A 114,546-nucleotide genomic window follows, 5' to 3' on the forward strand; every position below is an offset into this window, starting at 1 on the left:
CGGTCGCGGGCGGTCTGGTTGTAGTCGACGAAGATGCGCTCGCCGCGCTCCTCCTTCCACCACTTGATCGTCACCTGCTCCGGCAGCCGCCGTTCCATCTCCCGGCCGACGGCGATGGCGGCGCGCCGGACCTGGGTGAAGGTCCAGCGGGGTTCGATCGGCACGAAGACGTGCAGACCACGGCCGCCGGAGGTCTTGGGCCACCCGCGCAGTCCGCCGAACTCCTCCAGCACCGCCCGCAGTTCGTAGGCGGCGTGGACCGCGTCGTCGTAGTCGGTGCCGGGCTGCGGGTCGAGGTCGATGCGCAGTTCGTCGGGCCGGTCGACGTCGTCGCGGCGCACGGGCCAGGGGTGGAAGGTGAGGGTGCCGTACTGGGCGGCCCACAGGACGGCGGCCTCCTCGGTCGGGCACATCTCGTCGGCGCTGCGGCCGCTGGGGAAGGTGATGTGGGCGGTCGGGATCCAGTCGGGCATGTTCTTGGGCGCCCGCTTCTGGAAGAAGGACTCGCCGGTGACTCCGTCCGGGTAGCGCTCCAGGGTGGTGGGGCGGTTGCGCAGCGCTCGCAGGATGCCGGGGGCGACCGCCTGGTAGTAGCGGGCCAGGTCCAGCTTGGTGAAGCCGCGCTCCGGGAAGAAGACCTTGTCGGGGCTGGACAGCCGTACCGTCCGGCCGGCCACTTCCAGTTCCACCGCATCGCCCATGCGAGCCACGGTAGACACACCTCCGACACCTCGCATCAGCTCGCGGGCGGCTCCCGGCGGCTCGCACACCGGGCGGTCCCCGCGATCCTCGCGCAGAATCGGACCATGGATCTGCCGGTGATGCCGCCCGTGAAGCCGATGCTCGCCAAGTCGGTGGCGACGATTCCGCCGGGGATGCAGTACGAGGCGAAGTGGGACGGTTTCCGGGCGATCGTGTTCCGCGACGGTGCCGAGATCGAACTGGGCAGCCGCACCGGAAAGCCGTTGACCAGGTATTTTCCGGAGCTGGTGGAGGCGTTGCGGGAGCGGGTGCCGCAGCGGTGCGTGCTGGACGGGGAGATCGTGATCGCCCGGGAGGGACGGCTCGACTTCGACGCTCTCACGGAGCGCATCCACCCGGCGGACTCCCGGGTGCGCACACTCGCCGAACGGACCCCGGCGTCGTTCGTCGCCTTCGACCTGCTGGCACTCGCCGACCGATCGCTCCTGGACGTGCCGCTGAGCGACCGGCGTGAGCTGCTGACCGAGGCCCTCGCCGGGGTGACGGCGCCCGTGCACGTGGCGCCGGCGACGACCGACGCCGAGGTGGCGCGGCAATGGTTCGAGGAGTACGAGGGCGCGGGCCTGGACGGGGTGATCGCCAAGCCGCTCACCCTGCGGTACCGCCGGAACGAGCGCGCCATGTTCAAGGTCAAGCACGAGCGCACCGCGGACGTCGTCGTCGCCGGATACCGCTTCCACAAGAGCGGACCGGTGGTCGGCTCGCTGCTGCTGGGCCTGTACGACGACCGGGGCGTCCTCCAGCACGTCGGCGTGTCGGCCGCCTTCGCCATGAAACGCCGGGCGGAGCTGATCGAGGAGCTGGAGCCGCTGCGCATGGAGGACGCGACGGGCCATCCGTGGGCGGCCTGGTCGCAGGAGGCCGCGCACGAGTCGGCCCGGCTGCCCGGGGCGCCGAGCCGCTGGTCGGGCAAGAAGGACCTGTCCTGGGTGCCGTTGCGGCCCGAGCGGGTGGTCGAGGTGGCGTACGACCACATGGAGAACGGGGCGCGCTTCCGGCACACCGCACGCTTCCGCCGCTGGCGCCCGGACCGCACCCCGACCAGTTGCACGTACGCGCAACTGGAGGAACCGGTGCGCTACGACCTGTCGGAGATCCTCGGGGCGCCGCCCTCGACGTGATCCACAAGCGGTTGCCCGCGGTTTCGCATCGGTCGTGATCCACAAGCGTTTGCGTGCCGCTCGTGATCCACAGTGGGTTTCAGACACAACGTGATGCGCAACCGGTTTCGGACTCATCACTGATCCGCAACCGGTTGCGGGCTCACCTCTCATCCGCAACCGGTTTCACCCTCACCTGATCCGCAAGCGGTTTCGGGCTGACCTCTGATCCGCAAGCGGTTTCGGGCTAGTCCCTGAGCCGGAACCGGTTTCGCGCTCCCCCGACTCGCAACCGCCTTCACGGCGTCATCAGGACCTTCACCGCGCCGTCCTGCTTGCGCTGGAACATCTCGTACGCGTGCGGGGCGTCCGACAGCGGCACGCGGTGGGTGGCGAAGTCGTCGACGCCGAGCGGGTCCTCGTCGGTGAGGTACGGCAGGATGTCGTCGATCCAGCGGCGCACGTTGGCCTGCCCCATGCGGATCTGGAGCTGCTTGTCGAACATGGTGAGCATCGGCAGCGGGTCGGCCATGCCGCCGTAGACGCCGACGAGGGAGAGGGTGCCGCCGCGACGCACCAGCTCGATGGCGGTGTTCAGGGCGGCGAGCCGGTCGACGCTGAAGCGTTCCGCGAGCGGGCCGCTCAGTTTCCGCGGCAGCATGGCGGAGGCGTTCTGGATCATGCGGGCGGCCGCGCTGCCGTGTGCCTCGGTGCCGACGGCGTCGATCACGGCGTCCGGGCCGCGACCGTCGGTCTCGTCGCGGATCGCGGCGACGAGCTCCTTCTCGCTGTCGAAGCTGCGCAGGTCGTACGTCTCCACGCCCCGCGCCCTGGCCCGGCGCAGCCGGTCGCCGACCAGGTCCACGCCGAACACCCGGCCCGCTCCGCGCACCTGTGCAATGCGGCAGGCCATGTCGCCGATGGGGCCGAGGCCGAGCACCGCGACGGTGCCGCCCTCGGGAATGTCGGCGTAGGCGACCGCCTGCCAGGCGGTGGGCAGGACGTCGGAGAGGTACACGAAACGGTCGTCGGGCGGCCCCTCGGGCACCTTGATGGGACCGAACTGGGCCTGCGGTACACGCAGATACTCGGCCTGGGCACCGGGCACCGCCCCGTACAGACGGGTGTAGCCGAACAGGGCGGCGCCCATGCCCTCGCCGGTGACCTGGGTCGTCTCGCACTGGGTGGGCAGCGCGTTGAGGCACATCCAGCAGTTGCCGCAGGCGATCTGGAACGGCACCACGACCCGGTCGCCGGCCTTGAGGTCGGGTACTGCGGCGCCGACCTCCTCGACGATGCCCATGGGCTCGTGGCCGAGGATGTCGCCCGGGGTCATGAACGGGGTGAGCACCTCGTACAGGTGCAGGTCGGAGCCGCACAGGCCGCTGGACGTGATGCGGATGACGGCATCCGTCGGTTCCTGGATCGTCGGGTCGGGCACGGTGTCCACCCGTATGTCCCGCTTGCCCTGCCAGGTCACTGCCTTCATCGCGCCGCGCTCCCTCCGCCGACCGGCCCGTCCCGGCTGGTCCGGGGGTACCGGATCCTGACTGCGGCCCGGGTACCCGACCCCCCGGCCGCGAACCGCGACGCCCGCCGCTCGTGACCACAGCCCCACGCAGCCCCAGCCCTCACCGACCGCACCACGCACGCCCGCGCCATCCGCACGCGTGCATCACCCGCACGCCCGCCCCACTCACGCAGCCTGCACAGCCCGCACAGCCCGCATCCACGCATAGCCACTCTCGAACGGACGAGCGCACAATCGAGAGACGAAACGGGGGTGGCCATGACAGGCACGAGTCGTTCAAGACGTACCCGAGATCCCAGACGTACCCAAGATCCCGGACGTACCCGAGATCCCGGACGTACCCGAGATCCCGGACGTCCGCGAGATCCGAGACGTCCGGGTCACCCGGCGCGCGCGATGCGCGCGATGCGTGCCGGGCCCTCCGCGGTGGCCGCGGCGCTGCTGGCCGTCGTACTGGCGATCGGCCTGGCGGCGGGCTGCACGACGACCCGCGAGCCGTCGCCGGACGACGACGGCCGGAGCGCGTCGCAGCAGCCGAACCCGAGCGGGAGCACCAGTCCCTCGGCCGTCGTCGGCTCCGTGCTCGCCGTGAAGATCGACAACGCTCCCGGCGCCCGGCCGCAGACCGGCCTCGACTCCGCGGACGTCGTCTACGTCGAGCAGGTCGAGGGCGGGCTGAGCCGGCTGATGGCCGTGTACGCGACCACGATGCCGAAGGCCGTCGGTCCGGTGCGCAGCGCCCGCGAGTCGGATCTGGAGCTGCTGGGCCAGTTCGCACGGCCGGTGCTGGCGTTCTCCGGGGCGCAGGGCAAGCTGCTGCCGCTGATCGACCGGGCGCCGCTGGACGCCGTCACGCCCGAGGACGCGGCCGGCGCCGGGGCCTACTACCGGGGCACCGACCGGGCCGCGCCGCACAACCTCTATGTGCGCCCGGGTCGCCTGCTGCCCTCCGCGCCGGGCTCCGCGGCGCTGACCACCGGGTTCCGCTACGGCACCGCGCCCTCCGGCGGCACGGCACAGCCCTCGCTCACCGTGCGCTACCCGGCGGCCCGCTTCGCCTTCACCTGGTCCGCGAGCCGGGGGCGCTGGCTGGTCTCGACGGACGGCGCGCCGACGGTGACGGCCGGCGGGCAGCGGGTGGCCCCGGCCACGGTGGTGGTGCAGTACGTGAAGGTGCGCGCCTCGGGCTTCCACGACTTCCTCGGCAACAACACGCCGTACACCGAGACGGTGGGCTCGGGAAAGGCGCAGGTGCTGCGCGACGGACGCCGTTACGACGTGCGCTGGCAGCGGGCGACGGCCACGGACGGGACGGACTTCACGACCGACGACGGCGCCCCGGTCGCCTTCGCCGAGGGCCAGGTGTGGGTGGTGTTCGCGCAGGCGCCCTGAGGTCGCGCGGCCCGACGGCGCGCGCGGACGCCCTGGTCAGGACGGCGCGACCAGGGGTTCCGCCGGGTTGCGCAGCCCCTCCGCCGCGTCCGATACGCGCTGGATGAGCTCGAGGAACAGGGTCTGTTCCGCGGCCGAGAGCGGAGACAGGAAGACCTGGTTCATCCGGGCCGTGCGCACGGTGAGCCTGCGGTGGGTGCGCAGTCCCTCGTCGGTGAGTCCCAGCAGGAAGCGGCGCCCGTCCTGCGGGTCGCGGGCCTTGTCGAGCAGTTCCCGGCGGATGAGTCTGCTGATCACCTCGGCGATGGTGGAGCGGTCGAGCCCCACCCGCTCCCCGACCGTGCGCTGGTCCAGGCCCGGCTCGGCGACGAGCGCGTTGAGGACCGCGAACTGCGGTGAGGTGATCTCCTCGGAGACCATCGTGTTCCACAGCAGGTAGTGCGCCTGCTGGAGCCGCCGGGCCAGGTGCCCGGGGTGGCTGGTGAGATCCACCGCGGCCATGTGCGCTCCTCAGCGTGAGATTTCGTCGGTGCACTGAACGATACCGCGTGTGACCGATCGAGTCTCGTGGCTGAGTGACCCTTGTCAGACCTGCGGCCTGGGGTCTTGACTGCTCCATGCTGCGGTGGCAGCGTGTGGGAAACCTCGGAGAAATAATCAGTGCCCTGATTAATTGACGGCCGGGGGCGCGTGGAAGAGATGGGGCTTCACGGATGGACAAGGTGGTCGCCACGGCCCTGGAGGCGGTGGCCGACGTGCCCGACGGCGCGTCTGTGGCAGTGGGTGGATTCGGGTTGAGCGGCGTGCCGAACGTCCTCATCCAGGCGCTGTACGAACGGGGCGTCACCGGACTGTCGGTCGTCTCCAACAACTGCGGCGCGATGGAGTCGGGCCTCGCGGTGCTGCTGGCCGCCGGGCGGATCGCCCGGGTAACCGGTTCCTACATCGGCGCGAACAAGGAGTTCGCCCGCCAGTACCTCTCCGGTGAGCTCGAGGTCGAGATGATCCCGCAGGGCACGCTGGCCGAGCGGCTGCGGGCCGGCGGCGCCGGGATCCCCGCCTTCTACACCCCCGCGGGCGTGGGCACCCAGGTCGCCGACGGCGGCCTGCCGTGGCGTTACGACGGCGAGGGCGGCGTCGCCCTGGCCTCGCCGCCGAAGGAGGTCCGGGAGTTCGACGGTGCGGAGTATGTGCTGGAGCACGGTATCCGCACCGACTTCGCGCTGGTCAGGGCGGCGAAGGGCGACCGGCACGGCAACCTGGTGTTCAACAAGTCCGCCCGCAACTTCAACCCGCTCTCCGCCATGGCCGGACGGATCACGATCGCCGAGGTCGAGGAGCTCGTCGAGCCCGGTGAGATCGACCCGGACGCGGTCCATCTGCCGGGCGTCTTCGTGCAGCGCGTGATCGCGCTGACGCCGGAGCAGGCGGCGGACAAGAGGATCGAGCAGCGGACGGTCTCCGCGCCCGCGGCAGAGGGAACGGTGAGCGAGTGATGGCCTGGACACGTGAGGAGATGGCCGCCCGCGCCGCGCGCGAGCTGGAGGACGGCCAGTACGTCAATCTCGGCATCGGACTGCCGACCCTCATCCCCAACTACCTCCCGGCGGACGTCGAGGTGGTGCTGGAGAGCGAGAACGGCATCCTGGGCACCGGCCCCTATCCCACCGAGGACGCCGTCGACCCGGACCTGATCAACGCCGGCAAGGAGACCGTGACGGTACTGCCGGGCGCGTCCTTCTTCGACTCGGCGCTGTCCTTCGGCATGATCCGCGGCGGGCACATCGACGTCGCCGTGCTCGGCGCGATGCAGGTGTCCGAGCGCGGCGACCTGGCGAACTGGGCGATCCCCGGCAAGCTGATCACCGGGATCGGCGGGGCGATGGACCTGGTGCACGGGGCCCGTACGGTCATCGTCGTCATGACCCACACCGCCAAGGACGGCAGCCCCAAGATCCTCACCGACTGCGCGCTGCCCCTGACCGGGAAGCGTTGCGTGAACCGGATCATCACCGACCTGGGCGTCCTGGACGTCACCGAGGAGGGGCTGGTGCTGGTGGAGACCGCACCGGGCGTCACCGCCGACGAGATCGTGACGAAGACCGCCGCCAAGGTCCGTCTCGCCGAGGAGATCCCGTCATGAGCGACAACGGCAACCGCCTCAAGACCGTGTACGTCGTCGACGCGGTCCGCACCCCGATCGGCCGCTACAACGGCACGCTGGCCTCGGTCCGCCCGGACGACCTCGCCGCGCACGCCATCCGTGAACTCATCGCCCGTACCCCCGCGTTGGACCCCTCCCGCATCGAGGACGTCTACTTCGGCAACGCCAACGGGGCCGGCGAGGAGAACCGCAACGTCGGCCGGATGGGCGCGCTGCTCGCGGGCCTGCCCACCTCCGTGCCGGGGGTCACCGTCAACCGGCTGTGCGCCTCCGGCCTGGAGGCGGTCATCCAGGCGGCCCGCGCCATCGCGGTCGGCGACGCCTCCATCGCCGTCGCCGGCGGTGTGGAGTCGATGACCCGCGCGCCGTACGTGCTGCCGAAGTCGGACCGGGCGTTCCCCGCCGGGCACAGCGAGCTGTACTCGACGACGCTGGGCTGGCGGATGGTCAATCCGCGGATGGACCCGCAGTGGACGATCCCGCTGGGCGAGTCGGCCGAGCTGATCGCCGACAAGCACAAGATCGGCCGCGAGCAGCAGGACGAGTTCGCCCTCGCCAGCCACCGCAAGGCCGCCGCGGCCCAGGAGGCGGGCTTGTTCGACGCCGAGCTCGCGCCCGTGTCGATCCCGCGCCGCAAGGGCGACCCGGTGGTGTTCGGCGCCGACGAGTGCGTACGGGCGGACGCCTCGCTGGAGGCGATGGCGAAGCTCAGGCCGTCGTTCCGGACGGAGGAGGGGACGGTGACGGCGGGCAACGCCTCGCCGTTGAACGACGGCGCCGCGGCCCTGCTGCTGGTGGACGAGGAGGGGTTGAAGGCCACCGGACGTGAGCCGCTCGCCCGGGTCGGTGCCACCGGGGTGTCCGCGATCGATCCGCAGTACTTCGGACTGGCTCCCGTCGAGGCCGTCAACCGTGCGCTCGCCAAGGCGGGCAGGGGATTCGCCGATCTGTCGGTGCTCGAACTGAACGAGGCCTTCGCGGCCCAGGTGCTCGGCTGTGTGGCCGAGTGGCCCGAGTTGGACCCGGCGGTCCTCAACCCGCAGGGCGGCGCGATCGCCCTCGGTCATCCGCTCGGCGCCTCCGGCGCCCGTCTCGCCGGCACGGTCGCCCACCAGCTCGCCCGTCGGGGCTGCGGCGTCGGCGTCGCCACCCTCTGCATCGGCGTGGGCCAGGGCCTCGCCCTCGTCCTCGAACGATAAGAAACCCAGGAAGTCCCATGACTCTCACGCAAGCCGACATCGACCAGGAGATCGCGGCCGAGCACGCCGCGTACGAGAAGCGGCTCGCCGGCGGCGCGCCCGTCGAGCACCAGCCGCGCCGCGACTACGCGCCGTACCGCTCCTCCGTCCTGCGCCACCCGAAACAGCCGCCGGTCGCCATCGACGTCAGCAAGGACCCGGAGCTGGTGGAGCTGGCGTCCCCCGCCTTCGGCGAGCGGGACATCACCGAGATCGACAACGACCTCACCCGGCAGCACAACGGCGAGCCGATCGGTGAGCGGATCACGGTTTCCGGCCGGTTGCTGGACCGCGACGGGCGTCCGATCCGCGGTCAGCTGGTCGAGATCTGGCAGGCCAACTCGGCGGGCCGCTACGCCCACCAGCGCGAGCAGCACGACGCCCCGCTGGACCCGAACTTCACGGGTGTCGGCCGCACACTGTCGGACGACAGCGGTTTCTACCGCTTCACCACCGTCCAGCCGGGCCCCTACCCGTGGCGTCAGCACGTCAACGCCTGGCGGCCGGCCCATATCCACTTCTCGCTCTTCGGCACGGCGTTCACCCAGCGGCTGGTGACGCAGATGTACTTCCCGAGCGACCCACTGTTCCCGTACGACCCGATCATCCAGTCGGTGACGGACGACGCGGCCCGGCAGCGGCTGGTCGCCACCTACGACCACAACCTGTCGGTGCCGGAGTTCTCCATGGGCTACCACTGGGACATCGTGCTCGACGGGCCGCACGCCACCTGGATCGAAGAAGGACGCTGACCTGCCATGACGAAGATCGACACGAGCCGTCCGGAGACCGTGCTCCCCACTCCGTCGCACACGGTCGGCCCGTTCTACGGCCACGCCCTGCCGTTCCCCGGCGGCGGTGACATCGCCCCGCTCGGCCACCCGGACACGATCGCCCTCCAGGGCTATGTGTACGACGGGGAGGGCAACCCGTTGCCGGACGCGTTTGTGGAACTGTGGGGCGCGGACCCCGAGGGCAATGTGCCGCAGGTGGACGGCTCGATGCGGCGCGACCCGTCGAGCGGCGGTTTCCTCGGCCGCAACGGCGTGGAGTTCACCGGCTGGGGCCGTATCCAGACGGACGCCAACGGCCACTGGTCCGCGCGGACCCTGCGACCGGGCGCGCGTGGGCACAGCGCCCCGTACCTGAGCGTCTGTGTGTTCGCCCGCGGGCTCCTCGTGCACCTGTTCACCCGGCTCTATCTGCCGGACGACGAGGCCGCGCTGACCGCCGACCCGCTGCTGACGCGGGTGGACCCGGCGCGCCGCGGCACGCTCATCGCCACGCGGGGCGAGCTGGGGACCTACCGTTTCGACATCCGCCTTCAGGGCGAAGGCGAGACGGTCTTCCTGGAGTTCCAGTGACAACTGCTCACCACGACGCCGGTCTGCTCGCCCCCGGGTGGACCGGCTCCCCCGCCGCGGCCGCGACCGGCGACAGCGCCTGTCTGCGGGCGCTGCTCGACGCGGAGGCCGCACTGACCCGCGCCCAGGAGGCGCTGGGGCTGGCCCCGCGGGGCGCCGGAGCGGCGGTCACCTCGGCCGCCGCCGACGGCGACTTCGATGTGCGCTCCCTCGCCGAGCGGGCCCGCGGCGGCGGGAACCCGGTGATCCCGCTGGTCGCCGATCTGACGAAGGCGGTCGGCGGGGAGTACGGCCCGTACGTCCACCGGGGCGCGACCAGCCAGGACATCATGGACACGGCGACGATGCTGGTCGCGGTGCGCGCCCTCGGCATCCTGCTGGCCGACCTCGACCGCGTCCAGCGGGCCCTCGCCCGACTGGCCGCCGCGCATCGCGACACGCCGATGCCGGGCCGGACGCTCACCCAGCACGCCGTGCCGACGACCTTCGGACTGAAGGCGGCCGGCTGGCGGTCTCTGGTGCTGGACGCGCGGGACCGGGTGACGGCGGTCCGGGACTCGCTGCCCGCCCAACTCGGCGGCGCGGCCGGGACGCTGGCGGCCTTCACGGCGTACGGCGCCACCGACGCGACCGCCCTGCCCGCCGCCTTCGCCGGTGAACTCGGGCTTCGGGCACCGCTGTTGCCGTGGCACACCCTGCGCACGCCGATCGCCGACCTGGCCGGCTGTCTGGCCCTCGCGGCGGGCGCGCTGGGGAAGGTCGCGACGGACGTCCTGACCCTCGCCCGCACCGAGATCGCCGAAGTGACGGAGGGCAGCGGCGGCGGTTCCTCGGCCATGCCGCACAAGGCCAATCCGGTGCGGTCCACGCTGATCGCGGCCGCCGCCCGGCGCGCCCCGCAGCTCGCGGCCACGCTGTACGGGTCCCTGGCGGCGGAGGACGAGCGGCCGGCCGGGGCGTGGCACGCCGAGTGGGAGCCGCTCAGAGACCTGCTGCGGCTGGCCGGCGGGGCCGCCCGGGACGCGGCCGAGCTGACCGAGGGGCTCCGGGTGGACGCGGACGCGATGCGGGCGCACCTCGATCTCACCCACGGGCTGATCGTCTCCGAGCGGCTGTCCGCCGCGCTGTCGGCCGCGCTCGGCCGGGCCCGCGCCAAGGAACTGCTCACCGAACTCGCCCGGCGCAGCTACGCCGAGGACCGTCCGCTGGGCGAACTCCTGGCCATGGAGCCCGATGTGAAGGACGTCGACCTCGGCGACCTCACCGACCCCGCCCGCTACACCGGCTCCGCCGGGAGCCTCACCGACCGTGCGCTGGAGCGACGTTGACCGAGAAGCTGCTCAACCACCGTGCCGAGGGTCCGACTTCCGCTCCCCCGCTGCTGCTCGGGCCCTCGCTGGGCACCTCGTACGCCCTGTGGGACAAGGTCGCTCCGGAGCTGTCCGCCACGCACCGGGTGGTCCGCTGGGATCTGCCGGGGCACGGGGGTTCGGCGGCCGACCTGATCGGCCCCGGGGCCACCATGGCCGACCTCGCCGGCCTGGTGCTGGCGCTGGCCGACTCGCTCGGCCTGGAGCGGTTCGCGTACTCGGGCGTGTCCCTGGGCGGCGCGGTGGGTCTGCAGCTGGCGCTGCACCACCCGGAGCGGGTGTCGTCGTTGGCTGTCATCTGCTCGTCGGCCCACTTCAACGGGTCCAAGCCGTGGGAGGAGCGGGCCGCGCTGGTGCGCCGCGAGGGGCTGGCGGGGCTCGCCGAGGGCGCGAACGCCCGTTGGTTCACACCCGGGTTCACCGTGCCGGGGCTGGTAGCCGACCACCGCGACGCGGACCCGGAGGCCTACGCGGCGTGCTGTGACGCGCTGGGCGCGTTCGATCTGCGCGAGCGGCTGCCGGAGATCGCCGTACGGACCCTGCTGATCGCCGGGCGCCAGGATCCGGCGACGCCGCCGGCGCATCTGCGGGAGATCGCGGACGCGGTGCCGGGCGCCACGCTGGTCGAGCTCCCGGGCGCCTCCCACCTCGCGCCCGCCGAGTGCCCCGAGGCCGTGCTGACCGCGCTGCGCGCCCATCTCGACGGCGGGGCCAAGCGGGGCATGGAGGTGCGCCGGGAGGTGCTCGGGGACGCGCACGTGGACCGGGCGCAGGCCGGGCAGAACGCGTTCACCGCGCGCTACCAGGACTTCATCTCCCGCTACGCCTGGGGCGAGATCTGGACCGACCCGACGCTGAGCCGCCGCGAGCGCAGCATGATCACGCTGACGGCGCTGGTGGCGCACGGCCACTACGACGAGCTGGCCATGCATGTGCGGGCGGCCCGGCGCAACGGGCTCACGCCCGAGGAGATCGGCGCCGTCCTGTTGCAGACGGCCGTCTACTGCGGGGTGCCGGCGGCGAACTCGGCGTTCGCGACGGCCCAGCGGGTGCTGGCCGAGGAGGACGGGACCGGCTGAGACGAGTACGGCCGAGGGTGACCCTGCCGGTGGTGGCTCCGGCAGGGTCACCCCCGAACCGGTGTCCCGTGCCTACGGTGGGGGGCATGTCCACCATCCTTATCACCGGCGCCACCTCCGGTCTCGGCCGGTACGTCGCGTTCGCGCTCGTCCGGTCCGGCCACCTCGTCCTCGCCCACGGCCGCGACCACGGCCGTACGGAGCGGCTCGTCGCCGAGTTGCGGGCCGAGGGCCAGGCGGCGGGGTTCGTCGCCGATCTGGCCTCGCTGGCGCAGGTGCGCGAGCTGGGCGCGCGGGTCGCCGAGGCCCACCCCGCGCTCGATGTGCTCGTCAACAACGCGGGGGTGGGCGCCGGTTCGCCCGGTTCGGGCCGTGAGGTGAGCGCCGACGGCCACGAACTGCGGCTGGCGGTGAACTACCTGGCGCCGGTGGCCCTGACCCGCGTCCTGCTGCCGGCCCTGCGCGCGCGGGCGTCCGCGCGGATCGTCAACGTCGGCTCGGCCGGTCAGGAACCCGTCGATTTCGACGACCCCGGATTCACCCGCGGCTACGACGGGTTCGCCGCGTACTGCCGGGCCAAGTTCGCCCTGGCGGCCCATACGTTCGGCCTGGCCGAGGAGTTGACGGGCAGCGGGGTGTCGGTGAACGTGCTCCATCCGGCGACGTTCATGGACACCGCGATGGTCCGCGAGGGCGGGGTGGCGCCCTGGAGCACGGTCGCCGACGGCGCGCCGGGCGTCCTGGCGCTGGCCACCCGGGAGTCGGGGACGGGCCGTTACTTCGACGGAACGCGTCCGGCGCGGGCGCACGAGGCGACCTACGACCCGCAGGTCCGGGCGCGGCTCGAGCGGCTCACGCAGGAGCTGCTGGGCGCCTGACGGCGGACGCCTTTGCCGATCGGCGAGGGGCCGCCGAGGGAAGCCGCGGGCCGCCGAGGGAAGCCGCCGGTGTCACCTCCACCGGCGGCCCGCCGCGGCTACCGGCGTGTCTGTCCGGGTACCAGGCCCACCTGCGGCGCGCCCATCCCCCGCAGTGCCTGCTGGGCCTTGTCCACCAGGCCGTCCGCTCCACAGGAACGCGCCAGCGACAGGCCCCGGCCGAGTTCGGACACGGAGCGGGAGAGGATGCCGTACTCGACGCGGGCGGCCGCGTGTTCGTACAGACAGGGCGAGGCCTCCAGAAAGGTGACCGCCTGCTGGGCCAGCCGGACCGCGCGCTGACCGGTCTCCAGGGCGGCGGCGCAGCGCAGGGCCTCCCCGATCGCGGTGTCGGTGCCGAAGCGCTCGGCCTGACGGCGTGCCTCGGAGACGAGCCGGTTCGCCCGGTCCGGATCCTCGGTGGCCAGCGCCCGGGCGAGTTCGACGGCCCAGGGGACCATCACGGGGTTGAGGTGGCCGCGCACGGCGGCCGCCTTCTCGGCCGCCTCCAGCTCGTTGATGCCGTCCTTGACCCGGCCGACGGCCAGCAGCAGCCGGCCGCGCACCGAGCGGGGGTCGGGCAGCACGATCGTCGACGGGTACGGCGGGGCGAAACCGTACTGTTCGGCGGTCTCCCAGGCCTCGGCGACATGGCCGCGGGCCAGCAGGGTGTCGACGAGGTTGCAGGTCGCCGACCAGTACAGGGGCAGGCCGCGGCCGACGCGTTCGGCGACCCGCAGGGATTCCCTGAGGGACTCCTCCGCCTCCTTCAGACGGCCCCGGCGGCGCAGGCCCAGTCCGAGGTAGGCGTGGGCCAGCGCGAGGTGGCCGCCGCTCCAGCCGGCGGACGTGTAGGCGCGCAGGGCTTCGTTGAAGAGGGCGACGGCGCGGTCCAGCCGGTCGGTGTAGGCGTAGGAGCTGGCCAGCATCATCAGCAGTTCGATGCCCCACTCCTGGTCGGTCCAGCCGAGCCCGGGGGCGAGGCCGCCGTTGACGAGGGCGCGGTCGCAGAACTCGGCGACCTCCTCGGCGTTCTCGCCGTGGGTCATGGCGTCGAAGCCGCGCAGGATGAGCAGGGCGCGCTCGGCGTTGTCCCGGCCGGTACAGGTCGCGGCGAGCTCGGCGAGTCTCTCGGAGCGGCGCGGTGTGGTCGTCTCCCCGGCGTGCACGCCCTCCCACATGAACTGCACCGCCTGGAGCCGCAGCCGCGCGGGTCCGGGGGCGTGCCGGGCGGCCTCCGCCTCGACCGTGCGGACGGCCTCCTCCAGCTGGTCGTTGTGCAGGAGCGCCTGGGAGAGGCGGTAGACGGCGTCGACGCGCTCGGTGCCGTCGAGGCCCGGCATGCCGAGTGCGGTGCGCAGGTGGTCGATGGTCCTGGCGGGGGCGGTGAGAAGGGTGGCGCAGCCCAGTTCGTAGAGCACGTGGGCGTGGACCTCGGGGGCGGGCGGTTCGTCCAGGGCCCGTTCGAGGCATCGGCGGGCCGCGTCGGGGGCGCCGACCGCGAGGTGTTCGCGGGCGGCCTCGCGCAGCTGCTCGACGAGTTCCTCGTCACCCTCCGCGTGTACCTGGAGCAGGTGTCGGGAGGCGGCCGCGAGGCCCTTGCCGGCGTCGGTGACGACCTGGGCGGCGATGCCGTGCATCGCGGTGCGCAGGCCTGTGGGGATGGAGTCGTAGACGGCGGAGGCGATCAGCGGGTGGACGAACTCCAGATCGCCGTCGCCCGCGGGGACGGATCCGGGGACGGGTTCGGTGAGGATGCGGGCGTTGCGCAGCAGTTCGGCGCAGCGCGCCGCGTCGTTCCGGCCGAGTCCGGCGAGCAGGGCCGCCTGGTCGACGGAGATGTCCGCGCCGAGGATCGCGGCGGCCATGGCGAACTTGGTGGCGTCGACGCCCAGTTTCTCCAGGCGGTCGACGAGGCCGCCGCCGCGGGCCGCGCGGTTCAGGGCGCGCAGTTCGCCCGCCGAGGACTCGCTCGCCTCCAGTTCGCTGTCGCGGACCTTGGCGAGGAGTTCGACGGTCTCGTAGGGGTTGCCGTCGGTGACGGCCCACACCTCGCGGCAGAACGCGGCGTCGGCCTGCGGGCCGAGGGTGGCCCGGGTGAGGCCGGCGACCGCGGGCGGGGTCAGGGCGCTGAGGCTGGTGACGGCGCGGCCCGCGGCCAGGCCGATGGCGTCGAGGTGGCGGGCGGCGTCGCCCTTGACCTCGCCGGGCCTGCGGGCCACGACGACCAGGACGGAGAGTTCGTCGAGGCGTTCCACGAACGCGACGAGCCAGCGCAGGGTCTCCTGGTCGGCCCAGTGGGCGTCGTCGATCAGCAGGACGAGCGGGTAGTCGCGCCGGGCCAGCCGGGTCACGGCGGCGACGAGGCCGTCGCACACGCCCTGCGGGTCGGCGTGGCCCTCGCCGGGTTCCAATATGCCGAGGGCGGGGCCGGCGATGTCGTATCAGTCGCCGAGGTACTCGCGGGACTCCTCCGGGTGCAGGGACAGCAGTGTGGGCTGAAGCAACTGCCGTACCACGTTGAAGGGAACGGACCTCAGTGTCTCGCCGCCGCGGGCCGACCAGACCGCGCAGCCGCGGCTCTCGGCGATGCGGCGTGTCTCGGCCAACAGCGCGGTCTTCCCGAATCCCGCCTCGCCCCGGAGCACCAGCAGGTGACCCGACGACGACCGGTCGGCGCAGAGCGTCTCCACCGCCTCCGCGATGGCGGCGACCTCCCGCTCGCGCTCCCACAGGAAAGCCGAGGCAGCCGCCGCCGGCCTGACCTCCGTCATCCCGCTACCTCCCCAAGTCGCCCGAACGACGTACCGACGTCGAGCGTAGCCTTCCGGGGGCCCGCGCGGAGGGCGGTCCGGGCAGGTCCCGCCTTCACGAGTGACGGGCGACGGTCCGGGACCCCCGGCGGGCCTGCGGAAGTGGTCCCCTGACGTCAACGGCGAGTGACGGGCACCGAATTGACGTCGAATTCACGCCAGCCGGGCGACGGGCGCCCGGAACGGATTTCCACGGAGTGCCCTCCCTCTCATCCGGCTTTCACCGACGCCTCATACGGTGGGGACATGACGCAGGTGACTCCTCCCGGGTGGTATCCCGATCCGGGGCAGACAAGTGACGGTCCCGCCACCGAACGCTGGTGGGACGGCAAGGCATGGACGGACCAGACCCGCGCCGCGGGCTCGGCCGCCGTATGGGGTCCGCCGGCGCAGACCCCGGCGGACGGGTCGTACCCGGCGTATCCCGGGTATCCGGGGTATCCGGGGTATCCCGCGGCGCGGGCGGGCACGGGACGACGGCGCGGGCTGCGGACGGGCATAGCCGTCGCCGCGGCCGTGGCGGTCCTCGCCAGCATCGGGGTCGGCGTGTACGCGCTGGCCAAGGACGACGGCTCCGGCGGCGGCGGCACGGCCCAGGGACCGGGCGGGCAGGGCGGGCCCGGCGGCGCGGGCGGACAGGACGGCGGCGGCCAGGGCGGGCCCTTCGGCGACTCCGGCGGTTCAGGAGGCTCCGGGGGTTCGGGGGGCTCCGGGGGTTCGGGCGGGGCGTCTCCCTCGCCCGGGGAGTCCGAGGCGCCGAAGATCAAGAGCGGTGCGGTGACCGACGCCCTCAACGGGATCACCATCCCCATCCCGGACGGCTGGACCGGCCAGGAGCTGAGCGTGGGCGCGCAGCTAACCTCCGACTCCTCCTACAAGTGCCCCGGCGACACGTCCAAGACCTGCACCAAGGGGGGCGTGTACTCGGCGCCCGTCGAGGTGCTGGAGACCAAGGGCGAGACCGCCGAGGCGGTCGCGAAGGCGGACATCCCGGCCAACGCCGAGGAGTCCTACGGCGGCACGACGTACGGCGCGATCACCTCGCACCAGGTGCTCGCCTCCAAGGCGGTGACGGTGGCCGGGCAGAAGGGCTACCTGGTGCGCTGGAAGGCGGTCACGAGCAAGGGCGCGGACGGGTACGTCGAGTCGCTGGCGTTCCCGGCGCCCGCGGACACCAAGCGGATCGTGGTGCTCCGTTTCGGGGTCGACGCGGACCAGAGCGTGTCGGTCATCGACACGATCACCTCGGGCATCAAGGTGTCGACAGGCGGCGGCAGCGGACAGGACGTCTGACACGGTCGGCCGGGTGGGGCGCCCCTCCGCTCAAGGGGGCCCCGCCCGGCCGGGTGGTGCGCGCCGCCCCCGTCCCCACGGTGCGGCGCGAGACAGGTCACCGTCCAGTCATCCCGTGGACGGCGGCCTGAGCCATGTGGTGTTCTCCGTGTCGGTCTCCGCGCCGGTCCCTAGGTGAGGCCGAGCGCCGGCAGTACGGCCGCCTCCACGAAGCGGACCAGGTACTCCTGGTCCGCGTACTCCCCGTCGACGACGGGCCGGGCGCGGATCACACCGAACATCTGCGCCGGGACGTACTCCAGCGCCGGGTGGTCGCGGGCGACCTCGCCGCGTTCGACCCCGCGGCGCAGGATCTCCCGCAGCGCCTCGATCTCGGGGGTGATGATCGCCTCCCGCAGCGCCAGCGCGAGGTCCTCGTCGCCGGTGACCGCGTGGCCGAGGGCCTGCAGCAGCTTGGTGTCGTTCGTGGACCAGCGACCGGTGGCCCGCGCGGCCTCGCGCAGGTCGTCGGCGAGCGAGCCGGTGTCGATGCCGGTGAGCCGGGCCTGGCGGCGGGAGCGCAGGGCGGCCACGACGAACTGGGGCTTGGTCTTCCACTGCCGGTAGAGCGTGGACTTGCTGCACCTGGTGCTGGCGGCGATGCCCTCCATGGTGACGGCTTCGTAGCCGCATTCGCGGACCTGGTTCAGAACGGCGTCGAAGAACTCCTGCTCACGCTCGGGCGTGAGCTTGGAGCGGCTCGTGGCGGCGACCGACTCGGGCCCGTCCGCTGCCTGCGACATCATCTGCCGTCCCCTCGCTTCTCTTCCGTCTCTGAGGCTTGCCTCGAGGCCCGTGCGAGAGCCTCTGTCCAGTGTGGCGCACATCAATCGATACGCCAGTGTACCGGTACGCGCTCGTATCGGTACACTGGCGTATCGGTACTAAATCGTATCGATGGTGAATGCACGAGTCACGAGCACGGCAGCACCACCCACACGCACCACCGTCAGTGAAGGGGCCGGGGGATGAATGCCCGCACCGAGCCTGGGGAAGCGGAGCCGGTCACACCGGCGCGGCCGCCCATAGTCCGAGAGCTCCTGCTGGTCGCAGGGCTCTTCCTCGTCTACAAGCTCGGCCGGCAGCTGGCCGCCGGCCACACCGGCGAGGCCTTCCGCAACGCCCGCGACGTGTGGCACGTCGAACGCCTGCTCCGGCTGCCCCAGGAAGGCTCCGTGCAGGCCCTGCTGCTGCACGGCGACACCGTGGTCCAGGTCGCGAACACCTACTACGCGACCGTGCACTTCCCCGCCACCCTGGCCTTCCTGGTCTGGCTGTACCTGCGGCGCCCGGCCCACTACGTGTGGGCCCGCCGGGTGCTGGCCGCGGTCACCGCCGCGGCCCTGGTGCTGCACCTCGCCCTGCCGCTCGCCCCGCCGCGGATGCTCGCGGCGACGGGACTCGTCGACACCGCCCGCGTGTACGGGCCGTCGGTGTACGGGCCGCCGCGGACGGACCACCTGTCGAACCAGTTCGCGGCGATGCCCTCGCTGCACTTCGGCTGGGCCCTGATGGTCGCCATCGGCCTGATCGTCGCCACCCGGTCGCGGTGGCGGTGGCTGTGGCTGCTGCATCCGCTGCTGACCCTGCTGGTGATCGTGGGCACGGCGAACCACTACTGGCTCGACGCGGTCGTGGCGGGCGCGCTGCTCGGCCTCGCCCTCGTCCTGATCCACGCCCCCCGGCGCAAGTCCACGACGGCGGGACGCGGAGCGCCCGTCCTCGTCCCGGCGGAGCAGCCGGTCCTCGTGGGAGCGGGCCGATGAACGCCACCCTGGTCGCCGTCGTCCTGTCCCTCTTCTCGGCCGTCGCCTACGCGGCCGCCGCCGTCGCCCAGGAACGGCTGGCCTCCCAACACCCCGGCACCGGCCTGCTGCGCCTGCTCGGCAACGCCGCCTGGTGGTGGTCGGTCGGGCTGAACGCCGCCGCCGCGCTGCTGCACGTGGTCGCCCTCAAGTACGGACCGCTCACCGTGGTGCAGCCGCTCGGCGCGCTCACCCTGGTCGCGGCGGTGCCGATGGGCGCGCGGGTCGCCGGGCGCCAGGTCAGCGCCGCCGAGTGGCGGGGCACCGCCTTCACCCTGGCCGGCCTGGCCGCGATCCTGGTCACCGCGTCGGGCCCGGCTCCCGAGGACGTCCTGAGCATGCCGGAGGCGGTCGCGGTGGCGGGGGCGACCGCGACGCTCATCGGGCTGCTGGCCCGGCGCGGCGCCAGGCCGGGACTGCGGCACGCGACCGCGTCCGGCTTCGCCTCGGGCGTCGCCTCGGCGCTCACCCAGACCGTGACGGTGGCCGCGACGGACCGTTCGGGCCCGCTGCTCAGCGTGCAGGTGATCGGGGTGGCGCTGCTGGTCGCGGCCTTCGCGACGGCCGGACTGCTGCTGTCGCAGACCGCCTACCGGGGTGGCCTCGGCGCACCGCTGGCGATGGTGACCCTGGCGAACCCGGTGGCCGCCGCGGCGATCGGCCTCGCGCTCCTGGGCGAACGCCTGCAGGGCGGGGCGGCGGGCGTGCTCCTGGCGCTGGCGGGAGCGGGCGTCGCGGGCTGGGGCGTGGTGCTGCTGTCCCGGGCCGCGCCGGAATCCGGTGCCGACCAGGACGAGGATCACCCCGTGGCGGCGGTGCTGGCCCTGAGGCCGGAGACGGCGTCGGCCGAACCGGCGCTGCTGCCCCGGCCGACGACCGGGCCCGAGCACCTCACTCCGCTGTAGCGCGGGTGCGACGGGTGACACCGCGGGGTGTCACCCGTCGCACAGGGCGTCAGCCCAGACCGCGCGCGTCCTGCTTGAGCGCGGTGTCCACGGTCAGGGCCGTGGCGACGACCAGGCTCAGCAGCGGCTCGGGCAGCTGGTAGTGGAACTGGAGGACGTAGTTGTCCGCCGTGGTGAACATCGTCTTGGCGAGGCCTTCCCAGGTCTTGGTGATCCGGGCGACCTCGTTGTCGGCGTGGTCGACGATCGCGAAGTTCCACGCCCGCCAGTTCTCCGCCTTGATCGCGCCGACCTTCCGGCCGTCCGCGTTGATGGCGAAGTTGATCTTTCCGATGACGTTCTGCTGGACGATCTCGCCGACCGGCTGCCCGTCGGGGCGCGTCACGACGACCCGTGACTTGAGGAACTTCGCCGGACGCGTGAGCAGCAGCACCGGCTGCCCGTGGACGTCGCGGATCTCCAGCCGGTGCGTCAGGTACTGGTCGATGCTGACGACGAAGCGCAGGATCTTGCGCAGCGCGCTCTGGCCGACCTGGACGACCGAGCCGAGCTGACCGCCCTGCTGGTCCATGACCTTGTACTCGTTGGTCAGCTCGATCAGCTTGGCCTTCTGGTTCACCACCAGCACCGGCTCGCTGAACAGCGTGCCGCCGCCGGGGCCGCTCGAGGCGACCCCGGCCTGCTGCTGCACCTGACGCTGGACCCGCTCGTCCGGCCCCGTCTGCTGCTGGGGCACCTGCGGCGCGGCCTGGCCCTTGCCGTCCGCGTGCGTGTGCTCGGTCCACTGGGCGCCGTCCCAGTAACGCAAGGTCTGGGCCGCCCCGTGCGGGTCCGGGTACCAACCTGAAGGTGTGTTCGAATGCGTGGTCACCGGGGCACAATACCCGGAGCCGACCGGGACCTGACCAGCCCCCACGATGCGGTGTTCACCGCGCATTTGCCGTGGCGCCGGCCCAAGCCGGTCACTCCGTGACGATCGCCGGGTCGCTCACACCGGGGCGGCCGTTCTCGACGTGTCCGGCGAACCGCCTGAGGAACGCCGGGTCGGCGCCGGACGTGACCGTGACGTCGTACCACCGGCGGCTCGCCCGCAGGTCCAGGGTGCGCTTGAGCGATCCGCCGGGCCGCAGCTTGACGGTCGTGGGCCTGCCGCCGTAGCCGTCGGCCACCTTCAGCTCCACCGTGCCGTATCCCCGGTGGGTGAAGGTCAGTTCGAGACCGTCGTCGACGTGCCGGGCGGTCACCTCGGGCCCGGCCGCCTTGCCCGCTCCCTCGAAGACGCGCAGGAAGCCGTTCGGGCCGTGCACGGTCAGGTCGTGCGCGCCGCCCGAGTACGCCGAGTTCCAGGTGTCGGAGACGGTGGCGCCCGCCCCGGTGGTGTAGCTCCACGGTCCGTCGGCGCGGTTGCCGGAGGTGACCAGGAAGGCGGCGCCGGCCTTGGCCCCGGAGGCGAAGGCGAGGGTGAGGGTCCCGGCGGTCGGGTCCACCGAACCGTGCACGCTGGGCGCGTACATGAGCGGACGGGTGGGCCGCGTGCCGCGCTCCTGCTTCGGCAGGACGGGGTGGGCCGGCGGGGTGGGCACGTAGTCGGGGTGGCGGACCTTGTCCGGGGGCTCGTAGCCGTCGGTGTCCGGCAGGGCGACCGGCCGGGCGTCGGCGCGGGAGAAGTCGAACGCGGAGGTCAGATCGCCGCACACCGCGCGCCGCCACGGCGAGATGTTCGGCTCGTGAACGCCGAAGCGGCGCTCCATGAACCGGATGACCGAGGTGTGGTCCAGCGTCTCGGAACAGACGTAACCGCCCTTGCTCCAGGGCGAGATGACGAGCATGGGGACACGCTGGCCGAGGCCGTAGGGGCCGGCGACATGGCCGCTGTCGCCGGCGAACACGTCCGGGCCGGTGTCGACCGTCGACCTGCCCTGCGCGGCGGAGGCCGGCGGGAACGCCGGGACCATGTGGTCGAAGAAGCCGTCGTTCTCGTCGTAGGTGACGAACAGGGCCGTCTTCGCCCACACCTTCGGGTCGGAGGTGAGCGCGTCGAGAACCTGGGCGATGTACCAGGCGCCGTAGTTCGCCGGCCAGTTGGGGTGCTCGGTGAAGGCCTCGGGGGCGACGACCCAGGAGATCTTCGGCAGCTTGCCGCCCTTGACGTCCGCCTTCAGCCGGTCGAAGAAGCCCTCGCCCTTGCGGGCGTCGGTGCCGGTGCGGGCCTTGTCGTACAGCGGGTCGCCGGGCCGGGCGTTCTGGTACTGGGTGAAGTACAGCAGCGAGTTGTCGCCGTAGTTGCCGCGGTAGGCGTCCTGGATCCAGCCCCAGCTGCCGTTCTTGTCGAGGCCGTCGCCGACGTCCTGGTAGATCTTCCAGGAGACCCCGGCCGCCTCCAGGCGTTCGGGGTACGTCGTCCAGCTGTAGCCCACCTCGTCGTTGCCGAGGACCGGGCCGCCGCCCTTGCCGTCGTTGCCGGTGTAGCCGGTCCACAGGTAGTAGCGGTTGGGGTCGGTCGAGCCGATGAACGAGCAGTGGTAGGCGTCGCAGATGGTGAAGGCGTCGGCGAGCGCGTAGTGGAAGGGGATGTCCTTGCGGTTCAGGTACGCCATCGTGGTGGCGGACTTGGCCGCGATCCAGCCGTCGTACTTGCCGCCGTGGAAGGCCGCGTGGCCGTCGTTCCAGCCGTGCGGGAGGTCCTGCAGGAAGGCCAGACCCAGGTCGTCGGCGTCGGGGTGGAAGGGGAGGACGTCCTTGCCGGCGCCGTCCGTCTGATGCCAGACCGACTTGCCGTTCGCGAGGGTGACCGGGCGCGGGTCGCCGAAGCCCCTGACACCTCTCAGCTTGCCGAAGTAGTGGTCGAAGGAGCGGTTCTCCTGCATCAGGACGACGATGTGCTCGACGTCCTCGATCGACCCCGTGCGGTGGTTCGCGGGCAGCGCGGCAGCGCGTTCGATGCTGCCGGAGAGAGCGGTGAACGCCGTGGTGGCGCCCGCAAGTTGGAGGAATCGGCGCCGGTTGACCTCGGGCATGGGTGAGGCACCTCTCGTACGGAAGGGGCTGCGCCTGCCGGTTCGTGACGCAATGCGCGCGCAAGGAGTGTTTCAAGGGCACCGAACGTCAGGGAAGGGCCGGATGACGTCGGCGTGAAGGTCGACGGTACGAGGGGTGTGCGACCGGCCAAGGGATCCCCAAACAGCTCCGGTCCGCCGACTCGGGGTCGGGCATCGACCTTTTCGCCTCAGTGGACGAAAGGGACAACCTGCCGAGCCGGGCCCGCGTTCCTGTTTCTGTACGTTCCGGGCGATCACCCTGCTGCTGTCGGGCCTGGCGGCCGGCATCATCTGCACCCCCGGCCGACCTGGACCCGGGTACTCGCAGACGGCGCCGCCGCGAAGCACTCCTTCTCGGCGGGACGGCCGTGTGGCTAACGCGCCGCCGTCTCGTCCTCGATGTCGCGGACCAGTTGGATGGCCCGGCCCAGCGTGGCGACTCGGGCACCGAGGGTCTCTCCGGCGGGATAGAAGCGAACGGTGTCGACTCCGGCATCGCGCCACACGCGCAACCGCTCGCGCCCCCTGCGACTGGACGCCGGCAACCCCTTCCCCGAGCCCGAGGCCGCCATGGCCAAGCACCACGCCACCCGTCTGTCGGTCGACATGGCCCGCGACGCCGTCCAGCCTTCGGCGGGCTGGGATTCGCCCGCGAACTCGGCGCCGACGACCGGCCCTGCCCCATCGAGGCCCTCTACCGCGACAGCAAGATCGGCGAGATCTACGAAGGCACCAACGAGATCCAGAAATGGGTCATCGCCCGCCAGATCTTCGGCCGCGACATCACCGGGTAGCACCGGCCGGCCCCCGGGCACCGCTCAGCGGGACCCCGCGAGGAGACCCACCCGGCCCGCCGCCGCTCGACGCGGCGCGCGCCACGCCTTCGAACAACCGGCTGATGCTGCCCGGACCGCGTACACCACGGCCGCCGCACAAGGCAGCCGCCTGCGAGGGACGTCTCCGCTGAAACGAGGGAGCGGATCGCCGGCGCTCCTGGCACCAGGCCCTCTGAGCCCGAACGGAGCGCCACGGACGAGCCGGTCGACGCGGTGGCGCCGGCACAGCGCGTCGAGACGTGCAAGGCACCGGGTTGCTGCCGGCACCTGCGCGGCGCGGGAAGTCACGCCGCGCAGTGGGCCGTTGCCGCGGCGGGCCGAAGATCCCGGTGGCATCCGCACCGGATCCCGGCGCGGATGCCACCGCGGACCTCAGAACATGGTGCTCTCTCCGAGGTGGGCTTCGGCGGCCTGTTCCGGCTGGTAGTCGTTGAAGGCCTGCTCGTAGAAGGCGATCACGAGCGCCTTGTTGCCGTCAGCGGACATGCTGTTCCCCTGCCATGCGGATGGAACGAAAACGCGTCAGCCGGTCATGGCGTCGCGGACGAGCGCGGTGTCGACGAACTGCTCGAAGCGGACGATGAGTCCGCCGCGTACGACGAAGTGGTGCGCGACGCGTACGTCGATCGGCTTGCCGGTGGCCTTGTTGGTCGCGGTGTAGCGGGCCAGGACGACGACGTTCTCGCCGTCGACGACGTAGGTGTCGTCGTGCGCGGTCCAGTCCTCCCAGTCCTTGCCGAGCTGTTCCATGACGTGGGAGGTGACACCGTCGGGGGTGCGGTAGGTGCCGGCCAGCGGAAAGCCGGCCATCTCGGTCCACTCCACGTCCGGGGCGAGGGTGGCGCGCAGGGCCTCGAGGTCTGCGGCGGCGGAGGCCAGGTACTGCCGCCGTACGACGTCGGCGGGTGCGGTGGAGGTGGCGAACTCGCTCATGGTCAGCCCCACTTCATCTCGCCCTTGGCGACCTTCGCGCCGATCTGGGCGGCGATCAGCATGCCGTTGTCCGGGTAGCGGGCCACGAGCGCCTCGGTCAGCGCGGTGCCGTCGGCCGCCTTGCCGAGTTCCTCCTCGAAGGCCAGCAGGTAGTCGCGGGTGGCGGTGATGGCGGAGGCGTCGGCAGCGGTGGCGGGCAGGCGGTGGCCGGGGACGACGAGCTGCGGGTCGAGGGCGGCCATCTCGTCGAGCAGGTCGATCCAGGTCGCGCGGTCGCCGGGGGTGGGGGTGTCGGCGACCCAGACGTGCTCCTGCTGGAACAGCAGGACGCCGCCGAGCAGGGCGCGGGACTCCGCCTGCCACAGGTAGTGGCGGTCGGGCAGACCCGCGGGGCCGCCCTTGAGCTCGAAGCGGTGACCCTCCAGGGTGAGGTCGCCGGTCAGCGGGGTGAGCTCTACCAGGCGGGTGGGCAGGTTCGGGCCGAGTGCGGCCCACGCCTTGAGCTTGCCCTCGTAGGAGTGCTGGATGTGCTCGATGACGATCGGGGTGGCGACGAAGACCGCGTCGGGGAAGGCGTCGGCGATCACCTCGGCGCCGAAATAGAAGTCGGGGTCGGCGTGGGAGACGAAGACGGTGGTGAGCTTCTTGCCGGAGTCGAGGACCGCGGCGGCCAGGCGGTGGCCGTCGGCGCGGGTGAACGCGGCGTCCACCAGCAGGGCGTCGGTCTCGCCGGTGACGAGGGTGGCGGTCTTGTTCTTCGATCCGGCGGGGAAGTCGAGGTCAAGGATCGTGAAGTCGAGGGCGCTCATGCTCATGGCTCCTTGCAGGGGTGGAGGGTCGGGGGGTCAGGAGAGGCTTGCGAGACGCCGGTCCACCTCGTCGGCGGTGGCGTGACCGCGGGCCAGCGGGGTGACGTGCTCGCCGTCGACGGCGAGGAGGGTGGGGAAGCCGGAGACCCCGTGCCGGGCCGCGCGGCGGAAGTCGGCGCGGGCCGCGGTCTGCGCCTCGGGCGCTTCGAAGGCGGCGACGACGGCGTCCGCGTCGAGCCCGGCCGCCCGGGCGACCGAACGGTACGTGGCCGCCTCCGACAGGCTCAGGCCGTCGACGTAGAAGGCGTGCTGCACGGCCGTGGCCAGCTCCGTCGCGCGGTCGGGGGCCACCTGACGCAGGGCTGCGACGCCACGGGCGGCGGCCTCGGAGTCCATCACGAACGAACCGTCGGCGATCAGCCGCTCGTAGGCCTCGCCGAACTCGGCACCGGTCCGCTCGGCGATCTGGGCGTTGGCCCCCTGGACGTAGCCGAATTCGCGGATCGGGACCCGGCGGCCGCCGGTGAACAGACCACCGGAGACGACCTCGACCGGCAGGTCGGGGTGGCGCGTGGTGATCTCGCGCAGGGTCGCGGTGAATCCGTGCGACCAGCCGCAATAGGCGTCGAAGACGTAGACGAGCTTCATCGAGGACCTCGGCAGAGAGGGGCGCCCGCCGACTGCGAGCGATTCACCTGATCAAACAGTAACTGACTCGTCAGATATTTCTCGACCCATGTGATCTGGGGCACATGCGAGCACGCAATGCCATGAGATCTGCGCTACCGCCGGTCCGCAGGTCAGGGAAGTCGAGGCAGTACGCCCCGGGCCGTGTGGCTGAGGATGCGCAGATCCTCCGCGAACCGCGCGCGGTCGGCCGCCGGGAGGGGCTCCACGAAGTACCGCTTGATGTTCTCCAGGTGCACCCTGGCAGCGCGTACGGCCGTCTCCTCGCCCAGCGGGGTCAGCCGCACCAGCTTTCCGCGCCGGTCGCCGGGGGACTCCACGCGCGTCACGAGACCAGCCGTCTCCATGCGGTCCACCAGCCGGGTGGCGCCGCCGGTGGTCAGGACCTGCTCCTGCGCGACAGCCCGCATGGAAAGCCCCGGCTCACTCGCCCGGCCGAGGATCAGCAGCACCTCGAAGACCAGGTGGCTGATGCCGCACTCCACCTCAAGGGCCCGGCCGAGGATGTACTCCAGTCGGTTCGCCGCTCCCTGCAGCCGTCCGAACGCCAGGATGAGCTCATGGTCGGCGGCCTCCTTCGCCGTCCTGATCTCCACTTCCCCATCCACAGCCGTGCTGCCCCTCTCGTCGTCCCGGTACCACCGTACCGATCACGTACGTAGGGGACGGGTGCCCCAGGGCCTCCTGCCACTCGGTCGCCTCGCGATCCCGAGCCGCAGGAGACCCTTGATCCAACTGTCAGTCGATACGCACGATCTTTCTACGGCAAGGACGCCGACCTCGGACCCGGATCTGCTTCATCTCCGGCTCGAGGATGTCTGCGCTGTTGAGGTCGGAACTGGCGCGAGTTCGGCCTGCACCGGAGCGCCACCGCCTCGGCAGGGGGATGCCGACCGGCGGGGGGATGACGCTGGCCGGCCGCCCTCGGTGCGCTCCCGGGCCAAGCAATTCCCGGCAGGTGGGCCACACATCGTGCCGACCGGTTGCTCAGAACAGCCCCGCGTCTTCCCCGATCTTCCAGCCGCCGACGCCGTGGACAGACAAGGATCATGGCTGAAGACAGGGGAATCCCTCCCCTTCCTCGATGAGGGAGTTGTCATGGGCGATGAGCAGGACACGCTGTCAGAGTTCGTCGAGGCGACGGCCACGAAGTTCGGGGTGGCTGGTGTTGCCGTTGGGGTGTGGGTGGACCGCCGGGAGGTCTACGGGTGCCACGGCGTGACGAGCGTCGAGAACCCGCTGCCCGTCGATCAGGACACGCTGTTCGTGTTGGGCTCGGTCACGAAGTCCTTTACGGCGACCGCGCTGATGCGCCTGGTCGCGGAGGGGCGGGTCGAGCTGGACGCGCCGGTGCGCCGGTATGTTCCCGAGCTCGCGCGCCCGGATGAGCGGGCCGCGGCGGAGATAACCGTGTTGCAGCTGCTCAACCACACTGCGGGCCTTGACTGGAGGATGAGCGTCGACACCGGCGAGGGGGACGATGCCTTGGCCGCGTATGTGGCAAGGATGTCCGAGTCGGAGCTGATCGCGCCGCCTGGCGCCCGGGCCTCCTACAGCCAGGTGGGGTACAACCTGGCTGGGCGGATCATAGAAAGGGTTACGGGTCTGACCTATGAGCAGGCCATCGCCTCGCTTCTGTTCGAGCCGTTGGGTCTTTCGCACACTTTTTTCGCTACGAATGACGTCATGACACGGCGGTTCGCGGTGGGGCACAACGTGGGTGAGGACGGGACGCTGGCCGTCGCGCGGCAGTGGAAGGACAGTCGCGGCAACAACCCCGGCGGGGGCGCCGCGTCCTCGGTGACGGACATGCTTCGTTGGGCCCGGTTCCATCTCGGTGACAGCCGCGCACAGGACGGTGCCCAGGTGTTACCCGCCGAGGTTCTGCGGCAGATGCAAGTGGAGACTGTGGAATTGCGGGGCAGCACGCTCGGCGACGCCTTCGGCATCTGCTGGTTCCTGCGTGACGTGGACGGCGTTCGCACCGTCGGCCATGGTGGATCGGCCAACGGCCAGTTCACTGAGCTGCTGATCGTGCCCGAACGCGACTTCGCTGTCGTCGCACTGTCCAACGCGGGCCCGGATGGCGGCCTCGCCTTCAACCAGGCCGTCGTCCGGTGGGCGCTCGAGCACTACCTCGGGGTCGCCGACCGGGACCCGGAGCCGCGCCCCTACGACGAGGAGCAGGCCCGGGAACTCGTCGGGAGCTACGCGAACGACATGATGACGCTCACCATCGCCACAGATGGGGCCAGGTTGACGATCGCGTGCGGGATCAAACCGGAGATTCGCGCGGCGGCGGACACCGAACTGCCCCCGGATCTCCCGCAGGCCGAGCTCGGCCTGCTGCCCGGCGAGGCGGACGAATACATCATCACCGGTGGAGGTCTGAAGGGGCAACGCGGCTTCTTCACCCGCGACGAGAGCGGTGTGATCACCGGGGTCGACCTCGCCGGCCGGTTGTTCAATCGGGTTCCCATGGCTTCCAAGTAGCGGGCTGACGCGCGAGTGATCATCGTCATGGGTGGGGACATGTGGATCCAGGCGCGTACGGCCATGTTCCATCCCGCCTTCTGTGGCGTCTCGAACCAACACCTCAACTAGTTGGCCACGGAACTCGCTCCGCGCTGGGAGGCACGGTGCGAGTCCGGACGCCATGACCGGCGTGGCGGTGCCCGCGAGCGGCCCCGCCCAGGAAGCCCAAGGGACTCGGCGATGACGACGGGCCGCTGACCGAGCGGTACGGCTGGCGCGAGGCCGAGCGCCGACGATCCGCACCAGTTCCCGCAGGCCGACGGCATGACCGCTGGCTCCATCGCCGGCGGCCAGCGGCACGGCGCCTCGCATCACTGTTCCCACCAGGGTGTTTCCAAGCGCTCTTCCGTGACACGGAAGCCGTATTGCGGCCTTGCGAGGCCCCCGCGGACGATGTCGCCACGAGCCAGAGACGGGAGCCGAACACCATGCCCCATACGACCAGTTTCGCCAGGAACCAGTGGTACGTCGCCGCCTACAGCACCGAGGTCGGGCGCGAGGAGTTGCTCGGCCGGACGATTCTGGGTGAGCCGCTCGTCTTCTACCGGACCGAGGAGGACGGGACGCCCGTCGCGCTGCACGACCGCTGCGTGCACCGCCGCTTCCCGCTGTCGGAGAGCCGGCTCGACGGCGACCGCATCGTGTGCGGCTACCACGGCTTCACATACGACACCACCGGCGCCTGTGTGTACGTGCCGGGGCAGAAACGCATCCCGCGCACCGCCCGGGTCACCTCATACCCGGTGGTCGAGCAGGACTCGCTGGTCTGGGTGTGGATCGGCGACCCGACGCTCGCCGATCCGCGGGCGATCCCGCGCGCCCGGCACCTCGACGCCCCCGGCTGGACCACCGTCCGGGGCATGGAGCCCATCGACGCGGACTACGGGCTGCTCGTCGACAACCTCCTCGACCTCTCCCACGAGACGTATCTGCACGGCGGCTACATCGGCACTCCCGAGGTCGCCGAGACGCCGATCACCACCGAGGTCGACGAGGGCGCCGGGATCGTGCGGGTGAGCCGGCACATGGACGACGCCGAGTGCCCGCCGTTCTACGCCCGTTCGACCGGCATCGAGGGCAGGATCACCCGCTGGCAGGACATCGAGTACCACGCGCCCTGTCTGTATCTGCTGCACAGCCGCATCGCGCCGGTGGGCGTCCTGCCCGAGGCCGACGGCAGCGACCCGAACGGCTTCCACACCGAGATCACCTACGCGATCACGCCGTCCGACGACGGCAAGGTGTACGACTTCTGGATGGTCTCGCGGGACTGGGCGACGGACGACGACGAGGTCACCGCGTTCCTGCGGGGCAACAACCACACGGTGGTCATGCAGGACGTCGACGCGCTCAACCTCCTGCAGCGGACGCTCGGTTCGGAACGCACCGGCTACCAGGAGCTGAGCATCAACATCGACACCGGCGGTCTGGCCGCACGCCGGATCCTCGCCCGGCTGGTGGAGGAGGGCGACAAGCCCGTGGAGAAGGTCCTGTGAGCACCGGCCCCACCGGCGAGATCTACCGCATCGACTGGCTGCCGGGCACCGACGTGCTGCACGGCACCTGTCACTGCGGCGCCGAGTACACCTCCCAGGACCCGATCGAGATGTGGGAGTGGATGCTCGGCCACCCCGAAGGACACCGGCCGCGAGGAAACGACTGATGAGCGTGTACGAAACCGAACTGGTCGTCGCGGGCCGCGAGTTCGCCGCCGACGGGGTGCTCGCCCTCACCCTGCGGCACCCGCTGGGCGAGCCGCTCCCGGTGTGGGAGCCGGGCGCCCACGTGGACCTCGTCCTCGGGCCCGAGCTGGAGCGCCAGTACTCGCTGTGCGGCGATCCGGCCGACCGGTCCGCGTGGCGGATAGCCGTGCTGCGCGAGCCGGCCGGACGGGGCGGATCCGCCCATGTGCACGAGCAGTTGAGGCCGGGCGACAAGGTGCGGGTGCGCGGCCCGCGCAACCATTTCGCGCTGCGCCCGGCAGCCCGCTACCGCTTCGTCGCGGGCGGCATCGGGATCACCCCCATCCTGCCGATGCTCGCGGCGGCCGAGGCGGCGGGCGCCGAGTGGAGCCTTCTCTACGGCGGCCGCACCCGCGCGTCCATGGCGTTCGCCGGGGAGCTGGCGCGGTACGGCGACCGGGTCACCGTCGCCCCGCAGGACGAGAGCGGTCTGCTCGACCTCGGTTCCGTGCTCGACGCGCTGCCCGAGGGGGCCCTCGTCTACTGCTGCGGCCCGGGCCCGCTGCTGGACGCCGTGGAGGAGCGCTGTCCGGCCGACGCGCTCCAGGTCGAGCGGTTCCAGGCGAGGGAGCAACCGGCGGGTGAGGACGGCGAGTTCGAGGTCGAGCTCGCCCGGAGCGGCCGGACGCTGACCGTCTCGGCGGGCGTGTCCGTGCTGGACGCCGTGCGCGCGGCGGGGGTCGAGGTGCTCTACTCCTGCACGGAGGGCACCTGCGGCACCTGTGAGACCGACGTGCTCGAGGGCACGCCGGAGCACCGGGACTCCGTCCTCGGTCCGCAGGAGCGGGAGGCCGGGGAGACGATGATGATCTGCGTGTCCCGGTGCCGGGGGCGGAGACTCGTCCTGGATCTGTGACCGGATCCGTGGCCCGAGGCGCGGTGGCGCCGCCCGCGGGGTCGGTGATCCGCAGGTCGGCCTCGATCCGTGCCACGGCCGCCGGCAACGGTGGCAGCAGATCCCGGCGGACGGCGGCGACCGAGGTGCGGCCGGCGTGATGCGGGTGGTCGGCACCCGGGCGACGTAGAGGATGTCGTCGCCGTCCAGGACGCACAGCGAAGAGGATTCCTTCACCTGTGCGACGTTCCAGCAGCGGATGACCGCGAGGCCCCGCTCGAAGGGCCTCACGAAATGCAGTGCTCGGGCGACGGTGGACATGCCACCCTCCCCGACTGTCAACAATTTCGTCAGCCAAACCCATTGACCCCGTCGGACGGCGGGCTCTACGTTCCCTGCACGCCAATGGAGCACTACTGTGCGATGTGCGCACAGCCTGTCGGAACACCGTTGTCTGCACAGGAGGAGCCTTGCGTCGTCTGTTCGCCGGTCTCGCGGCCGGCACCTTCCTGCTCGCCACGGCGGCCTGTGGCTCGTCCGACGACTCCGGTACGTCCACCGGGAGTTCGTCGTCCGAAGGCACCACGACCGTCAAACTCGGACTCATCCCCATCGTCGACGTGGCGCCCGTCTATCTGGGCGTGAAACAGGGTTTCTACGAGCAGCACGGCCTCAAGCTGTCGATCACCACCGCACAGGGCGGCGCGGCGATCGTGCCCGGAGTCGTCAGCGGACAGTTCCAGTTCGGCTTCAGCAACATGACCTCCCTGATGGTCGCGCAGTCCAACAACGTCCCCGTGCGGGCCGTTTCGAACGGCATCGCCTCAACGGGCGTGCAGGGCAAGGACTTCGGGGCGATCACGGTGAAGAAGGGCAGCGCGCTCAAGTCCGCGAAGGACCTGGAGGGCAAGAAGGTCGCCATCAACACCCTGAAGAACATCAACGAGACCGCGGTGCGCGAGTCGGTGCGCAAGGCGGGCGGCGACCCGGACAAGGTGAAGTTCGTCGAGCTGGCCTTCGACCAGATGCCCGCCGCCCTGGACAGCGGGCAGATCGACGCGGCGATGGTCGTCGAACCGGCCCTCGCGACCGTCAAGAGCCAGGGCGGTGCGGAGATCGCCTCGCCGCTGGTGGACGTGGCCCCGAACCTCACCGTCGCCATGTACTTCACCTCCACGCAGTACGCGCAGAAGAACCCGGACCTGGTGAAGAAGTTCCAGGAGGCCACCGCCGAGTCCCTCGCCTACGCCGACGCGCACCCGGACGAGGTCCGCCAGATCGTCACCACGTACACCAAGATCCCGGCGTCGGTGCTGGCGCAGGTCACGCTGCCCAAGTGGCCCGCCGAGGCGAACCGTTCGTCGATCGAGGCGCTGGAGAAGCTCGGCGAGCAGGACGAGCTCTTCAAGTCGACCCCGGACCTGGAGAAGCTGCTGCCGTGAGAGGCGCGAACCTCGCACTCGGCACGGCCGGGCTCGCGGCCTTCCTCGCCCTGGGCGAGGCGGTGCCGCGGCTCGGCCTGGTCAAGGAGGCCTACTTCCCGCCGACCAGCCGCATCGCCGGCGCGCTGGCCGACGAACTCGCCGACTCCGCCTTCTGGACGGCGCTCGGCGACACCCTCACCGGCTGGGCGCTCGGGCTGTCGATCGCGGTGGGCGCCGGGATCGTGGCCGGCGTGCTGATCTCCGTCGTCCCCCACCTCCGCGAGGCGACGGCCTCGACCATCGAGTTCCTGCGCCCGATCCCGTCGGTCGCCCTGATCCCCCTCGCCGTGCTGCTGTACGGCACCGAACTGCGCTCGGTCCTGCTGCTGGTCGTCTACGCCTCCTTCTGGCAGATCCTGATCCAGGTCCTGTACGGCGTCCAGGACGTCGACCCGGTCGCCGAGGAGACCGCCCGCTCCTACGGGCTCGGCACCTGGGCGCGGGTCCGGCACCTGCTGTGGCCGACCGCGCTGCCGTACGTCATGACCGGCGTGCGGCTCGCGGCGGCCGTCGCGCTGGTCCTCGTCATCACCGCCGAACTGGTCATCGGAGCACCGGGGTTGGGTGCCCGCATCGCCGTCGCGCAGACCTCGCAGGCGGTCCCCGAGATGTACGCCCTGATCGTCGTCACCGGGGCACTGGGGCTGCTGATCAACGTGGGCGCCCGGACGGTGGAGCGGCGCGCCCTGGCCTGGCACCAGTCGGTGCGCGGGGAGGTGGCGGTGTGACCGGGACATCCCCCGCCCGAGCGGGGTCGGGAGCCTGGCGGCGCGCGCTGCTGCGGCTGCTCTTCACGCTCGCCCTGCCGGCCGTGCTGCTCACCGCGTGGTGGGTGGCCTCCGACGGCAGCACGAACGTGTACTGGCCGCCGCTGCGCACGATCCTGAAGGCCTTCCCCGACGTGTGGACGGGAGAGCGGCTGCGCACCGACGTGCGACCGAGCGTGCTGCGGCTCCTCGCGGGCTACGCGACGGCCGGCGTCGTCGGGGTCGCGCTCGGCACGGTGATCGGCTCCTACCGGCGGGTGCGGGCGGTGTGCGAGCCGGTCCTGGAGTTCCTGCGGGCGGTGCCGCCGCCCGTGCTGGTGCCGGTCATCATGCTGTTCGCGGGCATCGGCGACACGATGAAGGTCGTCGTCATCGCGAGCGGCTGTGTGTGGCCGGTGCTGCTCAACACGGTCGAGGGCGTGCGGGCGGTCGACCCGGTGATGGCGGAGACGGCACGGTCGTACGGCATCACGGGCGTCGCCCGGTTGCGCGGCGTGGTGCTGCCGTCGGCGAGCCCGCAGATCTTCGCGGGGCTGCGCCAGGCGCTGTCGATCGGCATCATCCTGATGGTCATCAGCGAGATGTTCGCCGCGAGCAACGGGCTCGGCTTCACCATCGTGCAGTTCCAACGGGGTTTCGCCATCCCCGACATGTGGACCGGAATCCTGGTGCTCGGCCTCCTGGGCTTCGTCCTGTCGGTGCTCTTCCAGATCGTCGAGCGTCGGGTGCTCGGCTGGTACCACGGTCTGCGCGCATCCACCCGGCGGTCCCCGTGACCCTCGTGAAAGGGCGTTCCATGCACCCGCGTCTTGCAGTGTCCGGCCTGCGGAAGGTCTACGAGGGGTCCGGACGCCGGGTCGAGGCGGTGCGCGACCTGACCTTCACCGTCGAGGCGGGTGAACTGGTGTGTCTCGTCGGCCCGTCGGGCTGCGGCAAGACGACCCTGCTGAAGTGCATGGCCGGGCTGCTCACGCCGACCTCCGGCGAAGTGCTCCTGGAGGGACGGAAGGTGACCGGACCACCGCCGGACATGGCGTTCGTCTTCCAGGAGTACGGGCGGAGCCTCTTCCCATGGATGCGGGTCGGCGAGAACGTCGAACTGCCCCTGAGACAGAAGGGGTTGCCCAAGACACGGCGGCGGGAGCTGGTCGCGGACGCCCTCCGCTCGGTCGGCCTGGAGGACGCGCTCTCCGCGTACCCGTGGCAGCTGTCGGGCGGAATGCAGCAGCGGGTGGCGATCGCCCGGGCGCTCGCCTACGAGCCCCGGGTCCTGCTGATGGACGAGCCGTTCGCGGCGGTGGACGCGCAGACCCGCGCCGACCTGGAGGACCTGGTCCGGGGACTCTGGCGGGAGCGCGGGATCACCATCCTGTTCGTCACCCACGACATCGACGAGGCCGTCTACCTCGGCGAGCGGGTCGTCGTCCTGTCCGCCTCACCGACGGTCGTGCGGGAACAGCTGAAGGTCGATCTCCCGGCGGAGCGCGACCAGTTGCACACGCGGGTGGCCCCGCGCTTCGCGGAGCTGCGGACCCAGGTGTACGAGCAGATCCAGGCGGCGAAGCGCGGGACTCCCGTGGACCGCCTCACGAAGTCGGACACGCCTCCACCGCGCTGACCGTGCGCCGCGCCGACCAGGGCGCCGTCGGCGACCCGAACGCCGACGGTGCCCGGTCAGGCCTCGGGAGCCGGGACCACGCTGAGGTGACTCGCGGTACGGCGCACGCCGCGCGTTCTGCGGGGCACGGGGGCCGGGCGGGTGGCGCGCAGCACCATCGTCAGCCGGGTGTACCCCATGTCCTGCAGGGTCCTGGGGGTGTCGCCCACGATGCGGCACTCCGTGGCGCCCCAGCGGGGGTCGGGGTGCAGAAGGGGGCGGACCGCCCCGTCGTGCTCGACGGCGTCCTCGCCGACCGCGCGGATCCAGTGCGGCAGCCCGTGCCGGTAGGCGGCCTCCATGATCGGATCCTGGGCGATGTCGCGGCGGATCGCCTGGAGCCCGTGGTCGTGACCGTGCCGTTCCATGGCAGCGGCGAAGCGGGCGAGCATCGGCAGACACCAGCCGGGCTCATGGTCGCCGAGGACCGAGGGGGCGTCGGGGTGGAAGAGCACGAAACGCAGGAAGTTGTCGCCGGGCAGGGCCGTCGGGTGTGGGCCCACGTCCCGGAAAAGTGACGCGAAAGCGTCGTTGGAGAGAACGACGTCCCAGCGGTGGTCGAGGACGACGGACGGGAAGGGGACGGCCTCCAGGTACGTGGCGTAGTCCTGAAGATACGCCTGGGCCTCGAGACTCTCGGGGACGGGCCGCGGTACGGACCGCTGCCCTCCTGCCTGATACGCCATCGGGAGGTCACCCCTCTTGCCTATGCGGCCTTCACGCGGCGCCCCGATCCTGCTGCCCCGACGCGAGCGGTGTCAACTATCGTGGCATTCCGTGCTGGTTGACGGCTGAAATTGGCCACAGTTGTGGCGAGACCTGGATGTGAGTTCGAAAGACCGGCTACTCTCCACGCAGTTCAGGCGACCGTCCGTTTTGGTGATCGTGTGCCTGTGAGAGGGACGTGAGAGACCTAGGAGACCTGTCGGTGGCGGAGGATGGCTTCGAGGTTCCGGGCGCCGCGGCGACGGTGCTGATGTCGGCCGTCGTCGCCCGGGTCGCCGCGCTCGCCGACCGGCTCGGCGTGCCGCACGCGGAGGTCTTCGGCACCGGGCGGCTGTCGGTCGCCTCCGGTGTCCCGGAGTCGGTGGTCAAGGCCCTGCTGAGCGGCCGGCCCGCCGGTGAGCCCGATGTGCAGGCCCGCTTCCTGCAGCGGCTGGACCTGCTGCGCCGTACCCGGCTCAAGCCGAACGGCCGTAAGTACACCCAGCAGGAGATCGCCGACGGCGCCGGCATGTCGCGCCAGCAGGCGGGCGCCCTCATCAACGGCGACCGACGGCCCACGATGGAGCACTGCGACGCCCTCCAGCGCTTCTTCCGGGTGCACGCCGGCTTCCTCACGGCCGAGGACCCGGAGGCGCTCGCGGGAGCCCTGCAACACATCGAGCAGGAGCTGCTTCAGAAGCTCGCCGCGCGGGAGGCGGCCGCGGCGGCCGAGGACCCGCTGGAGCGGCTGCTGCAGGACCACGGCGTACGCGGGATCGCGTGGCGGGCCGCCCAGCTGCCCACCGACCAGCACCGCGACAAGGTCGCCGAGTGGCTGGACATGCTCCTGGAGAGCGTGAAGCGGCCCGAGTCGTGATCCGGGGGAGAACAGTGAGCATCGCGAGGGAAATGCGCCGCCTCAGCGGCGAGTTGGTAGCCGAACTGACCCTGCCGGCCCCCGCCGTGCCGGCCGACCTGTACACCGCCCTGTGCGACGGGATGAGCAGACGGCGTGGCCGCCCGGTGCACTTCCGCATGGCCTCCTTCCCGGCCGACACGGCCAGCGGGCTGTGGCTCGACATGGCCGACCAGGACCTCGTCGTCATCGAGGAACGCACCGCGCCGGAACACCAGTTGGTGATCCTGGGGCACGAGCTGTGGCACATGAAGGCGGGCCACTGCGGCCACCACGTCGAGGGCGCCGCGGTCGCGGCCCGTTTACTCAGCGACGGGGCGGACCTCCAGGCCACGGTGCGCAGCGTCGCCGCGCGCACCCGTTTCGACCTGACCGACGAGAAGGAGGCCGAGAGCTTCGGCCTGCTGCTGGCCAGCAAGTGCCGTACCTGGCTGCCGGGTTCGTCACCGCGCGAACGGGGCCAGCGGGACCACCTGGCCGGCCGCATCGAGGCGTCGCTCGGCTATCTGGGGCCGTAGGACGCATGCCCGGGGCTGGACCGCATGCCTGGGCGGCTGCGCGTTCCGGGCCCGCTCGTACGGCCGTCAGGTGGCGCTGCGCTCGCTCGCCCCGCGCAGGTCCCGTGCCGCGCCGTCCGGCGTACCCGCCGTCCCCGTTCCGGGCCGGCCCTCGCGCAGCAGCCGGCGCCAGTGGTCGCGGCTCCAGTCGGCCGGGGCCGTGGTGCGGGTGAACTCCTCGACGAGGGCGCGGAACCGGGCGGGGTCGCTGTGGAACGGGAAGTGGCCGGCCCCCTCGAAGATCTCCAGCCGGCTGCCGGGCATCGCCTCGTGGGCGCCGTACGCGTGCCGCACGGGCACCACGCTGTCCCGGTCGCCCCAGAGCAGCATCGTCGGCATGCCGGCCGTCAGATAGCAGCGGTCGAGCATGGTGACGACCTGGCCGCGCCAGTCGACGACCGCGCGCAGGGTGCGGATGAAGGCGTTGCGCGCGGTCTCGTCCGGCAGGGCGTCGACGAGGTGCAGCAGATCGGGGGCGTCCTGGCCGAGATCGGTGTCCAGCAGCTTCATCAGACCGACGGCGAGGCCGACCTGGAAGCGCGCGCCCGGCAACCGGAGGGCGGACAGCGCCAGATGGGCGCCCGGCAGGGAGACCAGCCGCAGGGCGGGGTTGACCTCCCGGCCGACTCCGCCCGCGCTGACGAGGATCAGCCGTTCGGTGCGCTCGGGGAACTGGTAGGCGAACTGCATCGCCACTCCCCCGCCCAGCGAGTGCCCCACCAGGGTCGCCGACTCGATGCCGAGCGTGCTGAGCAGATCACGCAGACCGTTGGCGTACGCGGCCACCGAGTAGTCGGCGCGGGGCTTGTCGGAGGCGCCGTGACCGAGGAGGTCGGGGGCGATGACGGTATGGGTGCGGGCGAGGTCGGGGATCAGTTCGGCCCAGGTCCGCGAGGAGTCGCCGATGCCGTGGACGAGGACCAGCGCCGGGCCCTCGCCGGCCATCCGGAAGGCACGCCGGTAACCGTGCACGACCCGGTAACGCAACTCCAGTTCTGCGTCGCCCACCCGGCGCAGCCGAGTGCCGCGCGCCGGGCGCCACCGCGGGACGTCGACCACCCGCTCGCCTCCTGATTCCCTGGCCGCCGGCCGTCCGCCGAAAGCCCTTCACCTCAGCGTAGGACCCGTTTCCGCCAGGGGATTTCAAGGAGGTTTCGCCTCCGCTAAGCGGGCGAACCGAGGTCGGGTCAGGCCGGATTGTCAGTGGGGGGCGGCAAGCTGGGGGGTGCGCCGCCGCACGGGGGCGTACGCGCCGTCGGGCGCGGGGGACACGACGCCGACACGGGGAGAGCCGACCGATGCCCACTGCCGTACTCACCGACCGCGAGCGCACCGCCGTACAGGCCTACCTGCGGCTGCTGCACACCGTCCGTGCCGCCTTCGGCGACGAGGGGGACCAGGGGGACGACAGAGGCGTCGGCGCGCCCGCTGCGCCGCACGACCGGCTGCCCCCGGTGGTCCCGCCCGCCGTCCTGGCCGAGGCGGAACAGGCCCTGGCCGCCGCGGGCCTGGCGGGCAACGAGGAGGAGTTCTTCCGGCTGCTGCACAGCTGGTGCCCGGGGAAGTGACCCCGGGTGCGGTGCGCCGCCTCAGCCGTGGTGCACGGTGACCGCTGTGGCCACCAGCCCCCGCCGGACGGTCCAGCGGCCGTCGAAGTGCCCGAGCCGGTAGCCGCCGACCACCGGTCCGGGGACGAGCAGCCGGGCGCGGAAGACGCCGTGCGAGTCCCCGGCGGGGCCGGTGACGGGGATGACGTCGATGTCCGCCTCGCTGAAGTCCAGCCACTTGCGGGTGAGGGGGAACCACGCCTTGTAGACGGACTCCTTGGCACTGAACAGCAGCCGGTCCCAGTGCACCTCGGGACGGCCCGCGGCCAGCGCGCCGAGCCGCTCCGCCTCGGCGGGCAGGGCGACCGCGGACAGGACGCCCTCGGGAAGGGGCTCGTGGGGTTCGGCGTCGATGCCGAGGGAGGCCAGGTCGGCGGCCCGGACCAGGGCGGCCGCGCAGTAGCCCGCGCAGTGGGTCATGCTGCCCGTCAGGCCGTCAGGCCACTGCGGGGCGCCGCGCTCGCCGGGCAGCACCGCCTGTGCGGGCACGCCGAGCTTCTCCATGGCGCGCCGGGCACAGGAGCGTACGACGGTGAACTCGCGGCGGCGCTTGGCGACCGCCCGCGCCACCAGCGCCTCCTCCTGCGGGTACAGCGGCGCGCTCCCGAACTCGCGGACGCCCTCCTCGCCGAAGGCCTCCACCGCCACCACCGACTCCGGCAACAGGTCCTCGATCACTCGGTCCCGGCCTCCCTGGGCAGGATGCGGCGCAGTCGTCCCGGCGGCTGCGTCCGCTTGCGCCATTCACGGGGGTAGCCCACCGACACCTCCTCGAAGCGCACGCCCTCGTGCCAGGTGGTCCGCGGGATGTGGAGGTGGCCGTAGACCATGGTCTCGATCCGGAACCTGCGGTGCCAGTCCGCCGTGAGCCCGGTGCCGCACCACATGGCGAACTCGGGGTGCCACAGCACGTCCATCGGGTGCCGGTGCAGCGGATAGTGGTTGACGGGGACGACGGGCAGGTCGTCGGGGATCTCCGCGAGCCGCCGCTCGGTCTCGGCGACGCGGGCCCGGCACCAGGCCTCGCGGCTCGGATACGGGTCGGGGTGCAGCAGGTACTCGTCGTTGCAGACGATGCCGGTGCCCTCCGCGTACGCCAGCCCCTCCTCCTTGGTGGCGCAGCCGGCCGGGAGGAAGGAGTAGTCGTACAGCAGGAACAGCGGCGCGACGACCACCGGGCCGCCGGGGCCCTCCCACACCGGGTAGGGGTCCTCGGGCGTGGTGACGCCCAGGTCGCGGCAGACCTCGACGAGGTGCTCGTAGCGGGCGACTCCGCGCAGGGTGACCGGGTCCGTGGGATGGGTCCACAGCTCGTGGTTGCCGGGCGCCCAGACGACCCTGCGGAAACGGCCGGCGAGGGTCTTCAGCGCCCAGCGGATGTCGGCCACGTTCTCCGAGACGTCGCCGGCGACGAGCAGCCAGTCCTCGTCCGACTCCGGGGCCATGGCCTCGACCAGAGCACGGTTCTCCGGATAACCGATGTGGAGATCACTGATGGCCAGCAGTCGCCCGGCACCACCGGCCGTCGACCGCCCCCCGCCGCCGCCCGTCGACGTCACCTTCCGCCCCCGTTCACGAGCCCACTCTCCGCATCCTCACGAATACACCAGTGCCACCACGAGAACACACTCACGCGTGCGGTACAAGGTCGAATCGGGCCGCGCGCCGGGTCCGGACACGGTCCCACCTGCGCCGTAGCGCGCCCCTACCCGAACATGCGCCTCACGTGAACAAGATCGGAAATTCCGTAACACGCGCGTTGCACGCGGCACCCCCGGGAAGCCGTATGATCGCCCCAACACCACCGCCATGGACGTCCCTTCCGCAGGGCGGTTTGGTGACCCACCAATCCCCCTGCCCGGGCCGGGCCCGCTTTGCCCTGCCCGCGAACCGTGAAAGGCGGCCTGCATGGTCTCTCGCGTACGCGTCTGGCTCAACCGCACGTACGCGGAGAACGTGTTCTTCTCGGATCAGCTGCGACGAAATCCCAGCGACCGCGCGGTCGAGATCCACGCCACGCACGGTGACGCCGACTCCCCCGTACTGGCCGCCGCCGACACCGCCGAGCTGGAGCCGGAGGGCCTCTCCCCGGCCGCGTACGTCGAGTACGCCCTCGCGCAGTGCAAGCGCCGCAGCATCGACGTGTTCGTGCCCCGGCTGCACCAGGCGGCCGTCGTGGCGCACCGCGCCGACTTCGACGCGATCGGCACGGCCCTGCTGGCGCCGCCGCCGGAGGCCGTCGCCGTCTTCCACGACAAGGTGATCGCGTACGAGGCCGTGCAGGCGATCGGCGTGCCCGTGCCGCCGTGGTTCCGGGCCCGGACGGCGGACGAACTCGTGGCCGCCGTCGAGGAGTTGGAGGAGGCCGGGCACCGGGCGTGCTTCAAGCCGGCGTCCGGCGCGGGCGGGGTGGGCTTCCGGGTGATCACCCGCACCCCCTTCTCGCTGATGCACCTCAGCGGCTTCCCGAGCCCGTACGTCCAGCTCGACATGGTGGTCGAGGCACTGAAGCGGGCCGAGGAGGAGGGCGAGGAGCAGATCGACTGGCTGGTCATGCCGCGCCTGGAGCAGCCGGAGGTGTCCGTGGACTGCCTCACCGGCCCGGACAACATCCTGCGGATGGCCATCGGCCGGACGAAGAACGGACGCCGCCGGGGGTTCACCCTGCACGAGCAGTGGCTGGAGCCGGCCCGTCTCATCGCCGAGGGCTTCGGGCTGCACTACCTGTCCAACATCCAGTTCCGGATGTTCGGCGACCGCCCGGTCCTGATGGACGTCAACACCCGCCCGGCCGGCGGACTCCACCAGCTCTCGCTGTGCGGCGTCAACGCCCCTTGGGCGGCTGTGCAGTTGGCGCTCGGTGAGGACCCGGGCGAGATCGTGCCGCCGTTCCTGGGGCAGGACTACACGGTGGTGTCGGGGCCGCGTCCGCTGCGCGCGGTCACACTGCCGCACCAGCGGATGGAGGAGACCGCCGAGCCGCTGCTGTCGGCCGTGCCCGCGCCCGCCGACTCCGTCGAGGTGACCACGGCGGGCGCCGCGCAGGCCCTGCCGCTCTAGGTAGGACCAAGCGCTCCGGACAAGACCAAGCAGGACATTCACCCCACCGGTATGGACCAATTCCGCCTCTCGTCTTGACAGGCGGATTGGTCCATACCAACTTTGTTGCGCACCCCCTTGCACTCCCCTGCACTCCCGAACACCCCCATTCCTTCAGGGAGATCGCGTGCGCACCACATCCCTCGGACGCCCATGGCGTCGCTTCCTCGCCCTGCTCGGCACCGCCGGTCTCGCCCTCGCCGGGGCCGTGGCCCTGCCGGGCACCGCTCAGGCGGCCAACATCCTCACCAACCCCGGTCTCGAGTCGGGCGCCCTCGCGCCCTGGTCCTGCACCGGCAACCTAGGCTCCGTCGTCTCCTCGCCCACCCACGGCGGCTCCAAGGCCCTCGCGGGAGCGGTGAGTTCGAGCGACATCGCCAAGTGCAGCCAGACCGTCCCGGTCCAGCCGAACACCACGTACGCGCTGACCGGCTGGGTCCGCGGCTCCTACGTCTACCTCGGCGTCGACGGCGGCGCCTCCACCTGGACGTCCTCGCCGTCGGCCTACGGCCGGCTGTCGGTGTCCTTCACCACCGGGGCCTCGCAGACCAGCGCCACGATCTACGTCCACGGCTGGTACGCCCAGGGCACCTACTACGCCGACGACATCAGCCTGGACGGGCCGGGCGGCGGGGGCGGCTCCGACACCCAGGCGCCGACCGCGCCCGGCGGGCTGACCTCGACCGGCAAGACGTCCTCCAGCGTGTCGCTGTCCTGGAACGCCGCGAGCGACAACGTCGGCGTCACGGGCTACGACGTGTACAGCGGGTCCACGAAGGTCCTCACCGTGTCGGGCACGGCGGCCACGGTCAGCGGGCTGTCCGCGAGCACCGGGTACACCTTCACCGTGAAGGCGCGCGACGCCGCCGGGAACACCTCCGCCGCCTCCAACTCCGTGAGTGTCACGACGAACGCGGGCGGCGGAGGCGGGACCGGGTTCAAGCAGGCCGCGCCCTACCTGTTCGAGGGCTGGGGCGACCCGCCGAGCGTGTCCACGGTGATGAGCTCGACCGGCGTCAAGTGGTTCACGATGGCGTTCGTGCTGGACGGCGGCGGGTGCAACCCGATGTGGGACGGCAACCGGCCGCTGACCGGCGGGGTCGACCAGAGCGTCATCAACCAGGTCCGCTCGGCGGGCGGTGACATCGTGCCCTCGTTCGGCGGCTGGCAGGGCAGCAAGCTCGGCGCCAACTGCTCCTCGGCCGGCGCGCTGGCGGCCGCGCTCCAGAAGGTGATCGACGCCTACTCCCTCAAGGCGATCGACATGGACATCGAGAACACGGACGAGTTCGAGAACGAGGCCGTGCAGGCGCGGATCCTCACCGCCCTGAAGACGGTCAAGGCCAACAACCCCGGCCTGAAGACCATCGTCACCTTCGGGACGTCCACGACCGGACCGACCTACTACGGCAACCGTCTCATCGAGCAGGCCAAGTCGCTCGGCGCCGACATCGACGTCTTCACCATCATGCCGTTCGACTTCGGCGGCGGTTCGGACATGTACGGCAACACCGTGAACGCCACCGAGGGGCTGAAGAACAAGCTGAAGTCCACCTTCGGCTGGGACGACGCGACCGCCTACGCCCACATCGGCATCTCCGGCATGAACGGCCTGTCGGACCAGCAGGAGAACACCACTCCGGCGATCTGGACCCAGATCCGTGACTGGTCCAACAGCCACCACATCGCCCGGCTCGCCTACTGGGCCGTCAACCGCGACCGGCCCTGCCCGGGCGGTGGCGTGGTGAGCAACTGCTCCGGCATCAGCCAGAGCACCTGGCAGTTCACCTCGATCACGGCCGGCTTCACCGGCTGAGCGCCCCCGGACGCGAGCGAGAGTCCCCCGGACCACGGTCCGGGGGACTTTTTCGGCGACGGGTGTATCAGGATCCGGAGGACCCGCTCTTAAGAGGGAAGGGCCCCACGGGGGAGCAACCGGGGAAGCACGGGGCTCCAGGGGGAAGCACAGGGATCAACGGGGGAAAGACCGGGAATCGACGGGGGATTCCCGGCGGTACGGGGGATCGGGTCGGTCGGCCGCTGTCACGGGGAGCGACCGGCCGACCCGAACCGTTGTGCTCGGCCCGGCCGTTCGGCCGACTCGGCAGCCCTCCCGCTCGCCGGGTCCCGACCACCCGCGCCGGAGTGCCTCAGAAGCGTCCCGCCCCCCGGTACAGCTCCAGTTCGCCGTCCAGTTCCAGGGCGAGGACGGTGGCGTGCGGGTCGAGATCGGAACCGGCCGGCGGGTCGATCCACAGCACGCCGACCGCCTCGTGCAGTCCGCCGACGACACGGTGGCCGAGTTCCGTTCCGGTGCCGAGCACGGTGACCCTGCGGACCGGCGTGACCAGACCCCGGACTCCGATCTCGGAACGCGGGATGTCGAACAGGGTGAGGTAGAGGGTGCGGCGGTCGGCGGAAAGGGTGCTGGGCCCGTAGTGGTGCCCGGCCGGGAGGCCCCGCACCGTCCCGTACACGGCCTCCGCGTGCTTGCGGATCCACTCCCCCAGGCCTTCGAGGCGCTCGACCTGCGGCTGCGGGATGGTGCCGTCCTCCTTCGGGCCGACGTCGAGCAGCAGGTTGCCGCCGCCGCCGATGGTCTCGGTGAAGTAGCGGATCAGCTGGGCGAGCGACTTGTGGTTCCGGTCGTGGTGCCGGTATCCCCACGAGTCGTTGATGGTGAGGCACAACTCCCAGGGCCCGTCGGGGGGTTCGATGGGGGCGCCCTGTTCGGGGGTGGCGTAGTCCCCCTCGCTGAGCATGCGGGCGTTGAAGACCACGTCCGGGGAGTACGAGCGGATCAGCGTGGCGAGTTCCTTGATGCGCCACTGCTCCTCGCTGCGGTCCCACTCGCCGTCGAACCACATCAGGTCCGGCCGGTAGCGGGAGGCCAGCTCGCGGATCTGACCGTCCCGGTAGGCCAGGAACCGCTCCCAGGCCGGCAGGTCCTCGTCCTCGGCGGAGCACTCGGAGTAGCGGTTGTCCTCCATCTCCGGCGGGCGGCCCGGCTTGCGGGTGGTGGCGTAGTCGGGGTGGTTCCAGTCGGAGTGCGAGTAGTACAGACCGACCTTGAGGCCCTTTTCGCGCAGGGCCTCGGCGTAGCCGGTGAGATGGTCACGGCCCAGGTTCAGATCCCCGTACGCCGTGTCCCACAGGGCGACGCCGTCGTGGTGACGGCTGGTGAGGACGGCGTACTTGGCTCCGGCGCGGGCGAACAGGTCGGCCCAGGCCCGCGGATCGTACTGCGCGCCGGTGAAGCGGTCCAGCTGGGACATGTACCGGTCGTGGGGCACGATGTCGTCGTAGAACGACCAGGACTCCTGGACGCCGTCGACGGCGTAGATGCCCCAGTGGACGAAGATCCCCAACTTGGCGTCGGTGAACCAGGGTTGCATGGGCACGGCTGAACTCCTCAGCAGAGCAGAGCACTTCGGGGGCGGGGGCGGGCGCGCGCCGGGTCGCGCCCGCCCCGGGGGCCGCCGCTAGCGGCCGGTGGCGGCGCGCTCCAGGCGGAGCGTCAGGATCTGGAACGGCCGCAGTACGACGCCGACCGTGCCGTCCTCGCCGACGACCGCGGGCTCCAGCGGCCGCTCCAGCAGGTCGGTCACCTGGGCGCCCGCGAGCGGGAAGCCCGTGCGCAGGGTGCCGGTGGAGCGGCCGCCGCGTGACTCGTAGAGCCGGACGACGACGTCCCCGGACTCGTCGTCGGCGAGCTTCACCGCTTCGACGGTGACTCCCTCGCCGTCCACCGAGACGACGGGCTCGGGGGTGGTGTCCGCCGCGTCGGCCACGCGCAGCGGGAGGTTGAGGGAGTACCCCTCGGCGACCGCGTCCTCGATGCTCGCGCCGGGGAGCAGCGCGTAGGTGAAGCGGTGCCGGCCCTGGTCGGCCTCGGGGTCCGGGATCCGCGGGGCGCGGACCAGGCTGAGGCGCACGGTGGTGGTCGTGCCGCCGTCCTCGCGGACCGTGCGGGAGACGTCGTGGCCGTAGGTGGAGTCGTTGATGACGGCGACGCCGTAGCCGGGCTCGCCGATGTGCACCCAGCGGTGGCCGGAGACCTCGAACCGGGCCGCCTCCCAGCTGGTGTTGGTGTGGGTGGGGCGCTGGATGTGGCCGAACTGGATCTCGGCGGAGGAGTGCGGCGCCCGGATGTCCACCGGGAAGGCCGCCTTGAGGATCTTCTCCGCCTCGTGCCAGTCGATGTCGGTCTCGAAGTCGACGCGGGGGCTGCCGGCCCGCAGCGTGATGGTCTGGGTGATCGTCGAGCCCTTGCCGAAGGAGCGCGTGACCCGGATCGCGCCGACGAGCGGGTCCTCCTCGACGATCGTCACCGCGTCCGGCTCCAGCAGGTCGGTGTACCGGTTCTGGTAGTGCTTGTCGATGTCCCAGGCGTCCCAGTAGTTCGGGAGGTCGGTGTGCAGACGCAGCAGGTTGCCCTGGTCGGCGAGGACTTCACGGTCGGCCCGCAGATCGTATACGGACGACAGTGTGCCGTCTTCCGCGACCTGTACACGCACCAGCCCGTTGTCGAGGACACGCCCGGAGACCGTCACCGGCCGCGGGGGCTCGGCGCCGGTCAGCGGCGCGCTGCCGCTCGCGGGCACCTCGACGTACGCCGGCGCGCCCTCGGGCGTGCGCACCACCTCGGCACGGCCGTACGGGCTGGTGTTGAACACCCGGAGCGAGCCGCTCCGCCGCCCGCCGGACAGCGCGGCGACCGCCTCGGCCGTCAGCGCCTCCAGCTCATCGGCGACCCGCGCGTACTCGGCCTCCGCCTCGCGGTGCACCCAGGCGATCGAGGAGCCCGGCAGGATGTCGTGGAACTGGTGCAGCAGCACCGTCTTCCAGAGCCGGTCGAGCTTCGCGTACGGGTAGGCGTAGCCCGGCGCGTGCAGTGCGGCCGTCGTCGCCCACAACTCGGCCTCGCGCAGCTTGTGTTCACTGCGGCGGTTGCCCTGCTTGGTGCGGGCCTGGGTGGTGTACGTGGCCCGGTGCAGCTCCAGGTAGAGCTCGCCGACCCAGACGGGGGCGTCCGGGTACTCCGCGCGGGCCTTCGCGAAGAACGCGTCGGGGTGCTCGACGACGACCTTGGGCGAGCCCTCCAGGTCGGCCAGCCGGCGCGCCCGTTCCATGATCTCGCGGGTGGGGCCGCCACCGCCGTCGCCCCAGCCGAAGGGGGCGAGCGAACGCGTGCCGCCGCCCTTCTCGGAGTAGTTGCGCACGGCGCGGTCCATCTCCTCGCCGCTGAACCGCGCGTTGTAGGTGTCGACGGGCGGGAAGTGCGTGAAGATGCGGGTGCCGTCGATGCCCTCCCACCAGAAGGTGTGGTGGGGGAACTTGTTCGTCTGGTTCCAGGAGATCTTCTGGGTGAGGAACCAGTCGTTCCCGGCGAGCTTGGCGAGCTGCGGGTAGGCCGCGTTGTAGCCGAAGGAGTCGGGCAGCCAGACGCCCTTGGTCTCGATGCCGAAGTGCTCGATGAAGAACCGCTTGCCGTGGACCAGTTGGCGGGCGATCGCCTCGCCGCCGGGCAGGTTGCCGTCGGACTCGACCCACATGCCGCCGACCGGCGCCCACTGCCCCTTCTTCACCGACTCCTGGATGCGCGCCCACACCTGGGGGTAGTTGTCGCGCACCCACTCGTACTGCTGGGCCTGCGAGCAGGCGAAGATGAAGTCGTCGTACTCCTCGGCGAGCGAGGTGACGTTGGAGAAGGTGCGGGAGGTCTTGCGCTTCGTCTCGCGGATCGGCCACAGCCAGGCGGAGTCGATGTGCGCGTGACCGACGCCGGAGATGGTGTGGGCGCTGGCGTGGGCGGGGCTGGCCAGCACGGGTGCGAGGACCTCGCGGACGGCCGCGGCGCTGCCGGAGACGTCGTCCAGGTCGAGGGCGTCCATGGCTCGGTCCAGGGCGTGCATGATCTCGTGGCGGCGCGGCTCGTGCTCGCCGAGGTGGACCATCAGCTCGCGCAGCACCTGGAGGTCGAGGTCGAGGTGCCAGACCTCCTCGTCGAGGACGGCGATGTCGGCACGGCGGAATGTATACAGTGGACGGTCGCCCGCCGTCAGTACATCGCCCAGCAGGGTCGGGCCCGCGAAGTCGTTCGCCAGGATGTCCGGGTTGGAGGCCGCCTCGACCAGGTAGTCGATGGTCTCCCCGCCCGTCGCCGGGTTGCCGATCGGCACGTACTGGTTGAGCGGGTTGACCGCCTTCAGCGGCGTCCCGTCGGTCAGGTGGACGAGGGCTTCGGCCTGGTTGCCGGGCCAGTCGCCCACGAAGCCGAGGTCGATGACGGCCTCGACGCGCTTGCCGGCCCACTCGGCGGGCACCTGCCCGCGCATCCGGAACCAGGTGGTGCCCCACGGCGGCCCCCACGGGGTGTCCATCGCGAAGGGCTCGTAGACGGCGGCCGCGGCCTCAGCGAAGGGGACGGGCTCCCCCGGCGCCTGCCAGGCCTCGACCTCGAAGTTCACGCGGGCCGCGTAGATCGCGGGCTTGACGCGCTGGTTGTGGACGCGCTCGACGCGCTCCTCGATGCGGCGGCGTTCGTCATGCATGGGGAATCTCCAGAGAGGGACCACGAAGGGCGGGGAGGCCGGGGGGCCGGGCGGCCGGAGGGCCGGGGGCGAGCTGACCGGAGGGAGGCGGGGAAAGCGCTTTCCCTCCAGGACTCACCTAAGGTACGCCAGCCCCGGATGGACGTCGGCGTAGCCCTCGACCAGCTTGCGGGCCACGTTCACCGAGTCGACCAGGGGATGCAGCGCGAACGCCTTCACCGCCGTCGCGCGGGAGCCGGACTCGGCGGCGGCCAGCACCTCGCGCTCGACCCCCTTGACCGCGCAGACCAGCCCGGTGGCGTGGTCGGGCAGCGGGGCCACGGCCACCGGATGCGCGCCGTTGGCGTCGACGAGGCACGGCACCTCGATGACGGCGTCCGCGTCCAGCACCGAGAGGGTGCCCTGGTTGCGGACGTTGAGGATCAGGGTCGTGCGCTCGTCCCGGGCGATGGCCCGCATCAGGGCGAGCGCCACCTTCTCGTAGCCGCCGGAGAGGTCGTCGGCGTCGCGCTCGCCGGCGCCGGCCGTCTCCCGGTTCTCGGCCATGTAGGTGGCCTCGCGTTCGGCGCGGGTGCGGTCCCAGGCGGTCAGGGCCGCGGCGTCGGGGCGCTTCATCTCCTCGTAGAAGCGGGCCTGCTGGTCGGCCAGGAAGGCGCCGCGGGTCTTCTCGACCTGCTGGTAGGCCCGTACGGCTTCCCGGTTGAAGTAGTAGTAGTGCAGGTACTCGTTGGGGATCGCGCCGAGCGACCGGAGCCAGTCGACGCCGAACAGCTTGCCCTCCTCGAAGGAACCGAGCAGGTCGGGGTCGGCGAGCAGCCGCGGGAGCTCGTCGCGGCCGGCGACCCGCAGACCGCGGACCCAGCCGAGGTGGTTGAGACCGACGTAGTCGATCCACGCCTGTTTCGGGTCCGCGCCGAGCACGCGGGCGATCCGGCGGCCGAGCCCGACCGGCGAGTCGCAGATGCCGATCACCCGGTCGCCGAGGTGACGGGACATGGCCTCGGTGACCAGGCCCGCCGGGTTGGTGAAGTTGATGACCCAGGCGTCGGGGGCCAGGCGGGCCACCCGTCGGGCGATGTCGACGGCGACGGGAACCGTCCGCAGACCGTAGGCGATGCCTCCCGCGCCGACCGTCTCCTGGCCGAGGACACCCTCGGCCAGGGCCACCCGCTCGTCGTTCGCACGGCCCTCGAGGCCGCCGACGCGGATCGCGGAGAACACGAAGTCGGCGCCGCGCAGGGCCTCGTCGAGGTCGGTGGTGGCGGTGACCCGGGGCGCGTCGGGGACGACGGCCGCCTGCTCATTCAGTACACGGGCGACTGCATACAGCCGACTGTCGTCCAGATCGTGCAGAACGACTTCCGTGACCCGGCCCTCGGCGCGGTCCGTCAGGAGCGCCCCGTACACGAGCGGCACCCGGAACCCGCCGCCGCCCAGAATCGTCAGTTTCACGCTTGCACCTTTCCTGCCACGACCACCTCGACGCCCGCCTCCTCGAAGGAGGACCGGGTCGCCGGATCGACCGGCGTGTTCGTCACCACCACGTCCAGGTCCTCGGGACCGCAGACCTTCGCCATGCCCGTACCCGGGAACTTCGCCGCGTCGGCGAGCAGGACGACCTTGTCACCGGCCTTGATCATGGCCCGTTTCACCGGCACCTCGACGACCGTCGTGTCCATCACCTGCCCGCCGGGGCGCACTCCACTGGTGCCCAGGAACAGCCAGTCGGCATGCAGCTGGCGCAGGTTGTCCTCGGTGAGGAAACCGACCAGGGAGCGGTACTCGCGGCGGACCATGCCGCCGAGCAGGACCAGCTCGATGCCCTCGTCGTCGGCGAGCTCCTCGTAGACCACGAGGTTGCTGGTGATGACCGTCAGCCGGCGGCCGTGCAGCTGCCGGGCCAGGCGGTAGGCGGTGGTTCCGATGTCGAGGAGGACCGACTGACCGTCGGCGACCATCGCCGCCGCGTGGGCGGCTATGGCGTCCTTCTCGCCCACCCGCACTTCCGCGACCTCGGCGAAGGGCTGGTCGCCGTCCTCCGCGACGGCGCCGCCGTGCACCCGGGTGAGCAGGCCGTCCTCCTCGAGTTTCACCAGGTCACGTCTGATCGTGGCGGGGCTCACGCCCAGCTGCTCGGAGAGATCGGTCACGGCCGCGGGGCCACCGGAGCGCAGGGCCCGCAGGATGAGTTGATGTCGTCGTTCTGCCAGCACGACGTGAACACTACTCGTCATCTTCAATCAAATCCATGCTCACTTCTGCTGAGGTATTGACCAATGTCGCCGAGGGGCGCACGATTCCGGTCACCGAATTGAAGAGATTTGACGAGCTCCCCCCGACGGGACGAGCTCCCGCGGCGAGGAGGATGTGCGGTGGACGACGACCGGCCCGAGGTGCTGCTCACCGGGCTGCTCTTCTACGACCTCGTCCTCACGGGGCTCGGCGGACCGCCGACGCCGGGCGAGGAGATCTGGACGGCCGGCATGGGCTGCGGCCCCGGCGGCATCGCCAACCTCGCGGTGGCCGCGTCCCGCTTCGGCCTGCGCACCTCGCTGGCCACGGTCTTCGGCGACGACTTCTACGGCGCCCACTGCCACGAGGTCCTCGCCGGTCAGGAGGGCGTCGACCTGGGCCTGTCCCGCGTGGCCGCCGACTGGCACACGCCGGTCACCGTCGCCCTCGCGCGCGGCCACGACCGGGCCCTGGTCACCCACGGCCAGGAACCGCCGTACTCGCAGGACGCGCTGATGGGCGACCCGCCCGAGGCGCGCACGGCACTCGTACACCTCGAGGCCGAACCACGCGCCTGGCTCGCCAAGGCGGCCGCGAACGGCACCCAGATCTACGCCGACGTCGGCTGGGACCCCACCCGGCAGTGGTCCACCGACCTGCTCGACCAACTCGCCCTGTGCCACGCCTTCCTGCCCAACGAGATCGAGGCGATGGCGTACACGCGCACCGACAGCGCGCTCGCCGCGCTCGGCACGCTCGCGGAGCTGGTTCCGGTGGCGGTGATCACCCGGGGCGCCGACGGCGCGATCGCGGTCGATCAGACGACCGGCGAGTACGCCGAGGTCCCCGCCCTTGACATCGATGTCCTGGACGCGACGGGCGCCGGCGACGTGTTCGGCGCGAGCTTCGTGGCGGCCTCGCTCGGCGGCTGGCCGCTGGTGGAACGGCTGCGGTTCGCCGTCCTCGCCGCCGGGCTCTCCGTACAGCACCACGGCGGGGCGCTGGCGGCGCCCGGCTGGTACGGCGTCGACCGCTGGTGGCGCGCGCTGCGCGACCCCGAGCTCGTGCGGGCGTACGGCTTCCTCGCCGACCGCATCCCGGCGGACGTGGGGCCGCCGGTGCGATACGCGCCGGTCACCCCGCCCGCCCCGCGGCACTGACCGCACCCGCATCCAGAAGACGAACCCACGCGTACCCCTCGAATTGCACCCCGTCTGCACCCCGTCTGCGAAGACGCGAACAGATCCGAAAGGCGGTGGGAGCTGTGCGGCTCTCACGTAGAGGCCTGCTCCGTGCGGGCCTGGCCGGTTCGGCCGCCACGGCGCTCGGCGGCCTGGCGTCCGGCTGTGCCGTTCCGGCCGGTTCGACCGGCCGGAACATGGTCCTGTGGTACTGGGACGGAGGCCTGGGCGACACGGTCGTCAAGAACGCCAGGGCCCGATACGACAGCGCGGTCGACCTCCAGGCCATCAAGATCGGCGGCTACTACCGGTCGAAGCTGATCACCACGATGGCCGGCCGCGCCCACGTCCCCGACATCGCGGGTCTGAAGGGCGAGGACATGGCGTCCTACCTGCCCAACGCCGACCAGTTCGTGGACCTGCGCACGCTCGGCGCGGACAAGCACCGGTCCCGGTACCTGCCCTGGAAGTGGGAGCAGGGCATCGCGGACGACGGCACCATGGTCGGCTTCCCGATCGACTGCGGGCCGGTGGCGCACTTCTACCAGTACGCCGTCTTCCGGAAGGCGGGCCTGCCCTACGAGCCCGCCGACGTGTCGAAGGAGCTCGACACCTGGGAGACGTTCTTCGCCGCGGGCGAGCGGCTCCGGCAGCGGATACCGGGGACCTTCCTGCTCACCGACGTCAACAGCGTCTTCGAGAACGTGGTGCAGCAGGGCAGCGCGCGCTACGTCGACAAGGACCGCCATTTCATCGGCGACCGGGAGCATGTGCGCCACGCCTGGGCGCTCGCCGTGGAGGCCAAACAGCGCAAGATCGTGTCGAACCTGGTCAACGGCACCCCGGACCAGCTGTCGGCCGTCGAGGACGGCAAGCTGCCGAGCCAGCTGGGCGCCTCCTGGGCCACCAGCGACCTCAAGAACGGCGTGCCGAAGACCAAGGGCCGGTGGCGGGTGGCCGACATGCCCGTGCGGCCCTCCAACAACGGCGGTTCCTTCCTGTCGGTCACCAAGGCGTGCCGGGAACCCGAGCGGGCGTTCCAGATCATCAGCTGGATGCTCGACGCGGGCAACCAGGCGCAGGGATTCGTGGACGCGGGGCTCTTCCCCTCGACCCCCGCCTCGTACGGCCTGAAGCAGGTGCGCGAGCCGGACGAGTTCTTCGGCGGGCAGGTCACGATGGACGTCTTCGGTCCGGCCGCGCAGAAGATCGTGGTCGCCTACAACAGCCCGTTCGACGTCGCGCTCGGGCAGCCCATCAAGGACGAGATCAAGAACGTCGGCGTCCTCGGCAAGGACCCGGAGCAGGCCTGGAGTGACGCCATGAGCAAATGCCGGCGCATCGCGAAGCACCTGGGGGTGAGCTACTGATGGCCACCCTCCCCACGCTGGAGAAGCCCCCGGCGGTCGTGGCGGACGTCCCCGTCGCCCGCCCCCGCCAGGGCTTCAGGAAGTACTGGCACCTCTACGCCGCGATCTCCCCCTTCTACCTGCTCTTCCTCTGCTTCGGCCTGATCCCCGTCGGCTTCTCGCTCTACCTCTCCTTCCACCGCTGGGACGGCCTCGGCTCGATGGAGTGGGCGGGGCTGTCGCAGTACCAGTACCTGCTGAACGACTCCGAGTTCTGGAGCTCGATCGGGACCACGATCGTCATCTGGGCGCTGGCCACCTTCCCCATGATCTTCCTGGCGATGGTGACGGCCGTGATGCTCAACTCGGCGGTCCGTTTCAAGAACCTCTACCGCGTCGCCTACTTCCTGCCGAACGTCACCTCGGTCGTGGCGATCGCGATCATCTTCGGCTCGGTCTTCTCCACCAACTTCGGCCTGGTGAACGCTTTCCTCCAGGCAATCGGTTTCGACCAGATCGCCTGGCTGAACACACCGTGGGGCATCAAGATCGCCATCGCGACGCTGATGACCTGGCAGTGGACCGGTTACAACGCCATCATCTTCCTCGCCGGGCTCCAGACCGTCCCGAGCGAGCTGTACGAGGCGGCGCGCATGGACGGCGCGGGGCCGGTGCAGACCTTCTTCCGGATCACGCTGCCGATGATGCGGCCGGTGCTGCTGTTCGTGCTCGTCGTGTCCACGGTCACCGGCCTCCAGAGTTTCTCCGAGCCGCAGGTGCTGCTCCAGAACACCTCGAACGACTCGACGTTCTCGGGCGGTCCGGGCCACGCCGGCCGGACCATGGTCCTCTACTTCTTCCAGCAGACCTTCGACAACAACGACTTCGGCTACGGCGCCGCCGTGGCGTGGGGCATCTTCCTCGTCGTCGTCCTCTTCTCGATCATCAACTGGCGGCTGGTGCAGCGCCGGGGCGAAGAATAGGGAGGCCCGCACACCATGGCATCCACCCAAGAAACACGGCGCACCAAGAGGATCGACGGGTCCCGCCGCAGAGGGATCGGGCTGCACGCCGCCCTCGTCGTCGGCGTCCTGCTCTCGGCCTTCCCGTTCTACTGGGCCGTGATCATGTCGACGCACACGTCGTCGGAGATCTTCTCCTACCCGCCCAGGCTGCTGCCCGGCACGCACTTCCTGGAAAACGTCCGCAGCCTTTTCGACAACATCGACTTCTTCGGCTCGATGTTCAACTCGCTGCTGGTGGCGGGATCGGTGACCTTCCTGGTCCTGTTCTTCGACTCGCTGGCCGCCTTCGTCTTCGCCAAGTTCGAGTTTCCGGGCAAGCGGTTGCTGTTCGTGTTGCTCATGTTCATCTTCATGGTTCCGGCGCAGCTCCAGGCCATCCCCCAGTTCGTCATCATGGCGAAGCTCGGCTGGATCGGCTCGATGACGGCACTGATCGTGCCGGCGGCCGCCAACGCGTTCGGCATCTTCTGGATGCGCCAGTACATGAAGGGCGCGATCCACGACGAGCTCCTCGACGCCTCCCGCATCGACGGCGCGAACTTCCTGCGCCAGTACTGGCACGTGGCCCTCCCGGTGGTCCGGCCCGGTCTGGCCTTCCTCGGCATCTTCACCTTCATGGGCCAGTGGAACGACTACGCCTGGCCCCTGATCGCCCTGACCAACCCGGACAACGTGACCCTCCAGGTCGCGCTGTCCCAGCTCAACGGCACCCACGGCACGACCGACTACGGCATGGTCATGACGGGCGCGCTGCTCGCCCTCGTCCCCCTGCTGATCGTGTTCGCGATCGGCGCCCGCCAGATGATCGGGGACCTCGCGAAGGGCGCGATCAAGTGACGGATCCGCTGCTGGCGCTCCGTCCCTGGGAGGCGCCCGAGGTGACCTCGTGGGGACGGCTGCCCATGAACGCCGTCGACCGGCGCTCCGGAGCAAACTCCCTGGACGGCGACTGGCGGTTTCAGTTGCTGTCCGCTCCGGACGCGCCGGTCGGCGGTCCCTGGTCGACGGCATCCGTGCCCGGCGTATGGACCATGCAGACCATCGAGGGCACGGACGACCTTCCGCAGTATCTGAACGTCCGTATGCCGTATACAGAATTCCCCCCACTGTCGCCCGCCGACAATCCGACGGGTGTGTACGAGCGGGAGATCGACGTCCCCGCCGAGTGGGCCGGGCGCCGCGTCGTGCTCCAGGTCGGGGCCGCCGAGAGCGTGCTGCTGGTGCATGTGGACGGGCGGCCCGTCGGCATCTCCAAGGACTCGCATCTGGCGGCCGAGTTCGATCTGTCGGGCGTCGTACGCCCCGGCGGCCGCTCGGTACTGCGGCTGACGGTCGTCAAGTGGTCGGACGCCTCGCACATCGAGGACCAGGACCACTGGTGGCATGCCGGGATCACCCGCTCGGTGCTGCTGTACGCCACCGACCCGCTGCGGCTGGCCGACGTGACCGTGCGGGCCGCCCGGGACGGCGAACTGCGGGTCGACTGCCTGGTACGCGACGCGGGCGGAGCGCTGCCCGCGGGCTGGTACGTCAGCGGGGAACTGGACGGGTTGCCGCTGGCCCAGGACGCGGAGTTCGACCTTTTCAACGCCGAGGACGAGCGGGTCTCCGCCTTCCTCGGCGAGGCCCGCCTGCACGCGCGCGTGCCCGAGGTCCGCACCTGGACGGCCGAGACGCCCGAGCTGTACGACCTGACGGTCCGGCTGCACCGCGCCGACGGCAGCGTCGCCGACGCCTCCCGCCACCGGATCGGCTTTCGCGACGTGGAGATCGTCGGCCGGGATCTGCTGGTCAACGGCGAGCGGATCTTCATCCGGGGGGTGAACCGGCACGACTTCCACCCCCTGACGGGGCGGACGGTGTCGTACGACGACATGCGCGCGGACCTCGTCCTGCTGAAGCGCTTCGGCTTCAACGCGATCCGCACCGCGCACTACCCGAACGACCCCACGCTGTACGACCTCGCCGACGAAATCGGTTTCTACGTCGTCGACGAGGCGGACATCGAGTCCCACGACCACGCCCACGAGATCGCCGACGACCCGCGCTATCTGAACGCCTTCGTCGACCGGGTCTCGCGGATGGTGCTGCGGGACAAGAACCACCCGTCGGTCATCATCTGGTCGCTGGGCAACGAGTCCGACTACGGCGCCAACCACGACGCCGCCGCGGGCTGGGTGCGCCGGCACGACCCGACCCGGCCGTTGCAGTACGAGGGGGCCGCCAAGCGCGGCTGGGCCGACCCGGAGATCGCCTCCGACATCGCCTGCCCGATGTACGCGCCCCTGGCGGACTGCGTGGCGCACGCGCTGTCCGGGCGGCAGACCAAGCCGCTCGTCCAGTGCGAGTACTCCCACGCGATGGGCAACAGCAACGGCACGCTGGCCGACCACTGGGCCGCCATCGAGGCCACCCCGGGTCTTCAGGGCGGGTTCATCTGGGAGTTCTGGGACCACGGCATCCTCCAGCGTGTGAACGACGGAAGACCTGTCGGGCGTGGGGGCGCCGGACTCTATGACAACGGTGTCGCCACGCCCGGCCACCGCTGGGCGTACGGCGGCGACTTCGGCGAGAAGGACCACGACGGCGCGTTCGTCGCGGACGGCGTCGTCTTCCCGGACCGCACCCCGAAGCCGGTGATGTACGAGCACCGGGAGCTCGCCGCGCCCCTGCGGCTCCAGGGCTTGCGGCACGAAGGGCTTGTCCTCTCCAACCATCAGCACTTCCGCGGCCTGGAGTGGCTCGCGGGCGAGTGGGAGCTGTCGCTCGCCGACGGCGGCACGCTCACCGCGGCGGCCGAACTGCCCGACCTGCGACCGGGCGAGACGGCCGTGGTGCCGCTGCCGTTCGCGCTGCCGGAGGACGGCGGCGAGGCGTGGCTGACACTGCGGGTGACCACGGCGGAGGACCTGCCGTGGGCCCCGCGCGGCACGGAGGTGTGCGCGCCGCAGGTGCGGTTGCGGGCGCCGGCGCCCGTCGAGGACCCGGTGGGTTCCGGTCGCGGGGGCTCCGGCCGCGTCGAGATCGACGCGGACGGACTCCTCGTCCACCCCCTGCTGACCTCCGCGCCCGCGCTGTCGCTGTGGCGGGCGCCCACCGACAACGACGAGCTGGGCGGGTCGGCACTGCGCTGGCGGACGTGGGGCCTGGACGCCCTCGTGCGCAAGCCGGTGTCCGTGCGCCAGGAGGGCGACGGGGTGATCGTGCTCGCCGAGTACGCGGGCGCCACCGGGGTCGTCCGGCACCGGCAGGTGTTCACGCCGGTCGAGGGCGGCATCCGGATCGACGAACAGGCCGAGCTGCCCGAGGAGTTCGACGACGTGGCGCGGGTCGGCTCGGTCTTCGAGACCGTCGCGGGGCTCGACCTGCTCGAATGGTTCGGGCAGGGGCCCTGGGAGTCGTACCCGGACCGTAGCGCGGGCGCGCCGGTGGGCCATCACCGCGCCTCTGTCGACGAGTTGTTCACTCCCTATCTGCGTCCGCAGGAGAGCGGCGGCCGGCACGGTGTGCGGCGCTTCACGCTCTCCGCGCCGGACGCCACCGGCCTCGCCGTCACGCTGGACGAGCCGCGCCAGGTCTCCGTCACGCGCCACCGCGCCGAGGACCTGGCGGCCGTCACCCACCACGACGAACTCGTCCCGCGCGCCGGCTGCGTGGTGCACCTCGACGCGGCGCACCGCGGCCTCGGCACGGCGTCGTGCGGCCCCGACACCTTCCCCTCCTACCTCGTCGCACCGGGCGTCCACCGCTGGAGCTGGACCCTGCGCGTCCTCTGAACCCCCTTTCCCCGCAACGGACCCACCTACGGAGCACACGTGTGTACTTCGCATGCCCACGAACAGGGCGAGGCCGCGCAGGCCGGTGCCGGAAGACGCGGTTTCCTCCGGGCCACCGCGCTGCTCGGCGCGGCCGCCACGGCCGGCCTCGCGCTGCCCGCCACGGCACAGGCGGCTGCCGCCGAGACGTCCTCCGCCACGTGGCGACCGGACCCCGACAGCCGCCGCTTCACGCTCGCCGTCATGCCCGACACGCAGTACCTCTTCGACGGCCCGAGCATCGACAAGGCGCCGGTCGAGGCGTCCCTGCGCTACCTGCTCGAGCGCGGTGACGAGGACGGCGCCGAGAACCTCGTGTTCCTGTCCCACCTCGGCGACCTCACCCAGAACGGGGCGAACGACGAAGTCACCGCGATCAGCGAGGCGTTCGGGCTGCTCGACCGGCGCGGGGTCGGCTACAGCGTGCTGGCCGGCAACCACGACGTGAAGTCGTCGACGACCGACCAGCGCGGCGCGACCCCGTACCTGGACGCCTTCGGTCCGCGGCGCTTCCAGGGGAAGTCCACGTTCGGCGGGGCCTCCCCCGACGGCTACAACACCTTCCACCTGTTCCGGGCGGGCGGCCGGGAGTGGATGGTGCTGGCGCTGGACTGGCGGCTGTCGGAGAAGGGGTACGCCTGGGCGGCCGACGTCCTCGCCCGGCACCCGAGGACACCGGTCGTCCTGACCACGCACGAGCTGGTCGTCGAGGACGACTCCCTGTCGGCGTACGGACAGCAGCTGTGGGACCGGCTGATCGAGGACCACGACCAGATCTTCCTCACCCTCAACGGGCACTACTGGCCCGCCGGGCGGGCGACGCGCAGGAACTCGGCCGGGCATGACGTCCACCTGCATCTGACGAACTATCAGAACCGGTACTTCGGCGGCGCGGCGATGATCCGCCTCTACCGTTTCGACCTCGACCGCAACGTCATCGACGTGGAGACGGTCTCCCCATGGATCCTCGGCCGGGCCGCGAAGGGGCTCAACGAGCTGGAGCGGCAGGAGATCGAACTGAGCGGCGACGCCGACCGGTTCACGGTCGACATCGACTTCGCCGAGCGCTTCGCGGGCTTCGATCCGGTGCCCGCGCGTCCCGCCCGTCCCGTGTCGAAGGTGCTGGTGCGCGACACGGTCGCCTACTGGCGGTTCGACGGCCACGACGACGGTACGGCGGTCGGCGGCACCGTACGCGACCTGTCCGGGCGCGGCAACGACCTCACCCTGGTGACCGTGGGCGGCGGCGCGCTGAACTGGTCGTCCGACCACCATCCCGACCAACCCGGCCACGGCAGCCTGGAGTTCCAGGGGCACAAGTCCCCGCTGAAGGGCGCCTATCTGCGCACGGTCGACGGCGCCCCGCTCAACTCGGCCACTTTCAGGAACGGTTACACCATCGAGGCGTTCTACCGCCTCCCCACCGACTGGGACCCCTCGCACCACGCCTGGTCGGGGCTGGTCAGCCGGACCGGAACGGGCGGCGCGGTCGGCAAGACCGGCGACGACCCCGACGAGCCGCTCGCCACCCTCTCCCTGTCCAACGACCGGGAACCGCAGTGGGCCATGCGTCCGCTGAACCAGGAGGGCATCGCCACCAACTGGGGTCAGGAGACCCCGCTGGAGACCTGGTGGCACCTCGCGGTCGTCAACGACGGCCGGCACACCACGCTGTACGTCGAGGGCTGCCCGACCGTGCGCAACCCGAAGGCGGCGTCCGCCGGCATCGCCTCGGTCGGGCTGCCGTGGCTGCTCGGCGGCTACGAGTACGGCGGACAGATCGACCAGATCCTGCACGGCCGCCTCGGCGACGTCCGGATCGTCTCGCGGGCGCTGCCCGTCACCTCCTTCATGAACCACTGACCTTCTTCACGAGGATCACCGTGACCGAGCAGCAACTGCCCGCCTGGGCCGATCCGTCCGTCTCGCCCGCCGTTCTCGACGCGCAGGGCGTGTCGAGGCGCGGACTTCTGCGCCGCGCCGGCCTCTTCGGCGCCGCGTTCGCCCTCGGCGGCGCGGCCACCCCGGCCGTAGCCGCCGCCGGCCGCGGCCACGGCGGCGAGGACCCGCGTCTCGCCTACCTGGTGGGCGACCACCACGTCCACTCCGTCTACAGCCATGACGCGAAGTACACCTTCTCCCAGCAGGCCAGGGCCGCCGCCCGCTACGGCCTCGACTGGATGGTGTTCAACGAGCACTCCAACTTCGGGCACGCCTCCTACGGCGCCGCGCTGGAACACAAGGAGATCCTCGAGGCCCGCGCCGCGAACCCGCGCCAGCTGATCTTCCAGGGCCTGGAGTGGTACATCCCGGCCGCCGAGCACTGCACCGTGTTCGCCGCCCCCGGCCCGCACGAGACCGATCTGCTCACGAAGTTCGAGCTGGCCTACGACGGCAAGCTGCTCGGGTACACCGAGGGCGCCGCCGGCGCGGCCGACACCGCCCGCAACGAGGCGCACGCCGTCAAGGCCGTCAGATGGCTGGCCGAGCAGCGCCGCACCGGCCACGTCGACGACGTCCTCGTCTTCGCCAACCACCCGCTGCGCCTCGGCATCGACTCCCCGCACGAGCTGCGCAACTGGCGCGACGCGGCACCCGAGATCATGATCGGCATGGAGGGCGCGCCGGGCGCCCAGGGCGCGGCGATCCCCGGCTGGCGCGGTGCCACGTCCCTCCGCGGCGAGTACGAGAACAAGCCGTCCGCCCAGTCCTGGGCGGGCTACCCGGCGGACGCCTACCTCACGTACGGCGGCTTCGACTGGGCCACCGCGACCGTGGGCGGCCTGTGGGACTCGATGCTGGCCGAGGGCCGACTGTTCTCGGTCACCACCAACTCCGACAACCACCGGACCGTGTTCGACACCTGGAAGAACGGCGACTGGCCCGCGGGTCAGAACTTCGACAACACCGGCAGGCTGCCCGATCCGGTGAACACCGACACCCCGCAGCCCGGCAGCGACTTCTGGCCGGGGCAGTTCAGCCGCACCCACGTCGGCGTGACCCGCTACGGCTACCGGGCGGTGATGACGGGTCTGCGCGAGGGCCGGGTCTGGCTGGACCACGGGCATCTGCTCGACGGCCTGGAGGTCCGGCTGCGGCGGGAGCACGGCAACGGGCGGGGCGTCACGCTCGGCGGCCGGCTGCGGGTGCGCAAGGGCGAGAAGCTCACGCTGGAGATCACGGTCACCAGCGCCTCCCGCCCCAACCCCCAGGGGATCCTGCCGCAGTTGGCGCACGTGGACGTGATCCGGGGCGCGGTGCGCGGTGCGGTGTCCGACCGCGACACCTGGCGGGCTCCCGACACGAAGGTCGTCCGCACGACGGACGTGAGCGGCCGCAAGGGGACCTACACCCTGCGCGTACCGGTCACGGTGGGCGACGAGTCCTGCTACCTCCGTCTGCGCGGCAGCGACGGCAACCGGAACGGAACCGGTTACCTCGGTGCTTCCGTGGACCCGCACGGCCCGATCCCCCACGAGCCGGGCAACGGCGACCCGTGGGTGGACACCTGGTTCTACTCCAACCCGATCTTCGTGGACGTCGTCGGCTGACGCGGCCCCGAAAGGGGCGCGGGGATCTGCGCGACCGGCCGCGGCGGTCCCGCAGATTCCCCTTCCTCACCCGGCACAAGCCCTGAGGGCCGGACGGCGCAGTCCTGGCCCGGCCGGCGGAGCCTTACGCGTAGAAGCGCGACAGGCTCTGCAACACCGCCGCGGGCTTGGCGCCGCCCTCGATCTCGATGGCCCCGTCGACGGTGATCTGCACCCCGCCCGGCACCTCCTCGACCTCGGTCAGCTTGGCGACCAGGCGGATCCGCGAGCCGACCTTGACCGGCGAGGGGAACCGCACCTTGTTCAGTCCGTAGTTGACCTTCGTCGTGACGCCCTGGACGTCCAGCAGCTCGGTGAACAGCGGGATGAAGAGGGAGAGGGTGAGGTACCCGTGGGCGATGGGGGCGCCGAAGGGGCCCTCCTTCGCCCGTTCGGGGTCGACGTGGATCCACTGGTGGTCGCCGGTCGCGTCGGCGAAGGTGTCGATGCGCTCCTGGGTGACCTCGATCCACTCGCTGGTGCCCAGGTCGCTTCCGGCCAGCTTCTTCAGCTCGTCGAGACCGTTGACGGTGATGCTCATATGCCGTTCCTCACAAGAGAGTTCACAGAAGAGTTCACAGAAGGGTTCACAGGAGAGTCGTTCAGGAGTCGGTGCCGAACCGGGAGCGCACCCGGGACTTCAGGAGCTTTCCGGAAGCGGTGCGCGGGAGTTCGTCCGCCACCACCACCGACTTGGGGATCTTGTACTTGGCGAGCCGTCCGGACAGCGAGGCCAGCACCTCGTCGGGGTCGAGCGAGGCGCCCTCGCGGGGCACGACGACCGCGCGCGGCACCTCGCCCCACTTGTCGTCGGACACGCCGATGACCGCGCACTCCACGATGTCGGGGTGGGCGAGGAGCAGGTCCTCGATCTCGGCGGGGTAGATGTTCTCCCCACCGGAGATGATCATGTCCTTGATGCGGTCGACGATATGCACGTAACCGTCTTCGTCGACCCGGGCCGCGTCCCCGCTGCGGAACCAGCCGTCGGCGAAGGAGGCGGCCGTCTCCTCGGGCAGCCCCCAGTAGCCGGGCATGACGTGCGGCCCGCGGACGACGACCTCGCCGGTCTCGCCGACCTCGACGGGTGTGAGGTCGGGGCGCAGGACGCGTACGTCGCTGAAGAAGTGCGGGACGCCGGCCGAGCCCGCCTTGCTGACGGAGTGCTCGGCGTCCAGGAACAGCGTGCCGGGGGACGCCTCGGTCATGCCGTAGCCCTGGAGGAAGGTGAGTCCGCGTTCCTGGTAGGCGGCGATCAGCGGCGTCGACACCGGGGAGCCGCCGCAGGTCAGGATCCGCAGGCTGGACAGGTCCGCGCCCGCCCAGCGCGGGTGCCGGGCGACCTGCTCGAACATCGTCGGCACCCCGAACATGAAGGTGATCCGGTGCTGTTCGATCAGGCCCAAGGTGGCCTCCGGGTCGAAGGCCTCGACCAGGACGCAGCAGCCGCCCTTGAGGAGCACCGGCAGGGTGAGCATGTTCAGGCCGGCCGTGTGGAACAACGGCGCGGAGACCAGGGCGCGTTCGTCGGCGGTCAGATCGGTGTCGACGAGGACGTTGACCGCGTTCCAGGTGAGGTTGCCGTGCGTGAGCATGGCGCCCTTGGGACGGCCGGTCGTGCCCGAGGTGTACATGATGATGCAGGTGTCGTCCGGGGTGACCGGCGTGTCGATCGGCTCGTCGGAGGCGGCGGCGAGCTCCCCCTCGTATTCGGCGCCGACCTCGAGGTAGCTGCGCACGTCCGTGTTCCCGGGCAGTCCGGCGACCAGGCCGGCGTGCGAGGGGCCGTAGACGAGCGCCTTGGCGCCGGAGTCGGCGAGCTGGTAGGCGATCTCGGGGCCGGCGAGGCGGGTGTTGAGGGGGACGAACACCGCGCCGAGGGTGCCGGCGGCGAACAGGGTCTCCAGGTAGGAGGGGTGGTTGGGGCCGAGGTAGGCGATGCGGTCGCCGCGCCGTACGCCCCGGGCGCGCAGGGCGTGGGCCAGGCGCGTGGTGCGTGCATACAGTGTGCGATAGTCCGTCGACTGCCCACCGTGGACCAGGGCGGTGCGGTGCGGGGTCTTACGGGCCCGGCGTGCGGGCCAGGACCCCAGTCCCTCGTTGCGCATCTTCCACGCCCCTTACGGTGTGGTCAGCCCGAGCAGACGGGCGGCGTTCTCCTTGAGGATCTTCGGTTTCACCTCGTCCTTGATCGTCAGCTTGTCGAAGTCGGCGAGCCAGCGGTCGGGGGTGAGGACGGGGAAGTCGGAGCCGAAGAGGACCTTGTCCTTCAGCAGCGTGTTGGCGTACTGCACGAGCTGCGGCGGGAAGTACTTCGGCGACCAGCCGGACAGGTCGATGTGCACGCCCGGCTTGTGCGTGGCCACGGCGAGGGCCTCGTCCTGCCAGGGGAACGACGGATGCGCCAGGATGATCTTGAGGTGCGGGAAGTCGGCCGCCACGTCGTCCACGTGCAGCGGGTTGGAGTACTTGAGCCTGATCCCGCCGCCGCCCGGGACTCCGGCGCCGATGCCCGTCTGACCGGTGTGGAACAGGGCGATGGTCCCCGTCTCCTCGATCACCTCGTACAGGTCGTACGCCACCGAGCGGTCGTTGGGGAAGAAGCCCTGGATGCTGGGGTGGAACTTGAAGCCCTTCACCCCGTACTCCTCGACCAGGCGCCGCGCCTGCCGCACGCCCGCCTTCCCCCGGAAGGGGTCGATGGAGGCGAACGGGATGAGGACGTCGGCGTTGGCGGCGGCGGCCTCGGCGACCTCCTCGTTCGGGACGGGCGCCGTGCCGGTCGCGGACTCGGCGTCCACCGTGAAGATCACGGCGGCCATCTTCCGCTCACGGTAGTAGCGGGCCGTCTCCTCCAGGGTGGGCTTCCGCTTGCCCTCGACCTTGAAGTAGGCGGAGGAGGCGTCGTGCAGGTCGTCGTCCAGCGAGGAGTGGCCCTGGGACGACACCTCGGCGTGGGTGTGGACGTCGATCGCGACCAGTTCGTCGACGTTCATGGAGGGGGCGGCGGCGGGGGTCGTGGAGGGGCTCATCACGCCTCCGGGAACTTGGGGGCCGGGATGCCGACCGTCTGGAGCTCGGCACCGACCGAGGTGGGGAACACGTCGGCCAGCGCCTCGGGCGTCCAGCCGCCGTCGGCGTAGGCCGCGCGGATCTCCTGCGGATGCGACCAGAGTGCCACCTTGTCGCCGCCGATGCCGATGGCCTGGCCGGTGATGCCCCGGGCGGCCTCGGAGGCCAGGAAGGGCACCAGGGCCGCACAGTCCTCGGGGGTGCCGAAGCCCTCGCCCTTGCGCAGGAAGTCCGGGAACGGCTCGCCGTTCTTCAGGGCCTCGACGTAGGGGGCGAAGGCGGGGATGGTCTCGGTCATCGCGGTCGCGGCGACCGGGACGATCGCGTTGACGGTGATGCCCGCGCGGCCCAGCTCCATGGACCAGGTGCGGGCGAAGGCGGCGATGCCGGCCTTGGCGGCCGCGTAGTTCGTCTGGCCGAAGTTGCCCCGCTGGCCGGCCGGGGAGCCGACGAGGATCAGCGTGCCGCCCTCGCCCTGCTCGCGCATCCGGACGGCGGCGGCGCGGGCGCAGGTGAAGGTGCCCTTGAGGTGGGTGGCGATCACCGCGTCGAAGTCGTCGTCGGTCATCTTCCACAGCACCTTGTCGCGCAGGATGCCCGCGTTGGTGACCAGGACGTCGAGCCGGCCGAACTCCTCCACGGCCCGGTTCAGCAGCCGGTCGGCGGCCTCCGTCGTCCCGACCGGGACCACCTCGGCGACCGCCCTGCCGCCGGCCTCGACGAGGGACTTCACGGCCTGCTCGGCCACGGCCTCGTCGACGTCGTTGACGACCACGGACGCGCCGCGGGCGGCCAGGGCATGGGCGTAGGCGAGGCCGAGGCCCCGGCCGCTGCCGGTGACGACGGCGACCTTGCCGGTGAGATCGATGCTGGGCACGACGGTGTCCCTTCACATGGGGTGCGACTTCGTGTCGCATGGAGCACGACTACGAGATCGAAGCTAAGAGCAATAATTGTTGTCGTCAATAGTTGTTGTCGTCCTACGGGTGCGTCATGCTGGAATCTGTACGTCTGTACGCCTGTACGTCGCACCACCCCCGGAAGGGGACCTAGCCCAGGGAGCCCGCCATCGCCCGCCAGGACAACGCAAGCAGCGCCGCCCCGATCGACGCGGACGAACCGTGGATGCGCGGGCTGCACGCGGACACGGGTTACCTGCTGTACCGCCTGGGACTGCGCTCGGGACAGTTGTTCAACACGTTCCTCCAGGAGTCGGGGGTACGGCTGCGCCACTACGCGGTGCTGCGCTTCCTCGCCACCTCCGAGGGCTCCCTCCAGCGGGAGCTGAGCACCCGGCTCGGCTACGACCCCAGCGCGATCGTCGGCCTGGTCGACGACCTGGAGAAGCTGGGCTTCGCCGAGCGCCGCCCGGCGCCGGACGACCGCCGCAGCAGGATCGTCGCCCTCACCCAGGACGGCCGCGCGTTCCTGCGCGGCACCGACGAGGCGGGCCTGCGGGTGACGAACGAACTGCTGGACCCCCTCGAACCGGCCGAACGCGAGACGCTGCACACCCTGCTGCGGCGGATCGCCGAGGACGGACTCGCCTGACGCCGCGAGGAGGACCCTGACGCCGTGAGGAGGACCCGATGGACCAGGGCGCACTCGCCGGGACCGCCCGCTCCGCGCCCGGCCGGCTGCTGGCCGTGCTCGCCGCGTTCGACCACAGGCACCCCGCGCTGTCCCTGACCGACATCAGCCGCCGCGCCGGCCTGACCCTCACCACCGCGCACCGGCTGGTGAGCGCCCTGACCGAGTGGGGCGCCCTGGAACGGGACCCGTCCGGCGTGTACCACGTGGGGCTGCGGCTGTGGGAGGTCGCGGCGCTGGCCCCGCGCGGTCTCGCGCTGCGACAGGTCGCGCTGCCGTTCCTGGAGGACCTGTACGAAGCCACCCACGAGAACGTGCAGTTGGCGGTGCGGGACGGGTCCGAGGTCGTCTACACCGAGTGGCTGTCGGGACGTTCGGCGGTCGGGGTGCACATCCGGGTGGGCGCCCGCTGGCCGCTGCACGTCACCGGCGTGGGCCTCGCGCTGCTGGCGCACAGCGACTTCGAGCTCCAAGAGGCCTACTGCGCGGGCCCGTTGGCCTCCTACACCGCTCACACCATCACCGATCCGGCGCGGTTGCGCCGGGTACTGGCCGAAGTCCGGCGCGCGGACGTCGCGGTGAGCAGCCGTCAGGTCACCGAGGACGCCCTGTCGGTGGCCGCCCCGGTGCGCGGACCGGGCGGTGCGGTGACGGCCGCCGTGTCGGTCGTCGTCCCGCACGCCGACGCACAGGTACCGGTGCTGGCACCGGCCGTACGGCTCGCGGCACGCGGGATCTCCCGGGCCCTGGGCTGGCAGCCCGACGGCCGGGCCGGGTGAAACCCGGTTGGCGGCTCGGGGACCCCCGGCGAGAATGCGCAACCATGACGGAGATCGGCCCACTGGGCCCGCAGGACCGCGCCGCCTGGGAAGTGCTGGCGCGCGGCTACAAGGCGTTCTACCGCACGGAGGTGCCCGACCACGGGTACGAGGAGATGTGGCGGCACCTCCAGGACGGCCGCCAGGTGCACGCCCTCGGCGCCCGGACGGACGGGAACCTGGTGGGCATCGCCCACTACCTGTTCCACGCCTCGGGCTGGATGGCGGACAGCTGCTACCTCCAGGACCTCTACGTGGACGAGGCGGTACGCGGCAGAGGGGTGGCACGGGCACTGATCGAGCGGGTGGCCGAGGCCGCGCGGGAGCGGGGCGCCGCCCGGCTGTACTGGTCCACCCAGCAGCACAACACCACCGCCCGCACCCTGTACGACAAGGTCGCGACCTTCAACGGCTTCATCCGCTACGACTACCCGCTCTCCTAGCGCGACACGGCCCGGGAACGGGCCCGGGAGCCGCGCGCAGGCCCGGGCGCCGGGCCCGGGCGCCCGGCGCCAGGCACAGGCCCGGAGACCGGGCGCAGGCCTCCGGACGCAGGCCCTGGAGTCGGGCGCAGCCCCGACCGCCAGGCTGGACGCGGGCGGGTCGACCCCTCCCCCGCGCCGGCGAGCCGCGCCGGTTCCTTCCCGTACCAACGAGCCTCGCCCCTCCCCTCCGGCGATCCGGCGCCGGACCGCCGGCCCCGCCGGACTGCCGACACCCCCGGCCCCCGGCAGACGACTCCGGGGTGTCACCCCCGCGGCCGGCGGCGTCTCTCAGGTCGTCCTCACAGGAATCTCAGGTTTCGACCCGGGGTTTCAAAGGATCGCCCCATCTAGGAGGCGCACGATGCACGCGCAAAGGTGGACAACTCAGGAAGGCGTGCCGTGGGCGTCTCGCACATATCGAACCGGTCCGAACAGCAGCCGGAGGGCTGGTCCCGGCGCGGGATCCTGGGCGTGCTCGGGGCCGTCCCGGCCGTCGCGCTGACCGGGTGCAGCTCCGGATCGGCGGACGCCTCGGAGAACACGACGGCCGGGACCGGCACGTCGGGTTCCGCGTCCACGAAGGCCTCGGCGGCCGCCAAGCGGCCGGTGATCTCGGTCACCCCCGCCGACGGCACCAAGAAGGCGGCCTTCACCAGTCCCGTCGAGGTCACCGTGACCGACGGCACGCTCGCCTCCGTGAAGGTGACGGGCAACGACGGCTCGACGCTCGCGGGCTCCCTCGACGCGGCCGGGACCACGTGGAGGTCCTCGGCCAACCCGTACTCCGGGACGAAGTACACGGTCACCGCCCAACTGGAGGGCGCCGACGCGCAGACGGCCACCTTCACCACCAAGTCCCCGGGCGAGACCTTCGTCGGGTACTTCACCCCCGAGGCGAACTCCACCTCCGGCGTGGGGATGCCGGTCTCGATCAACTTCTCGCACGCCGTGTCCGACAGGGCCGCCGTGGAGAAGGCGATCACGGTGACCGCCGAGCCGGCCGTGGAGATCGTCGGGCACTGGTTCAGCGCCACCCGGCTGGACTTCCGGCCGAAGACGTACTGGGCGGCCGGGACGACCATCACCCTCGGTCTGCGGTTGAAGGACGTCGAGGGAACGAATGGTGTATACGGCATGCAGTCGAAGGACGTCACGTTCCACATCGGCCGCGCACAGATCAGCACCGTGGATCTGTCGAGCAAGAAGATGGTGGTGAAGCGGGACGGCGCGACCCTGGCCACCTACCCGGTCTCCGGCGGCGACTCCGACCACACCACCTGGTCCGGGATCATGGTGATCAGCGAGCGGTTCAAGCAGACCCGGATGGAGTCCTCCACGGTCGGCCTCGGCGACGAGTACGACATCTCCGACGTCCCGCACGCCCAGCGTCTGACCACCTCCGGCACCTTCATCCACGGCAACTACTGGGCCTCGACCTCGATATTCGGCAGCCAGAACACCAGCCACGGCTGCGTCGGCCTGCACGACGCCAAGGGCGCGAACGACAGCTCCGTCGCGGGCTACGAGTTCTACGCCGCTTCGATGCTCGGCGACGTGGTGATCGTCGAGAACTCCGGCGAGAAGACCGTGGACGCGGCCAACGGCCTCAACGGCTGGAACCTCTCCTGGGCGGACTGGACCGCGGGCAGCGCGCTTTAGCACGTTTGCGTGGTTCAAGCCATGAACTTCCTTGCCCTGAAAGGACTTTCCTTGCTTTAAGTCTTGACGGCCTCCGGGACGGAGAGCACATTGGGCCCACTTTGAGAGCGCTCTCAAGGCTCTCGAGGGCACCCGCGCCCATCACTCCGTACCCGAGAGGCCCACCCCCATGAGTGCAACCTCCGGCATACCCCGACGGCGACGCGCACTGGTCGCCGTGCTCAGCACCCTCGGCCTCGCGGCCGCCGCCGCGGCGGCCGTCACCCTGCCCGCGAACGCCTCCGCTCCCACGCCCCCGACCGGGTGGTCGCAGGTCTTCCTCGACGACTTCACCGGCGCCGCCGGCACCGGGGTGAACACCTCCAACTGGCAGTACAGCACCGGGACCTCGTACCCGGGCGGGCCTGCCAACTGGGGCACCGGCGAGGTCGAGACGATGACCAACAGCACCAGCAACGTCTCGCTCGACGGCAGCGGCAACCTGCGCATCACCCCACTGCGCGACTCCGCCGGCCGCTGGACCTCGGGCCGCATCGAGACCACCCGCACCGACTTCCAGCCCCCGTCCGGCGGCAAGCTGCGGGTGGAGGCCCGCATCCAGATGCCGAACGTGACCGGCACCGCCGCCGAGGGCTACTGGCCCGCGTTCTGGGCGCTCGGCTCGCCCTACCGCGGCAACTACCAGAACTGGCCGGGCGTCGGCGAGCTGGACATCATGGAGAACGTCCAGGGCCTGAACAAGGTCTGGTCGACGATGCACTGCGGCACCAACCCGGGCGGCCCGTGCAACGAGACCACCGGCATCGGCAACTCCGTCGCGTGTCCCAACACCACCTGCCAGTCCGGCTTCCACACCTACAGCATGGAGTGGGACCGCTCGGTGAGCCCGGAGGCGATCCGGTTCTACGTCGACGGCGTCAACTACCACACCGTCACGGCGAACCAGGTCGACGCGGCGACGTGGACCAACGCGACGAATCACGGCTACTTCGTCATCCTGAACGTCGCGATGGGCGGCGGCTTCCCGGACGCCTTCGGCGGCGGCCTGGACGGCGACACCCAGCCGGGCCACCCGATGGTGGTCGACTACGTGCAGGTGCTGCAGGCCGCGGGCGGCGGGGGCGGCACCACGAGTCCCCCGCCGACCGGCAGCCGTGACGCCTACGGCACGATCCAGGCCGAGTCGTACGACAGCCACTCCGGCACGGTCACCGAGACGACCACCGACACCGGCGGCGGCCAGGACATCGGCTCCCTCGCGAACGGCGACTACGCGGTGTACAAGGGCGTCACCTTCGGCTCCTCGGCGGCGACCCAGTTCAGCGCGCGGGTCGCCAGCGGTGCGGCCGGCGGGGTCAGCGGCCTGGTCGAGGTACGCCTCGACAGCCGTACCGCCACGCCCGTCGGCAGCTTCGCGGTGGCCAACACCGGGGGCTGGCAGTCGTGGCGGACGATCCCGGCGAACATCAGCTCCGTCGCCGGGACCCATGACGTCTATCTGACCTTCACCAGCGGCCAGCCCGCGGACTTCGTGAACGTCAACTGGTTCACCTTCGGCCACTGACCGACGGCCCCGCGGCGCCGGGAAGGGCGCCGCCCACCTCTGACGCCCTCGATCGAAACGCGCCCCGGTCGCCTCAGCGCAGTTCCGCGCGAAAGGCCACCGGGGTGTTTCCCGTGTGCAGTTGGAAGAACTTGGAGAAGTTCGCCGGGTCGGGGAAGCCCACCGCCGCACCGACCCGGCCGATCGGCAGGTCCGTGTGGGCCAGGAGCCGCTTCGCCTCCAGGACGACCCGCTTGTCGATGAAGCCCTTGGGCGTCTCGCCGGTGGCGGCGCGGACCGCGCGCACGAGGGTGCGGCGGGAGTAGCCGAGCGCGTCGGCGTAGGCGCTGACGCTGTGGTTGGTGGCGAAGTCCCGTTCCACGGCGTCCCGGAAGAGCGTGAACGTGGTGTCGGCCCGGCCGCGCGCCGCCTCCGCGCTGCTCGCCGCGAGGTGCGCGAGCCGCAGCAGGAACGCGGTGAGGGAGTGCCGCAGCACCGCCGTGTGCAGGCTCAGGGGCAGCGTGCCGTCGGCGCCGCCGTCGTCGTACTCCCCGCGCAGATACGTCAGCGCCGCGCGCAGGCCCGCGAGCTGGGGCTCGTCCGGGTGCAGCAGCGGCGGCAGGTCGTAGCGGTACAGGCCCGCGGCCTCGACGGTGGCGCGTGGCAGAAAGCCGGGCTGCATGGTCAGGACCGTTCCGTGGTACCCGCTCGACTTCGAGAAGCGGTGGACCTGGCCCGGGCGGATCCACAGCACGTCGCCGGCCCTCGCCTCGTGCTCGGCGAAGTCGATCATGTGGCGGACGGGGCCGTCGTCGAAGAGCATCACCACGTGGAAGTCGATGCGGTGCACACGGTCCAGCGGCGCGTCGGTGTGCCAGGTGCGGCCGGTGCCCATCGGGCCCACCTGCATGCCGACGCCGCCGACGCTGAGTTCGACGGGAAAGGGAAAGGTTCTGATGCCCTCACCGGCGCCGTCTTGGGTACTTGTGTCCACCATGTCCTGTCCGTGCCGCCCAGTTGCCGCCCCGTGGCGCTCATGTGTCGCCGACGGGTGTCCCACATTCACCACAGGCTGACACAGGGAGACCTTCCTTCGTAAAAGTCAGACTTTTAGGTTTGAACACAACAGAGCAGATGACCCGCTCCGATCGAGGATTTCTTGAAGATGAGCACGCAGACACCGAACGATTTCGAGTGGACCGAACGTGACCGGCGTGCCGTCGACACCGCACGCCTTCTGGCCGCGGATGCCGTGCAGCAGGTGGGCAACGGGCACCCCGGAACGGCCATGAGCCTGGCCCCGGTCGCGTACACGATCTTTCAGAAGGTGATGCGACACGACCCGGCGGACCCCGAGTGGACGGGTCGCGACCGCTTCGTCCTGTCCCCCGGCCACACCTCGCTGACCCTCTACACCCAGCTCTTCCTCTCCGGCTACGAGCTGGAGCTGGCGGACCTGAAGAGCTTCCGTACGCACGGCTCGAAGACGCCGGGTCATCCCGAGTACGGGCACACCGCCGGTGTCGAGACGACCACAGGACCGCTCGGCCAGGGCGTCGCCAACGCCGTCGGCATGGCCATGGCCGCCCGCTACGAGCGCGGCCTGTTCGACCCCGACGCACCGCGGGGCGAGTCCCCGTTCGACCACACGATCTGGGGCATCGTCTCCGACGGTGACCTGGAGGAGGGCGTCTCCGCCGAGGCCTCCTCGCTCGCCGGCCACCAGAAGCTCGGCAACCTCGTGTTCGTCTACGACGACAACCACATCTCCATCGAGGGCGACACCGCCACCGCCTTCTCCGAGGACGTGCTGAAGCGGTACGAGGCCTACGGCTGGCACACGCAGCGCGTCGAGCCGACCGGGGACGGCGACGTCGACGTCCCCGCCCTGTACGCGGCTCTGAAGGCGGCGCAGGCCGAGACGGGACGCCCCTCGATCATCTCGCTGCGCACGATCATCGCCTGGCCCGCGCCGAACGCCCGGAACACCGAGGCGTCCCACGGCTCGGCCCTCGGCGCGGAGGAGGTCGCCGCCACCAAGCGTCTCCTCGGCTTCGACCCGGAGCGCGGTTTCGAGGTCTCCGACGAGGTCCTCGCGCACACCCGCGCCGCCCTGGACCGGGGCGCCGAGGCCCACGCGGCCTGGGACAAGCAGCTGGAGAAGTGGCGCGGCGCCGACCCCGGGCGCGCCCAGCTGTTCGACCGGGTCCTCGCGGGGCAGCTGCCCGACGGCTGGGAGGACGCGCTGCCGGTGTTCGAGCCCGGCAAGCCGGTCGCCACCCGCGCCGCGTCCGGCAAGGTGCTCCAGTCGCTCGGGGCGGTCCTGCCCGAGTTGTGGGGCGGCTCCGCCGACCTGGCCGGTTCCAACAACACCACCATCGACAAGACCTCCTCCTTCCTCCCCGAGGGCAACCCGCTGCCCGGGGCGAGCCCGTACGGCCGTACGGTCCACTTCGGTATCCGCGAGTTCTCGATGGCCGCGGAGATGAACGGCATCGCGCTGCACGGCAACACCCGTGTCTACGGCGGCACGTTCCTGGTGTTCTCCGACTACATGCGCAACGCCGTGCGGATGTCGGCGCTGATGCAGCTGCCGGTGACCTACGTGTGGACGCACGACTCCGTCGGTCTCGGCGAGGACGGGCCGACCCACCAGCCGGTGGAGCACCTGGCCTCGCTGCGCGCCATCCCGGGCCTGAACATCGTCCGCCCGGCCGACGCCAACGAGACGGCGATCGCCTGGGCCGAGATCCTGAAGCGGCACGCCACCCGGCCGGCCCCGCACGGTCTGGCCCTCACCCGGCAGGGCGTGCCGACGTACGCGCCGAACCCGGACGCGGCGAAGGGCGGTTACGTCCTGGCGGAGTCCTCGACCGCGACCCCCGACGTCGTCCTCGTCGCCACCGGCTCCGAGGTGCAGCTGGCCGTCGCCGCGCGCGAGGCGCTCGAGGCCGAGGGAATCGGCGTCCGGGTCGTGTCGATGCCGTCCGTGGAGTGGTTCGAGGAGCAGCCGCGTGCGTACCGCGACCGCGTCCTGCCGCCGTCGGTGAAGGCCCGCGTCGCGGTCGAGGCGGGCATCGGGCTCACCTGGCACCGGTTCGTGGGGGACGCCGGACGCATCGTCTCCCTCGAGCACTTCGGCGCCTCCGCCGACGCGAAGACCCTGTTCGCCGAGTACGGCTTCACCGCCGAGAACGTGGCCGCCGCGGCCCGGGAATCCCTCTCCGCCGCGCGTGGTTGATCCGACCGCCAGAAAGAAAAAGAAGATGATCGAAGTGACCGAAGCAACCGCGACCGCGGGAGCACTGGAGCGCCTCTCCGCCGAAGGCGTCTCCATCTGGCTGGACGACCTGTCACGCGAGCGGATCGCCTCCGGCAACCTCGCCGAACTCGTCGAGACGAAGAACGTCGTCGGCGTCACCACCAACCCGTCCATCTTCCAGGCCGCGATCGGCTCCGGCGAAGGCTACGAGGAGCAGCTCGCCGACCTGGCGGTGCGCGGGGTCACGGTCGACGAGGCCGTACGGATGATGACGACGGCCGATGTGCGGGCCGCAGCCGATATCCTGCATTCTGTATACACGGCGACGGGTGGCCGTGACGGCCGGGTCTCGATCGAGGTCGACCCCCGTCTGGCCCACCACACCGACGCCACCATCGCCGAGGCCAAGCAGCTCGCCTGGCTCGTCGACCGCCCCAACGTCATGATCAAGATCCCCGCGACGCGGGCCGGCCTGCCGGCGATCACCGAGGTCATCGGCCTCGGCATCAGCGTCAACGTCACGCTGATCTTCTCGCTGGAGCGCTACCGCGAGGTCGTCGACGCCTATCTGGCGGGCCTGGAGAAGGCCGCCGCCAGGGGTCTGGACCTGTCCACGATCCACTCGGTCGCCTCCTTCTTCGTCTCCCGCGTCGACTCCGAGATCGACAAGCGGCTCACCGCGCTCGGCACCGACGCGGCCCGCACGCTGAAGGGAAGGGCGGCGCTCGCCAACGCGCGGCTGGCCTACGCGGCGTACGAGGAGGTCTTCGCGGGCGACCGCTGGACCGCGCTCGCCGGGGCCGGAGCGAACAAGCAGCGTCCGCTGTGGGCATCCACCGGTGTGAAGGATCCTGCATACAAGGACACGCTGTACGTGGACGATCTGGTCGCCCCGGGCACGGTCAACACCATGCCCGAGGCCACGCTGAACGCCACCGCCGACCACGGCGACATCACCGGTGACACCGTCACCGGCGGCTACGCCCAGGCGCATGCCGACCTCGCCGCCGTCGAGGCGCTCGGCATCTCCTACGACGAGGTCGTCACCCAGTTGGAGGACGAGGGTGTCGCCAAGTTCGCGGTGGCGTGGCAGGACCTTCTGGACGCGGTCACGAAGTCGCTGATGAGCAAGGGAGTTGACGCGGAATGAGCACCAGCAGTCTCGGCGCGGCCTGGGAGAACCCCCTGCGGGACCCGCGTGACCGGCGCCTGCCCCGCATCGCCGGCCCCTCCGGCCTCGTCATCTTCGGCGTGACCGGCGACCTGTCCCGCAAGAAGCTGATGCCGGCGGTCTACGACCTGGCCAACCGCGGTCTGCTCCCGCCGGGCTTCTCGCTCGTCGGCTTCGCCCGCCGCGACTGGGAGGACCAGGACTTCGCGCAGGTCGTCCACGACGCGGTGCGCGAGCACTCCCGAACGCCGTTCCGCGAGGAGGTCTGGCAGCAGCTCGCCGAGGGCATGCGGTTCGTCCCCGGCGACTTCGACGACGACACGGCGTTCAAGCAGCTGCGTGACGCCGTCGAGGAGCTGGACTCCTCCCGCGGCACGGGCGGCAACTTCGCCTTCTATCTCTCCGTGCCGCCGAGGTTCTTCCCCAAGGTCGTCGAGCAGCTCAAGAAGCACGGGCTGGCGAAGGGGCCGAAGGGGTCCTGGCGGCGGGGGGTCATCGAGAAGCCCTTCGGTCACGACCTGGCCAGTGCGCAGGAACTCAACGCGGTCGTGCACGACGTGTTCGAGCCGGACCAGGTGTTCCGCATCGACCACTACCTGGGCAAGGAGACCGTCCAGAACATCCTGGCGCTGCGCTTCGCCAACACCATGTTCGAGCCGATCTGGAACCGGTCGTACGTCGACCATGTGCAGATCACGATGGCCGAGGACATCGGCATCGGCGGCCGGGCCGGCTACTACGACGGCATCGGCGCCGCCCGTGACGTCATCCAGAACCACCTGCTCCAGCTCATGGCCCTCACGGCCATGGAGGAGCCCGCCGCCTTCGACGCCAACGCGCTGCTCACCGAGAAGCTCAAGGTGCTCAGGGCGGTGAAGCTGCCCGAGGAGCTGGGCAAGCACACCGTGCGGGGTCAGTACGCGGGCGCCTGGCAGGGCGGCCAGAAGGTGCTCGGCTATCTGGAGGAGGACGGCATCGACCCGGCCTCCACGACGGACACGTACGCCGCCGTGAAGCTGAACGTGGACAACCGCCGCTGGGCGGGTGTGCCGTTCTACCTGCGCACCGGCAAGCGCCTCGGCCGCCGGGTCACCGAGATCGCGGTGGTCTTCCAGCGCGCTCCGCACTCCCCCTTCGACTCCACCGCGACCGAGGAGCTCGGCCAGAACGCGATCGTCATCCGCGTCCAGCCGGACGAGGGCATCACGGTCCGCTTCGGCTCCAAGGTGCCCGGCACCTCGATGGAGATCCGGGACGTGACGATGGACTTCGCCTACGGCGAGTCCTTCACCGAGTCCAGCCCGGAGGCGTACGAGCGCCTCATCCTGGACGTGCTGCTCGGCGACGCCAACCTGTTCCCGCGCCACCAGGAAGTGGAAGAGTCCTGGAAGATCCTCGACCCGATCGAGGAGTACTGGGCACGGCACGGCAGGCCCGCGCAGTACGCCGCGGGAAGCTGGGGACCCGAGGAAGCCGACGAGATGCTCGCACGAGACGGACGGAGCTGGCGCAGGCCATGAAGATCGACCTGACCGACACCACGGCAAGCAAGATCAACAAGGCGTTGGTGCGGGGTCGCCGCGCCATCGGCACACCGGCCGTGGGCATGGTCCTGACGATGGTCATCGTCACGGACGAGGAGAACGCCTACGACTCGATCAAGGCGGCCGAGGAGGCCTCGCACGAGCACCCCTCGCGCACCCTGGTCGTCATCAAGCGGCACGCCCGCAGCCCACGCGACCGCACCACCGCCCGCCTCGACGCCGAGGTCCGGGTGGGCGCCGACGCGGGCACCGGCGAGACGGTCATCCTGCGGACGTACGGCGAGGTGTCCGACCACGCCGACTCCGTCGTCCTGCCGCTGCTGCTGCCGGACGCGCCGGTGGTCGTGTGGTGGCCGGTGGACGCGCCGGTGAACCCCGCCAAGGACCCGCTGGGCGCCCTCGCGCAGCGCAGGATCACCGACATGTACGCCGTCGAGCGGCCGCTGGCGGCCCTGGAGGCGCGGGTGAAGTCGTACGCGCCCGGCGACACCGACCTCGCCTGGACCCGGCTCACCCCGTGGCGCTCGATGCTCGCGGCGGCCCTGGACCAGGCCCAGGTGCCGATCACCTCGGCGGCCGTCGAGAGCGAGGCCGACAACCCCAGCGCCGAGCTGCTCGCGCGCTGGCTGGAGGCCCGGCTGAACGTCGTGGTCGACCGGGTCGTCACCGCGGGCCCGGTCGTCACGGCCGTCCGGCTCGGCACCGAGAAGGGCGAGATCGTCATCGACCGCCCCGAGGGCCCGCTCGCCACGCTCACGCTGCCCGGCCAGCCCTCACGCACCCTGGCGCTGAAGGTCCGCGCCACCTCCGAACTCATCGCCGAGGAGCTCAGGCGCCTCGACGCGGACGAGATGTACGCCGTCGCCCTGCGCGGCGAGGGCACCAAGGAGACCCCCTCCCATGTCTGACACCCCCCGGCTCGACCAGCGGCCCGAGTGGACCGCGCTGAAGGACCACCGTGCCCGGTGGCAGACGGACCTGCGGGAGCTGTTCGCGGCGGACCCGGAGCGCGCCGAGCGGTACGTGGTGCGCGTCGGCGACCTGCGCATCGACTTCTCCAAGAACCTGGTCACCGACGAGACGCTCGCCCTGCTGCGCGAACTCGCCGCGGCCACCGACGTGTTCGGGCTGCGGGACGCCATGTTCCGCGGCGAGAAGATCAACATCACCGAGGACCGCGCGGTCCTGCACACCGCGCTGCGGGCCCCCACGGGCACCGTCGTCGAGGTCGACGGCGAGAACGTCGTCCCCGAGGTCCACGCCGTGCTCGGCAGGATGAGCGGCTTCGCCGAGCGCGTGCGCTCCGGTGAGTGGACCGGTCACACGGGCCGCCGGATCCGCAATGTCGTCAACATCGGCATCGGCGGTTCCGACCTCGGCCCGGCGATGGCGTACGAGGCACTGCGGGCCTACACGGACCGCTCGCTGACCTTCCGGTTCGTCTCCAACGTCGACGGCGCCGATCTCCACGAGGCGCTCCACGGCCTGGATCCCGCCGAGACGCTGTTCGTCGTCGCCTCCAAGACCTTCACCACGATCGAGACGATCACCAACGCCACCTCGGCCCGCAACTGGCTCCTGAAGGGGCTGGCGTGTGGGGGCACCTCCCGCTCGAGCGAAGTCGAGAGTGGGGGAGAGAAGGCGGTCGCGAAGCACTTCGTCGCGCTGTCCACGAACGCCGAGAAGGTCGCCGACTTCGGCATCGACACGGCCAACATGTTCGAGTTCTGGGACTGGGTCGGCGGTCGCTACTCCTTCGACTCGGCGATCGGCCTGTCGCTGATGATCGCCATCGGCCCGGCGCGGTTCCGCGAGCTGCTCGACGGGTTCAGGATCGTCGACGACCACTTCCGCACCGCGCCCGCCGAGTCCAACGCCCCGCTGATCCTCGGCCTGTTGGGCATCTGGTACGGCAACTTCTTCGACGCGCAGTCGCACGCCGTGCTTCCCTACAGCCACTACCTCTCGAAGTTCACCGCCTACCTCCAGCAGCTCGACATGGAGTCCAACGGCAAGTCGGTGGACCGCGAGGGCCGGCCCGTGCGGTGGCAGACCGGGCCCGTGGTGTGGGGCACCCCGGGCACCAACGGGCAGCACGCCTACTACCAGTTGATCCACCAGGGCACGAAGCTGATCCCGGCCGACCTGATCGGCTTCGCCCGTCCGCTCGACGAGCTGAGCGACGAACTCAAGGCACAGCACGACCTGTTGATGGCCAACCTGTTCGCGCAGGGGCAGGCGCTCGCCTTCGGCAAGACCGCCGAGGAGGTCCGGTCGGAGGGCGTGCCCGAGGAGCAGGTGGCGCACCGCACCTTCCAGGGCAACCACCCCACCACCACGATCCTCAGCCCCGAGCTGACCCCGTCGGTGCTCGGTCAGCTCATCGCCCTCTACGAGCACAAGGTGTTCGTGCAGGGCGCCGTGTGGGACATCGACTCCTTCGACCAGTGGGGCGTGGAGCTCGGCAAGGTGCTCGCCAAGCGTGTCGAACCCGCCCTCACGGAAGGCGCCGAGGTCCCCGGCCTCGATCCCTCCACCGCCGCTCTCGTCGCCGCCTACCGCGAACTCAGGAAGTAGTGAACTGACATGACATCGATCCAGCTGGGCCTGATCGGTCTCGGCAAGATGGGCGGCAACATGCGCGAGCGCATCCGCCGCGCCGGCCACACCGTCGTCGGATACGACCGCAACCCCGAGGTCTCCGACGTCAGCGATCTCGCCGAACTCGTCGACAAGCTCGAAGCGCCCCGCACCGTCTGGGTGATGGTCCCGGCCGGCGCGGCCACCCAGTCCGTCATCGACGAGCTCGGCGACCTGCTCCAGAGCGGCGACACGGTCGTCGACGGCGGCAACTCCCGCTGGACGGACGACGAGAAGCACGCCGCGGAACTCGGCGCCAAGGGCATCGGCTTCGTCGACGCCGGTGTGTCCGGCGGCGTCTGGGGCCTGCAGAACGGCTACGCCCTGATGGTCGGCGGCGAAGCGGAGCACGTCGCCAGGGTGCAGCCGATCTTCGACGCGCTCAAGCCGGAGGGCCCGTACGGCTACGTCCACGCGGGCAAGGTCGGCGCCGGGCACTTCTCCAAGATGGTCCACAACGGCATCGAGTACGCCATGATGCAGGCGTACGCCGAGGGCTGGGAGCTCCTCGAGAAGGTGGACTCCGTGGAGAACGTGCGCGAGGTCTTCCGGTCCTGGCAGGAAGGGACCGTCATCCGGTCCTGGCTGCTCGACCTGGCCGTCAACGCCCTCGACGAGGACGTGCACCTCGACAAGCTGCGCGGCTACGCGGAGGACTCCGGCGAGGGCCGCTGGACGGTCGAGGCCGCCATCGACAACGCCGTGCCGCTGCCCGCCATCACGGCGTCCCTCTTCGCGCGGTTCGCCTCCCGCCAGGAGGACTCGCCCCAGATGAAGATGATCGCGGCGCTGCGCAACCAGTTCGGCGGCCACGCCGTCGAGTCGGCGAAGAAGTAGGCCCGGCCGTGGGGGATCTCCTGCTGGTCCGCCACGGGGAGACGGAGTGGAGCCGGTCGGGACAGCACACCAGCTACACCGACCTGCCGCTCACCGGACACGGTGAGGAACAGGCCAAATCGCTCGCTCCGCTCCTCTCCGGTCGGACCCTCTCGCTCGCCCTGACCAGCCCGCTGCACCGCGCGATACGCACCGCCGAACTCGCCGGCATCACCGGCGCCCTGCCCGAACCCGACCTGCACGAATGGGACTACGGCGGCTACGAGGGCGTCACCACCGACGAGATACACCGCACCCGTCCCACCTGGGACCTGTGGACCGACGGCGTGCCGCCCGGCCCGGACGGCCGCCCCGGCGAGTCGCCCGAGGAGATCGGCCGGCGCGCCGACCGGGTGCTGGCCCGGGTGGACACCGCGCTGGCGCGCGACGACGGTGACGTCGTCCTCGTCGCCCACTCCCATTTCCTACGAGTGCTGACGGCTCGTCGGCTCGGACTGCCGCCCGCCGAGGGACGGTTGTTCCAGCTGGCCACGGCCACCCTGAGTCGTCTGTCGACGGAGCACGGGCGGCCCGTGATCGCCGAATGGAACATACGGCCATAGCCGGTTGACACCGCTCGGCAGGGCCCGCCAGAGTCGCGGCTGATGGAGATCAACGATCTGACACCGGCCGAACAGCGACTCTGGCGGGCCTTCGCCACGGGGGCGGCCGTGGACTTCCGCACCCAGGGCGAGGAGGACGGCCCCGAACGCAGCGTACGGGCGGCCGTGTTGCGGGCTCTGCTCCTCAACGGCCCCCGTGAACCGGGGGAGATAGCCGCCCTCAAGGTCGTCGGCGCGCGCGTCACCGGTCTCCTCGACCTGCGGCAAGCGGTCGTCGACAGCATGTTCCGCCTGGTCCACTGCCGCTTCGACGAGGTTCCGCGACTGGTCGGCGCCCAGCTCAGTTACATCAGTCTGCGCGACTCCGAGCTGCCCGGCCTGGACGCGTCGCACGCTCGGATCGACGGGGGGCTACGGCTGACCCGCTGCCGTATCCACGGCCCGGTGCACCTCAGCAGAGCGCAGATCTCGGGCGCGTTGTACCTCGACGGGGCGGAGGTCACCGCGACGGACCCCGCACAGCCCGTCCTCCAGCTCAACCAGATCTCCATCGACGACGACCTGTGCGCCCGCGGTCTGCGCACCCAGGGCCTGATCCGGCTCGACGGCGCCTCCGTCACCGGCTCGATCGACCTGGAGGACGCCGAACTGAACAACCCCGGCGCGCAGGTGCTGAGCGCGGAGTCCCTCGACGTGGGGGCCAACCTGCTGGGCCGGCGGCTGCGCGCACACGGCCGGATCGATCTGCGCGGCTCCCGCGTCCCCGGCCGGGTGGACCTGCTGCGCTCCCGCCTGTCCAACCCGGGCGGCACCGCGCTGCGGGCCAGCAGCTGCGTCATAGGGGAGCTCTGGCTGCGCGACGGCGACCCGATCCAGGGCCGGCTCAATCTGCGGCGCGCCGAGGTGGGCCAGCTCCAACTGGAGCCGGAGATGCTGCCCGACCAGGTGCGGCTGCTGGATCTCACCTACACCTTCCTCACCCCGCACGAGCCCGCCGAGCGGCGACTGCCGATGCTGGAGCGCGACGACGGGGCGTTCGACCCGCACGCCTACGAGCAGTTGACGGCCGCCTACCGCCGTACCGGCGACGATCGCGCGGCCCGGGTGGTGCAGCTGGCCAAGCAGCGCCGGCATCGCGGCACCCTGCCCTGGTACGGCCGGGCGTGGGGGCACCTCCAGGACGCGGCCGTCGGCTACGGGTTCCGCCCGCTGCGCGCGGCCGGCTGGCTGCTGTCGCTGCTGGCCGTCGGCTCGATCGTCTACGCCGGACACCACCCGCCCCCGCTCAAGGCGGGCGAGGCACCCGCCTTCAACCCGGTCTTCTACACCCTCGACCTGCTGCTGCCCGTGATCTCCTTCGGGCAGGAGAGCGCCTTCGCGCCCAGGGGCTGGTACCAGTCGCTGTCGTACGTCCTCATCGTGACGGGCTGGATCCTGGCCTCGACGGTCGTCGCCGGTGTGACCAGGACGGTCAGCCGGCAGTAGGCCGGCGCAGGGCCTGCTGGGCGTGCTGGGCGGCCAGCCGCACCGGCGCGTTGGCGGCGCCGTACCCCTGGTAGCCGCCGTCGCGCTGGACGAGTTCGAAGAAGACCCGGCCGACGGTGTGCGTGTAGCAGTGCCGGAAGACGCCGTGTGCGTCCCGGTCGTAGAGGATGCCGAGGTCGCGGTAGGTCTCCAGCTCGCCGTCGGCGAACGTGAAGCGGGCCGCGAGGTCGTCGTAGTGGTTCGCCGGGATGGTCAGCAGGCGTCCGCCGGCCTCGGTGAACCGGCGGGCCGCGGCGACCACGTCGTCGGTGGCCAGCGCGATGTGCCGGGCATGCGCGGTGTCGTCGCCGGGGGCCGCGCCGACGGTGAGCGGGAACCGGACGCTGCCGTCGGCGTTGGTGACGGCGCGGCTGCGCAGCAGCCCGTAGGGGTCGGCGACGTCGACGCTCTCCTGGGCGTCGAGGCCGAGGACACCGCGGTGGAAGAGCACCGCCTCGTCGAAGTGGTGCCAGGGCTGGGTGAGCGCCACATGGTCGATGCGGACGGCGTCCGAGGCGGCCGGAGCATGCGGTACGTCCGCGAAGTCGGCTCGCCAGTTGGGCAGTTCGGGCCGGTTCGTCGCGCACAGGAAGAGTTCCGTGCCATCGGGGGCGGCGACGGCGTCGAGCGGGGCGTCCTCTGCGGCTCGACGGCGGGGCAGGACGGGGGCGAGCAGCGCCTCGGCGCGGCGGGCGGCCGCCGCCGGGTCCGGTGACTCCAGTCCGAGCGCGGTGAGGGTGGTGCCGTCACGCCGGGCCGCCGGGCCGGTGTTGACCAGGACGCGGGCCGCGCCCTGCTCCCACAGCTCGACCGGCTTGCCGCGGTGGCGGGCGGTGCGGGCGAAGCCGAGGCAGGTGAGGAGGGCGGCGACGGGTTCCGCGTCGGGGGTGACCAGTTCGGCGAAGGCGACCCCGGTGGGGGCGGCGGGCGCGGGCAGGGCCCGGACACCGGCCTCCTCCTGGAGGAGCAGCAGGGAGCGGCGGGCGTCCACGGCGGTCGGGCCGGCCTCGGCCTGCCGGAAGACGTCGTTGAAGACCTCCAGCGAGAGCGGTCCGTCGTAACCGGTGCGCAGCACGTGTTTCACCAGCCCGGCGACGTCGAAGCCGCCCTGACCGGGGAAGCAGCGGTGGTGGCGGCTCCACTGGAGGACGTCCATGCCGAGCAGCGGGGCGTCGGCCAGCTGAAGGAAGAAGATCTTCTCGCCGGGGATGTCCTCGATGCCTTCGAGGTCCTTCGGACCGGAGCTCCGGGACAGGATGTGGAAGCTGTCCAGGCAGGTGCCGAGCGCGGGGTGGCCCGCCGCCTCGACGATGCGCCAGGCGTGGTCGTAGGTGCTGACGTGCCGCCCCCAGGCGAGCGCCTCATAGGCGACGCGGATGCCGAAGTCCTGCGCCAGGTCGGCGAGTTCGCTGAGCTGCCCGGCGGCGAGCGCGTCGTCGTCCGCCGCGAGCGGGGAGACGCTGGAGCAGACCAGGACGGTGTCCGCGCCGAGCCTGTCCATCAGCTCGAACTTGTGCCGGGCGCGGCGCAGGTTGCGGGCGAACTCCTCGGCCGGCACCGCCTCGATGTCCCGCATCGGCTGGTAGAGCTCGATGCCCAGGCCGAGGTCGGCGCAGCGGGCGCGGATCTCCTCCGGGGTGAGGGGGCTCGCGAGCAGGTCGTTCTCGAAGATCTCGACGCCGTCGAAACCGGCCCGGGCGGCGGCCGTGAGCTTCTCGGTGAGGGATCCGCTGAGGGAGACGGTGGCTATCGACGTACGCACGGTCGTGCTCCTTCGGAGGCTGTGGGGCGCCCGGTCAGGGGCGCGGGGCGTGACATCCCGCGGCGCCGCCGCGTGGCCGCGGCCGGCCGAGGACGGCCCGCGGGGGTCGAACGGCGTGGTCCGCGGCGGTCAGACGGCGTGGCCCGCGGACTGCTCCGCGCCACGGGCCAGCTCCGCGAAGTCGGCCAGCATGCCGACGCTGTCGGGCTCACGGCCGGTGAACAGACGGAAGGCGTCCACGGCCTGGAAGACGGCCATGCCGCCGCCGTCCAGAGTGGCGCAGCCGACCGTGCGCGCGGTGCGCAGCAGCTCGGTCTCCAGCGGACGGTAGACGACCTCGGCGACCCACAGGTCGGGGCGCAACAGCCCGGCCGGGAAGGGCAGGCCGGGGTGGGCGGCCATGCCGGTGGGGGTGGCGTGCACGACGCCGTCGGCCCGCGCGAGCAGCTCGGCCAGCCGGTCCGGTCCCGCGGCCGCGGCCCGGCCGGGTCCGAAGTGACGGTTCAGGGAACCGGCGAGATCCGCGGCCCGGTCGGCCAGCGCGTCCACGACGGTGACCTGCCCGGCGCCCAGGGTGAGGGTGGCGTGCGCGACGGCCGCGCCCGCGCCGCCGGCGCCCAGCTGCACCACCCGTTCCAGCGGCACGTCGGGCAGACCACGCGCGAAGGAGGCGGCGAAACCGGTGACGTCGGTGTTGTGGCCGACGGCCCGACCGTCCTCGAAGACCACGGTGTTGACCGCGCCGAGCGCCTCGGCCTGCGGCGCGAGCGCGTCGAGGTGCGGAATGACCAGCTGCTTGCACGGGTGCGTGATGTTGAGCCCGTCGAAGCCGAGGTCACGGGCGGCGCGCACCAGGTCGCCCACCGCCTCGGGCGCAAGGCGCAGCACATCGATGTCGATGAGCCGGTAGAGGTACCGCAGGCCCTGGCGGTCGGCCTCCCGCTCGTGCAGCGCCGGGCTGAGGGACGGACCGATGCCGGAGCCGATCAGTCCGACGAGATACGAGTCCTTGAAGACGACGGCCACGGCGGACCTCCTGATCGGCTGGCTAATGTACGAACTGGTCAGTTAGTCATAACACCTGGGCGGACTCCGAGGGAAGCCCTCTCACGTCACGGGGCGGGCGCGGGCTTCTAGACTCTCGACACTGCACCCACGCCGCCCGAAGGAACCCGGATGACCAGCGTCGACGAACCGGCACGACCCCACGGCAACGGGCGCATGCGCGACGCCGCCCGGACCCGGGCCGAGATCCTCGACGTGGCGACACTGGAGTTCGCCCGGGTCGGCTACGCCGGGGCCCGGGTCGACGACATCGCCGCCCGCACCAGCACCACGAAGCGGATGATCTACTACTACTTCGGCGGCAAGGAGCAGCTCTTCACCGCCGTCCTGGAGCGGGCGTACGGCGTGATCCGCGAGGCCGAGCAGCAGCTCGACGTGGAACATCTCGACCCGGTCGCGGCCATCCGCCGGCTGGCGGAGCTGACCTTCGACCACCACGAGCAGCACCCCGACTTCATCCGTCTGGTGAGCATCGAGAACATCCACGAGGCCGAGCACATCGCCGCCTCCGAGAAACTCGGGCGGATCGGCTCCCCCGCACTCGACGTGATCGGCCGCATCCTGGCCTCCGGGCGGGAGTCCGGCCTGTTCACGGCCGAGGTGGACGCCGTGGACCTGCACGCGATGATCAGCTCCTTCTGCTTCTTCCGGGTGGCCAACCGGCACACGTTCGGCGCCCTGTTCGGCCGCGACCTGGTCGACCCGGCCCAGCGGGAGCACTACCGCGCCATGCTCGGCGACATGGTGATCGCCTATCTCACGGCGGAGCGCGCGGCGGACTGATCCGCCGGCCGATCCGCGGGCCCGACGCGACGGCCCGACGCGATGGCCCGACGCGATGGCCCGACGCGATGGTCCGACGCGATGGTCCGGCCCGGCGGGCCGACGGGTGCGGAACGCGGTGGCGCCTCCTCGGTAGATCCTTCGGCGCCGCCTATTGACAGCGGAGAAACATCAGCGCAACATCCCTAGCCATCCGCTACTAACTATCCAGTGGGTTAATTAGCCGGGCACGCACCCGGCGCAGCCGCCCCGCACCCCAGGGAACCGGCCCTACTCCCCTTGCCTCACTCCACGTACGTTGGAGTTCCCTCGAAGGAGCACGCCGTGTCCGTCCCCGCCGCACCTCCGGGCCAGCCGAAGAAAGCCGCCATGGCGGCCTGGATCGGCAGCGCCCTGGAGTACTACGACTTCTTCATCTACGGCAGCGCGGCAGCACTGATCTTCCCGAAGGTCTTCTTCGACGAGTCCGACCCGGCCACCGCGACCCTGCTGTCGCTGGCCACGTTCGGTGTCGCCTACGCGGCCCGGCCCGTCGGCGCGCTCTTCCTCGGCCACTTCGGCGACCGCGTGGGCCGCAAGAAGATCATGGTCTTCACGCTCATCCTGATGGGCGTCTCGACGTTCCTCATCGGCTGCCTGCCCACCCGCGCGCAGGTCGGCACGCTCGCGCCCGTCCTGCTGGTGCTGTGCCGCGTCCTCCAGGGCATCTCGGCGGCCGGGGAGCAGGCCAGCGCCAACTCCATGACGCTGGAACACGCGCCGTCGGAGCGACGGGGCTTCTTCACCAGTTTCACCCTCAGCGGCACCCAGGGCGGTCAGCTCCTCGCCACGCTCGTCTTCATCCCGATCGCGGCCCTCCCCGAGGAGCAACTGCTGTCCTGGGGCTGGCGGGTCCCGTTCTGGCTGAGCATCGCGGTCGCCGTCGTCGGCTACGTCATCCGCCGCAAGCTGGAGGAGACCCCGGCCTTCGCCGCCCAGCAGGCCACCGGCGAGGTCGTCAAGCTGCCGCTGGTGGTGCTGCTGCGCGAGCACTGGGCGGACGTCCTGCGGGTGGTCGCGGGCGCGCTCGTCGCCTCGGTCAGCACCATCTTCACGGTGTGGGCGCTGGCGTACGCGACCAGCGACTCGGTGGGGATGAGCCGCACCTCCATGCTGTGGGTGGGCGCGCTGGCCAACCTGGTCGCGTTGGCGGCCATCCCGGCGTGGGCCACGCTCTCCGACCGCGTCGGCCGCCGCCCGGTGTACCTGATCGGCGCGGCCGGCAGCGCGGTGATGATGTTCGCCTACCTCTGGGCGATCTCCACCGGCTCCTACCCGCTGATCCTGGTGCTGGGCATCGCCACCTTCGGCGTGGTCTACAGCGCCGCGAACGGCGTGTGGCCCTCCTTCTACGGGGAGATGTTCTCCACCCGCGTCCGTCTGTCCGGCATGGCGATCGGCACCCAGATCGGCTTCGCGGTGGCCGGATTCGCGGTCACCTTCGCGGCACGGATCGCGGGCCCGGACGGCGACGGATGGTCCTCGGTGGCCCTCTTCACGGCGGCGCTGTGCGTCCCGCCGGTGATCGCGGTCCTCTCGGCCCGGGAGACCGCGAAGATCCCGACGGAGCAGCTGGGCGAGCGGGGCGTGCGCGAGGCGTCACGGCCGGAAACGGTTACCGCCTGATCCCGTGTCCGCCCTCGGGACCGGCCTCGGCACTCCGGGACCGCGCCACTCCGGGAAACGGGATTTCCGTGACACCCGGTTCCGCGACTCTCGGCCCCCAGACACCCGGTTCCGCGACACCCGGTTCCGTGACACCCGAGCCCCCGGCAGCCTTCCTGGCGCCGGGGGCTCGGCCGTGCGTGCCGGTGGGGTGGAGGCGGGGCGGGGGCGGGGGCGGGGTCACGCTCAGGTCTGGGCGACGCCCCTCTCGACGGCCGCGTCCAGCAGGGGGGCCAGCTCCGTCGCGACCGTCGTCAGGGCCCGTACGTCCCGTTCCGCCCGGGCGATCAGGATCGCTCCCTCCAGGGCGCTGACCATGAGGGTGGCGAGTGAACGGGACCGGGTCGCGGGGACGCCCATGCCGGTCAGGGCCTCGGCGACCGGACCCGTCCAGGTGGCGAACGCGGCGGCCGCGGCCTCCCGGGTGGCGTCGCCGGAGGCCGCGCGGTCGACGGTCGCGGCGGCGACGGGGCAGCCGGCGGCGAAGCCGGACGCCGCGTACTCGTCCGTCCACTGGCGCACCATCGCCGCGAAGAGCCCGGCGGGAGTGGGCTCGCCGGTCTTCGCCAGCTCGTCCAGGAAACGGGCGACGCGTTTGCCGGCGTAGCGGCCCGCCCAGCCCACGGCCTCGTCGACCAGCTGCTGCTTGCCGCCGGGGAAGTAATGCTGGAGCGAGCCCCGGGGCGCACCGGCGTGGACGGCGACCTCCCGCATGCCGGTCGCGCCGACTCCGTCGCGGCGGATGAGCTGGGCCGCGCTGAAGACCATCCGCTCACGGGGTCCGTGTTCGGGCGCCGGCATGGTCGGCCTCCTTCGAGATCGGGCACTCCTCCGCATCCTATGACCGGCGTCATAGAATCTGCCACGCACCCGCTACTATGACCGCTGTCATAGAACTGACGGAGAGGCGGCCTCCATGCGGGTCGGATTCATCGGTCTCGGCGTGATGGGCCGCCCCATGGCGCTGCGGCTGGCCCGCGCGGGAACCCCCCTGGTGGTCTGGAACCGCACGGCGGCCTCCGCCGAGGCCCTGCGCCCGGCCGGCGCCGAGGTCGCGGCGGACCCCGCCGAGGTGTTCGCGCGCGCCGACGTCGTGATCCTCATGCTGGCCGACGGGTCCGCCGTCGACGCCGTCCTCGGCCGCGGCACCCCGGACTTCGGCGCGCGGGTGACCGGGCGTGTGGTCGTCACCATGGGCACGACCTCACCCGAGTACTCGCGCGCGCTGGAGGCGGACGTGCGCGCGGCGGGCGGCCGGTACGTCGAGGCGCCCGTGTCCGGCTCGCGGGTCCCGGCCGAGCAGGGCCGACTGGTGGCGATGCTCGCGGGCGAGGAGGAGGCCGTGGACACCGTACGGCCACTGCTGGCCCCGATGTGTCACGAGACGTTCCGCTGCGGTCCGGCGCCCGGCGCGCTGCTGATGAAGCTCGCGGTGAACCTGTTCCTGATCACGCAGGTGACCGGCCTGACCGAGGCGTTCCACTTCGCGGAGCGGCAGGGGCTGGACCGGCGGCTGTTCCTGGACGTCGTGGCCGCCGGTCCACTGGCGAGCGGGGTGTCGCGGATGAAGGCGCCCAAGCTGTTGGCGGGTGACTTCGAGGTGCAGGCCGCCGCGCTCGACGTCCTGAAGAACAACCGCCTGATCGCCGACGCCGCGCGGGCGTCCGGTCTGGCCTCCCCGCTCCTCGACGCCTGCCACGCCCTGTTCGAGGAGACCGTGGCCCTGGGCCACGCGGGCGCGGACATGGTCGCCGTCCTGCACGCACTGGAGGCCCGCAGCGACGACCACGCCCCCGCCGACGGCAACGGGCCTACCGGCTAGCCGTCGTTGGCTCCCTTGGGGATGCCGTACGCCCGCTCGACCCGCAGCCGCAGCACCAGGCGGCGGTCGCGGACCATGGCGGCGCGGTAGTCGTCCCAGTCGGGGTGCTCGCCCAGGATGTCGCGGTAGAGGCGGACGAGTTCCTCGACGGTGGCGTCGTAGGGGTCCTTCGCGACCGGCGAGAGGTCGGCGGTGGCCTCGGCGACCGTGTAGGCGCGGCGGTCGGAGGCGGTGACGTGGTACGACGCCCGGGGGTCGCGGCGCAGGTTGCGGGTCTTGGCGCGGTCGTCCGTGACGGAGATCCGGATGACGCCCTCGTCCGGGTAGTAGCGGTGGCTGACGTTCGACAGCTGGGGGCGGCCGTCGTGCTTGAGGGTGACCAGCACCCCGCCGCGGCCCTCGGAGAGCAGTGCGAGCAGCGCGTTCTGCGTCGTGTCCTGAGTCATGTCGGCACAACCGGCGCCACCCCGGACCGCATTCCCCGGACCGCGTTCCCGGACCGCGTTCCCGGACAGCATGCCCCCCGGTTCGCTCGACACCCTGCGAGTAGACACTGCCTACTGCCGCCTGGTAGACAGTGTCTATGAGCGACTCCGAACAGCTGGAACCCGATCTGCGGACCCGTCTCGTCGACGTCGGTGTGGACCTGGTCTCCCAGGAGGGCGCCGGAGCGCTCACCCTGCGGGAGATCGCGCGCCGGGCCGGCGTCTCGCACGGCGCGCCCCGCCGCCACTTCCCCACCCATCTGGAGCTGTTGTCCGCCATCGCCCATCGCGGCTTCGCCCAGCTGGGCGCCCGGGTCACGGCGACGCCGAGCGACGGCACGACCGATCCGCGCGACCGGTTGACCGAACTGGCACGCACCTACCTGGAGTTCGCGCTCGGCAACCCGGGCATGTACGAACTGATGTTCCGTCATGACCTACTGGAAAGCGGCCATTTGCGGTTGCGGGACACCAGCCTTCCGCTGTTCGGCGTCCTGGTGGACCTGGTCGGCCGGGTCCGGCCCGACGGCGACGCCCGGTCGGTCGCGGGCGCACTGTGGGCGAACCTGCACGGCATCGCCCAGCTCTGGCGCTGGGGAAGCCTTCAACTCGCCACAGGAGCCGACGACTTCGCACCCCTGCTGCGCACCGCCCTCGACGCGCATCTCGGCCCGGAGACCGGCCGGTGAAGCGTTCCCGCCCCTCCCTGCCGCTCACGCTGGCGAGCAGCGTGGCCGGTGCCATGGTGGTCGCCCTGGACGGCACGGTGCTCACCGTCGCCCAGCCCACCCTGCGCCGCGACCTGGACGCCTCCTTCACCCAGGTCCAGTGGACCAGCACCGGGTATCTCATCGCGGTGGCCGGCCTGTTGGTGTTCGCCGGACGGCTCGGAGACCGCTACGGACACCGGCGCACCTTCGCCCTGGGCATGCTCGGCTTCGGCGCCGCCTCGGCGGGCATCGCGCTGGCGCCGGACGTCGGCTGGGTGATCGGGCTGCGGGTCGTGCAGGGGGTGTTCGGAGCGCTGTTGCAGCCGGCCACGCTGGGGATGCTGCGGGCCGCGTACCCGCCCGAGCGGCTGCGGACGCCGATCGCCGTGCGCACCGCGTCCATCGGGGTGGCCGCGGCGGCCGGGCCGGTGGTGGGCGGCGCCCTGGCCACCGAGTTCGGCTGGCGGGCCGTGTTCCTCCTCAACATCGTGCCCGCGCTGGCGTTCGGCCTGCTCGCCCTCGCCTCCCGGGACCGTCCGCACCGTACGCCGACGGCCGCCGGCGTCCCGCTCGACCTGCCCGGCGCCCTGCTGCTCGCCGTTGCCCTGGCCTGCCTGGTGCACACCCTCGTCACCCTCCCCGGCGTGACCTGGTCGGCGCCCGTCGCCCTCCTCGCCGGCGCCGCCTTCGTACGGCACGAGCACCGCACCGGCTCCCCGCTGCTGCCGCCGGAGGTAGTGGGCTCCCGGGCGGTGGGCGGGGCCCTCGGCATCCTCGTCATCGCGTCCGCGGCCCTCAACGGCTCCCTGCTGACCTGCGTCTACGTACTCCAGGACGACCTGGGCCTCACCCCGCTGCGCAGCGCGTTGCTCAGCCTTCCGCTGGCCGCGCTGCTGGTGGCCGCCGCGCCCGCCTCCGCCGTCCTGCTGCGCCGGGCCGGCGCCCGCGTCACGGTCGCCGGAGCGATGGCGGTCCTCGCCACCGGTCTCCTCGTCCTCGCCCGGGCTTCGGCGCCGGTCGCCCTCGGCGCCGGGTTCGCGCTGGTGGGCGCGGGATTCGGCACCGTGATGGTCGCGGCGACCCATGTCGTCGTACGGCAGGCCCCCGCGGAGTCGGCCGGGGTGGCCGGCGGGTTGCAGCAGACCGCGATGAACGTGGGGCCGGTGCTGGGCGTGGCTTCGGCGACCGTGCTCATGGACCTCGGCGCGGTGCGCTCACCCCTGGTCGTGCTGGCGTTCGTGGCCGCGACGGCGCTGCCGGTCTGCCGGGCGTTGCCGGGCGGTTCGCGTCCCGGCCCAAGGGCCCCCGCCCCCGGTACCGGTACTCCGGCTGGTGGAAGCGACGCAACGCACACCGATCACGGCGTCGAAAGGGGTCCGCACTCGCGTTCCCTACGCGACCATGAGGTCTGAGGTCGGCCGGGCGGGGTAAGCCGGGACCGCACCTTGAACGAGCGCACCGGAGGAAAACGATGGCACTGCTGCGGCAAGAGGTCGACCCGAGCGAGGTCGGACTGGACGCGAAGGCGCTGGACCGTCTCGACCAGCACGTCGCCCACTTCGTCGACGAGGGGCGCCTGCCCGGGTTCCTCGTGTCCGTCTCCCGCGGCGGCCGGGTCGCCCACCTCACCGCGCACGGCCACCGTGACATCGCCGCCGGACTGCCCGTCGAGGCCGACACCCTCTACCGGATCTACTCGATGACCAAGCCGGTCACCTCGGTCGCCGCGCTGATACTGGTCGAGGAGGGCCGGCTGCGCCTCGACGACCCGGTCGCCGACCACCTCCCGGCCTTCGCGGAGCAGCGGGTGTACACGGGCGGCTCGGGCGCCGACCTGACCACCCGGCCGGTCGGGCAGCCCCTGCTGGTGAGGCATCTGATGACCCACACCGCGGGCCTGACCTTCGCCTTCTACCACTGCCACCCCGTCGACGCCCTGTACCGGGAGGCCGGTCTGGAGTCGGCGGTGCTGCCCGGCTCGGACCTGGCCGGGACGGTGGAGGCGTACGCGCGGCTGCCGCTCCAGTTCGAGCCGGGCACGCAGTGGAACTACTCGGTGGCCACCAACGTCCTGGGCCGGATCATCGAGGTCGTCTCCGGCCGGCCGCTGGACGAGTTCATCGCCGAGCGGATCTTCCGCCCGCTCGGCATGCCGGACGCCGGCTTCCAGGTCACGGACGAGCAGGCCGGCCGGCTGGCGGAGCTGTACGGCGACGCCGACAGCGGCGGTATCGAGCGGATCCCGGGCCTGCCGCTGTTCGGCCGCCCCCGGTTCCTGTCGGGCAGCGGCGGTATGGTGGCGACCGCATACGATATCCACCGTTTCAGTGAGCTGCTGCGCCGCCGCGGCGAGCTCGACGGCGTACGCCTGCTCCAGCCCGAGACGGTCGACCTGATGACCCGCAACCACCTCCCCGGCGGCGTCGACCTGCGCACCCTGGGCAGCCGCCCCGCCCACGACGAACCCGGCAACGACGGGGTCGGCTTCGGCCTCGGGGTCTCCGTGGTGACCGACCCCAGCCGCACCCAGGCGCCCTCAGGGCTCGGCACCTACGGCTGGAGCGGCGTCGCCACGACGACGTTCTGGGTCGACCCGAGCCGCGATCTGACCGTCCAGTTCCTGACCCAGCTCAGGCCGAAGAGGTCCCTGAAGCTCTACCCCGAACTCAAGCGGCTGGTCCACGAGGCGATCACCGACTGACCGGCCCGTCAGCCCTCGACCCGCAGCGTGAACGCGAGCCCCTGGGACTCGAGTTCACGAAGCCATTCCTCGGAGTGCGGGGCCGTCTCGGCCGCCCGGCTCAGCCCGGCCGGCAGCGAGCCGTCCAGGATGTGCCGGACGCCCAGGGCGAGCGGTCGGGAGACACAGCGTGCCATCGCGCTCTCCTCCTCGTCGCCCTCCAGGTCCAGGAGGTAACTCCCGGACCACGCGGCGCCGTTGCCGACGCCCTCGGCCCGGCCGCCCGGGTCACGCGTGTCGTCCCCGGACACGCGCACCTCCAGCGACACGGCGAGGACCACGCGGTCGCGGTCGGTCTCCGTGGTGGGGTGGGCGGCCGCCAACTCCCGCGCCAGCGCGGCGATCCTGGTGTCGTCGCCCGTCCTCAGCTGTTCGAAGACCGTGTCCCAGGCCCGCAGCCAGCCGTCCAGACGCAGGGTGCCGCGTACGAAGGTCAGCGGCTTCCACGCCCGTGGCAGCTCGTACTGTTCGATGAACGGAACGCTGTCCCGGTTGGGATACACCTCGAAGTTCTCGCCGTCGACGAGGTGTTCCCGCGTGGCCTCCCAGGGCCGGTCGACCACGGCCTCGACGCCGTTCTCGATGTAACGCGCGGGCGAGCGCAGGGCGTTGAGGACTCCGAAGGGCGCCCAGCTGAAGCGGTAGCGGAAGTCGTCGGGGACGGCCGGGACGCCTCCGCAGTACGAGGTGAGGCGGTACGAGGCCGCCGTGTCGTCGCCGATCGCCTCCCGGGCGCGCGCCACGAGGCTGTGCGCGAAGAGGTGGTCGATGCCCGGGTCGAGCCCGGCCTCGGTGAGAACGACGATCCCGGCCCCGGCGGCCGCGGGCACCTGCTCCAGCACCGCGTCGGAGACGTAGCTGGAACACGCGAAATGGGCCCGGCGGGCCACGCAGGCCGCCAGCAGCGCCGCGTGCTCGGACGCGGGCAGCATCGACACCACGACGTCCCCGGGGGCCAGTCGGCCCGTGAGCGCGTCGAGGGTGTAGGCGAGCGGCTCGGCCCGTCCGGTCAGCCCCAGCCGGTCGAGGGCGTCGGCCGCCCGCTCCGCCGTGCGGTGCCACAGCCGTACGCCGTCGGTGTGCTCGCACAGGGCGGCCAGGCCGCTGCCCGTGGAGAGTCCCGCGCCGATCCAGTGGACGGCGCCGGTCGCCGGAACCAGGTCAGGCACGGCCGGACTCCTCTTCTGTGACGCCGAGTTCACGGGTGACGCCGAGTTCGCGGGAGGCTCGACGGAAGCGGTCCAGACAGCGGCCCCACGGTCCGTCCACGCCGAAGTCCAGCAGACAGGGCGTGAGGTCGGCCGAGAAGTCGACGCTGGACTCGCGCGGCAGCAGGGACGGCAGGTTGTCGATGGCGATCAGGTCGAGCGGGGGTTCCTTGCGCAGCCGGCGCACGGGGTCCGTCCACTCGGTGGTGCGGTCGTACACCGGCAGCACGTTGAGGGGCGAGCCCACGTCGCAGGTGACGTCGGAGAGGGTGCGCAGCCGGCGGGCCGGGTCGTCGAGGTCCTCCTCGCGGACGAACGGCGGCACCGGGGTGGTGGCGAGGACGCAGTTGACCAGCACGTCGTGGGCCAGCAGGGCGGCGCGGTCCAGGTCGCTCGTCTCCGCCAGGTCCCAGCAGGCGGGGTCGGCTCCGGCCGTGGCGAACGCGGCCCGCGCTCCCCGGCCGCTGCGGCCCAGCGCGCCGACGACGAGGGCGGTGAACTCCTCGTCACCGGGCGCCGGGCGCAGCGTCTCGTCCAGCTCTTCCCTGCCGGTGGGACGCAGCGGGGCGGTCAGCCGGCCCCGGTGCTGGAGGACCGCCAGGGCCGCGCCCAGGTAACCCGCCCAGAAGCCGAAGGCGGCGAGGCGGCGGCCGTCGTCGTCGACCAGGTACTCCAGGTCCAGGAGCGCCCCTCCCCCGGCGGCGAACCGGCGCAACAGGTCCGCCGCGCCCGGCTGCTGCTTGTAGGCGTGCCCGAAGAAGATGTGACGGTGGCTCAATTGGCCCGGCTTGTCCGGGAGTTCCTTCAGGCCGAGGACGACCGCCTCGGACGGCGCCGACGCCCAGGAGCCCGCGGGGGCGATCCGGGCGCCGACGGCCTCGTACTCCCGCGTCGTGAAGACGCGCTGCGGGGAGTCCTCGACGGTCAGTCGCACGCCGGCCTCCACGAGGCGGCGGGCGTCGTCGGGGACGACCGGGGTGCGCCGTTCGGTGGTGCGGACCTCGTGCCGCAGCCACAGGTGCAGTTCGGTCATACGCGGTTGACCTCCGGACGCGGGGCGTCGGCCGCGAAACGGTCGGCGCTCAGGGGGGTGACGTCCACGAAGGGTACGCGGCCGAGAATCAGGTCGCGGACGACCTCGCCGACGGCCGGACCCTGGAGGAAGCCATGGCCGGAGAAGCCGGTCGCGTACAGAAAACGGGATACCGAGGACGACTCGCCGATCAACGCGTTGTGGTCCGGGGTGACCTCGTACAGCCCCGCCCAGCCGCCCGTGCGGCGCAGGTCGAGGAGGGCGGGGGCGCGGCGCTCCATGGCCGCGGCGAGGCGCGGGATCCACCGGTCGTGGGTGTCGGTGGCGAAGCCCGGCCGTTCGTCGGGGTCGGACATGCCGACCAGCAGGCCGGGGCCCTCGGCGTGGAAGTAGAGGCTGCTGGTGAAGTCGATGGTCATGGGGAGGTCCGGCGGCAGGCCGGGAACCGGCTCGGTGACCGCGATCTGGCGGCGCAGCGGCTGCACCGGCAGCTCCACGCCGGCCATCGCGCCGACGGCCCTGGACCAGGCGCCGGCCGCGCAGACCACCGTGTCGGTGGTGACGCGGCCGAGGGTGGTCTGCACGGCGGTGATCGTGGCGCCCTGCCGTTCGATGCCGGTGACCGCGGTGTGCCGCAGGATGCGCGCCCCGTACCGGCGGGCGGCGGCCGCGTACCCGTGGACGACGGCCTCCGGGGTGCAGTGCCCGTCGTCGGGCGAGAACGCGGCCGCGAGTAACCCGTCGGCGCGGATCAGCGGGGAGAGGCGTCGCGCCTCGGCCGGGTCGATCATGCGGCTGGGCACGCCCAGGGCGTTCTGGAGCCGCACGCCCGCCTCGAAGGAGGCGACCTCCTCGGGCGTGGACAGCAGGAAGAGATAGCCGACCCGGTGCAGCCCGATGTCGTACCCGGTCTCCTCCTCGAACCGCCCGAAGGTCTCCAGGCTGCGCGCCCCGAGCTGGATGTTCAGCTCGTCGGAGAACTGGGCGCGCACCCCGCCGGCGGCTTTCGAGGTCGAGCCCGCGGCGAGTTCGTCGCGCTCGACCAGCAGGACGTCACGTACGCCGGCGGCGGCGAGGTGGTAGGCGATGCTCGCGCCCATCACCCCGCCGCCGATGACGACTACCGAGGCATGCGTGTTCACCCGAGCGGCTCCTTGTCACGGCGGCACCGGCCCGTACGCCGGGACCGGGGCTGTCGTACGCCATGGCCGCCGTGATCCCTACCCGTTCGGGGCGGCGGTTCCACGCGCGGTCAGGACCAGTGCGCCACCGCGTCCAGGTGGGGCAGCCGGTGGTCCAGACGCTCCCGCTTGGTGCGCAGGTAGGTGATGTTGTTCTCGCACGGCTCGATCAGCAGCGGGACCTCCTCGGCGACCCGTATGCCGTTGTCCACCAGCGCCTCGCGCTTGCGCGGGTTGTTCGACATCAGGCGGACGGAGTCGACGCCCAGGTCGCGCAGGATGTCGGCGGCCACCTTGTAGTCGCGGGCGTCGACCGGGAAGCCGAGCGCGACGTTCGCCTCGACGGTGTCCAGCCCCTCCGCCTGCAACGCCATCGCCCGCAGCTTGCCGAGCAGCCCGATGCCCCGGCCCTCGTGCCCGCGCAGATAGACGACTATGCCGCGGCCCTCGGCGACGACCGCCCGCAGCGCGGACGCCAGCTGGTCGCCGCACTCGCAGTGCTGGGAGCCGAACGCGTCGCCGGTCAGGCACTCCGAGTGCAGTCGGGTCAGCACGTCCTCGGCGCCGATCTCGCCGTAGACCAGAGCGACTTGCTCGTCACCGCGGTCGTGGTCCATGTATCCGACCGCCTGGAAATTCCCGTACACGGTGGGCAGGGGTGCATTCACCACGCGTTCCACACCGGTGCGCTGCGCGGTCTTCGTGCCGAGTACGCCAATTTTTTCTGTCATGATCTGGTTCCTAAGCAGAGACGAAGGGCCGGGAAGAAATGAGTGGTTCGGAAATACGGTCGGCGGCGTACGGACTGGTGCCGACGGACACCACCGAAGACGTACGGACCCGGGGCGCCGGCGTCTCGACGCAGGTGGCGGTCCTGCCCGTCGGAAGCTTCGAACAGCACGGCGCGTACCTGCCGTTGGCCACCGACACACTGGTCGCCTGCGCCATCGCCCGGGAGATCGCCGGGGCGTACCCGGTGCACCTCCTCCCGCCGGTGACCATCGCCTGCTCGCACGAGCACGCGGCCTGGCCGGGAACCGTCAGCATCTCCTCCGTGACCCTTCACGCGGTGGTACGGGACATAGCGGCGTCGCTGCGCCGCTCGGGCGTCGAGGCCTTGGTGCTGGTCAACGGACACGGCGGGAACTACGTCCTGGGCAACGTCGTCCAGGAGTCGTCCGCCGCAGGTGAGCGGATGGCGCTCTTCCCCGCCCCGGAGGACTGGGAAGCGGCGCTGGAGCGGTCCGGGGTGTCGACCTCACTGCTCACCGACATGCACGCCGGGGAGATCGAGACCTCGATCCTGCTGCACGCCCACCCCGAACTCGTCCGGCCCGGTTATGAGTCGGCCGATTTCGTCGCGGACGACCGCCGTCATCTGCTCACGCTGGGAATGTCCGCCTATACCGATTCGGGCGTCATCGGCCGTCCTTCCCTGGGGTCCGCGGAAAAGGGGAAGGAACTCCTGGCGAGCCTGGCGGATTCCTTCGGCGCGTATTTCTCCTTGCTCACCGCGGGGACTCCGACGGCTTCGGGAACGGAAATCCGTACCGCGGCGGCCGGTGCGTCCGACGCCGGTGACGACTCCGGAGCGGGTGCCGCGGCGTCGTCGTGACGCCGCTCGTCGAGCCCGGGGCCCGTCTCTTCGGCGGCCCCGGCCCGCAGCCCCGCGTACCAGCGGGCGACCAGCACGACCGCCCCCGGCAGCGCCGCCACGAAGCTGAGCACTCCATAGACGACGGCGACCGCGAGGCCGGTGCTCGCGCCGAGCCCGGCGGCGCCGAACGCCCAGGCGGTGACGCCCTCGCGCGGGCCCCAGCCGCCGACGTTCAGCGGCAGGCCCATGGCGAGCAGGGCGAGCACGGCGATCGGCAGCAGTTCCAGGACGGAGGCGCCGGAGCCGGCGACCCGCGCGGCCACCACGAACATCCCGAGGTGCCCGGCCAGCACGACCGCCGAGGACACGGCGACGCCCGGCCCGTTGCGCCGCGACAGCAGTGACTCGCGCGCCTCGGCCAGTCCCGCCCGCAGTCGGCCGCCGCGCCGCGGCGCCGAGGAGTTCATCCGGACGGCGAGGACGACGGCGAGCGCGCCGACGCCGGCCAGCAGGAGCAGCGGGGCGATGTGGCGTGCGTCCTGCATGACCGGGGAGGGCAGGGTCAGCAGGACCGTTACGCCCGCGACGGCCAGCACGAGCTGTCCCGCGGTGCGCTCCAGGACCACGGCCCGCACGCCGCGTCCGACGTCACCGGCGCTCTGCCCGTGCCGTACCGCGCGGTGCACGTCGCCGAGGATGCCACCGGGCAGGGCCGCGTTGAGGAACAGGGACCGGTAGTAGTCGGCGACGGCCGGGCCGAGCGGCAGCCGGATGCGCAGTCCACGGGCCACCAGCGCCCAACGCCAGGCGCTGAACACCGTGGTGACCGCGCCGATCCCGAGCCCCACCAGCAGCGTGGGCACGTCGATCCGGCGCAGTCCGTCCATGAAGACTCCGGTGCCCAGCCGCCACAGCAACACACTGAGGATGGCGACTCCGGCGACCGTCCCGACGTGCGTGCGGACGGCCCGGTTGCCGAGCAGGGCGCGCAGCCGGGAGGGCCGCTTCGCCCGCGGCCCGGTCACGATGACACCGATACGGGCCTCGGACACGGCGGCGCCGGTGCGGGCCACCGAAGGGCTGCGCGGGGGCCGGCGTGCGACCGCCCTGGCTCCCTCCGCCCACCCGACCGGCGGCACGGCCGTCACCCGGGGGCCCGCCGTCTCCGTGCTCATCAGACCCCGCCCGTCGGCCGGGCCAGAGCCAGCAGATCGCTGTGGTGGACGGTGACGTGCAGTTCGCCGGCCGCGCAGGCCGCCAGCCGGGCGGCCAGGTAGGCCTCGGCGCGCTCGGCCAGTTCGGGGCGCTCCTCCACGGCCGCGCCGACCCAGCCGCGCAGCCACTGGGCGGTCAGGCCCACGTTCTCGGGGCCGAGCCGCCACGGGCTCGGGTGCACCTTGACGGTCGCGCCGTGGGCGGCGAACGCCTCGCAGGCCACGGTCACCGAGTCGGGGCCGAGGAGGCCGCCGCGCCGCTGGTGGTCGTTGAAGGCGGCGGCGATCTCGTCGTCCAGCGGGTCCGGCGCGCTGAATTCGACGCGTCCGGCGACCGAGAGCGTCAGAAGCGCCGGGCAGCCGGCGCCCGCGCAGGCCGCGGCGAGCGTCTCGACCTCCTCGCGGGTGAGGACGTCCAGCAGCGCGGACGCGGTGACCAGCGAGGCGCCGAGCAGGGCGTCCGGGGTGAGCCGGGCGACGTCGCCGCGCCGTGTCTCGACGGTGACCCGGCAGCCGTCGGCGGCAGCCCGGGGCGAGGCGACGGCCGCGAAGTGCAGGAGGTAGGGGTCCCGGTCGTGCAGGACCCAGTGCTGGGCGCCGTCCAGCCGGGGGGCCAGCCAGCGGCCCATCGAGCCGGTGCCGCAGCCCAGGTCGTGGATGGCCAGCCCGCCGCGTCCGGGCAGGTTGGCGAGCCGGATCCGCAGCGGGTCCAACAGCTCCATCGACCGGGCGGCGGCGTCGGCGGGCTCGCGCAACTCCAGCCATTCGGGGGCGTAACGGGGCTGCTCGTCCGGCCCGACGTCCCGCAGCCGTACGGTCGGCCGCTCACCGGTCCGGCTGACGGGTCCGGCGCCGGCGATCACGCCGAGCACCGCGTCGTCGGCATCGGCACCCGTGCCGGTCGCCGAGCCGTCGTCGGGGATCCGTGACTCCATCGCGTGACCAGCCTTCCGGACCGGCTGTGCCGGAATGCCGACCATGCGTCGTGCCACGTCGGCCGGGGTCGCCGTCGTCTTCCTCATGCCGCCCTCCGGGGTTCGCTGGAAAGCCTGCCCAGGACGCCGGCCAGGCTCTGGGCGGTCGTCGCCCAGCCGTTCAGGGCCGCCCGGCGGCCCCGCGCGGCGGCCTTGAGACGACGGCGTACGTCGGCCTCGCCGAACCAGCCGCGCAGTTCGACCGCGAGGGCGGCCGGGTCCTCCGGCGGGACGAGGATGCCGGGGACGCCGCCGTCGGGGGCGCGGCCGACCGCCTCGGGCAGCCCGCCGACGTCCGTCGCGAGGACGGGGATGCCGCGGGCGAGCGCCTCGGTGACGGCCATGCCGTACGTCTCCGCGTAGGAGGTGAGGACCATCAGGTCGGCGGAGGCGTAGGCGGCGTCGAGCTCGGCGCCGGCCTTCGGGCCCGCCAGTTCCAGCCGGTCCTGCAGGCCGTGCTCGGCGATCAGGCCGCGCAGATGGGTGACGTACTCCGGGTCCTGCCCGAGTCCGCCCACGCACACGCAGCTCCACGGCAGGTCTCTCGCCGCGGCCAGCGCCTCCACCAGCCGGTGCTGGCCCTTGCGGGGGGTGACGGCGGCCACGCACAGCAGCCGCGACACGCCATCCGTGCCGGAGGCGAGGGGGGCGATGTCGGCGCCGGGGGCGGCGACATGGACCCGGTCGGGGGCGAGCCCGTGGTGGGAGACGAGACGGCGGACCGCCCAGTCGCTGGTGGCGATCACCGCGGGGACGGCCCGCAGCACGGCCCGCTCCTTGGCGTCGAGCTCGGCCGCCACCTCGGGCGCGAGACCCCGCTCGTCGCCCAGCGGAAGGTGGACGAGGACGGCGAGCCGCAGTCGCTCCGCCTCGGGGGCGATGATCTCCGGCACCCCGCAGGCGACGAGCCCGTCGAGGAGGACGACCGTGCCGTCGGGGAACTCGCGCAGCGTCCGCGCCAGTTCCGCACGGGCGGCCGCGTCCGGGCGGGGCCAGGAACCGGCCACCTGGTGCTTGTGCACCCGCCAGCCGAAACCGGGCAGATCCAGGCACAGGCGCCGGTCGTAGGCGTTGCCGCCGCTGGGGTTCGCCAGGTCGTCGACACCGCCCGGCATCACGAACTGCACGGAGCGCAGCGACATGGGGATGATCCCGCCGATCTTGGGAAGCGCGGCCTGCGCGGGCACGTACGCGAGCGGGGCCTTGTGCACGGCGGCCTTCTCCACGGTCACGTCGGTCACAGCGCACGCTCGTAACTCGCCCAGGCGACGTGCGACTCGTGCAGGCTGACCGCGATGGCGGCGATGCCCCGGGCGCCCTCGCCGAGCGCGCCCTTGTGGATCCGCTCCGCGAGCCGGTCCGCGATGACCTTGGCCAGGAACTCGGTCGAGGTGTTGACCCCGGCGAAGTCGGGCTCGTTGTCGAGGTTGCGGTAGTTCAGCTCGCTGACCACGGCGCCGAGCTCCTGCGTGGCGAGGCCGATGTCGACGACGATGTTGTCGTCGTCCAGCTGCTCGCGGCGGAAAGTGGCGTCCACGAGGAACGTCGCTCCGTGCAGGCGCTGCGCGGGTCCGAAGACCTCGCCGCGGAAGCTGTGGGCGATCATGATGTGATCGCGGACGGTGACACTGAACAACGGACGACCCTCCAGGTGCGGCGCCTCTGCTCCCCCCGGCCGTTGGCCGCCCGGGGGATGCCGTGTAGTACGGACCTTCACTTCCCCGTGTTCAGCCCGATCTCACTCTTTTCTCAGGTCAGGCGCTCTTGCCCGTACCCGACGCGGTGACACAGGGCCGGAATCTCGCCCGTCGCGAGCTTCGGCATCACGTCCGGCAACTCCTCGAAAGCGCTGTCTCCGGTGACGAGGGCGTCGAGCGCCGGGTCGGCCAGCAGCTCCAGCGCGAGCGCGAGCCGGTCGGCGTACGTGCGGCTGGCGCGGCGGGCCGGGGAGACGGTGCCGACCTGGCTGCTGCGGATGACCAACCGCCGGGAGTGGAAGACCTCGCCGAGCGGGAGGGAGACCTTCCGGTCGCCGTACCAGCTCAGTTCGAGGACGGTGCCCTCGGCGGACAGCAGTTCCAGGGAACGGGTCAGGCCCTGTTCGGTGGCGCTGGCGTGCACGACGAGGTCGAGACCGTCGCGGGCGTCCTCGGGAACGGCGAAGTCGACGCCGAGCGCCTCGGCGACCTTCGCCCGCGCCGGGTCGGCGTCCACCAACTGCACGCGGACGCCCGGGAAGCGGGCCAGCAGCGCGGCCACCGAGCAGCCGACCATGCCGCCGCCGACCACCGCGATCCGGTCGCCGACCAGCGGCGCCGCGTCCCACAGGGCGTTGACGGCGGTCTCGACGGTGCCGGCGAGGACGGCCCGCGGCGCGGGCACCGAGTCCGGTACGACCGTCACCGCGGTCGCCGGGACGACGTACCGCGTCTGGTGCGGGTAGAGGCAGAACACCGTGCGCCCGACGAGCGCGGCCGGTCCCTGCTCCACCACCCCGACGTTGAGGTAGCCGTACTTGACGGGCGCCGGGAAGTCGCCCTCCTGGAACGGCGCCCGCATCGCCGCGTGCTGGCTCTCGGGCACCCCGCCGTTGAAGACGAGGGTCTCCGTGCCACGGCTGACGCCGGACCACAGCGAGCGGACCAGCACCTCGTCCTCGGCCGGGTCGGGGACGACGACCTCGCGGATCTCCCCCTCACCCGGAGAGCTGACCCAGAACGCTCGAGCGGTGACAGACATCGGCATCCTCCTGAACGATCGGCAACCGGCCCACGTACCGAGGTGTGCACAGTCCGCGCACAGTACGCGGCACTGATCATCTTTGTCATCTGGCCGGAGGAATGTGCGGTGGCCCTGAACAACACTTACGACGCAAGGCTGGTCCAGCAGGAGACCGCTGTGGGAGCGGGCGTTCAGATCCTGTTGCTGGCTCTGCTCGGCTCGGCGATCGGCCTGGGGCCGGCGGGCTGGGTGACCGGTCTCGTCTTCGCCATCGCCACCTGGGGGGTGCTCTCCCGGGCGCTGCACCGCTCCAGCCTGCGCTCGTTCGGCCCGGCCAACCGGGTGACGCTCGGCCGGGCGACGCTGGTCGGCGGGGTGACCGCGCTGGTCGCGGACTCCTTCGAGAGCACGCCGCCGGTGACGCTGCTGGTCGGTCTGACGGCCGTGGCCCTGATCCTCGACGGCGTCGACGGCAAGGTCGCCCGGCGCACCGGCACCTCGACGGCGCTGGGCGCGCGCTTCGACATGGAGGTCGACGCGTTCCTGATCCTGGTGCTCAGCGTGTACGTCTCGATGGCGATGGGCCCGTGGGTCCTCCTGATCGGCGGCATGCGCTACGTGTTCGTCGCGGCGGCCCGTGTCGCCCCCTGGCTCAACGCCCCGCTCCCGCCGAGCACCGCCCGCAAGACCGTCGCCGCGCTCCAGGGCGTCCTGCTGCTGCTGGCGGGCGCGGACCTGCTGCCCTACGCGGTCAACTACGCCGTCGTCCTGCTGGCGCTGGGCTCGCTGGTGTGGTCCTTCGGCCGGGACGTGCTGTGGCTGTGGCGGACCTCGCGGATCGCCGCGCAGGCTCCGGCGCCGAAGGTGCTGGAGCTCGTGTGACTCGCCGCTCCCATGGGGCAGGGCCCGGACCGGGTTCACGGTCCGGGCCCTGCCCCATGGGCTTTCCGGGTGGTTACGACCGTGCCGACCGCGTCCGTACGACGGCGAAGCCGGCCGCCGCGAGGCCCAGCACACCGACGACCAGCCCGGCGATGCCCAGTCCGCGGGCGGTGGGGTCACTGGCGTCGGTGGCGGTGACCTGCACCGTGCCGCCCTCGGCCCCGGCCTTGCCGCTCGTGCCGTCCGTGCTCTTCGAGGCGGCGTCGGAGGTGCTGTCGCCGTCGTCCGCAGCCGCCGTCAGCTTCAGCACCGGCGCCGGGTTCTCCGGTTCGTCCGCGCCCTCCTCGGCCTCCTCGATCCAGCGGACCGTCTTGCCGTCGGAGTAGGTCTGGAGGGTCTTGAAGGCCAGCTGACCGATGTCGTCGGGAAGCTGACCGAAGGCGACGTCGAAGTCCTCGTACTGGCCGGCGCCGATCTTCCCGCCGGTCCAGGTGATCTCGGAGACGGCCTCGGTGATCGTGCCGTCGTCGGTCTTGACGGGCGTCTTGAGCTTCGTGGTCGTCACTTTCGCGGTCCAGCCGTCCTGCGGGTGGACCAGCACGCCGAGCACGGGGTGGTCGGTGGGCAGGAAGACCTGGACCTTGGTGGTGCTCGCGGTGTCGTCCTCGTCGGGGACCCGGAAACTGAGGACGCCGTCGGTGGCGCCCCGGGCATAGCTCTCCGGGTGCACGGTGACGTGCGCGGAGGCGGCGCCGGCGGCGGCGAGGACCGCGGCGGCGGCGAGCACGGCGCCGAGACCGGCGCGGCGCAGGGCGGGATGTGTCGTGGACATGAGTGGGTGATCTCCGTACAGGAAGGATGAGGGTCCGGCTCCGGGCCGGCTCGGGGTCAGATCGCGTACGGGATCGGGGCGGGCGGCCCGCGGCGGCTCACCGCGTGGCGCAGCAGCCGCTGCCGGGGCGGGACGGGCGCCGGGGCGGCGGGGTGGACCGACGGCACGGGCAGCGGGACGGGGGTCACCCGCCACCAGGCCGCGAGGCCCGGCAGGAAGGCGACCGCCCGGCGCAGCAGCGACCACAGGGCGGCCTCTCCGCGCCGCAGCCACCAGGAGGCGGCCAAGGCGGCGAGGACGTGGGCCGCCGTCGCGTGCGGGGTCATGGCCGTGACGGTCTGGGCGGGCAGGTGCATACCGTGCGCGTGCATACCGTGCGCGTGCATACCGTGGGCGGACGTCATGGGCATCGCGAGCATGGTCCGCGCGGCCGTACGGGAGCGGGCCGCGTCGAAGGCGACGTGCAGGCCGGCCTGGGTGGCCAGCATGGCCGCGCCGATCCCGGGCAGTGCGCGCTCCCGGGCGCCGAGCAGCCACCCGGCGGCGAAGACGGCCAGGAATCCGGCGCCGTCCGCCCACGGCGGCGGCGTGTCACCCGTGGCGAGCCCGTGCCCGGCGGCGGCCAGCAGCACGCACATCGCGGCGAACACCGCGGCGCGCAGACTCCGGACGGCCGGGGACGCACTCATGGTGAGGGATCCTCCCACGTTCGGCTGATACGTCGGCCACCGCTGCCGCGTTCACGTGCGCCCGCGTTCATGCGCTGCCGCGTTTCCTGCGTTTCTGCGCTCCCGCGTTCGCGCTCTCCCGCGTTCGCGCTCTCCCGCGTGCACGTCCGCCGACGGGAGGAGCGCGACGGCGGCTGCCGGGACGGCGGCCAGCAGGAGCCAGGGGACGGCCGGGGGCAGGCCGGCGTCCAACAGGGCGCCGGTGGCCGCGCTGCCGAGCAGCACGATCAGCCCGGAGACCGAGGACAGCGCCCCGGTGTACAGGCCGAGCCGGCCCTCCTCGGCGAGATCCGGCACCCAGGCGCGGGCGGCGGGCACGACGAGCATCTGACCGAGCGTGAGCAGCAGGACGAAGCCGGCCGCGGGCAGCAGCCCGGCCGTCCCGGTCCGTCCCGCGGGCCGGGCGGCGGCCACCACGGCGAACCCCGCGGCGATCAGCGCGAGCCCGGCCGCCATGGAGCGGCGCAGGCCGACCCGCTCCCCCGCCCACCGGGTGACCGGCAGCTGGGCCGTCACCACCAGCAGCGACGACAGTGCGAACAGCCAGGCCAGCGGCGCCTGCGAGGCGGCCGCCCGCTCCACCTCGGCGGGCAGGGCGAGGTAGAGCTGGTTGTAGGCGAGGAGATAGGCGCCGTACGCGCAGCACAGGGCGAGGAAGCGGCGGTCGCGGAGCAACGGGCCGACACCGCCGCGTACATGGACCCGGGAGCGGCCGGGGAGGTGCTGCGGCAGCAGCCGGGCGTGACCGGCCAGGACGAGGACGAAGACGCCGGCACCCGCCAGACACACCGCGCGGAAGTCGACGGCGAGGAGCAGCGCGCCGAGCAGCGGCCCGACGAACGCCCCGGCCTGCCCGGCGACGGTGAACAGCGCGAGCACCCGGGTCCGCGGCCCACCGCCCGACTCCTCGTGCACGACGGCCTGCCGCGCCACCTCGGACTCGACGGCGGGCGAGAACAGCGCGGCCGCGAACCCGGTCAGCAGCACCGCTGCGACGACGGTCCAGGTCTGCTCGGCGTACCCGAGCCAGCCGAACCCGGCGATGCGCAGCGCACACCCGGCGAGGACGACGGGCCGGACGCCGTACCGGTCGGCGAGCGCCCCGCCGACCACGAACAGCCCCTGCTGGCTGAAGGTGCGCAGCCCGAGCACGAACCCGACCAGCCAGCCCGCCATGCCGACCGCGTCGCCCAGATGCTCGGCGAGGAAGGGCAGGACGGCGAAAAAGCCGATGTTGAACGCGAGTTGAGTGAGGATCAGCAGGCGCAGAAGAGGGGAGAGCGCGGGCAGGCCCTTCTCGCTCTGGCGCCATGGCCGACGCGGGGCGGGGCGGGAGGCGGGGCGGGGAGCGGTACGTGTCGTCGTCATCCCGCCCCCATCTCCGCCCCCGTCCCAACGCCCGTCAACTCCGCCTGGCCGGAGCGCTGTTCGCCGACGTGCGCGTCAGCCGTACGACGTCGCCGACGCCGTGGCAGCGACTGCGACTGCCACCGTGGCCGCGGCCGCCGCAGACCACCGGCCGCGGTCACCGCCAGTGCGCCGAGGACGGCGAGAACGGTGGCGGGGGCGAGGACGGCCCAGGGTGCGCGTTCGGCATAGGGCTGGTTCTCGGCGAGGAGCAGACCCCACTCGGGGGACGGCGGCTGGGCGCCGAGGCCGAGGAAGCCGAGGGCGGCCAGGGCGAGGGCGATGCCGGGCAGACGCAGGAGGGCGTGGCGGGCCACGGGCGGGAGGACGGCGGGCAGGAGCTCGTTCCTCAGCAGATACCCGGGGCCCGCGCCGAGGGAGCGGGTGGCGGTCAGGTGCAGGGTGGCCCGCTCCTGGCGCAGCAGCGCGCAGGTGTGCGCGGCGAGTGGCGCCCAGGCCACGACGGTCACGGCGAGAACGGGCGTCGTGGGCCCGCTGCCCCAGACCGCGGTCACGAGGAGCGCGGCGAGCACCGGCGGTACGGCGTTCACGGTGTCGACGAGTGGCCCGGACAACCGGGGCAGCAGCCCGAGCAGCACTCCGGCCGTCAGGGCGAGGGCGCTGATGGCGAGGGCGAGCAGGAGGGTGTCGAGGGCGCCGTGCGCGATCCGGGCGAGGACGTCGCGGCCGAGCGCGTCGGTGCCGAACGGGTGAGTGGTGGAGGGGGGTCGGAGGCGGGCCGCGGTGTCGAGGGCGAGCGGATCACGGGGCAGCCCTAGGCAGATGACGCCGGACAGCAGAAGACCGTATGCAATAGGCAGGATCCTGCGGACCGGCGGCGATGGCCGGCGGAGTGTATGCAACGCGCCGTCGCGCAGCGCGGGTCCGATGAGCAGCCGGGCCGCGAGCCGGGCGCCGCCGGTGGTGACGGCCGCGAGGGCGACAAGGACGAGGGTGCCCGCCTGGAGGACCGGCAGGTCCTGAGCGATCGCGGCCTGCAGGGTGGTCCGGCCGAGCCCGGGGATGTCGAAGATCTGCTCCACGGCGACGGATCCGCCGGTCAGACCCACGACGAACAGCCCGAGGTTGGGCAGCAGTCCGGGCACACAGCGGCGCAGCGCCTTACGGGCGATGCTCCGGCCGGGCAGTCCTCGTGCGGCGGCGGCCAGCGCCCAGGGCTCGGCGAAGGCGGACGGCAGCTGGTCGTCGAGGAGGCGGCCGAGCACCGCGCCGGCGGGCAGGCCCAGGGCGAGCGCGGGCAGCACGGTCCACTGCGGGCCGTACCAGCCGAGAGCGGGCAGCCAACCCCACTGCACGCCGACGACGGTGGCGAGCACGGAAGCGGTCAGGAACTCGGGCAGCGCGGCGAGCACGGCGGAACCGGAGCCGCCGGCGGGCCGGCCCTCCAGTCGCCGCCGCGCACCGAGGCACAGGGTGCGGGCGCACACGCCGACGGCGGTGACCAGGGCGACCGCCGACGCCACTGCCATCAGCAGCAGTGACGCGCCGAGCGCCTCGAGGACCGCGGGCAGGACGTCGGCCCCGGAGATCCACGACCGTCCGGCGTCGCCGCGCGGCAGCCCTGCGAGCCACTGCCCGAGCAGCCGCAACGGGCCCTCTTCCACACCGAGTTGGGCGCGAATGTCGGCGAGCACCTCGGGCGTCGCGTCACGGTCGGCGGATCGCGCCTTCAGTACGGTCAGCGCCGGGTCGGTGTGCGACAGCCAGGGCAGCAGCCCGACCCCGCACACCAGCAGCCCGGCCAGCACGGCACGCCACAGCAGCGCGCCCATCCTGCTCCTCATGCCGTCAGCGCCTGGTCCCGGCGCCGACGAGCGTGCGCTCGTAGGGATCGAGGAGCACACCGCTGACCTCGGCGCCGACACCGGTGATGACGCGCTGGTGGACCAGCGGGACGACGGCGTCCGTGCCGAGGATCGCGGCCTCGGCGGCCAGGGCGGCGTCCTGCCGCTCACCGGTGTCGGCCACCGTCCGCGCCTCGGCGACCGCCCGGTCGACGCCCTTGTCGCACAGCAGGGCCAGGTTGTAACCGCCGTCGCAGGTGAAGTCACTGGCCAGGAGGGAGACGGGGTCGCCGGTGTCGAGGAGGCTGTTGCGGGCGCCGACGAAGGCGTCGAACTTCCCCGCGAGCGCGTCGCTCTCCAGCCTCGAGTACGCACGCACCTCCAGCTTCACCTCGAAGCCCGCCGTCTCCAGTTGCTGCTTCAACACCTGCGCGGCTTCCGGGAGTTCGGGCCGGTTGTCGTAGGTGGCGAGAGTGATCGAGGAACCGCCGGGGCTACCGGCCTTCGCCCGTCCGGCGGGCCGGACGCGCTTGCCCTCGGCCCAGGTGACGGCGGGGCCGTAGATGCCGGCGCCGGCGTCCGCGTGTCCCTCGTAGACGCCCTTGGCGAGCGCGGAGGTGTCGACGGCGGCGCGGGCGGCGGCACGCAGTGCCGGGTCCTTGAAGACGCCCGACTTCGCGTTGAGGAGCAGGCTGGTGGTGCGGGTCGTGGCGGTCTCGCGGCGGGTGTCCGCGTCGAGGCCGGCGGCCTGGGAGACGGGTATCGCCTCGGCGAGGTCCACCTGACCGGTGCGCAGGGCGTTGGCACGGGCGGTGCCGTCGGCGATGAAGCGCACCTCGACGCCGGAGGCCTGGGCCCGGCCGCCCCAGTGGTCGTCGAAGCGGTCGAGCTCGGCGGCGGTGGCGCCGGTGACCTCGGTGAGTGCGAAAGGTCCGGTGGCGGTGCCGACCGGGTCGACGGCGCCCTTCTTCCCGTAGGCCTTCGGGGCGAGAACGGCGAGGCCGGGGCTGGACAGGCGCAGCGGCAGGACCGGGTCGGGGGCGGCGGTGGTGACGCGTACGCCGGTGGCGCCCACCGCCTTCGCCGTGAGGGTGACGCCGGAGAGCGCGGCCGGGGGCGGCTCGGCCTCGGTGGCGTGCGTGAGGGCGGCGGCGACGGCGGCGGGCGTGACGTCCGTACCGTCCTGGAAGGCGGCCTCGCGCAGGGTGAACAGCCAGGTGCGGTCGTCCTCCTGGCGCCAGGACGCGGCGAGCGCGGGGGCGGCGGCGCCGTTGGCGTCGAGGACGGTGAGCCCCTCCGTGACCCCGAGACGGCTGAGGATCGTGGCGTCGGCGCCGTACGGGGAGAGGTTCTCGGCGGGCGGGAAGGCGAGGGCGACGCGCAGCCGGGAGCCGTCGCCGGCACCGGAGGCCGCACCGTCGTCGCCACCGGAGGAGGCGAAGCAGCCGGCGAGCAGCGGGGTGAGGAAGAACGCGGCGAGAAGCCGGGGAGGGCGGGGGCCGCGGGGACGGCGGGGGAAGCGCATGAAGTTACCGGCCTGGAGGACGAGGGCGAGAGGAGGAAAGAGCGGCAGGAGCGACAGGGACGGAGGGGGCGGAGGGAGCCGAAGAGGCCGCTGGAGCTGAAGGGGCCGAGGAAGCTGAAGGGGAGGGAGAGGCGGGGTGGAGGGCGCCGAGGGAGACGTCGAAGTGCACGATGCCCTGACCGCCGGTCACCTCCTCCCGCTCGTCGTGCACGACGGTGCCGAGCGACCGCCAGAACCCCTCGGCTCCCTCCACGGCCGGGTCCGTGTGCAGATAGACGGCCCGATAGCCGCCGTCCGCGGCCGCGAAGGCGAGGAGTTCGGCGACCAGCCGCCGGGCGAGGCCGCGCCGACGGTGTTCCCGGCGGACGTAGACGCGGCGCAGCTGCGCGGTCGTTCCGCAGGGGTAGCGCTCGGCGACATGGCGCGGGTTCGGTGGGTGCGCGGGCCCCCGGGAGTCCAGGGCCGCCGTGGCGACGACCTCGCCGTCCGTGCCGTCGAGGGCGACCAGCAGGGTGTGGCGGGCCGGGACGAGGTAGGCGGCGACGGGGTCGATGATGTCGCCGTGCCAGCGGGGCACGTAACCGGTACCGAAATCGCGGTAGACGGTGTCGAGCATGACGGCTCGGGCGCCGTCGAGGTCCTCGGGGCCCGCGGGCCTGATGCAGTAGTAACGCACTTGCACATCATATGCAATAAGCGAAGACAGTTGATCACTTAACCACCACTCCCGGATTTGACAGAGATCACGGCACGCCCCTAAATCTAGCCACATGACTTTCATTTTCAACAAGGGGGTGCTGTGATGCGCGTCGCGTTCGTGGGGAAGGGCGGCAGCGGCAAGACGACCCTGTCGGCCCTGTTCGCCCGGCAGTTGGCGCGCTCCGGCGCACCGGTGCTCGCCGTCGACGGCGACATCAACCAGCATCTGTCCGAGGCGCTGGACCCCGCGGCGGGCACGGCGCCCTTCACGGCCCCACCCCTGGCCGCGCATCTGGGCGACATCAAGGACCTGCTGCGCGGCACCAACGCGCGGATCACCTCCCGCGAGGCGATGGTCAAGACGACCCCGCCGGGCCGTGGCTCCCGGCTGCTGCGCCTGCTGGGCGACGACGCACTGCACACGCGTCACGTCCAGAAGGTCGGCGGCGTGCCGTTGATGGTGACGGGCGAGTTCGACGAGAGCGACCTGGGGGTGGCCTGCTACCACTCCAAACTGGGCGCGGTGGAGCTCTACCTGAGCCACCTGGTGGACGGCCCCGGCGAGTACCTCGTGATGGACATGACGGCCGGCGCCGACGCCTTCGCCTCCGGCCTCTTCACCCGCTTCGACATGACGTTCCTGGTGGCCGAACCCACCCGCAAGGGCGTCTCCGTCTACCGCCAGTACCGCGACCACGCCCGCGAGTTCGGCATCCCCCTCGCCGTGGTCGGCAACAAGGTGACCGGCGAGGACGACCTGCTCTTCCTCAAGGAGGAGGTGGGCGACGACCTCCTCACCCACCTCGTCGCCTCCCCCTGGGTCCGCTCGGCCGAACGGGGCGACCCCCAGGGAGAGTTGGAGGACGTCAACCGCCACGCCCTCCACCTCCTGCGAGAGACGGTCGACGCCCGCGAGAAGAACTGGCCCGTCCTCCACCGCCACGCCGTGGAGTTCCACCTCCGCAACGCCCGCGCCCGGGCGGACGCGGCGACGGGCGAGGACCTGGCGGCCCAGGTGGACCCGGACTTCGTCCCCGGCGAAGCGTCACCGACCTGAGAAGACCCCGCGCCCCGTGGCCTCAGGCGGCCTTCGCCACCCCTTCCCGGTGGCGACGGATGATGTCCGCGTAGTGGCGTCCGGTGCCCTTGATCGTGCGGGCCTGGGTGCGGTAGTCGACGTGGACGAGGCCGAAGCGCTTGTCGTAGCCGTACGCCCACTCGAAGTTGTCCAGCAGGGACCAGGCGAAGTAGCCGGCCAGCGGAGCGCCCTTGCGGGCGGCGGAGGCACAGGCCGCGAGGTGCCCGGTCAGGTAGGCCTGGCGCTCGGGGTCGTCGACGGTGCCGTCGGGGCGGACGACGTCCGGGTACGCGGAACCGTTTTCCGTGACGTACAGCCGACGCGCGCCGTACTCGTCGGTCAGCCGCAGCAGCAACGTCTCGATGCCGCTCGGGTCGACCTCCCAGTCCATGCCGGTCCGCGGGACGCCGCCTCGGCGGACGGAACGGGCTTGCGGGGCGGGCCCGTCGGGGTCGTCGCTCACCGTCGCCGGGAAGTAGTAGTTCAGGCCCAGCCAGTCCAGCGGCGCGGCGATCGTCGTCAAGTCGCCTGAATGTTCCGGGAGTTCGACGCCGTACACCTCGCGCATGTCGGCCGGGAAGCCCCGGCCGTGCACCGGGTCGAGCCACCAGCGGTTGGTGTGGCCGTCCATGCGGTGGGCGGCGGCGATGTCCTCGGGGCGGTCGGTGGCGGGGTGGACGGTGGAGAGGTTGTTGACGATGCCGATCTCGGCGTGCGGGACGGCCGCCCGGATGGCCTGGACGGCGAGTCCGTGCCCGAGGAGCAGATGGTAGGAGGCGCGGACGGCCGCCGTCAGGTCCGTGAGGCCGGGGGCCATCTTGCCTTCGAGGTGGCCGATCCAGGCCGAGCACAGGGGTTCGTTCAGGGTGGCCCAGTGGGTGACGCGGTCGCCCAGCCGCTCGGCGACGACCTCCGCGTACGCGGCGAAGTGCTCGGCGGTGCGCCGCTCGGGCCAGCCGCCGCGGTCCTGGAGAACCTGCGGCAGGTCCCAGTGGTAGAGGGTGACGGACGGGGTGATGCCCGCCTCCAGCAGGCCGTCGATCAACTTGTCGTAGAAGTCGAGGCCCTTGGGGTTCGGCGGTCCGTCGCCGCCCGGCATCACCCGGGGCCACGCGATCGACAACCGGTAGGCGTTGGAGCCGAGTTGGCGCATCAGGCCGATGTCCTCGCGCCAGCGGTGGTAGTGGTCGCAGGCGACATCACCGTGGTCGTCGTCCGCGATCTTTCCGGGCGTGTGCGAGAAGGTGTCCCAGATCGACGGCGAACGGCCGTCCTCCGCCACGGCTCCCTCGATCTGGTACGCCGAGGTGGCGGTCCCCCACAGGAAGTCCCGGGGCAGGGCGGCAAAGTCGATGGTCACTGAAGTCCTCTCGGGATCGGGCGGGTTGCTCACTTCACGGCTCCGGCCGTCAGTCCGGCGACGAGATAGCGCTGGAGGAGCAGGAAGCCGGCCACCACGGGCACGCTGACGACCAGCGAGGCGGCCATGATCTGGTTCCAGTAGACGTTGTTGAGGGTGGAGTAGCCCTGGAGTCCGACGGCGAGCGTGCGGGTGGTCTCGTTGGTCATGACGGAGGCGAACAGCACCTCACCCCAGGCGGTCATGAAGGCGTAGACGGCGACCGCCACGATGCCGGGGATCGCGGCCGGCACGACGATCCGGAAGAGCGCGCCGAGCGGGCCGCAGCCGTCCACCAGCGCCGCTTCGTCGAGGTCGCGCGGCACCGAGTCGAAGTAGCCGATCAGCATCCAGATGGAGAAGGGGAGGGAGAACGTCAGATAGGTCAGGATCAGGCCGCCGCGTGAGCCGAACAGCGCGATGCCGGTGGCGTCGCCGATGTTGACGTAGAGCAGGAACAGCGGGAGCAGGAAGAGGATGCCGGGGAACATCTGCGTCGACAGCACGGTGACCGTGAAAACCCGTTTCCCACGGAAGTCGTAACGGCTCACCGCGTACGCGCTGAACACGGCGATCACCACCGAGCAGACCGTCGCCGCGCCCGCCACGATCAGCGAGTTCACGAAGTACCTGGCGAGCGGGATCGTCGACCAGATGTCGATGTACGGGCGGAGCGTCAGGCCGCTGGGCAGCCAGTGGAACTCGCCGGTGACGTCGGCG

98 protein-coding genes and 3 pseudogenes (2 of these 101 running past the window's edge) are annotated in these 114,546 nt (G+C 71.8%); 56 read left to right on the plus strand and 45 right to left on the minus strand.

Annotated features, from left to right (window positions below; genetic code table 11):
• Positions 1–701, minus strand: partial view of a non-homologous end-joining DNA ligase gene (gene ligD, locus ACIRPU_RS30490; protein ID WP_355706200.1) — the 5' portion only. Its footprint begins 337 nt before the window's first position; the window shows 701 of its 1,038 coding nt (coding positions 1–701); the start codon lies at positions 699–701; its stop codon lies beyond the left edge, outside the window.
• A 105-nt stretch (positions 702–806) separates the two neighbouring features.
• Between ligD and ACIRPU_RS30495 the strand changes: the two genes are divergently transcribed.
• Positions 807–1,883, plus strand: a complete 1,077-nt coding sequence (locus tag ACIRPU_RS30495) for an ATP-dependent DNA ligase (protein WP_403872874.1) — start codon at positions 807–809, stop codon at positions 1,881–1,883.
• Positions 1,884–2,160: 277 nt separating this feature from the next.
• Here ACIRPU_RS30495 and ACIRPU_RS30500 read toward each other — a convergent pair whose 3' ends face one another.
• Positions 2,161–3,351, minus strand: a complete 1,191-nt coding sequence (locus tag ACIRPU_RS30500) for a zinc-dependent alcohol dehydrogenase (protein ID WP_403872876.1) — start codon at positions 3,349–3,351, stop codon at positions 2,161–2,163.
• Positions 3,352–3,798: 447 nt separating this feature from the next.
• Between ACIRPU_RS30500 and ACIRPU_RS30505 the strand changes: the two genes are divergently transcribed.
• The gene (locus ACIRPU_RS30505; RefSeq protein WP_403872878.1) at positions 3,799–4,785 is read left to right on the plus strand and encodes a DUF3048 domain-containing protein; all 987 of its coding nucleotides are present in this window, start codon (positions 3,799–3,801) and stop codon (positions 4,783–4,785) included.
• Between the two features lie 36 nt (positions 4,786–4,821).
• Here the strand turns inward: ACIRPU_RS30505 and ACIRPU_RS30510 are convergent, their stop codons facing one another.
• Positions 4,822–5,286, minus strand: coding sequence for a MarR family winged helix-turn-helix transcriptional regulator (locus ACIRPU_RS30510; protein ID WP_385553004.1), 465 nt, complete (start codon positions 5,284–5,286; stop codon positions 4,822–4,824).
• 212 nt (positions 5,287–5,498) lie between these two features.
• On the opposite strand from ACIRPU_RS30510, the gene ACIRPU_RS30515 reads away from it, so the two are divergent.
• The 8 genes from ACIRPU_RS30515 to ACIRPU_RS30550 all read left to right on the plus strand — a co-directional run bounded on the left by ACIRPU_RS30515 (position 5,499) and on the right by ACIRPU_RS30550 (position 12,878).
• The gene (locus ACIRPU_RS30515) at positions 5,499–6,281 is read left to right on the plus strand and encodes a CoA transferase subunit A (protein ID WP_355706205.1); all 783 of its coding nucleotides are present in this window, start codon (positions 5,499–5,501) and stop codon (positions 6,279–6,281) included.
• Positions 6,281–6,928 carry a CoA transferase subunit B gene (locus ACIRPU_RS30520; protein WP_355706206.1) on the plus strand — a complete coding sequence of 216 codons (648 nt, stop codon included), beginning with the start codon at positions 6,281–6,283 and terminating at the stop codon, positions 6,926–6,928. Before ACIRPU_RS30515 ends, ACIRPU_RS30520 begins: the two co-directional genes overlap by 1 nt.
• Positions 6,925–8,148: a thiolase family protein gene (locus ACIRPU_RS30525; protein WP_403872881.1), complete on the plus strand. Its 1,224-nt coding sequence runs from the start codon at positions 6,925–6,927 to the stop codon at positions 8,146–8,148. Before ACIRPU_RS30520 ends, ACIRPU_RS30525 begins: the two co-directional genes overlap by 4 nt.
• A gap of 17 nt (positions 8,149–8,165) precedes the next feature.
• Positions 8,166–8,939: a protocatechuate 3,4-dioxygenase subunit beta gene (pcaH, locus tag ACIRPU_RS30530; protein ID WP_403872883.1), complete on the plus strand. Its 774-nt coding sequence runs from the start codon at positions 8,166–8,168 to the stop codon at positions 8,937–8,939.
• Between the two features lie 6 nt (positions 8,940–8,945).
• On the plus strand, positions 8,946–9,551 hold the full coding sequence (gene pcaG, locus ACIRPU_RS30535; RefSeq protein ID WP_403872885.1) for a protocatechuate 3,4-dioxygenase subunit alpha: 606 nt from the start codon (positions 8,946–8,948) through the stop codon (positions 9,549–9,551).
• A complete protein-coding gene (pcaB, locus tag ACIRPU_RS30540) occupies positions 9,548–10,879 on the plus strand; it encodes a 3-carboxy-cis,cis-muconate cycloisomerase (RefSeq protein WP_403872887.1) in 1,332 nt (443 codons plus the stop codon). Before pcaG ends, pcaB begins: the two co-directional genes overlap by 4 nt.
• Complete coding sequence (gene pcaD, locus ACIRPU_RS30545) at positions 10,876–12,000, plus strand: 3-oxoadipate enol-lactonase (RefSeq protein WP_403872889.1); 1,125 nt, start codon at positions 10,876–10,878, stop codon at positions 11,998–12,000. Before pcaB ends, pcaD begins: the two co-directional genes overlap by 4 nt.
• Positions 12,001–12,086: 86 nt before the next feature.
• Positions 12,087–12,878 (plus strand): SDR family NAD(P)-dependent oxidoreductase, encoded by a 792-nt coding sequence (locus ACIRPU_RS30550; protein WP_403872891.1) that lies wholly within the window; start codon positions 12,087–12,089, stop codon positions 12,876–12,878.
• A 98-nt stretch (positions 12,879–12,976) separates the two neighbouring features.
• On the opposite strand, the pseudogene ACIRPU_RS30555 reads toward ACIRPU_RS30550, so the two are convergent.
• Positions 12,977–15,691, minus strand: a pseudogene (locus ACIRPU_RS30555) (ATP-binding protein).
• A gap of 285 nt (positions 15,692–15,976) precedes the next feature.
• Between ACIRPU_RS30555 and ACIRPU_RS30560 the strand changes: the two are divergent.
• Positions 15,977–17,023: a DUF2510 domain-containing protein gene (locus ACIRPU_RS30560; protein WP_403872893.1), complete on the plus strand. Its 1,047-nt coding sequence runs from the start codon at positions 15,977–15,979 to the stop codon at positions 17,021–17,023.
• Positions 17,024–17,193: 170 nt separating this feature from the next.
• Here ACIRPU_RS30560 and ACIRPU_RS30565 read toward each other — a convergent pair whose 3' ends face one another.
• Positions 17,194–17,808 carry a TetR/AcrR family transcriptional regulator C-terminal ligand-binding domain-containing protein gene (locus ACIRPU_RS30565; RefSeq protein WP_403872896.1) on the minus strand — a complete coding sequence of 205 codons (615 nt, stop codon included), beginning with the start codon at positions 17,806–17,808 and terminating at the stop codon, positions 17,194–17,196.
• Between the two features lie 222 nt (positions 17,809–18,030).
• Between ACIRPU_RS30565 and ACIRPU_RS30570 the strand changes: the two genes are divergently transcribed.
• Both ACIRPU_RS30570 and ACIRPU_RS30575 read left to right on the plus strand, forming a co-directional pair.
• A complete protein-coding gene (locus ACIRPU_RS30570) occupies positions 18,031–18,828 on the plus strand; it encodes a phosphatase PAP2 family protein (RefSeq protein ID WP_403872898.1) in 798 nt (265 codons plus the stop codon).
• On the plus strand, positions 18,825–19,772 hold the full coding sequence (locus tag ACIRPU_RS30575; RefSeq protein WP_403872900.1) for a hypothetical protein: 948 nt from the start codon (positions 18,825–18,827) through the stop codon (positions 19,770–19,772). Before ACIRPU_RS30570 ends, ACIRPU_RS30575 begins: the two co-directional genes overlap by 4 nt.
• Positions 19,773–19,821: 49 nt before the next feature.
• Here the strand turns inward: ACIRPU_RS30575 and ACIRPU_RS30580 are convergent, their stop codons facing one another.
• Positions 19,822–20,643, minus strand: a complete 822-nt coding sequence (locus ACIRPU_RS30580) for a phospholipid scramblase-related protein (protein WP_403872902.1) — start codon at positions 20,641–20,643, stop codon at positions 19,822–19,824.
• A 91-nt stretch (positions 20,644–20,734) separates the two neighbouring features.
• Complete coding sequence (locus ACIRPU_RS30585; protein ID WP_403872904.1) at positions 20,735–22,789, minus strand: phosphocholine-specific phospholipase C; 2,055 nt, start codon at positions 22,787–22,789, stop codon at positions 20,735–20,737.
• Between the two features lie 389 nt (positions 22,790–23,178).
• Here ACIRPU_RS30585 and ACIRPU_RS30590 point away from each other — a divergent pair, with 389 nt between their 5' ends.
• Entirely contained in the window at positions 23,179–23,604 is a 426-nt protein-coding gene (locus ACIRPU_RS30590) for an acyl-CoA dehydrogenase family protein (RefSeq protein ID WP_403872906.1), read from the plus strand.
• A gap of 564 nt (positions 23,605–24,168) precedes the next feature.
• Here the strand turns inward: ACIRPU_RS30590 and ACIRPU_RS30595 are convergent.
• From ACIRPU_RS30595 to ACIRPU_RS30610, 4 genes are all read right to left on the minus strand, one after another.
• Positions 24,169–24,579, minus strand: coding sequence for a nuclear transport factor 2 family protein (locus ACIRPU_RS30595; protein ID WP_403872908.1), 411 nt, complete (start codon positions 24,577–24,579; stop codon positions 24,169–24,171).
• A gap of 2 nt (positions 24,580–24,581) precedes the next feature.
• Entirely contained in the window at positions 24,582–25,388 is an 807-nt protein-coding gene (locus ACIRPU_RS30600; protein ID WP_403872910.1) for an MBL fold metallo-hydrolase, read from the minus strand.
• 36 nt (positions 25,389–25,424) lie between these two features.
• Complete coding sequence (locus ACIRPU_RS30605; RefSeq protein ID WP_403872912.1) at positions 25,425–26,036, minus strand: DsbA family protein; 612 nt, start codon at positions 26,034–26,036, stop codon at positions 25,425–25,427.
• A gap of 152 nt (positions 26,037–26,188) precedes the next feature.
• Positions 26,189–26,683, minus strand: coding sequence for a MarR family winged helix-turn-helix transcriptional regulator (locus ACIRPU_RS30610; RefSeq protein ID WP_403872914.1), 495 nt, complete (start codon positions 26,681–26,683; stop codon positions 26,189–26,191).
• A gap of 490 nt (positions 26,684–27,173) precedes the next feature.
• Here ACIRPU_RS30610 and ACIRPU_RS30615 point away from each other — a divergent pair, with 490 nt between their 5' ends.
• The 8 genes from ACIRPU_RS30615 to ACIRPU_RS30650 all read left to right on the plus strand — a co-directional run bounded on the left by ACIRPU_RS30615 (position 27,174) and on the right by ACIRPU_RS30650 (position 35,056).
• Positions 27,174–28,568, plus strand: a complete 1,395-nt coding sequence (locus ACIRPU_RS30615) for a serine hydrolase domain-containing protein (protein WP_403872916.1) — start codon at positions 27,174–27,176, stop codon at positions 28,566–28,568.
• Positions 28,569–29,038: 470 nt separating this feature from the next.
• Positions 29,039–30,106, plus strand: coding sequence for a Rieske 2Fe-2S domain-containing protein (locus ACIRPU_RS30620; protein ID WP_403872918.1), 1,068 nt, complete (start codon positions 29,039–29,041; stop codon positions 30,104–30,106).
• Positions 30,103–30,273: a hypothetical protein gene (locus ACIRPU_RS30625; protein WP_403872920.1), complete on the plus strand. Its 171-nt coding sequence runs from the start codon at positions 30,103–30,105 to the stop codon at positions 30,271–30,273. Before ACIRPU_RS30620 ends, ACIRPU_RS30625 begins: the two co-directional genes overlap by 4 nt.
• Complete coding sequence (locus ACIRPU_RS30630) at positions 30,273–31,208, plus strand: PDR/VanB family oxidoreductase (RefSeq protein ID WP_403872922.1); 936 nt, start codon at positions 30,273–30,275, stop codon at positions 31,206–31,208. Before ACIRPU_RS30625 ends, ACIRPU_RS30630 begins: the two co-directional genes overlap by 1 nt.
• 449 nt (positions 31,209–31,657) lie before the next feature.
• A complete protein-coding gene (locus tag ACIRPU_RS30635; protein ID WP_403872924.1) occupies positions 31,658–32,629 on the plus strand; it encodes an ABC transporter substrate-binding protein in 972 nt (323 codons plus the stop codon).
• On the plus strand, positions 32,626–33,399 hold the full coding sequence (locus tag ACIRPU_RS30640; protein ID WP_403872926.1) for an ABC transporter permease: 774 nt from the start codon (positions 32,626–32,628) through the stop codon (positions 33,397–33,399). The genes ACIRPU_RS30635 and ACIRPU_RS30640 overlap by 4 nt, the downstream gene beginning before the upstream one ends.
• Positions 33,396–34,214: an ABC transporter permease gene (locus ACIRPU_RS30645; protein WP_403872928.1), complete on the plus strand. Its 819-nt coding sequence runs from the start codon at positions 33,396–33,398 to the stop codon at positions 34,212–34,214. Before ACIRPU_RS30640 ends, ACIRPU_RS30645 begins: the two co-directional genes overlap by 4 nt.
• A 20-nt stretch (positions 34,215–34,234) precedes the next feature.
• The gene (locus tag ACIRPU_RS30650; protein ID WP_403872930.1) at positions 34,235–35,056 is read left to right on the plus strand and encodes an ABC transporter ATP-binding protein; all 822 of its coding nucleotides are present in this window, start codon (positions 34,235–34,237) and stop codon (positions 35,054–35,056) included.
• Between the two features lie 56 nt (positions 35,057–35,112).
• Here the strand turns inward: ACIRPU_RS30650 and ACIRPU_RS30655 are convergent, their stop codons facing one another.
• Positions 35,113–35,781, minus strand: a complete 669-nt coding sequence (locus ACIRPU_RS30655) for a hypothetical protein (protein WP_403872932.1) — start codon at positions 35,779–35,781, stop codon at positions 35,113–35,115.
• A 290-nt stretch (positions 35,782–36,071) separates the two neighbouring features.
• On the opposite strand from ACIRPU_RS30655, the gene ACIRPU_RS30660 reads away from it, so the two are divergent.
• Both ACIRPU_RS30660 and ACIRPU_RS30665 read left to right on the plus strand, forming a co-directional pair.
• The gene (locus ACIRPU_RS30660; RefSeq protein WP_052183798.1) at positions 36,072–36,677 is read left to right on the plus strand and encodes a helix-turn-helix transcriptional regulator; all 606 of its coding nucleotides are present in this window, start codon (positions 36,072–36,074) and stop codon (positions 36,675–36,677) included.
• Between the two features lie 32 nt (positions 36,678–36,709).
• The gene (locus tag ACIRPU_RS30665; RefSeq protein ID WP_355706273.1) at positions 36,710–37,234 is read left to right on the plus strand and encodes a toxin-antitoxin system, toxin component; all 525 of its coding nucleotides are present in this window, start codon (positions 36,710–36,712) and stop codon (positions 37,232–37,234) included.
• 66 nt (positions 37,235–37,300) lie between these two features.
• Here the strand turns inward: ACIRPU_RS30665 and ACIRPU_RS30670 are convergent, their stop codons facing one another.
• Positions 37,301–38,332 (minus strand): alpha/beta fold hydrolase, encoded by a 1,032-nt coding sequence (locus ACIRPU_RS30670; RefSeq protein ID WP_403872935.1) that lies wholly within the window; start codon positions 38,330–38,332, stop codon positions 37,301–37,303.
• Between the two features lie 239 nt (positions 38,333–38,571).
• On the opposite strand from ACIRPU_RS30670, the gene ACIRPU_RS30675 reads away from it, so the two are divergent.
• On the plus strand, positions 38,572–38,841 hold the full coding sequence (locus ACIRPU_RS30675; RefSeq protein WP_403872937.1) for a hypothetical protein: 270 nt from the start codon (positions 38,572–38,574) through the stop codon (positions 38,839–38,841).
• Between the two features lie 21 nt (positions 38,842–38,862).
• On the opposite strand, the gene ACIRPU_RS30680 is transcribed toward ACIRPU_RS30675, so the two are convergent.
• Both ACIRPU_RS30680 and ACIRPU_RS30685 read right to left on the minus strand, forming a co-directional pair.
• Positions 38,863–39,558 carry a 4'-phosphopantetheinyl transferase gene (locus tag ACIRPU_RS30680; protein WP_403872939.1) on the minus strand — a complete coding sequence of 232 codons (696 nt, stop codon included), beginning with the start codon at positions 39,556–39,558 and terminating at the stop codon, positions 38,863–38,865.
• A complete protein-coding gene (locus ACIRPU_RS30685; RefSeq protein WP_403872941.1) occupies positions 39,555–40,439 on the minus strand; it encodes a metallophosphoesterase family protein in 885 nt (294 codons plus the stop codon). Before ACIRPU_RS30685 ends, ACIRPU_RS30680 begins: the two co-directional genes overlap by 4 nt.
• 349 nt (positions 40,440–40,788) lie before the next feature.
• Between ACIRPU_RS30685 and ACIRPU_RS30690 the strand changes: the two genes are divergently transcribed.
• On the plus strand, positions 40,789–41,940 hold the full coding sequence (locus ACIRPU_RS30690; protein ID WP_403872943.1) for an ATP-grasp domain-containing protein: 1,152 nt from the start codon (positions 40,789–40,791) through the stop codon (positions 41,938–41,940).
• 166 nt (positions 41,941–42,106) lie between these two features.
• Positions 42,107–43,795, plus strand: a complete 1,689-nt coding sequence (locus ACIRPU_RS30695; protein WP_403872945.1) for a fibronectin type III domain-containing protein — start codon at positions 42,107–42,109, stop codon at positions 43,793–43,795.
• 334 nt (positions 43,796–44,129) lie between these two features.
• Here the strand turns inward: ACIRPU_RS30695 and ACIRPU_RS30700 are convergent, their stop codons facing one another.
• The 4 genes from ACIRPU_RS30700 to ACIRPU_RS30715 all read right to left on the minus strand — a co-directional run bounded on the left by ACIRPU_RS30700 (position 44,130) and on the right by ACIRPU_RS30715 (position 50,746).
• The gene (locus ACIRPU_RS30700; protein WP_403872947.1) at positions 44,130–45,380 is read right to left on the minus strand and encodes an alpha-L-fucosidase; all 1,251 of its coding nucleotides are present in this window, start codon (positions 45,378–45,380) and stop codon (positions 44,130–44,132) included.
• A gap of 81 nt (positions 45,381–45,461) precedes the next feature.
• Positions 45,462–48,533 (minus strand): alpha-mannosidase, encoded by a 3,072-nt coding sequence (locus ACIRPU_RS30705; protein ID WP_403872949.1) that lies wholly within the window; start codon positions 48,531–48,533, stop codon positions 45,462–45,464.
• Positions 48,534–48,647: 114 nt separating this feature from the next.
• Positions 48,648–49,985 carry a 6-phospho-beta-glucosidase gene (locus ACIRPU_RS30710; protein WP_403872951.1) on the minus strand — a complete coding sequence of 446 codons (1,338 nt, stop codon included), beginning with the start codon at positions 49,983–49,985 and terminating at the stop codon, positions 48,648–48,650.
• Complete coding sequence (locus ACIRPU_RS30715) at positions 49,982–50,746, minus strand: DeoR/GlpR family DNA-binding transcription regulator (protein WP_355706274.1); 765 nt, start codon at positions 50,744–50,746, stop codon at positions 49,982–49,984. The genes ACIRPU_RS30710 and ACIRPU_RS30715 overlap by 4 nt, the downstream gene beginning before the upstream one ends.
• A gap of 159 nt (positions 50,747–50,905) precedes the next feature.
• Between ACIRPU_RS30715 and ACIRPU_RS30720 the strand changes: the two genes are divergently transcribed.
• The 7 genes from ACIRPU_RS30720 to ACIRPU_RS30750 all read left to right on the plus strand — a co-directional run bounded on the left by ACIRPU_RS30720 (position 50,906) and on the right by ACIRPU_RS30750 (position 61,686).
• Positions 50,906–51,925, plus strand: coding sequence for a carbohydrate kinase family protein (locus tag ACIRPU_RS30720; protein WP_403872953.1), 1,020 nt, complete (start codon positions 50,906–50,908; stop codon positions 51,923–51,925).
• 104 nt (positions 51,926–52,029) lie between these two features.
• The gene (locus tag ACIRPU_RS30725; protein ID WP_403872955.1) at positions 52,030–53,316 is read left to right on the plus strand and encodes an ABC transporter substrate-binding protein; all 1,287 of its coding nucleotides are present in this window, start codon (positions 52,030–52,032) and stop codon (positions 53,314–53,316) included.
• On the plus strand, positions 53,316–54,278 hold the full coding sequence (locus ACIRPU_RS30730; RefSeq protein ID WP_355706258.1) for a sugar ABC transporter permease: 963 nt from the start codon (positions 53,316–53,318) through the stop codon (positions 54,276–54,278). Before ACIRPU_RS30725 ends, ACIRPU_RS30730 begins: the two co-directional genes overlap by 1 nt.
• 15 nt (positions 54,279–54,293) lie before the next feature.
• The gene (locus tag ACIRPU_RS30735; protein WP_403872958.1) at positions 54,294–55,157 is read left to right on the plus strand and encodes a carbohydrate ABC transporter permease; all 864 of its coding nucleotides are present in this window, start codon (positions 54,294–54,296) and stop codon (positions 55,155–55,157) included.
• Entirely contained in the window at positions 55,154–58,096 is a 2,943-nt protein-coding gene (locus ACIRPU_RS30740) for a glycoside hydrolase family 2 TIM barrel-domain containing protein (protein WP_403872960.1), read from the plus strand. The genes ACIRPU_RS30735 and ACIRPU_RS30740 overlap by 4 nt, the downstream gene beginning before the upstream one ends.
• A gap of 39 nt (positions 58,097–58,135) precedes the next feature.
• Positions 58,136–59,998 (plus strand): LamG-like jellyroll fold domain-containing protein, encoded by a 1,863-nt coding sequence (locus ACIRPU_RS30745; protein ID WP_403872962.1) that lies wholly within the window; start codon positions 58,136–58,138, stop codon positions 59,996–59,998.
• A 20-nt stretch (positions 59,999–60,018) separates the two neighbouring features.
• Positions 60,019–61,686 (plus strand): histidinol-phosphatase, encoded by a 1,668-nt coding sequence (locus ACIRPU_RS30750; protein WP_403872964.1) that lies wholly within the window; start codon positions 60,019–60,021, stop codon positions 61,684–61,686.
• Between the two features lie 124 nt (positions 61,687–61,810).
• Here the strand turns inward: ACIRPU_RS30750 and ACIRPU_RS30755 are convergent, their stop codons facing one another.
• The 4 genes from ACIRPU_RS30755 to ACIRPU_RS30770 form a co-directional block, all read right to left on the minus strand.
• The gene (locus ACIRPU_RS30755; protein WP_403872966.1) at positions 61,811–62,266 is read right to left on the minus strand and encodes a MaoC family dehydratase; all 456 of its coding nucleotides are present in this window, start codon (positions 62,264–62,266) and stop codon (positions 61,811–61,813) included.
• Between the two features lie 61 nt (positions 62,267–62,327).
• Positions 62,328–63,833, minus strand: a complete 1,506-nt coding sequence (locus ACIRPU_RS30760) for a long-chain fatty acid--CoA ligase (protein ID WP_403872968.1) — start codon at positions 63,831–63,833, stop codon at positions 62,328–62,330.
• Between the two features lie 12 nt (positions 63,834–63,845).
• Positions 63,846–64,721 (minus strand): amidohydrolase family protein, encoded by an 876-nt coding sequence (locus ACIRPU_RS30765; protein ID WP_384111683.1) that lies wholly within the window; start codon positions 64,719–64,721, stop codon positions 63,846–63,848.
• 35 nt (positions 64,722–64,756) lie between these two features.
• Positions 64,757–65,674 (minus strand): SDR family NAD(P)-dependent oxidoreductase, encoded by a 918-nt coding sequence (locus ACIRPU_RS30770; protein ID WP_403872970.1) that lies wholly within the window; start codon positions 65,672–65,674, stop codon positions 64,757–64,759.
• A gap of 248 nt (positions 65,675–65,922) precedes the next feature.
• Between ACIRPU_RS30770 and ACIRPU_RS30775 the strand changes: the two genes are divergently transcribed.
• The 5 genes from ACIRPU_RS30775 (at position 65,923) to ACIRPU_RS30795 (ending at position 70,913) form a co-directional block, all read left to right on the plus strand.
• A complete protein-coding gene (locus ACIRPU_RS30775; protein ID WP_355706266.1) occupies positions 65,923–66,348 on the plus strand; it encodes a MarR family transcriptional regulator in 426 nt (141 codons plus the stop codon).
• 38 nt (positions 66,349–66,386) lie between these two features.
• The gene (locus ACIRPU_RS30780; protein ID WP_403872972.1) at positions 66,387–67,166 is read left to right on the plus strand and encodes an IclR family transcriptional regulator; all 780 of its coding nucleotides are present in this window, start codon (positions 66,387–66,389) and stop codon (positions 67,164–67,166) included.
• A 44-nt stretch (positions 67,167–67,210) separates the two neighbouring features.
• Positions 67,211–67,648: a GNAT family N-acetyltransferase gene (locus ACIRPU_RS30785; protein ID WP_355706268.1), complete on the plus strand. Its 438-nt coding sequence runs from the start codon at positions 67,211–67,213 to the stop codon at positions 67,646–67,648.
• 441 nt (positions 67,649–68,089) lie between these two features.
• Positions 68,090–69,349, plus strand: a complete 1,260-nt coding sequence (locus ACIRPU_RS30790) for an Ig-like domain-containing protein (protein ID WP_403872974.1) — start codon at positions 68,090–68,092, stop codon at positions 69,347–69,349.
• A gap of 169 nt (positions 69,350–69,518) precedes the next feature.
• A complete protein-coding gene (locus ACIRPU_RS30795) occupies positions 69,519–70,913 on the plus strand; it encodes a glycoside hydrolase family 16 protein (RefSeq protein WP_403872976.1) in 1,395 nt (464 codons plus the stop codon).
• A gap of 73 nt (positions 70,914–70,986) precedes the next feature.
• Here the strand turns inward: ACIRPU_RS30795 and ACIRPU_RS30800 are convergent, their stop codons facing one another.
• The gene (locus ACIRPU_RS30800) at positions 70,987–71,889 is read right to left on the minus strand and encodes an AraC family transcriptional regulator (protein WP_355707262.1); all 903 of its coding nucleotides are present in this window, start codon (positions 71,887–71,889) and stop codon (positions 70,987–70,989) included.
• Between the two features lie 168 nt (positions 71,890–72,057).
• On the opposite strand from ACIRPU_RS30800, the gene tkt reads away from it, so the two are divergent.
• From tkt to ACIRPU_RS30840, 8 genes are read left to right on the plus strand one after another with little or no spacing between them, the layout of a single operon-like run.
• Positions 72,058–74,133: a transketolase gene (tkt, locus tag ACIRPU_RS30805; protein ID WP_403872979.1), complete on the plus strand. Its 2,076-nt coding sequence runs from the start codon at positions 72,058–72,060 to the stop codon at positions 74,131–74,133.
• 25 nt (positions 74,134–74,158) lie between these two features.
• Entirely contained in the window at positions 74,159–75,304 is a 1,146-nt protein-coding gene (gene tal / locus ACIRPU_RS30810; protein WP_403872981.1) for a transaldolase, read from the plus strand.
• Positions 75,301–76,845, plus strand: coding sequence for a glucose-6-phosphate dehydrogenase (zwf, locus tag ACIRPU_RS30815; protein WP_403872983.1), 1,545 nt, complete (start codon positions 75,301–75,303; stop codon positions 76,843–76,845). The genes tal and zwf overlap by 4 nt, the downstream gene beginning before the upstream one ends.
• A complete protein-coding gene (opcA, locus tag ACIRPU_RS30820; protein ID WP_385553296.1) occupies positions 76,842–77,777 on the plus strand; it encodes a glucose-6-phosphate dehydrogenase assembly protein OpcA in 936 nt (311 codons plus the stop codon). Before zwf ends, opcA begins: the two co-directional genes overlap by 4 nt.
• A complete protein-coding gene (pgi, locus tag ACIRPU_RS30825) occupies positions 77,770–79,446 on the plus strand; it encodes a glucose-6-phosphate isomerase (RefSeq protein ID WP_403872985.1) in 1,677 nt (558 codons plus the stop codon). The genes opcA and pgi overlap by 8 nt, the downstream gene beginning before the upstream one ends.
• An 18-nt stretch (positions 79,447–79,464) precedes the next feature.
• On the plus strand, positions 79,465–80,346 hold the full coding sequence (gene gnd / locus ACIRPU_RS30830; protein WP_403873103.1) for a phosphogluconate dehydrogenase (NAD(+)-dependent, decarboxylating): 882 nt from the start codon (positions 79,465–79,467) through the stop codon (positions 80,344–80,346).
• Between the two features lie 8 nt (positions 80,347–80,354).
• Positions 80,355–80,948, plus strand: coding sequence for a histidine phosphatase family protein (locus tag ACIRPU_RS30835; RefSeq protein WP_403872987.1), 594 nt, complete (start codon positions 80,355–80,357; stop codon positions 80,946–80,948).
• 42 nt (positions 80,949–80,990) lie between these two features.
• Positions 80,991–82,433 (plus strand): membrane-associated oxidoreductase, encoded by a 1,443-nt coding sequence (locus ACIRPU_RS30840; RefSeq protein WP_403872989.1) that lies wholly within the window; start codon positions 80,991–80,993, stop codon positions 82,431–82,433.
• Here ACIRPU_RS30840 and ACIRPU_RS30845 read toward each other — a convergent pair.
• Entirely contained in the window at positions 82,420–84,234 is a 1,815-nt protein-coding gene (locus ACIRPU_RS30845; RefSeq protein WP_403872991.1) for a bifunctional sugar phosphate isomerase/epimerase/4-hydroxyphenylpyruvate dioxygenase family protein, read from the minus strand. The genes ACIRPU_RS30840 and ACIRPU_RS30845 overlap by 14 nt on opposite strands.
• Positions 84,235–84,363: 129 nt before the next feature.
• Positions 84,364–85,260, minus strand: coding sequence for a shikimate dehydrogenase (locus tag ACIRPU_RS30850; protein ID WP_403872993.1), 897 nt, complete (start codon positions 85,258–85,260; stop codon positions 84,364–84,366).
• 150 nt (positions 85,261–85,410) lie between these two features.
• Here ACIRPU_RS30850 and ACIRPU_RS30855 point away from each other — a divergent pair, with 150 nt between their 5' ends.
• Positions 85,411–86,082 (plus strand): TetR/AcrR family transcriptional regulator, encoded by a 672-nt coding sequence (locus tag ACIRPU_RS30855; protein WP_355707272.1) that lies wholly within the window; start codon positions 85,411–85,413, stop codon positions 86,080–86,082.
• Positions 86,083–86,406: 324 nt separating this feature from the next.
• On the plus strand, positions 86,407–87,747 hold the full coding sequence (locus ACIRPU_RS30860) for an MFS transporter (RefSeq protein WP_355707273.1): 1,341 nt from the start codon (positions 86,407–86,409) through the stop codon (positions 87,745–87,747).
• Between the two features lie 225 nt (positions 87,748–87,972).
• Here the strand turns inward: ACIRPU_RS30860 and ACIRPU_RS30865 are convergent, their stop codons facing one another.
• Positions 87,973–88,587 carry a TetR/AcrR family transcriptional regulator gene (locus ACIRPU_RS30865; protein WP_403872996.1) on the minus strand — a complete coding sequence of 205 codons (615 nt, stop codon included), beginning with the start codon at positions 88,585–88,587 and terminating at the stop codon, positions 87,973–87,975.
• Positions 88,588–88,645: 58 nt separating this feature from the next.
• Here ACIRPU_RS30865 and ACIRPU_RS30870 point away from each other — a divergent pair, with 58 nt between their 5' ends.
• The gene (locus tag ACIRPU_RS30870) at positions 88,646–89,608 is read left to right on the plus strand and encodes an NAD(P)-dependent oxidoreductase (protein WP_403873106.1); all 963 of its coding nucleotides are present in this window, start codon (positions 88,646–88,648) and stop codon (positions 89,606–89,608) included.
• Here ACIRPU_RS30870 and ACIRPU_RS30875 read toward each other — a convergent pair.
• Positions 89,605–90,054 (minus strand): TIGR03618 family F420-dependent PPOX class oxidoreductase, encoded by a 450-nt coding sequence (locus ACIRPU_RS30875; RefSeq protein ID WP_384111652.1) that lies wholly within the window; start codon positions 90,052–90,054, stop codon positions 89,605–89,607. The genes ACIRPU_RS30870 and ACIRPU_RS30875 overlap by 4 nt on opposite strands.
• 137 nt (positions 90,055–90,191) lie before the next feature.
• Between ACIRPU_RS30875 and ACIRPU_RS30880 the strand changes: the two genes are divergently transcribed.
• From ACIRPU_RS30880 to ACIRPU_RS30890, 3 genes are read left to right on the plus strand one after another with little or no spacing between them, the layout of a single operon-like run.
• The gene (locus ACIRPU_RS30880) at positions 90,192–90,782 is read left to right on the plus strand and encodes a TetR/AcrR family transcriptional regulator (protein WP_403872998.1); all 591 of its coding nucleotides are present in this window, start codon (positions 90,192–90,194) and stop codon (positions 90,780–90,782) included.
• A 53-nt stretch (positions 90,783–90,835) separates the two neighbouring features.
• Positions 90,836–92,215 carry an MFS transporter gene (locus tag ACIRPU_RS30885; protein WP_403873109.1) on the plus strand — a complete coding sequence of 460 codons (1,380 nt, stop codon included), beginning with the start codon at positions 90,836–90,838 and terminating at the stop codon, positions 92,213–92,215.
• A 59-nt stretch (positions 92,216–92,274) separates the two neighbouring features.
• Complete coding sequence (locus ACIRPU_RS30890; protein ID WP_403873000.1) at positions 92,275–93,504, plus strand: serine hydrolase domain-containing protein; 1,230 nt, start codon at positions 92,275–92,277, stop codon at positions 93,502–93,504.
• Positions 93,505–93,512: 8 nt separating this feature from the next.
• Here the strand turns inward: ACIRPU_RS30890 and ACIRPU_RS30895 are convergent, their stop codons facing one another.
• The 4 genes from ACIRPU_RS30895 to ribA form a co-directional block, all read right to left on the minus strand.
• Positions 93,513–94,712, minus strand: coding sequence for a saccharopine dehydrogenase family protein (locus tag ACIRPU_RS30895; protein WP_403873002.1), 1,200 nt, complete (start codon positions 94,710–94,712; stop codon positions 93,513–93,515).
• On the minus strand, positions 94,705–95,784 hold the full coding sequence (locus tag ACIRPU_RS30900) for a saccharopine dehydrogenase (RefSeq protein ID WP_403873004.1): 1,080 nt from the start codon (positions 95,782–95,784) through the stop codon (positions 94,705–94,707). The genes ACIRPU_RS30895 and ACIRPU_RS30900 overlap by 8 nt, the downstream gene beginning before the upstream one ends.
• Positions 95,781–96,926, minus strand: coding sequence for an FAD-binding oxidoreductase (locus tag ACIRPU_RS30905; protein WP_355707280.1), 1,146 nt, complete (start codon positions 96,924–96,926; stop codon positions 95,781–95,783). The genes ACIRPU_RS30900 and ACIRPU_RS30905 overlap by 4 nt, the downstream gene beginning before the upstream one ends.
• 110 nt (positions 96,927–97,036) lie before the next feature.
• Positions 97,037–97,696: a GTP cyclohydrolase II gene (gene ribA / locus ACIRPU_RS30910; protein ID WP_403873006.1), complete on the minus strand. Its 660-nt coding sequence runs from the start codon at positions 97,694–97,696 to the stop codon at positions 97,037–97,039.
• Between the two features lie 38 nt (positions 97,697–97,734).
• Here ribA and ACIRPU_RS30915 point away from each other — a divergent pair, with 38 nt between their 5' ends.
• Complete coding sequence (locus tag ACIRPU_RS30915) at positions 97,735–98,580, plus strand: creatininase family protein (RefSeq protein WP_403873008.1); 846 nt, start codon at positions 97,735–97,737, stop codon at positions 98,578–98,580.
• Positions 98,581–98,675: 95 nt separating this feature from the next.
• On the opposite strand, the pseudogene ACIRPU_RS30920 reads toward ACIRPU_RS30915, so the two are convergent.
• The 5 genes and pseudogenes from ACIRPU_RS30920 to ACIRPU_RS30940 form a co-directional block, all read right to left on the minus strand.
• A pseudogene (locus ACIRPU_RS30920) lies at positions 98,676–99,737 on the minus strand (YbhN family protein); the annotation flags it as partial.
• The gene (locus ACIRPU_RS30925) at positions 99,737–100,798 is read right to left on the minus strand and encodes a trans-aconitate methyltransferase (protein WP_403873010.1); all 1,062 of its coding nucleotides are present in this window, start codon (positions 100,796–100,798) and stop codon (positions 99,737–99,739) included. The pseudogene ACIRPU_RS30920 and the gene ACIRPU_RS30925, both read right to left, overlap by 1 nt.
• Entirely contained in the window at positions 100,795–101,991 is a 1,197-nt protein-coding gene (locus ACIRPU_RS30930; RefSeq protein ID WP_403873012.1) for a glycosyltransferase family 4 protein, read from the minus strand. The genes ACIRPU_RS30925 and ACIRPU_RS30930 overlap by 4 nt, the downstream gene beginning before the upstream one ends.
• Entirely contained in the window at positions 101,988–102,386 is a 399-nt protein-coding gene (locus ACIRPU_RS30935) for a 6-carboxytetrahydropterin synthase (protein ID WP_054241489.1), read from the minus strand. Before ACIRPU_RS30935 ends, ACIRPU_RS30930 begins: the two co-directional genes overlap by 4 nt.
• Before the next feature lie 113 nt (positions 102,387–102,499).
• Entirely contained in the window at positions 102,500–103,489 is a 990-nt protein-coding gene (locus ACIRPU_RS30940; RefSeq protein WP_403873014.1) for a zinc-binding alcohol dehydrogenase, read from the minus strand.
• Positions 103,490–103,597: 108 nt separating this feature from the next.
• Between ACIRPU_RS30940 and ACIRPU_RS30945 the strand changes: the two genes are divergently transcribed.
• Positions 103,598–104,353, plus strand: coding sequence for a CDP-alcohol phosphatidyltransferase family protein (locus tag ACIRPU_RS30945; protein WP_384111678.1), 756 nt, complete (start codon positions 103,598–103,600; stop codon positions 104,351–104,353).
• Positions 104,354–104,426: 73 nt separating this feature from the next.
• Here ACIRPU_RS30945 and ACIRPU_RS30950 read toward each other — a convergent pair whose 3' ends face one another.
• The 6 genes and pseudogenes from ACIRPU_RS30950 to ACIRPU_RS30975 all read right to left on the minus strand — a co-directional run.
• On the minus strand, positions 104,427–105,185 hold the full coding sequence (locus ACIRPU_RS30950) for a YcnI family protein (RefSeq protein ID WP_403873017.1): 759 nt from the start codon (positions 105,183–105,185) through the stop codon (positions 104,427–104,429).
• A gap of 56 nt (positions 105,186–105,241) precedes the next feature.
• The gene (locus ACIRPU_RS30955) at positions 105,242–105,874 is read right to left on the minus strand and encodes a hypothetical protein (protein ID WP_403873019.1); all 633 of its coding nucleotides are present in this window, start codon (positions 105,872–105,874) and stop codon (positions 105,242–105,244) included.
• A gap of 51 nt (positions 105,875–105,925) precedes the next feature.
• Positions 105,926–107,281, minus strand: coding sequence for an MDR family MFS transporter (locus ACIRPU_RS30960; RefSeq protein WP_403873021.1), 1,356 nt, complete (start codon positions 107,279–107,281; stop codon positions 105,926–105,928).
• Positions 107,278–109,125 carry an ABC transporter permease subunit gene (locus tag ACIRPU_RS30965; RefSeq protein ID WP_403873023.1) on the minus strand — a complete coding sequence of 616 codons (1,848 nt, stop codon included), beginning with the start codon at positions 109,123–109,125 and terminating at the stop codon, positions 107,278–107,280. Before ACIRPU_RS30965 ends, ACIRPU_RS30960 begins: the two co-directional genes overlap by 4 nt.
• Positions 109,126–109,129: 4 nt before the next feature.
• On the minus strand, positions 109,130–110,650 hold the full coding sequence (locus ACIRPU_RS30970; RefSeq protein WP_403873025.1) for an ABC transporter substrate-binding protein: 1,521 nt from the start codon (positions 110,648–110,650) through the stop codon (positions 109,130–109,132).
• A gap of 148 nt (positions 110,651–110,798) precedes the next feature.
• A pseudogene (locus ACIRPU_RS30975) lies at positions 110,799–111,266 on the minus strand (GNAT family N-acetyltransferase); the annotation flags it as partial.
• Between the two features lie 186 nt (positions 111,267–111,452).
• Here ACIRPU_RS30975 and ACIRPU_RS30980 point away from each other — a divergent pair.
• Positions 111,453–112,406, plus strand: a complete 954-nt coding sequence (locus ACIRPU_RS30980; protein ID WP_403873027.1) for an ArsA-related P-loop ATPase — start codon at positions 111,453–111,455, stop codon at positions 112,404–112,406.
• Between the two features lie 22 nt (positions 112,407–112,428).
• On the opposite strand, the gene ACIRPU_RS30985 is transcribed toward ACIRPU_RS30980, so the two are convergent.
• Positions 112,429–113,787: a GH1 family beta-glucosidase gene (locus tag ACIRPU_RS30985; protein ID WP_403873029.1), complete on the minus strand. Its 1,359-nt coding sequence runs from the start codon at positions 113,785–113,787 to the stop codon at positions 112,429–112,431.
• Positions 113,788–113,816: 29 nt separating this feature from the next.
• Positions 113,817–114,546 carry the 3' portion of a carbohydrate ABC transporter permease gene (locus ACIRPU_RS30990; RefSeq protein WP_384113444.1) on the minus strand. Its footprint extends 128 nt past the window's final position, so 730 of the gene's 858 nt are visible here — the last part of the coding sequence; its start codon lies off the right edge, out of view — the gene reads right to left on this strand; its stop codon occupies positions 113,817–113,819.

The sequence above is a fragment of the Streptomyces sp. NPDC102259 genome, assembly GCF_044766465.1.
Taxonomy (GTDB): domain Bacteria; phylum Actinomycetota; class Actinomycetes; order Streptomycetales; family Streptomycetaceae; genus Streptomyces.

Excerpts from the sequence above, each read along its gene's own strand:
- ACIRPU_RS30495 (WP_403872874.1), top strand. The coding sequence starts at position 807 with ATGGATCTGCCGGTGATGCCGCCCGTGAAGCCGATGCTCGCCAAGTCG.
- ACIRPU_RS30500 (WP_403872876.1), bottom strand. The coding sequence starts at position 3,351 with ATGAAGGCAGTGACCTGGCAGGGCAAGCGGGACATACGGGTGGACACC.
- ACIRPU_RS30505 (WP_403872878.1), top strand. The coding sequence starts at position 3,799 with ATGCGTGCCGGGCCCTCCGCGGTGGCCGCGGCGCTGCTGGCCGTCGTA.
- ACIRPU_RS30510 (WP_385553004.1), bottom strand. The coding sequence starts at position 5,286 with ATGGCCGCGGTGGATCTCACCAGCCACCCCGGGCACCTGGCCCGGCGG.
- ACIRPU_RS30515 (WP_355706205.1), top strand. The coding sequence starts at position 5,499 with ATGGACAAGGTGGTCGCCACGGCCCTGGAGGCGGTGGCCGACGTGCCC.
- ACIRPU_RS30520 (WP_355706206.1), top strand. The coding sequence starts at position 6,281 with ATGGCCTGGACACGTGAGGAGATGGCCGCCCGCGCCGCGCGCGAGCTG.
- ACIRPU_RS30525 (WP_403872881.1), top strand. The coding sequence starts at position 6,925 with ATGAGCGACAACGGCAACCGCCTCAAGACCGTGTACGTCGTCGACGCG.
- pcaH (WP_403872883.1), top strand. The coding sequence starts at position 8,166 with ATGACTCTCACGCAAGCCGACATCGACCAGGAGATCGCGGCCGAGCAC.
- pcaG (WP_403872885.1), top strand. The coding sequence starts at position 8,946 with ATGACGAAGATCGACACGAGCCGTCCGGAGACCGTGCTCCCCACTCCG.
- ACIRPU_RS30550 (WP_403872891.1), top strand. The coding sequence starts at position 12,087 with ATGTCCACCATCCTTATCACCGGCGCCACCTCCGGTCTCGGCCGGTAC.
- ACIRPU_RS30560 (WP_403872893.1), top strand. The coding sequence starts at position 15,977 with ATGACGCAGGTGACTCCTCCCGGGTGGTATCCCGATCCGGGGCAGACA.
- ACIRPU_RS30565 (WP_403872896.1), bottom strand. The coding sequence starts at position 17,808 with ATGATGTCGCAGGCAGCGGACGGGCCCGAGTCGGTCGCCGCCACGAGC.
- ACIRPU_RS30570 (WP_403872898.1), top strand. The coding sequence starts at position 18,031 with ATGAATGCCCGCACCGAGCCTGGGGAAGCGGAGCCGGTCACACCGGCG.
- ACIRPU_RS30575 (WP_403872900.1), top strand. The coding sequence starts at position 18,825 with ATGAACGCCACCCTGGTCGCCGTCGTCCTGTCCCTCTTCTCGGCCGTC.
- ACIRPU_RS30585 (WP_403872904.1), bottom strand. The coding sequence starts at position 22,789 with ATGCCCGAGGTCAACCGGCGCCGATTCCTCCAACTTGCGGGCGCCACC.
- ACIRPU_RS30595 (WP_403872908.1), bottom strand. The coding sequence starts at position 24,579 with ATGAGCGAGTTCGCCACCTCCACCGCACCCGCCGACGTCGTACGGCGG.
- ACIRPU_RS30600 (WP_403872910.1), bottom strand. The coding sequence starts at position 25,388 with ATGAGCGCCCTCGACTTCACGATCCTTGACCTCGACTTCCCCGCCGGA.
- ACIRPU_RS30605 (WP_403872912.1), bottom strand. The coding sequence starts at position 26,036 with ATGAAGCTCGTCTACGTCTTCGACGCCTATTGCGGCTGGTCGCACGGA.
- ACIRPU_RS30615 (WP_403872916.1), top strand. The coding sequence starts at position 27,174 with ATGGGCGATGAGCAGGACACGCTGTCAGAGTTCGTCGAGGCGACGGCC.
- ACIRPU_RS30620 (WP_403872918.1), top strand. The coding sequence starts at position 29,039 with ATGCCCCATACGACCAGTTTCGCCAGGAACCAGTGGTACGTCGCCGCC.
- ACIRPU_RS30630 (WP_403872922.1), top strand. The coding sequence starts at position 30,273 with ATGAGCGTGTACGAAACCGAACTGGTCGTCGCGGGCCGCGAGTTCGCC.
- ACIRPU_RS30650 (WP_403872930.1), top strand. The coding sequence starts at position 34,235 with ATGCACCCGCGTCTTGCAGTGTCCGGCCTGCGGAAGGTCTACGAGGGG.
- ACIRPU_RS30655 (WP_403872932.1), bottom strand. The coding sequence starts at position 35,781 with ATGGCGTATCAGGCAGGAGGGCAGCGGTCCGTACCGCGGCCCGTCCCC.
- ACIRPU_RS30660 (WP_052183798.1), top strand. The coding sequence starts at position 36,072 with ATGTCGGCCGTCGTCGCCCGGGTCGCCGCGCTCGCCGACCGGCTCGGC.
- ACIRPU_RS30665 (WP_355706273.1), top strand. The coding sequence starts at position 36,710 with ATGCGCCGCCTCAGCGGCGAGTTGGTAGCCGAACTGACCCTGCCGGCC.
- ACIRPU_RS30675 (WP_403872937.1), top strand. The coding sequence starts at position 38,572 with ATGCCCACTGCCGTACTCACCGACCGCGAGCGCACCGCCGTACAGGCC.
- ACIRPU_RS30690 (WP_403872943.1), top strand. The coding sequence starts at position 40,789 with ATGGTCTCTCGCGTACGCGTCTGGCTCAACCGCACGTACGCGGAGAAC.
- ACIRPU_RS30705 (WP_403872949.1), bottom strand. The coding sequence starts at position 48,533 with ATGCATGACGAACGCCGCCGCATCGAGGAGCGCGTCGAGCGCGTCCAC.
- ACIRPU_RS30730 (WP_355706258.1), top strand. The coding sequence starts at position 53,316 with ATGGCCACCCTCCCCACGCTGGAGAAGCCCCCGGCGGTCGTGGCGGAC.
- ACIRPU_RS30735 (WP_403872958.1), top strand. The coding sequence starts at position 54,294 with ATGGCATCCACCCAAGAAACACGGCGCACCAAGAGGATCGACGGGTCC.
- ACIRPU_RS30755 (WP_403872966.1), bottom strand. The coding sequence starts at position 62,266 with ATGAGCATCACCGTCAACGGTCTCGACGAGCTGAAGAAGCTGGCCGGA.
- ACIRPU_RS30760 (WP_403872968.1), bottom strand. The coding sequence starts at position 63,833 with ATGCGCAACGAGGGACTGGGGTCCTGGCCCGCACGCCGGGCCCGTAAG.
- ACIRPU_RS30765 (WP_384111683.1), bottom strand. The coding sequence starts at position 64,721 with ATGAACGTCGACGAACTGGTCGCGATCGACGTCCACACCCACGCCGAG.
- ACIRPU_RS30775 (WP_355706266.1), top strand. The coding sequence starts at position 65,923 with ATGCGCGGGCTGCACGCGGACACGGGTTACCTGCTGTACCGCCTGGGA.
- ACIRPU_RS30780 (WP_403872972.1), top strand. The coding sequence starts at position 66,387 with ATGGACCAGGGCGCACTCGCCGGGACCGCCCGCTCCGCGCCCGGCCGG.
- ACIRPU_RS30785 (WP_355706268.1), top strand. The coding sequence starts at position 67,211 with ATGACGGAGATCGGCCCACTGGGCCCGCAGGACCGCGCCGCCTGGGAA.
- ACIRPU_RS30795 (WP_403872976.1), top strand. The coding sequence starts at position 69,519 with ATGAGTGCAACCTCCGGCATACCCCGACGGCGACGCGCACTGGTCGCC.
- ACIRPU_RS30800 (WP_355707262.1), bottom strand. The coding sequence starts at position 71,889 with ATGGTGGACACAAGTACCCAAGACGGCGCCGGTGAGGGCATCAGAACC.
- tkt (WP_403872979.1), top strand. The coding sequence starts at position 72,058 with ATGAGCACGCAGACACCGAACGATTTCGAGTGGACCGAACGTGACCGG.
- tal (WP_403872981.1), top strand. The coding sequence starts at position 74,159 with ATGATCGAAGTGACCGAAGCAACCGCGACCGCGGGAGCACTGGAGCGC.
- zwf (WP_403872983.1), top strand. The coding sequence starts at position 75,301 with ATGAGCACCAGCAGTCTCGGCGCGGCCTGGGAGAACCCCCTGCGGGAC.
- opcA (WP_385553296.1), top strand. The coding sequence starts at position 76,842 with ATGAAGATCGACCTGACCGACACCACGGCAAGCAAGATCAACAAGGCG.
- pgi (WP_403872985.1), top strand. The coding sequence starts at position 77,770 with ATGTCTGACACCCCCCGGCTCGACCAGCGGCCCGAGTGGACCGCGCTG.
- ACIRPU_RS30840 (WP_403872989.1), top strand. The coding sequence starts at position 80,991 with ATGGAGATCAACGATCTGACACCGGCCGAACAGCGACTCTGGCGGGCC.
- ACIRPU_RS30855 (WP_355707272.1), top strand. The coding sequence starts at position 85,411 with ATGACCAGCGTCGACGAACCGGCACGACCCCACGGCAACGGGCGCATG.
- ACIRPU_RS30865 (WP_403872996.1), bottom strand. The coding sequence starts at position 88,587 with ATGCCGGCGCCCGAACACGGACCCCGTGAGCGGATGGTCTTCAGCGCG.
- ACIRPU_RS30875 (WP_384111652.1), bottom strand. The coding sequence starts at position 90,054 with ATGACTCAGGACACGACGCAGAACGCGCTGCTCGCACTGCTCTCCGAG.
- ACIRPU_RS30880 (WP_403872998.1), top strand. The coding sequence starts at position 90,192 with ATGAGCGACTCCGAACAGCTGGAACCCGATCTGCGGACCCGTCTCGTC.
- ACIRPU_RS30885 (WP_403873109.1), top strand. The coding sequence starts at position 90,836 with ATGGTGGTCGCCCTGGACGGCACGGTGCTCACCGTCGCCCAGCCCACC.
- ACIRPU_RS30890 (WP_403873000.1), top strand. The coding sequence starts at position 92,275 with ATGGCACTGCTGCGGCAAGAGGTCGACCCGAGCGAGGTCGGACTGGAC.
- ACIRPU_RS30900 (WP_403873004.1), bottom strand. The coding sequence starts at position 95,784 with ATGACCGAACTGCACCTGTGGCTGCGGCACGAGGTCCGCACCACCGAA.
- ribA (WP_403873006.1), bottom strand. The coding sequence starts at position 97,696 with ATGACAGAAAAAATTGGCGTACTCGGCACGAAGACCGCGCAGCGCACC.
- ACIRPU_RS30915 (WP_403873008.1), top strand. The coding sequence starts at position 97,735 with ATGAGTGGTTCGGAAATACGGTCGGCGGCGTACGGACTGGTGCCGACG.
- ACIRPU_RS30925 (WP_403873010.1), bottom strand. The coding sequence starts at position 100,798 with ATGAGGAAGACGACGGCGACCCCGGCCGACGTGGCACGACGCATGGTC.
- ACIRPU_RS30940 (WP_403873014.1), bottom strand. The coding sequence starts at position 103,489 with ATGTCTGTCACCGCTCGAGCGTTCTGGGTCAGCTCTCCGGGTGAGGGG.
- ACIRPU_RS30950 (WP_403873017.1), bottom strand. The coding sequence starts at position 105,185 with ATGTCCACGACACATCCCGCCCTGCGCCGCGCCGGTCTCGGCGCCGTG.
- ACIRPU_RS30955 (WP_403873019.1), bottom strand. The coding sequence starts at position 105,874 with ATGAGTGCGTCCCCGGCCGTCCGGAGTCTGCGCGCCGCGGTGTTCGCC.
- ACIRPU_RS30960 (WP_403873021.1), bottom strand. The coding sequence starts at position 107,281 with ATGACGACGACACGTACCGCTCCCCGCCCCGCCTCCCGCCCCGCCCCG.
- ACIRPU_RS30965 (WP_403873023.1), bottom strand. The coding sequence starts at position 109,125 with ATGAGGAGCAGGATGGGCGCGCTGCTGTGGCGTGCCGTGCTGGCCGGG.
- ACIRPU_RS30970 (WP_403873025.1), bottom strand. The coding sequence starts at position 110,650 with ATGCGCTTCCCCCGCCGTCCCCGCGGCCCCCGCCCTCCCCGGCTTCTC.
- ACIRPU_RS30980 (WP_403873027.1), top strand. The coding sequence starts at position 111,453 with ATGCGCGTCGCGTTCGTGGGGAAGGGCGGCAGCGGCAAGACGACCCTG.